Genomic DNA, 115,343 nt, shown 5'->3' with positions numbered 1-115,343 from the left:
GTATCCCCTTCGCTCTTATAATAGAGAAGGATTAAAAAGACATTAGGAGTTGGACATGTTGAAAAAACGACAAGATTTACGAAACATAGCAATTATTGCCCACGTTGACCATGGTAAAACAACACTTGTTGACCAGTTATTACGTCAAGCGGGGACGTTCCGTGCGAATGAACATATTGAAGAACGCGCAATGGACTCAAACGATCTAGAAAGAGAACGTGGTATTACAATTTTAGCAAAGAATACTGCGATTCACTATGAAGATAAAAGAATTAACATTTTAGATACACCTGGTCACGCTGACTTTGGTGGAGAAGTAGAACGTATCATGAAAATGGTTGATGGTGTTCTACTTGTTGTTGATGCATATGAAGGTTGTATGCCACAAACACGATTTGTTTTAAAGAAAGCTCTTGAGCAAAATTTAACTCCAATCGTTGTTGTAAACAAAATTGACCGTGACTTCGCTCGCCCTGATGAAGTAGTTGATGAAGTAGTCGATTTATTCATCGAACTTGGTGCAAACGAAGATCAATTAGAGTTCCCAGTAGTATTTGCATCAGCAATGAACGGAACAGCAAGCTTAGATTCAAATCCAGCAAATCAAGAAGAGAATATGAAATCATTGTTTGACACAATTATTGAACATATTCCAGCACCAGTTGATAACAGCGAAGAGCCACTTCAATTCCAAGTAGCACTTCTTGATTACAATGACTATGTTGGGCGTATTGGGGTTGGACGCGTATTCCGCGGTACAATGAAAGTAGGACAACAAGTTGCTTTAATGAAAGTAGACGGAAGCGTGAAGCAATTCCGCGTAACGAAATTATTTGGTTACATTGGATTAAAACGTCAAGAAATTGAAGAAGCAAAAGCTGGAGATCTAGTAGCTGTTTCAGGTATGGAAGACATTAACGTAGGTGAAACGGTATGTCCGGTTGAGCATGAAGAGGCTTTACCATTATTACGTATTGATGAGCCAACACTACAAATGACATTCCTTGTAAATAACAGCCCATTTGCAGGTCGTGAAGGTAAATACATTACTTCTCGTAAAATTGAAGAGCGTCTTCGTTCACAATTAGAAACAGACGTAAGTTTACGTGTAGATAATACAGATTCTCCTGATGCATGGATCGTATCTGGACGTGGGGAATTGCATTTATCGATCTTAATTGAAAACATGCGTCGTGAAGGTTACGAATTACAAGTATCTAAGCCAGAAGTAATTATTAAAGAAGTTGATGGCGTAAGATGTGAGCCTGTAGAGCGCGTACAAATTGATGTACCTGAAGAATACACTGGTTCTATTATGGAATCAATGGGTGCACGTAAAGGTGAAATGTTAGATATGGTGAATAATGGAAATGGTCAAGTTCGCCTTACTTTCATGGTTCCAGCACGTGGTTTAATTGGTTATACTACAGAATTCTTAACATTAACTCGTGGTTACGGTATTTTAAACCACACATTCGATTCTTACCAACCAGTACACGCTGGTCAAGTTGGTGGACGTCGCCAAGGTGTTCTTGTTTCACTTGAAACAGGAAAAGCATCACAATACGGTATTATGCAAGTTGAAGATCGCGGTGTAATCTTCGTTGAACCAGGTACAGAAGTATATGCTGGTATGATTGTAGGAGAACATACACGTGAGAACGATTTAACAGTTAACGTTGTAAAAATGAAACAACAAACTAACATTCGTTCTGCAACGAAAGACCAAACTTCAACAATGAAAAAACCACGTCTAATGACTTTAGAAGAATCATTAGAGTACTTAAATGAAGACGAGTTCTGTGAAGTAACTCCAGAATCAATTCGTCTACGTAAAAAGATTCTTGATAAGAGCGAGCGCGAAAGAGCTGCTAAGAAAAAGAAATCTGTAGAAGCGTAAAATATTAGAACAGCTACCTTTAGTTAGGGTAGCTGTTCTTTTTTATCTGTATTTTTTAGAATATTTACTCTTTTTTGTGGACAGTATTTTTTTTGCGGGTTACTCTTGTATTAAGTACATAAATAAAATTTGTATTTTGTGAGAAAGGGGGATGAATGATGTTAGAAAGAATGTCGTTTTTCGCGAAATTATGTAAAGTTGATGAAAATCCAGAACTAGGGATGTGGTTACTGTATGGCATCATTATTATATTAAGTGCACTTGTGTATAATTTAGGTTTTGCAAGAAAGCTATCGATAATAAAAAATATAGTGATATATATATCGTTAGCGATTGGATGCACCGTGTTAACTTTCTTTGCAGTTTTTTTACCTGTTGGCGAGGGGCTTGTTGTAGCGGCAATTGTACTTGGGATTTATAGATTACGTTTACGTCAAGCAAGACAACAAAAAGCAGGGTGAGGAGGCGAAGTTTTATGCGTTCAGTACAAGATGCATTATATAATTGGTTAACAATTAAAACAGTTGCGGAAGCACGTCCAGATGATAGTGCTGCAAAAGAAACGTATTTGTTATTTCAAAATATGATATATGAAGAACATAAATTGAAGAATGTGGAAGTTAAAAAGAACGAAGAAATGTATTTAATTACATATGAAAAGAACGGGGAAAGAAAATCTGCAAGATTTCCATTAGAAGCTATTGATTGTTTCTTGGATCAAATGAATCGTGAACCTGAAAAATATAAATAAGTCCTTAATCATATAGATAAGGACTTATTTATATTTTACCAATCGTCTTCAACTTTTTTATCACGATATAATCGGAAATTACCACTTGCATGACGTTCCATCGTACGCTCTGCAATTCGTTCCGAACATTCCATGCACATATATGTATGAATAGGGCGGTTACGCAGTTTTTTTGCCATAGGATTTTCATCATCTAACATATCTTTTTTATCACAAATCATACATTTGACTCTCATTTCGTCACCTCAATACAGATTCTATCAGTATAAGTATATCATGGAAGTGTAATGTTTTTGAATAATAGCAGGAAAAAATAATATTTTCGCAATTCGAAAAATAAGTTATGATAAGGATATATCAAGTATATTTGGAGGTGGAAATATGGCGAATGTAGTAGAGCCTACATTAACAGATGATTTAGTACAAACGTTACGTAAAGAATGTATTGTTATGGTAGCAACGACAGATTTCGAAAAACAAGTCCCTAACGTAAGTGCTATTTCTTGGGTGTATGCATTGAGTGAAACTAGTATTCGATTTGCGGTAGATCAACGTTCACGTATTGTGGAAAATATAAGGCACAATACAGGAGTAGTATTGACTATAATGGCGAATGGATCCGTATTTTCCATAAGTGGTGCTGGTGAAATTTTGACAGATAGAATGGAAGGCATTCCTCTAAAATTAACTGTAATAGAAGTAAATGTGCAAGAAGTACGTGATGTGATGTTTTATGGAGCAAAACTTGCAATTGAACCAACATATGAAAAAACATACGATCTTCGGGCAGCGAAAAAACTGGATAATCAAGTGTTGGTAGGGATGAAAGAATTATAAATGTGATAAATAAAAAAGTCAGTTATTAACTTTTGTAATCGGTTATTGTGATTTTATGTTAATAATTATAATTAAAAGTAATATATTGAATAGAAATGAATAAAAAATAAATAAAAGGTTTAATGGCTATAAATTTCGATTCTACCTCGTTTATACGGTACATATAATTATAACAATGGTTCGTCCATATTTTATGGATGAAACCCTTGTTCTACAAATTTAAAAGTGGAGTCAGGGGGTAACAGGTTGGATAAAATTTATGTGTTAGATACGAATGTACTTTTGCAGGATCCTTTATCTATTTTTTCATTTGAAACCAATGAAGTAGTGATTCCAGCAGTTGTATTAGAAGAGGTTGATTCAAAGAAACGTTATATGGACGAAGTAGGACGAAATGCTCGTTATGTATCTAAGTTAATAGATAAATTTCGTGAAATAGGAAAGCTGCATGAAAGTATTCCGCTAGAAAACGGCGGTACATTTCGTATTGAATTAAATCACCGTTCATTTGTTCAACTACAAGATATTTTCGTAGAGAAAACAAATGATAATCGAATTTTAGCTGTAGCAAAAAATCTATCTTTAGAAGAACAAGAAAAAGAGGACGGGAAGTCTGTTATTTTAGTAAGTAAAGATGTGCTCGTAAGGGTAAAAGCTGATGCAATTGGATTGAAGGCTGAAGATTATTTAAGTGATCGCGTAATTGAAGTAGATAATATATATTCAGGATTTTTAGAAGGGTATATATCAAAAGAACAATTGGATTATTTTTATGAAAAAGGTGAATTACCTTTATCTGAAATTGCAAATCATCCTTTTTATCCAAATCAGTTTGTGGTGATGAAAGATGCGCTAGGGGGTTCTAGTTCTGCACTTGGAATTGTGGATCACTTAGGTAAGAAAGTGAAGAAACTTATTTTTCACAATGAGCAAGTATGGGGAATACGACCACGCAATGTGCAACAAATAATGGGATTAGAATTGTTGCTTCGCGAAGATATTCCGCTTGTAACGTTAACGGGGAAAGCTGGTACAGGAAAAACGTTACTTGCGTTAGCTTCGGGATTAATGCAAACGGAAGATTTAGGGTTATACAAAAAATTACTTGTTGCAAGACCAATCGTTCCAGTCGGAAAAGATATCGGTTATTTACCAGGAGAAAAAGAAGAAAAGTTAAGACCATGGATGCAACCGATTTTTGATAATCTAGAGTATTTATTTAATACGAAAAAGCCAGGGGAATTAGATGCTATTTTAGCTGGAATGGGCTCGATTGAAGTAGAGGCCCTTACGTATATACGCGGAAGAAGTATTCCGGATCAGTTCATTATAATTGACGAGGCGCAAAATTTAACAAAGCATGAGGTGAAAACGATACTAACAAGGGTAGGAGAAAAAAGTAAGATTGTATTAATGGGAGATCCTCAGCAAATTGATCATCCGTATTTAGATGAATATAATAACGGGTTAACTTACGTTGTGGAGAAATTTAAAGAGCAACGAATTAGTGGTCATGTGAAGTTTGTGAAAGGGGAGCGCTCTAATTTAGCTCAACTTGCAGCCGATCTATTATAAAAAGGAGTGAGCATATGCTCACTCCTTTTTATACACTTTAAATAATTGTAAATTTACGGATGTTACGGATCGGATTTTGTCTGTTAGATCCATCATTGAAATATAGATGCACAGGTCCATCTTCTTTTAATGGCTTTCCTTCTTTTGAAAAGCCAAGAATTGCATTTTTGACAGTTTCTAACGGAAGCGTCAGTGTATGATCTACTGTTTCAATTTCGACTTGCGTAGCGTCCGCATCCATTTCAGCGTTGGCAAGAAATGGATGGAAGGGTATACCGAATGTTCCGGTAATCAACTGTTCTTTTTTATATTTCTTTACACTTTGTTGTATCGGTGGAAAAACAGCACCATCACGGATTTCACGATCCCAATGTTCAGAAGTGTTTTTTAAATAAGTTTCTAGTTCAGATATGTTTTCTCTAGTTTCATCAAAGTAAGTTGTCAAATCTACTTTTCGATCATCAAAGATCCAAACAGTTGGATCGATAGTGATTGGAAAACGTACTTTTCCGTTAATAAATAAAATTTCGCTCATCGTTGTTCCCCCATTTGTGTTATACTCCCACTTTTCAGTATAATAGTATTAGACACTGTTGTCACAAAAAATGTTTCTATTGCAATTTGTTAAAACTATCGCTAATATTAATAGATAGGATAGAGGAGAGTAGGACGGAAACGGAGGGAATCAATTTGGCGTCTGAGACAGTAGCAAATCATCAGGAAAAGGCACTAGCCCTTCTACAAGCGGATGCGGAGAAGATTTTAAGACTTATTAAGGTGCAAATGGACCACCTTACAATGCCGCAATGTCCATTATATGAAGAAGTGTTAGACACACAAATGTTTGGACTATCCCGCGAGGTTGATTTTGCAGTTCGCCTTGGTCTTATTGCAGAAGAACAAGGGAAAGCAATGTTAGGTGAGCTCGAACGTGAGTTATCTGCACTTCATGAAGCATTTACAAACAAACAACAATAACGGGTTCAAATAAGGGGGCTCAAACTAAATTAGTTTGAGCTTTTTATTTGTATAATAAAGCAGGAAGAACCTATATACATATGGAATACAACAATAATTAAATTGAAACAGAGAGAGGAAATGAAATGAAAAAATTATGGAAATCAATGGATTATTCATTGTTACTTCCTCTTGTTATCTTATGTGTGCTGGGAGTTATAATGGTATATAGTTCGAGTTCCATTGTTGCGATTTCGAGATTTGATAAACCAGCAAACTTCTTTTTTAAAAGACAATTATTTACTTTAGCTGTTGGGACAATTGTACTACTAATTCTTGCTATTATCCCATATAAAATTTGGAGGAAACGGATCTTTTTATTAGGGAGTTATGCTATTAGTGTTGCATTATTAGCAGCAGCAGCTTTTTTTACTAAGACAGTAAACGGCGCAAATGGGTGGGTATTTGGAATCCAGCCTGCAGAATTTGTAAAGATAACAGTGATCCTTATATTGGCGAATTTTTTTGCGAAAAAGCAAGAAACGAATACGCCTGTTTTTAAAGGATCGGGACCAATCCTTTTGGGTGTTGGTTTTATCATATATTTAATTTTAAAGCAAAATGACTTAGGTACCGATTTGTTAATTATGGGAACCGTAGGAATTATGTTTCTTTGTTCGGGAGTTAATGTTAATTTATGGATTAAACGAATTGCTTTAACTTCTATACTATGGATTCCGGCACTATATTTTCTAGGAAGCTATGTGTTAAATCCGTATCAAAAGGCACGTTTTTCAGTCTTTCTTGATCCATTTAATGATCCTCAAAAGGATGGATTTCAATTAGTAAATTCATTTATTGGAATTGCTTCAGGTGGGTTAAATGGTAGAGGGTTAGGAAATAGTGTGCAAAAGTATGGCTACTTACCAGAACCGCAAACGGATTTTATAATGGCAATTATATCTGAAGAACTTGGTTTTATAGGTGTGGCTATTATTTTAATCTGTTTATTGCTTATTATTATTCGGACATTTAGAGTTGCACAAAAGTGTGCGGATCCATTTGGAAGTTTAATTGCGATTGGCATCGCGGGCTTGTTTGGAGTTCAAACGTTTATTAATGTTGGTGGGATGTCTGGATTGATACCACTGACAGGAGTACCTTTACCGTTTGTTAGTTACGGTGGTAGTTCTTTATTAGCTAATTTACTTGCGATGGGGATATTATTGAATATTGCTAGTCATGTAAAACGGCAAGAGCAACAACAGAATGAGTTAATGATAGAAAGAGAACAAGGTGGCCCGCATCTTGTAGTTGTAAAATAAAAACACATTGTGCTTTAGAGCACAATGTGTTTTTTTGTTTTTAACAAATTCCAAATATGATGTATCAATTTGTTTTTATACTAAAAAAATATATCACATTCAAATGAATGTGATATACAATTAGGTTGTTAGAAAAGGAAGAGGTATGCTATACTATTTTTGTGAAACAAATTGATCAGAAAACTTATCATTTGTTAAAAAATAAGGTATGATGGATAAAAATAAAGTGAAGCTTTCTAAGTATAATATAATGTGGAAAGTGAAGAACTTCACGCTCTTTAGAGTGTGTATATATTTTATCTCTAGAGTGGTAGGAAAGTAGAGGGGGAAAATCATGACAAAGCTGCAACGTATTCAAAAAGTATTGGTAGCTAACCGTGGAGAGATTGCAATTCGTGTGTTTCGAGCTTGTTCGGAACTTGGATTAAAAACAGTTGCAATCTATTCGAAAGAGGATAGTGGTTCTTATCATCGCTATAAAGCCGATGAGTCCTATTTAGTTGGGGAAGGAAAAAAACCAATTGATGCTTATTTAGATATTGAGGGCATTATTGAGATTGCGAAAAGTAATCATGTAGATGCAATCCACCCTGGATATGGTTTCTTGTCAGAAAATATTCAATTCGCAAAACGTTGTGAAGAAGAAGGGATTATCTTTATCGGCCCAAAAAGTAAGCATTTAGATATGTTTGGAGATAAAGTTAAAGCAAGAACACAAGCGCAGCTAGCACAAATACCAGTTATTCCTGGTAGCGATGGTCCGGTAAATTCACTAGAAGAAGTCGTAGAATTTGCTGAAAAGTATGATTACCCGATTATTATTAAAGCGTCCCTTGGCGGTGGCGGTCGTGGTATGCGTATTGTACGTACGAGTGAAGAATTAAGAGAATCGTATAATCGAGCGAAGTCAGAAGCGAAAGCAGCCTTTGGTAATGATGAAGTATATGTAGAAAAATTCGTTGAAAAACCTAAACATATAGAAGTACAAATTTTAGCAGATGAAGAGGGCAATGTTGTTCATTTATACGAGCGTGACTGTTCTGTACAACGTCGTCATCAAAAAGTTGTAGAAATTGCACCGAGTGTATCACTTTCGGATGATTTGCGTCAGCGTATTTGTGAAGCTGCTGTAAAGTTAACGAAAAATGTAAACTATTTAAACGCAGGAACAGTGGAATTCCTTGTAAAAGATAATGAGTTCTATTTCATTGAAGTAAATCCACGTGTTCAAGTAGAACATACGATTACAGAGATGGTTACAGGAGTGGATATCGTTCAATCGCAAATTTTAATAGCTGATGGGCATGCATTACATAGTAAGATAGTAGGTGTACCTAAGCAAGAGGAAGTGGTTGTTCATGGATTTGCAATCCAATCTCGTGTAACGACTGAGGACCCACTAAATAATTTCATGCCAGATACAGGGAAAATAATGGCGTATCGATCAGGCGGTGGTTTTGGTGTGCGTCTTGATACAGGTAATAGCTTCCAAGGTGCAGTTATTACACCGTACTATGATTCTTTACTTGTAAAAGTTACAACTTGGGCGCTTACTTTTGAACAAGCTGCTGCAAAAATGGAACGTAACTTAAAAGAATTCCGTATTCGTGGTATAAAAACAAATATTCCATTCCTAGAGAATGTAGTAAAACATAAAAACTTTTTATCAGGAGAATATGATACTTCGTTTATTGATGTGTCACCTGAGCTATTCTTGTTCCCAAAACGTAAAGACCGTGGAACGAAAATGTTAAATTACATTGGTTCAGTAACAGTAAATGGATTCCCGGGAGTAGGAAAAAAAGAGAAGCCAATATTCCATGATGCTCGTATACCGAACGTAAAACACTCAGAGCCAATCCAAAATGGGACGAAACAAATTTTGGATGAGCGTGGAGCGGATGGATTAGTAAAATGGGTACAAGATCAAAAACGTGTACTATTAACTGATACAACATTCCGTGATGCACATCAATCATTACTTGCAACTCGTATTCGTACAAAAGATTTACATCAAATTGCAGAACCAACAGCGAGAATGTTACCAAACTTATTCTCAGCAGAAATGTGGGGCGGTGCAACGTTTGATGTTGCCTATCGTTTCTTAAAAGAAGATCCATGGGAACGATTACTAGATCTTCGTGAAAAAATGCCAAACGTTTTATTCCAAATGTTACTTCGTTCTTCAAATGCAGTTGGTTACAAAAACTATCCAGATAACTTAATTCAAAAGTTTGTGGAGTGTTCTGCTCAAGCTGGAATTGATGTGTTCCGTATTTTTGATAGCTTAAACTGGGTTGAAGGTATGAGAGTTGCGATTGATGCTGTACGAGATACTGGTAAAATCGCAGAAGCGACAATGTGTTACACAGGGGATATTCATGATCCGCTACGTAGCAAGTATGATTTGAATTATTATAAAAACTTAGCAAAAGAGTTAGAAGCATCAGGAGCTCATATATTAGGAATTAAAGATATGGCGGGCTTACTAAAACCAAACGCAGCATATGATCTAGTTTCAGCATTAAAAGAGACAGTATCGATTCCGATTCACCTGCACACACACGATACAAGTGGAAATGGTATATTAACGTATACGAAGGCAATTGAAGCAGGCGTTGACATTGTAGATGTAGCAGTAAGTTCTATGGCTGGTCAAACGTCACAACCAAGTGCGAACACGCTATACTATGCATTAGGTGGAAACGAAAGACAGCCAGACGTTAATATAGATTCATTAGAAAAACTATCTCATTACTGGGAAGATGTACGTAAATACTACGCACCGTTTGAAAGTGGTATGAACGCCCCTCATACAGAGGTATATATGCACGAAATGCCAGGTGGACAGTATAGTAATCTACAACAACAAGCGAAAGCGGTTGGCTTAGGTGATCGCTTTGATGAAGTGAAAGTAATGTATCGCCGTGTGAATGATATGTTTGGAGATATTGTAAAAGTAACACCATCATCTAAAGTTGTCGGTGATATGGCATTATTTATGGTTCAAAATCACCTGACAGAACAAGATGTTTTAGAACGTGGACATTCTATGGACTTCCCAGGATCTGTTGTTGAAATGTTCTCAGGAGATTTAGGACAACCATACGGTGGTTTCCCGAAAGAATTACAAGAAATTATTTTAAAAGGGAAAAAGCCTTTAACAGTAAGACCGGGTGAATTACTAGAGCCAGTAGATTTTGATGCTTTAAAAGAAGAGTTATTCCATAAACTCGGACGCGAAGTGACGATTTTTGATGTAGTTGCATATGCATTATATCCGAAAGTATTTATGGACTACGAAAAAGTTGCTGAGCTCTATGGAAATGTATCTGTGCTTGATACACCGACATTCTTCTATGGTATGAGACTAGGTGAAGAAATTGATGTGGAAATTGAACAAGGTAAAACATTGATGGTTAAACTCGTATCAATTGGAGAACCTCAGCCGGATGGGAATCGTGTTCTTTACTTGGAATTCAACGGTCAACCACGTGAAATTGTTGTGAAAGATGAAAGTGTGAAAGCGACAGTTGCCCAACGTATGAAAGGAAACCGTGAAAATCCAAACCATATTAGTGCAACAATGCCAGGAACGGTTATTAAAGTAGTTGTAAAAGAAGGCGATGAAGTGAGAAAAGGCGATTCTATGGCAATTACGGAAGCGATGAAAATGGAAACGACAGTTCAAGCGCCGTTCAATGGTAAGGTGAAGAAAGTATATGTAAATGATGGAGACGCGATTCAAACAGGTGACTTACTTATTGAATTAGATCATTAAAATAAAAAATGGGCTGTGAAAGCAGCTCTTTTTTATTACAAAAAATACCTTGCCGAATGGGCAAGGTATTTAAATTTATTTTGTTTGTTTAGAAGTTGATTCGGCTTCTTTTGCATTGACCTTACTTCTTGTACCCAGCATAACTAAATAGCATAATACAGCAAACAAGCAAGAAATGAATAGGGAATGTAATAATGCCATTGTTAAACTAGCATTTGTAAATACAACTAAAATCCCAACAATAGCTTGAAGTGTTACAAGGATAAAGGAAATAATCCATCCCCAGTATACTACGCGTTGTTGTTTGTATTGACGAATAGCAATAATCATCGCGTATAGTATCCAAACGAAGATTAACATTGCTGCAATTCTATGTCCCATTTGAACCCACTCATGCAGTTGAGTTGGTATAGGTCTATTTTTGCTACATAAAGGGAAGTCTGGACAAGCTAAGGTAGCTCGTTCGTGACGTACTAAAGCACCTGTGTAGACAACGATATAACAGTAAATTGTTACACCATAAATATGAAATTTCATTTTTTTGTCCATAATAAGTGAACGTGCATCAAATTTCTGATCAATTTCAAAAATAAGACACGCTAACAAAATGACAGAAGCAAATGAAATTAAGGAAATACCGAAATGGATAGCAAGTACTGCTGGTACTTGTCCCCAAACAACTGCTGCGGCTCCCATTAATGCTTGTGCAACTAAAAATACGAAGGATAAAATTGCTAACGTTTTTGTTTCGCGCACATGTTTATAATATTTCCAGGACAAAATACAAAGGAGAGTGACAAGAATTCCTGCTGATCCTGATGTAAGGCGGTGACTTAGTTCAATAATAGTTTCCATTGATAAATTAGATGGAACAAATTCACCGTTACAAAGTGGCCATGATTTACCGCAACCTTGACCAGAACCTGTTTTTGTAACTAAAGCGCCTCCTAATAAAACTATTAATAAATCAAGGCTCGTAATGACTGCTAACCATTTAATAAAGCGTTGCAATCTCTTTCACCATCTTTCTGCTATGAAGTTATTGCGAAATATTTTCATTCCATTATGTATAGAATAAAACGCGCTAGTTCCTATGATATATAAAAAATAATAAAATAGCAAAGAAATGGAGGGGGAGGACAAGGAAGAGGAAACGATTGTGAAAAGAGGATGCGTAAGGAAATTTTTAGGTGAAAAACAGGCTGTTTTGAAAAGAAATGGGGAGAAAACGTGTTAAATATGACAAAATAGTTTATTATAGAAGGTAACATCATGTTATGATAAGGATAAGTAAGAATAAATTTTTTTATGTTCGACACAAAAAGTTCATGTTTTCTTCACAAAATGTTCGGGAAATATGATTTAATATATTGGAGTATGGGCGTAGATTAGTAGTAGAATGGGTTAACAATATTTCTACTGTAATAATATTGCTATATAGAAGCGAATTATTTCATTCGAAATAAGCGCAAAAAGAAAGATGAAAGTTTTAAGAGGGGGTTAAAGTGATGAACCATGCAACAAGTGAGCTGCATGATGAGTCAGCTGTAACAAGTGTACCGGAAACAACTCGGCTACAAGATTTATCAGCGCTCGTTAAAATGGGGATTGTAAACTCAAATACACTTACTGTATTTACAGGATTTTGGTTGGCACTACATTTTAATGGATTAAGTGTAATGGACAATCTGGATAAGTTATTTTTTACAATCGTTGGTTCTGGATTAATTATGGCAGGGGTATGTTGTTTAAATAACTATATTGATCGAGATATCGATCCGTTAATGGAAAGAACGAAAACCCGTCCAACGGTTACTGGAAAGTATAAACCAGGATTCGCACTTACATTTGGACTAGTTATATTACTTCTGGGATTTGTATTTTTATTATTAACAACACCGATGGCAGTATTAATGGGGTTTATTGGTGCTTTCACATATGTTGTCTTATATACTTTATGGACAAAGAGAAAGTATACACTAAATACTGTTGTAGGTAGTATATCTGGAGCAGTTCCACCTTTAATTGGATGGGCGGCAGTTGATCCATCTTTAGGTCATCCAATTGCTTGGATGTTATTTTTAATTATGTTTATTTGGCAAATCCCACATTTTCTCGCATTAGCGATGAAACGTGTTGATGAATATCGAAATGCAGGAATCCCAATGCTTCCTGTAGTTCATGGATTTGAAATTACGAAACGCCAAATTATGATTTGGACAGTATGTTTATTACCACTACCATTTTATATGAGTGGACTTGGGATAACATTTATGGTAATCGCAACACTGCTTAACATCGGATGGATCGTTTTAGGGTTTTATGGCTTCCGTAAGAAAGATGACATCAAATGGTCCGTACAAATGTTTGTTTATTCCCTAAATTATTTAACAATCTTATTTGTATCAATGATTGTAGTTACATTCTTCTAAGACAACGACATAATTGGATTTCTTTACGTTGAGATTTACTTTACTTAACTATAAAGTACAATCTAATTCACAAGGAAAGTGGGGGTTGTTTGTATGAAGAAACAGTGGCGACTGCTTTCGTTCGTTTCACTGCTGGCTTTACTGTTAGGGGGATGCGGTAAAGCCTTTCAATCTACTTTAATTCCGCAAGGAGAAGTAGCAAAAATGCAATATGATCTGCTTTTACTAGCGAGTGCGATCATGGTAGGAGTAGTACTAGTAGTTACTATTATTTTCTTATATGTAATTGTGCGTTTCCGACAAAAGAAAGGTCAGGAAGATTTTATTCCAGAGCAAGTTGAAGGGAATCACAAACTAGAAATTATATGGACAGTTATTCCGATTATACTTTTATTAATCTTAGCTGTTCCGACGGTTACATATACATTCAAACTTGCTGATGTAAGTGCGATGGAGAAAAAGAATATTGATAAAGATACTATCGTTGTTGATGTAACAGCGAATCTTTATTGGTGGGAATTTTCTTATAAATCAGAAAAAATAGTAACTTCTCAAGATTTAGTTATCCCCACAGGCAAGAAAGTGTATTTGAATTTGAAGGGTGCCGATATTAAACATTCATTTTGGGTTCCATCTTTAGCTGGAAAAATGGATACAAATACAGATAATGTAAACAAAATGTGGTTAAAGGCAGATAAATCGGGCACTTATAATGGTTTTTGTACAGAATTTTGCGGTCCATCACATTCTTTAATGCAATTTAAAGTGAAAGCTTTGGATGAAAGCGAGTACAAAAAATGGCTTGCTGATATGAAGAAGATTGATGGGAAAAAAGAAGTAGCTTCAACAAAGGCACAAGAGGGCCAAGAAATATTTAACAAAAGCTGTATTGGTTGTCATGCAGTTGGATCTAATGATAGTAGACCACCTTCCGCTCGTATCGCACCAAACTTAGCAAACTTTGCTGATCGCGATATGGTTGCCGGTATTGCCGAAAACAATGAAGAAAACTTAAAAAAATGGCTTAAAGATCCTGAAAATATGAAGCCAGGAAATAAAATGACTGGTAAATATGGCAACTTAACGGATGATCAAATTGATGCATTAAATGCATATTTACAGACGTTAAAAGTTGAGAAGTAAAGAGGGATTATTCGCGAAGGGGAGGTTGAAAACGTGAGTTCTGTAGCAAAAAAACAGGGGATGGGTGCTGTCATATGGGATTATTTAACGACAGTAGACCATAAAAAGATTGCCATTCTCTATTTAATTGCAGGTGGATTGTTTTTTATAGTAGGCGGATTAGAAGCCTTGTTTATTCGCCTTCAATTAGCGATTCCTAACAATGCTTTTCTTGTTGGGGATGCTTATAATCAAGTATTAACGATGCACGGTACAACAATGATTTTCCTCGCAGCTATGCCACTCGTGTTTGCATTTATGAACGCAGCCGTACCACTTCAAATTGGTGCGCGCGATGTAGCGTTCCCGTTTTTGAATTCACTCGGATTTTGGTTATTTTTCTTTGGTGGAGTATTTTTAAATTTAAGTTGGTTTTTAGGTGGAGCACCGGATGCAGGTTGGACTTCTTATGCATCTTTAGCTTTAGCTTCTAAAGGCCATGGTGTTGATTTTTATGTACTCGGTTTACAGATATCTGGTATTGGTACATTGATTGGTGGTATTAACTTCCTTGTTACAATTATTAATATGCGTGCGCCAGGAATGACATATATGCGTATGCCGATGTTTACATGGACAACATTTGTAACATCATCACTTATATTATTTGCATTTCCACCATTAACGGTAGGATTAGGGCTTTTAATGTTAGATCGTTTATTTGGCACAAGTTTCTTTAATCCGGCCTTAGGCGGGAATACAATTATATGGGAGCATTTATTCTGGATCTTTGGTCATCCGGAAGTATACATTCTTATACTCCCAGCTTTCGGAATATTCTCAGAAATCTTCGCTACATTTTCGAAAAAACGATTGTTTGGTTATTCATCAATGGTATTTGCGACTGTACTAATCGGATTTTTAGGATTTATGGTATGGGCGCATCATATGTTTACAGTTGGTCTTGGGCCAGTTGCAAATGCTATTTTCTCAGTTGCAACAATGGCGATTGCAGTTCCGACCGGTATTAAAATATTCAACTGGCTCTTTACAATGTGGGGCGGAAGTATTCGCTTTACGACACCGATGATGTGGGCAGTAGCTTTTATTCCATCATTCGTAATGGGTGGAGTTACAGGCGTTATGCTTGCATCTGCACCAGCTGATTATCAATTTCATGATAACTATTTCGTAGTAGCGCATTTTCATTATGTAATCGTCGGCGGTGTTGTATTTGGTTTACTTGCGGGGGCCCATTATTATTGGCCACTGATGTTTAATAAAGTATTAAATGAAACGTTAGGAAAGATAACATTTTGGTTATTCTTCATCGGTTTCCATTTAACATTCTTTATTCAGCATTTCCTTGGATTGATTGGGATGCCACGCCGTTACTACACATATCTTGAGGGTCAAGGTTTGGAAATGGGGAATATGATTAGTTCTGTTGGAGCGGTGTTTATGGCTCTTGGAACGATTGTTCTTCTATTCAATGTAATTAAAACAACTGTATCAAAAGAGAAAGCTGGTCGTGATCCATGGGATGCGCGTACATTAGAATGGACAATGCCAGCACCTACACCAGAATACAATTTCAAACAATTACCGTTTGTTCGTGGGTTAGATCCGTTTTGGATTGAAAAACGTGAAGGTAATAAAGAGATGACAGCGGCGGAACCAGTTGGTGATATTCATATGCCAAATGCTTCATTTTCACCATTTATCATTTCTCTAGGCTTATTCATAGCGGCATTCGGTGCAATGTATATGCAAGGTGGAAAAGATAAGTTTTGGTTATTAGTAGCAATTATTGGTTTAATCATTACATTTGGCACAATGTTCCTACGTTCAGTAATCGATGATCACGGATACCATATTCATAAGGAAGATTTAGAGGATAAGGGGGGCAAGGCGTAATGCATGTAGATGAAAAATTAACAAATGAAACATTTCCAGCAGAGCCTGAAAAAGCAACCCTTGAGGGCAAAAATAAGTTTGTCGGTTTTTGGTTATTTCTTGGAGGCGAAACAGTGTTGTTCGCTTCCTTATTCGGCACATATTTAGCGCTAAAAAACTCTACAAATGGTGGACCAACATCTCAAGAGATGTTCCAAATGCCACTCGTTTTCATTATGACGATGCTTTTATTAACGAGTAGTTTAACAAGTGTATATGCGATGTATCACATGAAAAACTTTAACTTTAAGAAAATGCAGCTTTGGTTACTTGTAACAGTGTTACTTGGCTTAGGCTTTTTGGGATTTGAAATATATGAGTTTTATCATTATACGCATGAATTTAAGCATACTATGAGAAGTAGCGCATTTGGTTCAGCTTTTTATGCTCTTGTTGGTACACATGGACTTCACGTATTGTTTGGATTGTGTTGGATATTAACATTAATCTTCAGAAATGCGAAGCGAGGTTTAAATCTATACAATGCACCAAAGTTTTACGTTGCATCAATCTATTGGCACTTTATTGATGTAGTTTGGGTGTTTATTTTCACTGTAGTATATTTGATGGGAATGGTGGGATAAACAATGGCAATAAAGCAAACGAATAATCCTAAGGTCGATCTTGTTTATCGAAAGAGAAAAAGTGCGGAGGAAATGAAGCACCAAGTTATTACATTTGCATTAATGATATTTTTGACATTAGTAGCATTTGTAGCGGTAGCATACCCGAAAACGTTTAGTCCAATTTTCTCTGTCCCGTTTATTTTACTATTAGCAGTGGTTCAAGTGATTTTTCAATTATACTACTTTATGCATATGAGTCATAAAGGGCATGAAGCAGCAAGTTTCTTTCTCTATTCTGGCTTGCTAATAGGGCTAATTACAATATTAGCTTTTATGACAATTGTATGGATTTAAACAGTAAGACATAGGGGACTTGTGCTATCACAGTCCCCTTATTCACGTTAAGTGAAAGGAGAAAACAGTTTTCAGAAGGTAGGTGTGGAAAATGGATAACTTATGGATATTCGGTTTTCAAGCTTTATGGAGCCCTATATTTATGTTGTTTATGATTTCTATTTTGATTGGGTACTTTTTAATTATTGGGCCGTATAGAGAACGATTTGAAAATGCGACTAAAGTAAGTAAGAAACAGATTTTCTATTTTACAATCGGAATTGTTCTTTTGTATTTTGTAAAAGGGGGGCCAATCGATTTAATAGGACATATTGTATTTAGTGCACATATGTTTGAAATGGCGATTATGTATATTGCAGTACCACCTTTATTACTACTAGGTATACCAGTTTGGTTATATCGTTATATTACTTCTTTTAAGTTTGTTCAAATTATGTTGAAAGTCTTTGCAAAACCACTCATTGCTTTGCTTGTATTTAATGGCTTATTCTCTTTTTATCATTTGCCAGTTGTATTTGATACTGTAAAACAAAGTCAAGTTTTACATCCTATTTGCCTTGCTATTTTGTTTTTTGCAGCAATGATGATGTGGTGGCCGATGCTAAATCCATTACCAGAATATCAAACGTTAAGTGATATAAAGAAACTGGGTTACATGTTTGCTAACGGTATATTATTAACGCCCGCTTGTGCATTAATCATTTTTGCGACTGCCCCGTTATTTGCAACGTATACGGATCCAGCTGCTTGGATGAAAGCGATGGAACTATGTGTACCGGCGGGGACTTTATCAGATTTAAATATAACTGGACCAGAATTTTTGCATTGGATGCCAGTAGTACAAGACCAACAAACTGGCGGTATCATTATGAAAATTGTCCAGGAAATAGTGTACGGTACGATTATTGGCTATGTATTCTTTAGATGGGCACGTAGAGAACGAGAAAAGGATAAAGAGCAGTTGCAACAATTACCACCTTATTTGCAGACGAAATAAATTGAAACTTTAATCAGTGGAGGGCATCCCCCACTGATTATTAGCCTTCACCAATCGGGCGTTTACTGCCCGGTAAATAGAGGGATAAAAAAACGAGTGCATCAGTATGATGCACTCGTTTTTGGTTACTCGATAATTTGAAATGCTTTTAATTCTTTTTCAACATTTTGAAGGAGTTGTTCGCTTTTTTGGAGTACATTCGTTGGGAAAGTCTCATCATCACCATATTCAACTCCATGAGGATAATAATGCTTTCCTAATAAGGGAGGGAGTAGTTTTACTTCAGCGTGTCTGCTGCCGATGTCACCTTCAATAGCGATACCTTGCACTCGCAAATAATAAACGTCCGTTAATATCTCGAATTTATAATCGTATGTAACTCGTTCATAATCCCACTGTCCAGCAAGTACAAAATGGTTATTTTCCATAATTTCAGTTAAAAGTGTTAAATCAACGACTGCCCCGTTAAATTTCGTATTTGTAAATTGCATAGAATACCTCCTTTTTTAATGTTATACCATTATTTTTATAATAGTATGAATAATAAGAAAGTGCAATTCATATTGAGAGAAAAGGGATAATCCAGACTTTTTTCACGAAAATATGATATAGTGAGAAGAGTACGGTACACACAAAAAGGAAAGAAAAGGATTTGTGTATATCTCAATTTTATGTTTTGTGCAGGAGGTATATCGTTTGAAGAAATTATTGCGTATCGTAATGATTACATTTTTAATTTTAGCTGTTGATTTATACGGGAAATTACTCGTTTCACAATATATATTAACCCCATCTCAATCTAAGCAAGAAAATAAAATTGTGAAAAAGAAAAAACAAGTAAACGAAGACTCTTCGGATACGGTTTTAAATATGATGGGTGGGGACTCTGAAAATTTATTAGCAAAATGGGGCGAACCATCCCGAATAGAGCCATCTGCTTACGGATATGAATGGTGGATATATAATCAAGATTTAGCTCAGTATGTTCAATTTGGAGTTTCTGAACGTAAAGTTGTAACAGCGTATGTTGCTGGTGAACAAGTTAAGGTAACACCTTATTATATAAATGAAAAGTATGAAGAAGTATATAAAAAGAATCCGTTCTCACATGAGATCTCATTAAAAAGAGGGAAAAATAGTTATCAATTTGAGTTATCTGATACCGAAGTAATGGAACAACCGTTAATACCTGTAGAAGATGGATGGGCACAATTATATTTTGATCATTTTACACATGAGCTTGTTGGTGTTCGTTATATGGATGATGAAACGTTATTACGTCAAAGACCGTACCAACTTGTGTATTCAGGTGAATTACTAGCAGAGCCCCCGTTGACGCCAGAAAAAATGAAACAAGTAGAGAATGGGAATATGCAACAAATTTTTGATTTAACAAATATTATTCGAAGTCGTCACGAATTGCCGCTTTTAACGTGGGATCAACAAACAGCAGATGTTGCTATTGGTCACAGTAAGGATATGAAAGACAATAATTATTTTTCACATGATTCACCTACATTAGGTACATTAGGAGATCGTTTACAGCGCGGGAAAGTAGGGTTTCAACTTGCTGGTGAGAATATAGCGGCGCAACATAGCGATGGAATTGCGGCGGTACAGGGTTGGCTAAATAGTGAGGGCCATAGAAAAAATTTATTGAATGAACAATTTACTGGATTAGGTGTTGGGGTATATGACAAATTTTATACACAAAACTTTATCCGAAAATAAAGTGAAACCGCAAGCAGTGGGCTTTTATGGATAGTTACTCTCTAGGTTAACTTCTTCGCATTCACTGGATTGTAAGGTGGGTATCATCCCGCAAACAAATAACGGAGTAAAAAGGTGCATGAATCGTCTAAAAATAGGCGAACCATGCGCCTTTTTTTTCTTACAATATAGTAGATACACGTGAAGAGGTGAGGATTATGCCAACAACAAAAGGACCGTTACATCCATCGGTTCAACAGTTTAAAGAGTTTGTAAACCATCACCCTAAAATGGTTCATGAAGTTAGAAATGGTCAAAAAACTTGGCAACAGTTTTACGAAGAATGGTACTTACTTGGTGAAGAAGATCCGATATGGGCAACTTATAGACCTGATGGAGCGCCTGCATTTTCTTCAGTAAAAGAAAACAAAAAAGAAAAAGATAATCGAACTGAAGAGGAAAAAACTGCAGATGTGATGGGGCAAATGCTTTCTTTCTTTAAAAAGCTAGATGTGGAACAAATGCAACATCATTTAGCTAATGTGACAAGTGCAATTGGTAGTGTGCAACAAGTTATTCAACAATTTCAGGGGAAGCGTGAGCAGCAAGAACAAAGTACTTCAGAAAATAATCCATTTTTCTTTCAGAAGGATTAGGGGGAAAGATGATGAGAGCAGAACTTATGGAGTTTATAAAAGCTGATGAGGATTTATCTCGCTATATTAGGGAGCAACCATACTGGTATAGAAAATTAACGCGAAACCCTGAAGAAAAAGAGGCTTTTGAGCTAGCGGCAATGCAGCATTTCAAGAAAACGATACCAGATAAAGTAGAAAAATTTCAAAATCAATTAGCTGTTGCTTCAATTATGATTGATATGTTTCAATATATGAAGCAGCAAAATGCGACATAATTGGAAGGGAAAACTATGTCCGTCATGCAGAACTTTTGTTACAATAGAAGCGGATTATTTAAAAAGGAGTTGCAGCATGACGGAAATTTGTTTAGTACGACATGGACAAACTGATTGGAATTTTCGAGAAATTATTCAGGGGCGTGAAGATATTCCACTTAATGAAGTTGGGAAGAAGCAAGCGATTCAAAGTGCAGCTGCTTTACAGGCGGAAACGTGGGATTTAATTATTAGTAGCCCGTTAATTAGAGCGCAAGAAACAGCTAATGAAATCGCAGAGGCAGCTGGATTACAATCAATTTTATTAGATGAGCGATTTGTTGAACGAAATTTTGGTGAAGCTTCTGGGCAACCGATTGCGACTGTTAGGGAGTTAATTGCAGAAGGTAAAGTAGAAGGTATGGAGCAAGATGAAGAGATTGTAACCCGTTGCTTTGCTGCTTTAAAAGATGTTGCAGCAACTCATTCTGGCAAGCGTATTATCATTGTTGCTCATTCCCATGCGATAAAAGCAATTTTACATGCAATTGAACCAGATGAAATTACGTTTAAGACTCCATTAAAAAATGCATGTATTAGTTATGTGAAAGAAAATAGTGGACAATGGGATGTTCTTAAATATAATATTGCGGAACATATTAATGTATAAGTATATTTGAGATTGTGTAAAATCAGTTAGAGTTATATCTTTCTTTTAAGTAAGGCACTTCAATTAGTAGTTCTATTATAAATGTGGTATGATGAATACTCGGAGGTGTCTCTCATGATTGTAGCGACGCTGGAAAGCGTATTGATATTAGATAAGGCAGAGCAGCTTGCAAAAGCGATCATCTGTTCAGATATAGCAGAAGATTATCGTAAGTGTTATAAAGAATTGCATGAAGATATGGAAGTTCAGGCGTTAATTCAGCAATTTACAGCGATGAAAGAACGATATGAGGAAGTGCAGCGTTTTGGCAAATACCATCCTGACTATACTTTCATTTCAACGAAAATGAGGGAATTAAAGCGTTCTGTAGACTTACATGATAAGATTGCAGCCTTTAAACGAGTGGAAACTGCTTTACAAAAATTATTAGATGAAGTTAGTGTAGCAATCGGCTCTGAGGTGTCTTCTTCCGTTAAAGTTCCAACGGGAAATCCATTTTTTGATGCTGGTGGCTGTGGCGGCGGTTGCGGTACCGGTGGCGGTTGTGGATGCAAAAAAACGGGGTGAGTTACCCCGTTTTTTAGAATATGGAAGAAAACGTATACAGAGTTTGTTCTATAATGTCATAAATTTCTGATTGGGTTTCATAAAATATAAAAATATAAGTTTTTAAAAGGAGAAGATGGAGAATATTATGTTCGGGCAACGACAAAGTATGATTGTTTATTTACATTCATTGAAACATGCCAAGATTTTGAGGAAATATGGTAACATACATTACATATCAAAGCGTTTAAAATATGCAGTTGTATATTGTGATATGGAACAAATTGAGCATATGATGCATAAGTTGAACAAACTTCCTTTTGTGAAAAAGATAGAACAGTCGTACCGCCCGTTTTTAAAAACAGAATTTGAAAATTCTCGTCCAGATCGGGCAAAAGAATACGATTATAGTTAATGCAAAAAATCCCCTGCTACGTTTAGCGGGGGATTTTTTTACTTGAAATAAAGTATTATTTCATTGGAGGAATGAAATTGTTCATTCGTAAAATGCCAATTAGATGATTGAAAAATAGTTCTTTTTCTGGGAAAGTTGTGGATGGTTTTACAGTAAATGTAGTCACTTTTTTTCCTAGTTGTTCTGCCGTTTCTTCGAATAAAACGACACGTTTACTTTTTTTATTTTCAAGCATAGGAATGCCTTCACGACATATGTATAATGGTTGGAAATCACCAGTAGTGGTTGGTTTTAATATTACAACAAGTGAACAAACTTTTTTTTCATTTTTTATCGTTTCGAATTGTAACATATGGGTTATACGTTCTTGATTTGCTTTGGCAATTTCAAGTAATTCATATAAATCAGAGTAGCCTTCTCCGAGTTCTATAAAGCGTTGAATCATATTTTTTCCTCCTCTTTCTTTTACTGTACCATCTCACTTTTTAAATGAAAAGTAGACAAATAAAAAAAAACCCTGCAAAGCAGGGCCCTTCTTATACTAGTATGTACTAGTAAGAAGGCAAAGGGAGAGGAGAAACCGGAGGAAGAACTTATGGGGAAACGTAAGTCTTCTCCGCGGTTGGCAACAACATCGAAGGTGATGTTGTTATAATTATTTATGTCCAATCTAAATGAAGATATACATAACGAAAATAAATTTTATGTTGGGCTTTTTATTTTTCTTTTTTTTATTTTATGATAGGATAAAAAAGATAAAGTGAAACTAATATACATAATGGATTCGTATTAGCGAATGGTGAGATGAATACATAAAAAATGCGAGCGGTTATTTTAAGCCGAATATTCCTATTGTTAGTTAAAAGGTGCATGAAAACCTTTATGGAATAGTATGGTTTGATAGCGGTTACTGAATTGAGAAGGGTTTTCTATAATTGCTCGATAGATTGAAATAAAGGTAGTGACAACAGATGAGAGTAGTTTCAGGTAAATGTAAAGGACATCCACTTAAAGCGGTGCCTGGTAATACAACACGTCCAACGACAGATAAAGTAAAAGAGTCTATTTTTAATATGATAGGTCCGTATTTTGATGGTGGCATTGCCCTTGATTTATTTGGTGGTAGTGGTGGCCTTGGGATTGAGGCTATAAGTAGAGGGATTGATAAAGCGATTTTTGTTGATCGAGATAGTAAAGCAATAAAAGTAATCCATCAAAATTTAGAAAGTTGTAGAATACAGGAACGAGCTGAAGTATATCGGAATGATGCGGAACGTGCGGTAAAGGCGCTAATAAAACGTGAAATATCATTCGATCTTATATTAATTGATCCACCATACAAAGAGCAAAAAATTGTATCTTTAATTAGTGTCATGGATCAACATGGATTGCTACATAGCGATGGATTAATTATGGCAGAGCATGGTAATGATGTAGTTTTACCTGATTCTATAGGGGGGCTTGCCAAAGTGCGGGCTGAGAATTATGGCATTACAGCGATATCGATTTATAAGTATGAAGGTGAGGGGACAGAGTGACAAGTATAGCTATTTCTTCAGGAAGTTTTGATCCAATTACCCTTGGGCATCTGGATATTATTAAAAGGGGAGCAAAAGTATTTGATGAGGTATATGTAGTTGTTTTAAACAATTCATCAAAAAAACCGTTCTTTTCAGTCGAAGAGCGTTTAGAATTAATTCGAGAAGCAACAAAGGATATTCCGAATGTAAAAGTAGATTCGCATAGTGGACTATTGGTAGAGTATGCAAAAATGCGTAATGCAAACGCGATATTACGTGGTTTACGAGCGGTATCTGATTTTGAATACGAGATGCAAATCACTTCTATGAATCGAAAATTAGATGAAAACATTGAAACGTTCTTTATTATGACGAACAACCAATATTCATTTTTAAGCTCAAGTATTGTGAAAGAAGTTGCGAGATATGGAGGAAGTGTAGTAGATCTTGTACCCCCTATTGTAGAGCGCGCTTTAAAAGAAAAGTTTCAAACCCCGTTAAAGTGAACGGGGTTTTTCTTTATTGTTACGAAAAAATAACAAGATAACATATACATATAAACAAAATAATGTGAATATCGGTCCGTATTGTACAAAAGATGTCCAAATTTCATGCAGTATAGAAGAATGATTCGATAAAAATACGGGAATATCTTTTTGCGTAGGTGAGAAAGAATTTACTTTTTCGTAAAACGGTTTCCAAAATATAAAAGTAAAAATGGGAGCGAGAATACTTTGGATAATGCGTGCGAAAAAATATGGCTTAAATCGGATGTCTGTTTCAGCTAATATGCTAGCAACTTGTGCCTGAATAGAAAGGCCGCTAAATGCTAAAATAAAGCTTGTTACCATAGCTTGTTGCAGAAGTGGTGTCTCGTTGATTTGACTAATCATTTGGCTTCCAAGTGTCATTTCAAAAATGCCAGATAATATCGGAATACTAAATTCGGTAGTTAGTTGGAAGAATGATAAAATATGTTGCATAATAAAAGAAAGGGCTGTTGTAATATGAAATACAGTAATCATTTTATTTAAAACAGAGAATAAAATAATAAATCCACCGATCATAAGTAATGTTTGAATAGAAGAAACGATAGCGTCCCCAAGTAATTTTCCTATTGGTCTTTTTTCTTGCATGCGTGTCTGGTGAAGAATTGAAAAAGGGTTTTGAAAAGGACGTTTTTTAGCAGACTGTTTATCATTTGTTTTAGTGGTGTTATTACCGTAAAAACGCATCAATAATCCGACGGCAAAGTTACTTAAATAATGCGAGGCAGCTAATACGATTCCTAATTTCGGATTATTGAAAAAACCGATAGAAACAGCTCCGAAAATAAAAAGTGGATTAGAAGAGTTTGTAAAAGATACGAGGCGCTCTGCTTCGATTTGTGTTAATTGATCGCTTTTGCGCAGTCTAGCGCTTAATTTGGCGCCAGCAGGGAATCCTGAAGCCATTCCCATTGCCCACACAAATCCGCCTATCCCTGGAACGCGAAACAGTGGTCGCATGAGTGGTTCTAATATAACACCGATAAATTTTACAACACCAATACTAATTAGAAGTTCCGCAATGATGAAAAACGGTAATAGAGAAGGGAATACAACTTCCCACCATATATTTAACCCTCGAATGGAAGCTTGCAAAGCAGCTTGGGGGTGGAGTACAAGAGAAAAGGTTAAAAACAGTGTTGATATGGTAAGGAAAGCCGTTTTCCATTTTTCATACATGTAAGTAAATCCCCCTTTGTCCCAAAAAACGTTCATTTCAGTATACGTGGATACGTGGTGAATTTAGACCATAAGTATGAAAAAGGAATGAAAAAAGTTAAAGGGTGAGGAAAATGAAAGAACCGAAAATTGGTTTAGCGCTTGGATCTGGGGGGGCGAAAGGATTTGCTCATATTGGCGTTATAAAAGTTTTAAGGGAAAATGGTATACCGATTCATATGATTGCGGGAAGTAGCATGGGTGCTTTAATCGGTACATTTTATGCAGCTGGCAGTAACGTTGAAAGGCTGTATAAAATGGCGACTGTTTTCAAGAGGAAATATTATTTGGATTTCACGGTTCCAAAAATGGGATTTATTGCTGGAAAACGTGTCAAAGATATGATTAAAATGTTTACATATAATAAAAATTTAGAGGAGTTAGATATCCCGACGGCAGTTGTGGCTACTGACATCTTGAAAGGGGAAAAAGTGGTTTTTACAAGTGGGCCTGTTGCAGATGCAGTGAGGGCTAGCATATCGGTACCTGGGGTATTTGTACCAGAAAAAGTAGATGGGCGATTATTAGTGGATGGCGGAGTTATTGATCGCATTCCAGTATCGGTTGTGAAGGAGTTAGGTGCTGATATTGTGATTGCTGTTGATGTATCTCCAATTAAGGTGAATGGAGAGGTTACGTCTATTTATGATGTGATTATGCAGAGTATTGAAATTATGCAACATGAGCTTGTGATGAATCGGCAAATTGCATCAGATTTAATGATGCGACCAGCTGTGGAACAATTTAGTTCACGTGCTTTTACAAACATTGAAGACATTATTAGAGTCGGAGAAGTAGAAGCGGAAAAACATGTTTCAAATATTTATTTATTAATTGAGCAGTGGAAGGAGAAACATAATGTTTAAGCGTTTTCGTTTTATATATGCAATTTTAATAGGTGTGATATTGGCGATGTTACTTGTTTACGTGCGTTTGCCGTACTATGTAACAAAACCAGGAATGGCTGCAAAATTAGAGCCGTATGTTCAAGTTGAGGGGGGAACAAAAGAATCTGGTGATTTTATGCTTGTAACGGTTTCAATGGGACCGGCAAATGTTGTGAATTTAATAGCAGCGCAGTTTAACAAATATACACATGTATCGAAGGCGGAAGAAGTATTACAAAGAGGCGAGAGCGATGAAGAATATCAATTTCGTCAAAATTATGCAATGAAAGATTCACAAAATGCAGCGATTTACAATGCTTATAAACGTGCAAATCGTTCCGTTTCTTTTGAAAATAAAGGTGTATTAGTAGCCGGAGTGTCGAAGGGGATGCCATCAGAAGGGAAGCTTAAGCTTGGGGATGTCATCGTAGCAGTTGATGGAAAAACATTTGAAAAGACGGAGCAATTTATTGAGTATATGACTGGGAAAAAAGAGGGCGATACAGTAAGTATTGAGTACAAGAGAGATGGAAAGCAACTTAAAGAAAATTTAAATGTTAAGACAATCCCAAATGGGAATGGGCGTGTTGGGATAGGTGTCTCTATTGTAACGGAAAGAGAATTAGTAGTAGATCCGAAAGTGAAAATTGACTCGCACGAAATAGGGGGTCCATCAGCAGGTTTAATGTTTACATTAGAAATATATAATCAACTTGTAGAAGAAGATTTAACGAAAGGACACGAAATTGCTGGAACAGGTACAATCAATGAAAAAGGCGAGATCGGTCCAATTGGTGGTATTCAGCAAAAAGTGGTAGCTGCTAGTGATGCTGGTGCTGAAGTGTTCTTTGCACCGAATGAAAAAGGTGCAGAGAAATCGAATTACCAAGATGCACTGGAGGCTGCGAAAGATATTAAAACAAAAATGAAAATTGTACCAGTTGATACGTTGGATGATGCATTAATGTATTTAGAAAAAATGGGTGATAAAAAATAAACCTCTCTGAAAAGAGAGGTTTTTCTTATAGAAATTTTGCAGTGGTTTCATCATAACGGATTGGATGGTGTGTTGCGTCTTGTTTTAGTAGTTGTGTCCGTAATGGTTCTTGTATGATGGAGAAATAGACAGAATTTGCTTTTCGCTCTATATCTAAAGTGGGATGATTAAAAGTTTTTGTATGAGTAAGGATGGGAAGTTCTATTTTTTTCTTGTTTTTTGACAGGTAAGTTTGTCCTTTTTGTGACATGCCAAGTAGGCGGATATACGGTGCATGTTGTTCTATATTTGCATTATGTATTTCTTCTTTTGTTGTGTTTGTTAAAATGTGTGTGCAAGCTCTTTGTAATCTAGTCCATGTATAACGTTTAGTTTTTAATGCCTCCATGAATGAATAGAAAGAGGAACTGTTTTGTATTTTTGATAAAATGCGATGCTCCAAACCTTCTTCTATTTCATATATATGTCGTAAGTTCTTAGGGGACATCGTCATGAGTTTGTATTTAAAAAATGAAAAATATTGTTCCCAATTGTGTAATATCCCGTAGTTTTGTTTGTAATTTGCTAAAAGTGAAGCGGTTGCTTTTGGGATAAAAGGCTCAATTTCTGTAAATGAACTAATTTCGCTAAAGAGCTGTTTACGAATGCTTGTTGCGCTAGCGATATGTTGGTCAGTAAACGTTTCATCATGATAATGAGAGGCGAATCTTTTTATCGTTTGTGCTTGCATAGAACTATTTTGCGTCAGAATTGCTTTCATGTATTGGAAGCCTAAAATATTATTTGGCTGCGACATGTCTATGTTTTTTTCGGATGGTAAAATATGCAAGAAGGCTTCGGATGTAGCTTTTGCGTAACTATTACCTGTGTTCATATATTTTTTAACAAGTCGATTAAAAGTTTCTTCTTCGTTTTTTTGTACAGAGATGGTATTATAGAAATTTTCAATTAGTCCATCTTCACTACCGAAACAAATTTCAGAAACATGTAAGGCGTTTAAAATGGAAATAGCGCCGTTTGCAAATGTTTCAGCCTTTTGTGTGGCGAAAGCATATGGAAGCTCTACAACAAGGTCTACGCCGCTTTCTAAGGCCATTTTGGTGCGGTACCATTTAGATAGGAGTGCCGGCTCACCACGCTGTAAAAAAGGGCCACTCATAACGGCGATTGTAATATCAGAGTGTGTTAACTTTTTTGTTTGTTGCACATGATAATCATGACCGTTATGAAAAGGGTTATATTCAACAACAATACCACTGGCTTTTATGGTAATCTCTCCTTTCGATGTAGCATCTTTTTGAAAAACATGATACTCTATATAATATTTACTATGATGACTTCATTATAGTGTAAAGAAAAAACATTGACAAATATAAAATGGCTAGCTATAATTTTGTTTGTTGCCTTGAGGTGATATGATATGAAATGGTCCATCCATCAATTGAATAAATTGAGAAATAAAGGATTGACATTGGATGAGATGGTAGATGTAAGTGAGCTAAAAGAGGTCGAGAAAGATATTCGTGAAATTAATCCTGTTCATGTAACAGGAAGAGTTGATTTTGGCTCCGGTAAGTTTACGTTTCATCTACATATAACAGGAAGCATGGTGTTACCATGTTCTCGCTCTTTAGTAGATGTGACATTACCATTTGACATTAAAACAACTGAGGTGTTCCAAACTTCAGAAGAAGATTTTGAAACGGAAGCTGAAATTCATTGTTTAGAAGGAGAAGTACTTGACTTACTGCCCGTAATCAAGGAAAATATACTTTTGGAGATTCCAATGCAAATTTTCAGTGATGATGTTTCTGGTGGAGCACCGACGCAAGGTCAAGACTGGCAAGTGATTTCGGAAGAAAACAAAGAAAAGCCTGTTGATCCAAGGTTGGCAGGACTTGCAAAGTTTTTTGACAAATAATCGGAAGACTGGTTCAGGCCTTCATATGAAAATAACTATTTCTTTTAAGGAGGTGGGAAGAATGGCTGTACCTTTTAGAAGAACTTCTAAAACAGTAAAAAGAAAGCGTCGTACGCATTTCAAATTATCAGTACCTGGTATGGTAGAGTGCCCAAGCTGTGGTGAAGCGAAATTAGCTCACCGTGTATGTAAAGCATGCGGTACTTACAAAGGTAAAGAAGTAATCAGCAAGTAATTGCGGGAAATAAACGTAGAAGATATCTTCTACGTTTATTTTTTTTGTCTAATTCTTTAATTGATGTATTCTATCTTTTCTAGTAACTGCATATGTTTAATAAAAAATGCATAGGGAGGACTAGAGAGATGGCGACAACAAGACAAGATGCTTGGACTGATGATGAAGATTTGCTTCTGGCAGAAGTAGTACTCCGGCATATTCGAGAAGGTGGGACACAGCTTTCTGCCTTTAAAGAAGTGGGAAGACATTTGTCTCGTACACCAGCAGCATGTGGGTTTAGATGGAATTCTTATGTTAGAAAGCAATATAAAGAACGTATTGAAGAAGCGAAGCAACTGCGTAAAGTAGAGAATTATGAAGTGAAAGAGACGAAGGTGTTAGAACCTACGTCAATTACATTGAATGATGTCATCGATTTCTTGCAAAATTATAAAGATGAAAATTCTTTAATGGTGCTGCAACAACAAGTTGAATCGTTACAAACAGAGAGAGAACGTCTTTTGGAGCGATTATCAGTATATGAGGAAGAATATAGAACGTTGCTTGATTATATCGATCAAAAAAGAAGTGTAATGGTTGCGGAAAGAAATAGCGCTCGTTCGAATGGAAAATTAGAGAAGTTAAAGAAATAAAAAAACAGCTGCTATGTAGCTGTTTTTTTATTTTTTATGCGGATTCTTCGTTTGTAACCGCATTCAAATTTGTTTCTGGTTGCCAAACGTAAAAATCACCATCAGGTACTGATACAGGTTGGAAATTTAATTTATCCCAAAAACCAGATGAATGGATACGCGCTATCGTTTTAATTGGGAACTGTAGTTGTTTCGCATAATTTACAAGCATTTGTCCGAATCCTTGTTTTTGGAAAGTCGGTAATACTTCAAGTTTATAGAGTTCTAGGTAAGTACCTGTAATTTCGAATGGTTCCCCGCCGTTCCTTTTCATGTATAGACTCATACGTGCAATTAATGATCCCCCATAATAAATACCATAAAATGGAGATTCACTATCATTTTCAATAATGTTCGCTTGTAATTCTTCTAGCATGGATAGTTCTTGAGCACCGCAACCTTTAAAGTTTTTAAATTCATCTAATGTTTTATAATTGATGAGCAAACGCTCAACTTTTGGGAATCCCATTACATCACATCCTTTTCTTATCTTGTTGAATGCAGAAAAGTAAAAATATTTATAATAATAGTATAACTCATTTTTTGATTTTTATGAAGAATATAGTATATTTCTTTTATTATTTTTTTGAGGATTTGCTAAACTAAGAGAAGGAGCATATTAATAGGTAGTATATACATAGTGAAAGAAGAGGTTGCGTTTATTTGTCAAGAAACAGTGAAATCATTAGGTGTATTAACATGATTTAGAAAGATATAAAAGGGGGGAGGGCAAGAGAACTTATGTAACTTGTTCATATGAGTTCCTTGTGTGAAGATGAAAATTGGGATTGTAGGACCAGGAGCTATTGGTCTATTGTATACGTTTTACTTACAAAAAAATAATCAAGATGTTACGTTGTTTACAAGAACGGCTAAACAGGCAGAGGAATTGAGTGTAACGGGTGTGACTTGTGTTAGGGATGGAGTATGTGAAACAGTATTCCCGTCGGTTTTACCAATAGAAAGTATGCCGCAGCAGAAGTTAGACTTTATATTTATTGCCGTAAAGCAATATCATATAACTGACATACTATCTTTTGTGCAGGGAGAATCATCATTAGTCTTTTTGCAAAATGGAATGTCACATCTTTATGCTATGCAGAAAATAGGGAATGAAAATATAGCTGTTGGGATTGTAGAACATGGTGCGAAAAAAGAAGAGGGGCATACAGTCCATCATACTGGGATAGGTGTTACGAAGTTTGGAGTCGTGCGTGGTCAATCTATACATTTTGAAAAAATATTTAATTGCTTTTCTTTTCCTCATTTTCCGATTCAAATAGAATCTGATTGGAAGGACGTTATGCACAAAAAATTAATAGTTAATGTATGTATTAATCCGTTGACAGCGTTATTACGAGTTCAGAACGGAGAGTTGATTTCTAATCCGTTTTTTTATCAAATGATGGAGCAAGTATTCAGGGAAGTCGTTTTTCTTGTTGAAGAAGAAAAAGAGATTGTATGGCAAATGGTAAGACATGTATGTGAAAGAACGTCTCGTAATACATCATCTATGTTAGCGGACGTGAGGGCGAATAGACAAACGGAAATTAATGCAATTATTGGATATGTATTAGAAGAAGCTAAGAAACAGCAACGACCAGTTCCGACACTACAATTTTTATTCGATGCAATAAAAGGATTAGAAGTAAAAGTATAAGTGTTATTCTTTGCTTTTACTTGAAACATTGACTACAATGTGGATTGGTGAGAGAACAGGATACGAAAGGAAGAATTATATGGAGATAAAAGAAATCTCTGTTCCGCAACAAGGTGTTGTAGCGGACTATATGAACGGTGAAAAAGAGATACAGTCGTGTTTTGATTATATGTTAACAGAAGATGCTTTTAAACAGCGTTTACATGATTTGCGTGAGAGGGAGTTTTTCCGCCAAGATTTAGTAGCGCATTTATTAGAATATAATACAAAATTACAAGCGGGAGAAACTACAATTCAAAATGTAAAAGCGCTTGGGGATGAAAATACATATGTTGTTATAGCTGGACAACAAGCAGGGCTATTAACTGGACCGCTATATACAATTCATAAAATTATTTCAATTTTACAGCTTGCGAAGGAAAAGGAAGAAAGTCTAGGTGTTAAAGTTGTTCCTGTTTTCTGGATTGCGGGTGAAGATCATGATATGGATGAAATTAATCATACTTTTGTAATGAAGAATAAAAACATAAAAAAGACTATTTTTCATGATCGTAATCCGAAAAAGGCGAGTGCTTCAGAGTCGGAACTCTCTGTGGAAGACTGTAGAAAGTGGATTGAAGAGATTTTTAAAACATATCCAGAAACGAATTTTACTAAGGATGTATTACAATTTATTGATGATGCTTTAGGAAAATCGAATACGTATGTAGATTTCTTTGGTTACCTTATTACTAAAATTTTCGCTAGCTCTGGCTTAATTCTTGTTGATTCACATCATCCTGAATTGAGAAAATTAGAAGTGCCGTTTTTTAAGAAAATTATAAGCAAGTATAAGGAAGTGCAAGAGGGGCTTCATAATCAACAGGAAGTAATTAAAGAATTAGGATATAAACCGATTATTGAAACAAAGATTAATGCGGTGCATATATTCATGGAAATTGATAATGAGCGAGTACTACTTGAAGATGATCAAGGGAAGTTTATTGGAAAAGATGGAGCGTATTCCTTTTCTTATGAAGAATTAATTGAAGAGATGGAAAGAAATCCAGAACGTTTTAGTAATAATGTTGTAACACGCCCGCTTATGCAAGAGTATGTATTTCCTACTCTTGCGTTTATTGGAGGTCCGGGAGAATTAGCTTACTGGAGTGAATTGCAACAAGTATTTCATACTGTCGGCTTCCGAATGCCACCTGTCGTTCCACGTATTACAATTACTTATGTGGAGAGGGATATAGCGACAGATGTGGAAGATTTACAATTACAAGAGAGTGATCCATTTTTAAAGAATGTAGATAGGCTGCGTGAAAACTGGTTGTCTAATCGAATAGAGGAACCGATAGATGAGCGATTTGTAGAGGCGAAAAAAGAAATAATGGATATTCACGCATCATTACAGCAGTTTGTGAAGAAAATAGATCCAGGATTAAGTGCATTTGCAGGGAAAAATGAATTGAAGATAAATGAACAAATTGAACTATTGGAAAGAATGCTGAAAAGAAATGTTGAGAAAAAACATGAAGTGGAACTAAATAAATTCCGTCGCATGCAATTTGCACTCCGTCCATTGGGAGCGCCGCAAGAGCGTGTGTGGAATGTATGTTACTATTTAAATCAATTCGGTTTGGATTTCGTTGATCGTGTAATGGAAAAACCGTTTTCTTGGAATGGAAAACATCACGTTATAAAACTATAGAATCTTGCTCTTAGGAGCAGGATTTTATTTTTGTTCTGTTGAATTTACTGTGAAGTGAAATTTTTCTGAATTATCAATTTTAAAAAGGTGAATATCGTAATTATGCAGGATACTTAAATATATGACAAAATAGCACAAAATGTAAACGTATTATTATCTTTTTCGACAGTTTTTTATTTAAATTCCCGCAAAAGATGATAAAATTTAGTATATAATAAAAGAAAATAGCGATTTGTATAGTACGCTGCCTTTGTAGGCAAGTTAAATGAGTCGTTCTTTAGTAGTATCTCGTTCTCTAATCGTGGAATATGCGTGTAGAGGAAGGGATGCATTCAACATAATTAATTGGAAAAAGAGTAGGTGCAACAATGTTTAAACACGTAACAGTACTTTTGAAAGAAACGGTAGACGGCTTAGATATAAAGCCAGGTGGTACATATGTAGATTGTACACTGGGGGGAGGAGGACATAGTTCTTATCTATTATCCCAATTAACTGATGGCGGAAAATTAATAGCGTTTGATCAAGATGAGATAGCGATTCAAAATGCGAAAGAAAAATTTTCTTCATACGGTGAGCAGTTTGTAACAGTAAAGAGTAATTTCCGTTATTTATCTGAAAAACTACAGGAATTAGGTATAACAGAAGTAGATGGTATTTTATTCGATTTAGGTGTTTCATCTCCACAATTAGACACACCAGAGCGTGGCTTTAGTTACCATCATGATGCGCCGTTAGATATGCGGATGGATCAAGATGCCCCATTAACAGCATATGATGTTGTAAACAGCTGGTCATATGAACAACTCGTAAGAATTTTCTTCCAGTATGGTGAAGAGAAATTTTCAAAACAAATAGCAAGGAAAATTGAAGCGTATCGTGAGAATAAAGCTATTGAAACAACCGGGGAGTTAGTAGAACTAATTAAAGAAGGTATTCCGGCTCCTGCTCGTAGAACTGGTGGACATCCTGCGAAACGTGTGTTCCAGGCGATTCGTATTGCTGTAAATGATGAATTGAAAGTGTTTGAAGAGGCTTTGGAATCTGCGATTGGCATGGTCAAGCCAGGTGGAAGAATCAGTGTTATAACATTCCATTCTTTAGAAGACCGTATTTGTAAAACAACGTTTAAGCGAAATAGTACAACGCCACAATTGCCGCCAGGATTACCAATTATTCCTGAGGAATTCAAACCAAAATTAAAGCTTATTACAAGAAAACCGATTTTACCTTCTGATATAGAGCTAGAAGAAAATAATCGAGCGCGTTCTGCGAAGTTGAGGATCGCTGAAAAACGATAAAAAGGGGAGAGAGGTATGAGTAACTTAGCTGTAAAGTACAAACAACAAGTGCAAGAAGAGGTCCAGATTCAAACACCCCCACAGCAGATGGTTAAGCCAAATGCTAAAGCGAAAATTACAAGAATCGAAAAACTGTTGTATGTAGCGTTTATTGGCTTTTTATTGTATGCCTGTGTAGCGTTTATTGGAAATAAAGCAGGGCTTTATCAAGTGAATGTAGAAGCGGCGACAATAGAAGAAAAAATTGTGAATCAGCAAAAAGAAAATCAAGAGTTACAGGCTGAAGTAGAGAAGTTAAGTCGCTATGAACGAATCGCTGAAGTTGCAAAAAAACATGGGCTAGAAATTAATGCGAATAATGTGAAAGGCCTCAAATAAGGCAATAGGTGTGAAGGAAAGATGAAGAGTAATATGACTAAATTTCATACCAATAAGGGAGCAGGTTATTTTATGATAGTATTCCTCCTGCTCTTTTTGCTGTTATTGGCCCGATTTTTTTACATACAAGCGACAGGAACGGTGCATAATCAGGATCTGAATACACTTGCTAAACAAAAACATAGCAAAACAGGAGTCCTCGAAGCGAATCGAGGAACAATTTATGATCAAAACGGTCATGTGTTAGCGCAAGACGCAAACTCGTATAAACTTGTGGCGGAATTAAAAGGTGCTAATCCTGTTAAGGATAAAGAGGATACCGCGAAGAAAATTGCAGATGTACTCGGAAAAGGCGAAGATAAGATTTTAGATACGTTAAATAAAGAAGGCAGAAGTCAAGTTGAATTTGGAAATTTAGGTAAGGGCTTGACGAAAGAACAGAAAGAACAAATTGAAGCATTGAAGTTGCCAGGGATATCTTTTATTACAGAAAATGCAAGAGTATATCCAAACGGTGATTTCGCATCTTATGTCATAGGTCATGCGAGACCTGATGACAATGGAATTGCTACAGGTCAATTTGGTTTAGAAAAGAGTTTGGATAAGTATTTAGGTGCTGCTAATGGAGAAGTTGCTTATACAGGCGATCGTAAGGGTGTATCTCTTGACGGTGGAAAAGTGAATGTAAAGGCACCTAAAAATGGAGATAATGTATATTTAACGCTTGACCAACGTATTCAAAGTTATTTAGAAGACGCAATGAAAGAAGCGAGTAAACATTATGAACCAGAAAGCTTAATAGGAATTGTTGCGGATCCAAAAACAGGGAAAATATTAGGAATGTCTAGTAAACCTAGTTATGATCCGAACCAAGAGAATAATAAATATTTTTATAATGATGCAATTGCGAATGCATTTGAACCTGGATCAACAATGAAGATTTTCACATTAGCGGCCGCTATTAATGAAGGTGTGTACAACGGACAAGATTATTATCAATCTGGTACATATCAAGTCGGTAATCAAAAAATAAAAGATCATAATGGTGGTGCTGGTTGGGGCTCTATCACATTTGATGAAGGGGTAGAGCGCTCTTCAAACGTAGCGTTTGCTATTTTAGGTGATCAAAAACTTGGTCCGGAGCGTTTCCGTAAATATATCCATGCTTTCGGATTAGATGAAAAAACGAATATTGATTTACCTGGTGAAGGTTCAAATACAATTTTATTCGATCAGCAAATACAGCAAGTAACAACGGCATTTGGACAAGGTTCTACTGTAACGCCAATTCAACTTGTACAAGCTGCAACAGCTATTGCAAATGACGGAAAAATGATGAAGCCTTATACAATTGATAAAATTGTAGATCCGATAACAGAGAAAGTAAAATTAGAACATAAACCAGAAGAAGTAGGAAAGCCTGTTACAAAAGAAACAGCAGCGCAAGTAAGACAGTTATTAGAACGCGTTGTTACATCACCTAAAGGAACAGGGACTGCTTATAAAATTGATGGGTATTCAGTTGGTGGTAAAACTGGGACGGCGCAAATTCCGGATGGAAAAGGTGGATATATGACAGGAAGAGAGAATTATATATTCTCATTCTTAGGTATGGCACCGACGGACGACCCACAACTTGTTGTGTACGTAGCTGTTAAACAGCCGAAGTTAAAAGATGATGAAAATGGCGCGCAGCCTTTAGCTGATATCTTTAAATATGTAACAAAAAATAGTTTAGAGTATTTAAAGATTAAGCCGACTGAAGTGAAAGATCCGAAAAAATATTTGAAAGAGCAACAAACATCGGTTCCAGATGTAACTGGTAAAACGATGGCAGAAGCAGGGAAAGCAATTGATAAAGCAAAACTCCGTCCAATCGTATTAGGTGAAGGAAAGGTACAGCAACAAGTGCCAAAAGCGACGGAACAAACATTAAAAGGAGATCGGGTCTTCTTAGTGGGAGATAAGCCTACAATGCCAAATATACAAGGATGGGCATTGCGTGATGTTATGAATTTAGCAAAAACATTACAGCTTAACTTAAAGCCTACTGGCACTGGATATGTAACCGAACAAAGTGTAGCAGAAGGAACGTTATTGCAACCAGGTACAGAACTAGGTGTTACTCTCGTACCGCCACTCGAACCGCAACAAGAAGCGGAAAAACCGTAATGGTAAGAAGCGAAAAGTTCTAATTGAATAAGTACAAGCATATATTGGAACAAGCTAGGCGTAAAGGAGGCTTGTTCCAATATGCGTGTATCAAATGTAACGGTTAGAAAACGACTTATTTTTATACTCATATCAGGTATACTTATTTTCACTATCATCGATATTCGTCTTGGATATGTGCAATTTTTTCTTGGAAATATGTTAACGGATCGTGCGAAGGATTCATGGAGTCGTAATATTACTTTTGAACCTGAACGAGGGAAGATTTTAGACCGAAATGGTGTGGAACTTGCCACGAATAAAAGTGCCCCAACTGTCTTTGTTGTACCGAGGCAAATTGAAAAACCAGCAGAGACTGCAGAGAAACTAGCTGCAGTATTAGGTGTGGGAAAAGATGAGATTTATAAGAGAATTACCAAAAAAGAATCGATTGTAAGGTTAGATAAAGGCGGACGGAAAATATCACATGATAAAGCGAAAGAGGTAAGAGGATTAAGTTTGAAAGGCGTGTATATTGCAGAGGATTCGATCCGGTACTATCCATTTGGTAACTTTTTATCACACGTATTAGGGTTTGCAGGTAGTGATAATCAAGGTCTTATGGGATTAGAAAAATATTATGATAAAGAGCTAAATGGTGATGAAGGTCATGTGCGTTTTTTTGCAGATGCAAAAGGGCAAAGGATGCCGAATGTTGGCGATGATTTCAAAAAACCAGAAGCTGGTTTGAATTTAGGCTTAACAATTGATGCACGTATTAATAGAATTATGGAAAGAGAAATGAATATTGCAGAGTCAACGTATAATCCAGATGGTATGATTGCAATTGCAATGAATCCGAAAAATGGTGAAATTTTAGGTATGTCAAGCCGGCCAAGTTTTGATCCAGCAGATTTTCAAAGTGTTTCTCCCGAGGTCTATAATAGAAACTTACCTGTATGGAGTACGTATGAGCCTGGTTCAACATTTAAGATCATTACGTTAGCTGCCGCTTTGAATGAAAATTTAGTAGACTTAGAGAAAGATACGTTTTATGATGATGGAGCAGCTGAAGTTGGTGGGGCTAGATTGAAGTGTTGGAAAGCAGGAGGTCATGGTAGCCAAACGTTTTTAGAAGTAGTTCAAAACTCATGTAACCCAGGATTTATTGAACTGGGTGATCGTCTTGGCAAAGACCGATTGTTTAAATATATTCGGAATTTTGGATTTGGACAGAAAACAGGCATTGATTTGCAAGGCGAAGGTAGCGGGATTTTATTTAATTTAGATAAAGTCGGTCCAGTCGAGCAAGCAACGACTTCGTTCGGTCAAGGTGTTTCTGTTACACCAATACAGCAAGTAGCAGCAGTAGCAGCGGCTGTAAATGGCGGAACGTTGTATCAACCGTATATAGCTAAGGAATTTATCGATCCAAAAAATAATCAAGTTGTCAGTAAAAAGACACCTGTCGAGAAAAGGAAAGTTATTTCCAAGGAAACTTCAGAAAAAGTTCGTTATGCATTAGAGAATGTTGTAGCGAAAGGGTCTGGTAAAGGTGCATATATTGATGGATATCGTGTAGGGGGAAAAACAGGTACTGCCCAAAAGGTAAAAGATGGTAAATATTTGGAGAATAATTATATAGTATCTTTTATCGGTTTTGCTCCAGCGGATGATCCAGAAATTGTTGTTTATGTTGCTGTTGATAATCCGAAAGGTGTCACGCAATTTGGTGGAGTAGTAGCTGCTCCGATTGTTGGGAATATTCTTCGGGATGCACTTCCTGTTATGGGAGTGAAACCGAGAAAAGAACAAGTGGAGAAAGAATATAAATGGGGCGATACACCAACTGTAGAAGTTCCAAATTTAATTGGTATGAAAAAGAAAGATTTACAGACACAACTTGTCGATTTGAAGCTTGATATAAGTGGTGATGGAGAGAAAGTAATTAAACAATCACCAGAAGCTGGAGCTAAAGTCAAAGAGGGATCGAAAATTAGAATTTACTTCGGGAATTAAAGGTAACATAGTATGTTTTATGGTACAATTGGTGGAAGTGAGTTCTTTATAGAAGAGTTACTTAATTTGAGGCCGTAAGAGTCTCAGTTATAAATAGGTCTATTTCATAGACGACAGTAGCACTTACCTCCTATTTTACATAATTAGGAGGTAACGTGTTGCTTATTAAAAAAGAGATAAATACACAATGTAGAGAGGGTTTAGTGAAATGAAGTTGCATACACTTGTATCATGTTTGCATGATTTTCCAGTTGTTCCAAAAGAAAATCCAGAAATCACATCTATAGAAGCTGATTCACGTAAAGTGAAAGAGGGAAGCTTATTTGTATGTATGAAAGGATATACGGTTGATAGCCATGATTTTGCTAAGCAAGCAGCGGCACAAGGAGCGGCTGCTATTGTTGCGGAAAGACCAATTGATGTTGACGTTCCAGTTGTACTTGTGAAAAACACTTTTCGTTCGTTAGCGGTTTTAGCTGATTATTTTTATGGTCAACCAACACACAAGTTACATTTAATCGGAATTACAGGTACAAATGGAAAGACAACAACATCGCATATTATGGATGAGATTATGCGCGCACATGGTCATAAAACGGGGCTAATTGGAACGATTAATATGAAAATCGGTGATGAAACATTTGAGGTGAAAAATACAACGCCAGATGCACTAACACTTCAACAGACGTTTTCAAAAATGGTTGAACACGGTGTGGATAGCACAGTAATGGAAGTTTCGTCGCATGCTTTAGATCTTGGTCGTGTACACGGATGTGATTACGATGTAGCGGTGTTTACAAATTTAACACAAGATCATTTAGACTATCATAAAACGATGGAAGAATATAAACATGCAAAAGGGTTGCTATTTGCACAACTTGGCAATAGTTATAATCATAATCGTGAAAAATACGCGGTACTGAATAACGATGATGCTGTAACAGCGGAATATATGAGAAGTACTGCAGCAACTGTTGTAACGTATGGAATTGATACAACAAGTGATATTATGGCCAAAGATATCGTTATGACGAGTGGCGGAACTACATTTACACTTGTAACACCATTTGAAAGTGTAAATGTTACAATGAAATTAATTGGTAAGTTCAATGTGTATAATGTTTTAGCTGCGACAGCGGCAGGGCTTGTTTCTGGTGTAAGTTTAGAAACAATCATTGATGTAATAAAGGAACTAGCTGGAGTTCCAGGACGTTTTGAAGTAGTTGATGGTGGACAAAATTATACAGTTATTGTTGATTATGCCCATACACCAGATAGCTTAGAAAATGTATTGAAAACCGCAAAACAATTTGCAAAAGGCGACGTATATTGTATCGCCGGTTGTGGCGGTGATAGAGATCGAACGAAGAGACCGATCATGGCAAGTGTTGCAACAAAATATGCAACTCACGCAATTTACACTTCAGATAATCCAAGAAGTGAAGATCCAGGGGCTATTCTAGATGATATGGTACAGGGTGCAAATGGAAATAATTATGAAGTAATTATTGATAGAAAAGAAGCGATATACCATGCAATTTCTAACGCGAAAGCTGAAGATATTATTATTATTGCTGGTAAGGGTCATGAAACATATCAAATTATTGGTAAAGACGTCCATCATTTTGACGATCGTGAAGTCGCTAAAGAAGCAATTATAGAGCGTTTAAACAACGAAGAGTAACAACGTGAGAGGAGGACTACATGTGCTTGAGCAAGGTTTATTAGTAACGGCTGGGGTAGCATTCTTAATTTCTGTTGCCCTTTCGCCATTGTTTATTCCATTTTTAAGAAAATTAAAGTTCGGACAGAGTATTCGTGATGAGGGACCAAAGTCACATCAAAAAAAATCAGGGACACCGACGATGGGTGGTATTGTCATATATGTATCTATGATGGTGACTACCCTTATTATGGCGATTAAGTTTAACAATTTAGGTGCAGAAGTTTCTTTATTATTATTGGTGACATTTGGTTACGGATTGATTGGATTTTTAGATGACTACATAAAGGTAGTTAAGAAGAGAAATCTTGGTTTAACATCAAAACAAAAATTAGTAGGACAGCTTATTATTGCTATTGCGTTCTTTTTAATTGGAAAAGGGCAAGCATTTCACACATACATCATGATTCCGGGAACGGATGTTAAGTTTGAATTAGGTTGGGCGTATTTTGTACTTGTACTATTTATGCTTATTGGTGGATCAAATGCAGTTAACTTAACTGACGGTTTAGATGGTTTATTATCAGGAACAGCTGCTATTGCATTTGGAGCATTTAGTATTATTGCTGTAGCACAAGAGCAATTTGGAGTAGCAATATTCTGTATGGCAGTTGTAGGAGCTGTACTTGGATTTTTAGTATTCAATGCGAATCCAGCAAAAGTATTTATGGGAGACACAGGTTCCTTAGCTTTAGGTGGTGCCATCGCAGCTGTGGCAATTTTATTAAAACAAGAATTGCTACTTGTAGTTATTGGTGGCGTATTCGTAGCGGAAACTTTATCTGTTATTATTCAAGTTATTTCATTTAAAACAACAGGAAAACGTGTCTTTAAAATGAGTCCATTACATCATCATTATGAATTATGTGGTTGGTCAGAGTGGCGCGTCGTGGTAACGTTTTGGTCTGTAGGATTTTTATTAGCTGTGTTAGGAATTTATATCGGGGTGTGGATGTAATTGAAAACTGTAACTGAATTTCAAAATAAAAATATTCTTGTATTAGGCATTGCAAAAAGTGGTTATGCAGCAGCTACCTTGTTACAAAAAGTAGGGGCAAATGTTATTGTAAATGACGGAAAGCCTTTAGCGGAAAATGTACTTGCTGCAGAATTGCAAGCAAAAGGAATGGACGTTGTATGTGGTGGTCATCCTTTGGAATTGTTAGAGAGAAATATTTCTCTTGTTGTAAAAAATCCAGGGATTCCGTATTCTAATCCAATATTAGTTGCTGCGAAAGAAAAGCAAATTCCAATAGTTACAGAAGTCGAATTAGCATATCGTATTTCAGAGGCACCATTTGTTGGAATTACGGGATCTAACGGTAAAACGACAACGACAATGCTTACGTTTGAAATGTTAAAAGAAGGACAAAAGCATCCTGTTATTGCAGGAAACATAGGGACTGTTGCTTGTGAAGTAGCGCAGGATGCAAAAGAAAATGAAGTTGTAGTTACAGAACTTTCATCGTTTCAATTGATGGGAGTAGAATCGTTCCAGCCTAAAATTGCTGCGTTTTTAAACTTATTTGAAGCCCACTTAGATTATCATGGGACGAAGAAGGAATATGGTTTAGCAAAAGCAAATATTTTTAAAAACCAAACAGAAAACGATTATAGTGTAATAAATGCAGATGATGCAGATGTGATGGCCTTATCTGCGAATACTAAAGGTCAAAAAATACTGTTTTCGACAACGAAAGAAATTGAAGATGGTGCGTATATAAAAGATAATGCTCTTTATTTTAAAGGGGAAAAAGTTGTTGAAGTAAGTGATATCGTTTTACCAGGGCAGCACAACTTAGAAAATATTTTAGCTGCGATGAGTATTGCGAAATTGTTAGGTGTTTCTAACGAAGCGATTACGGTAGTGTTAAAACGCTTTACGGGTGTAAAACATCGTTTAGAATATGTAACAACTATTAATAATCGTAAGTTTTATAATGACTCAAAAGCGACAAATATGTTAGCGACTGAGAAAGCATTATCTGCTTTTACACAACCGATTGTGTTACTAGCAGGTGGGCTTGATCGTGGAAATGAATTCGATGATTTAATTCCATATTTCAAAAATGTAAAAGCGATTGTAACATTTGGACAAACAGCACCAAAATTAGTAAGAGCGGCAGAAAAAGCGGGATTAGATATAATTGAAAGTGTCGATACTTTAGATGAAGCGGTAGTGAAAGCTTATGCCCATTCTAAAGATGGTGATGTTATCCTTCTTTCTCCAGCATGTGCGAGCTGGGATCAATTTAAAACATTTGAAGAAAGAGGAGACATTTTTATACAAGCTGTGCATAAACTTATATAAAGTAAATCAAAACATCAGTAGGCTAACACCTACTGATGTTTTGTTACATAGGGCAAAAGGTTCTGCCTAAAGAGGTGGTGTTTATGGGTAATGAAGAAATCGCCTGATTTTATTCTCATCATCGTTACGCTCTCGCTTTTGACAATTGGAATGATTATGGTTTATAGTGCGAGTGCAGTTTGGGCCTCTTATAAAATGGGGGACTCATTCTTTTTTGCAAAACGACAATTACTGTTTGCAGGTCTTGGTGTAGTAGCTATGTTTTTTATAATGAAAATTGATTATTGGGTGTGGCGTACGTATTCAAAAGTGATTTTGCTAGTTTGCTTCATTCTTCTTATTCTCGTTCTTATTCCAGGAGTAGGTCTTGTTCGAGGAGGAGCACGAAGTTGGATTGGGATCGGAGCATTTTCGATTCAACCGTCAGAGTTTATGAAGTTTGCGATGATAATTTTCTTGGCAAAATTTTTAGCGGAACGGCAAAAATTAATTACATCTTTTAAACGTGGTTTATTACCGGCTCTTAGTTTTGTGTTTCTTGCTTTTGGGATGATTATGTTACAGCCAGACCTCGGTACAGGAACGGTAATGGTTGGGACGTGTATCATTATGATATTTATTTCAGGAGCAAGGGTCTTTCACTTTGCAATGTTTGGTTTGGTTGGCGTAGCAGGATTTGTAGGGTTAATTGCATCAGCACCGTATCGAATGAAACGCATTACATCATATTTAGATCCGTGGTCAGATCCGCTCGGAAGTGGATTTCAAATTATCCAATCATTACTCGCAATTGGACCTGGTGGATTATTCGGGCTTGGACTTGGACAAAGTAGACAAAAATTTCTTTATTTACCTGAACCACAAACAGACTTTATATTTGCAATCTTATCCGAGGAATTAGGTTTTATTGGTGGTTCATTTGTGTTATTATTATTTAGTCTATTATTATGGCGCGGGATTCGTATAGCATTAGGAGCGCCAGATTTATATGGTACGTTTTTAGCAGTAGGTATTGTGGCGATGATTGCGATTCAAGTAATGATTAATGTTGGTGTTGTAACAGGATTGATGCCTGTTACGGGTATTACTTTGCCGTTTTTAAGTTATGGTGGATCAAGTTTGACATTAATGTTAATGGCAGTAGGTGTATTATTAAATATAAGTCGCCATTCTCGCTACTAAACCCTGTTTATAAGACAGGGTTTTTCGTATGTGTGTGAAAATACAATATGTACATAGAAATAAATACGATTGAAATAAGAAATGAGAAGCGGAGGAGTTAGTAGTGCGTGTATTAGTAAGTGGTGGGGGTACTGGGGGCCATATTTATCCGGCTCTTGCTTTAATTAGAGAAATAAAGAAGTTAAATCCAGAAGCAAGGTTTTTATATATTGGTACAGAAAATGGATTGGAGAGTACAATTGTTCCAAAAGCAGGTATACCGTTTCAATCTATTGTTATAAGTGGATTTAAACGAAAAATATCGTTAGATAATGTGAAAACAGTGATGCGTTTCCTAAAGGGTGTACAAGATAGTAAACGATATATTCGTCGTTTTAATCCGGACATTGTGATTGGAACAGGTGGATATGTATGTGGCCCAGTTGTGTATGCTGCAGCAAAATTAGGTATTCCAACTATTGTACATGAACAAAATAGTGTACCAGGTGTAACAAACAAATTTTTAAGTCGTTATGTTGATAAAGTTGCTGTTTGTTTTGAAGCAGCGACAGAACATTTTCCACAGTCAAAAGTGGTTATGACAGGCAATCCACGTGCCTCTGAGGTGATGGATCAAAATGGAATGAAAGGAAAACGTTCAGTAGGTTTATCTCTTCCTAAAAAATCCGTACTTATTTTCGGAGGGAGTCGTGGGGCTAGACCGATTAACGATGCTTTTGTAGAGGCGATAGAACAATTTGGGAATAAAAGTTACGAAATCTTGTATGTAACAGGTGAAGTACATTATGACAAAGTGATGGAAGCAGTGAAGCAAAAGGGGAATCCGAATAATGTCATCATTAAACCTTTTATTCATAATATGCCAGAAGTACTTACAGGTGTAGATCTTGTTGTTTCAAGAGCGGGGGCAACAACACTTGCAGAGTTAACAGCGTTAGGTAAGCCAAGTGTGTTGATTCCGAGTCCGTATGTAACAAATAACCATCAGGAAAAAAATGCACGTTCAGTTGTTGATAAAGGAGCAGCAAAAATGCTACTTGAAAAAGATTTAACATCTGAAACGCTAATTCGTGATATTGATGAGATTTTATTAGATGCACAAACATTACAAAATATGAAGCTAGCTGCTAAACAATTAGGTATTCCAGATGCGGCGAATAAGCTGTATGAAGTAATGAATCAACTTGTAAAAAAATAACGTTAGGTGAACGCCCTGCATACTACTGTAATAAGGAGACTTAATATGGGGGAGATCGTTTATGGAACAATTAGTAAATGAGCTTATAAAAGCAAATGTTGGTCGAGTATTAGTTAACGAACCGTTAGCGCGTTATACTACTATGAAAATAGGTGGACCAGCTGATATTTTAATTGTACCAAAGCATGTTACCGGTATTGAGAAAACATTGCAGTTAGTAAAGAAATATAAAACAAAGTGGACTGTAATTGGTCGTGGTTCAAACCTTCTCGTATCTGATAAAGGGATAGAAGGTGTCGTTATTCGTTTAGGAGAAGGATTAGACCACTTAGAGGTCGAAAACCATAGAGTAAGAGTTGGTGGTGGATATCCCCTTATTAAATTGTCAACTTTACTTAGTCGCCAAGGGTTAGCTGGACTGGAATTTGCAAGTGGTATTCCAGGGAGTGTTGGTGGCGCAGTGTATATGAATGCAGGAGCACATAAATCAGATATATCAAGTATATTATCAAAGGCTCTTATTCTGTTTGAAAACGGAACAATTGAGTGGTTGATGAATAGCGAAATGGAGTTTTCTTATCGTACATCTGTATTACAAACGAAACGTCCTGGTATTGTTTTGGAAGCTGAGTTTCAATTACAGGTTGGAGAGCGTGAGGAAATTATAAGAAATATGCAAAAAAATAAAGATTACCGCCGCGAAACGCAGCCGTGGAATCATCCTTGTGCAGGAAGTGTATTTCGGAATCCCCTCCCAGATTTTGCAGGACATTTAGTAGAAAAAGCGGGGCTTCGTGGTTATCGAATAGGCGGAGCTCAAATTTCTGAAATGCATGGGAATTTTATTATTAATACTGGAGGGGCTTCAGCACAAGATGTATTATCCTTAATCGCATTGATAAAACATACAATTAAGGATAAATTTGGTTTAGATATGCATACAGAAGTAGAAATCATTGGAAGATAACGGTTATTCGTTCCGCTCATTATCATTTATGCTATAATAAGAAGATAAGAACGGCATGAGGAACATGCCGTTCTTTATGTTACATAGGGGGATCGTACATGAAAAATAGTAAAGTGATTAAACTACAAGATCGTGTACCAAAGTTGAAAAATCAAAAGAAAAAAAACAAAAACAAAAAAAATGTTAATCATCGATTGATTTTATACATATCAATTTTATTTTTATTAGTACTCTTTTTAATTTATTTTCGGTCTCCGCTTAGTAATATAAAAAAGATAAGTGTACTTGGAAATCATTATATGACAGATGAACAAGTGATGAAGGAATCGGGTGTGACATATGATACAAGTTATTTCCGAGTGACAGCACATAAAGCAGAAGAAAACTTAACGAAACGAAAAGAAATTAAAGCAGTAAATGTAAAAAAACGTTTTCCGAACAAAATTGATGTTCATATTGAAGAGTATGTAACGATTGGTTATATAAACAAAGATGGAAAATTACAACCTTTATTGGAAAATGGGAAAACACTTGATGTACTCCCGAACGGAAAACTTCCTGTTGCAGCACCAATTTTTGAACCCTTTAAAGAGGAGAAAATGAAGGAGTTAATTGCTGAGTTAGAAAAGTTAACACCGACTATTTTAAGATCTATTTCTGAGATTCGTTATTCACCGACGAATGCGAATGAAGACCATCTTACTTTATATATGAATGAAGGGTATGAAGTGAGCACTACGATTCAAAATTTCGCAAAGCGTATGGAAGCGTATCCTCTTATTTTAAAAACAATTGAACCAGGTAAGAAAGTATTAATTGACTTAGAAGTAGGGGCGTATACAAAAGAGTTAGGATCAGAAGAAAAAAAAGAATAGAACGGTAGTTTTCGTTGCGTTATTACAGAAAAACAAAACGAACGTTCTGCTTAGTGCATATGAATTTACAAGAATGGTTCATTTGATGAAAAATATGTAAAAATTCTTAGATTCATACTAGGATTGGTACAAGTTTCACTTTTCTATGAGTACATCTTAGTGTAGACTTATACTTGGCGGTAATCTTTACACTTGAAATAGAATTATTTCGAGATAAGCAGTTATTTACAGTTTACTGCGATATTCTTAAATGAATGTTAAATAAAAATAAGAAAAATATAGGGTTAAAAAAGGGAAACGTATAAAGACGTTGAATATTTTTCTTATAAATAGTAAAGTTGCGATTGTTGTTCCATATATTGAGTTGTATGGTATAAATAAAGAAGGAGGTGCCAAAGAATGAACAGCAATGAAATATATGTTAGTCTTGACATCGGTACATCCAATGTTAAAGTCATCATTGGTGAAATGGTTAATGACAGCTTAAACATTATTGGTGTTGGAAATGTTAAATCAAGTGGTTTAAAGAAGGGATCGATAGTTGATATAGACGAGACTGTTCGATCAATTAAAAAAGCAATTGAACAAGCTGAGCGCATGGTGGGAATCCACATTGAGCAAGTTGTAGTAGGTGTCAATGCAAACCAGGTACAGCTACTTCCTTGTCATGGAGTAGTCGCTGTTTCAAATGAAGATCGTGAAATCGGGAATGAAGATGTCTTACGCGTTCTAGATGCAGCACAAGTTGTGTCAATTGCTCCTGAACGTGAGTTTATTGATGTGGTACCTCGACAGTTCATCGTAGACGGTCTTGACGAGATTAACGATCCACGCGGGATGATCGGTGTAAGATTAGAAATGGAAGGTACACTTATTACAGGCTCGAGAACTTTACTACATAACCTACTTCGTTGTGTAGAAAAAGCAGGTCTTGAAATTGTTGATATTTGTCTTCAACCGTTAGCGGCTGCGACAGTTGCTATATCTTCAGATGAAAAAAATAGAGGTGTAGCCCTTGTTGATATTGGGGGAGGTTCTACAACGTTATCTATTTTTAAAGATGGAGAGTTACAAGCGACGAGCGTATTGCCATTAGGTGGAGACCATATAACGAAGGATATTGCGATTGGATTGAAAACTTCAACAGAAAATGCAGATCAAATTAAGCTGAAATATGGACATGCTTTTTATGATACAGCATCTGAAGAAGAAATGTTTACGGTTCCTATTATGGGAAGTGATCAAACAGAACAGTATTCACAATTGGAATTATCTGATATTATCGAGGCTCGTGTAGAGGAAATTTTAATGTTTGTACAAGAAGAAGTACGCAAGCTAGGAATCAAACAAGTTGCTTCTGGTTATGTACTAACTGGCGGAATTGCTTCTATGCCAGGTGTTCTTGATCTTGCATATGATATTTTACATGAAAATGTTCGTATAGCGACTCCAGATTATATTGGTGTGCGTGAGCCTCAATATACAATTGGAGTTGGATTAATTAAACACTCTTATCAAAAAGCTAAATTACGTGGAAAAAACGTGCAGGAAAAACAAGAGCATTTTGAACCAGTACCTGCACCAATGCCGGTACAACAGCAACCTGCGAAACAAAAAACGCGTAATCAAAACAATAATAATCAAAATGATGACCGTATGATGTCAAAAGTAAAACGTGTATTCCGTTATTTATGGGATTAAAATTGGACACGAAAAATGAGGTTCTAGGGGGATTTCGACATGTTAGAGTTTGATACTACTCAAGATCAATTAGCGAATATAAAAGTTATCGGTGTCGGCGGTGGCGGAAACAATGCTGTAAACCGTATGATTGAACACGGTGTACAAGGTGTAGACTTTATCGCTGTGAATACTGATGCACAAGCATTAAATCTATCAAAAGCTGAAACAAAAATGCAAATTGGTGGAAAATTAACGCGCGGACTTGGTGCAGGCGCAAACCCTGAAGTAGGGAAAAAAGCTGCAGAAGAAAGTAAAGAGCAAATCCAAGAAGCACTTCGTGGTGCGGATATGGTCTTCGTAACAGCTGGTATGGGCGGCGGAACTGGAACTGGTGCAGCTCCAGTTGTTGCTCAAGTTGCAAAAGAACTAGGCGCATTAACAGTTGGTGTTGTAACACGTCCATTTACATTTGAAGGACGTAAGCGTGCAACACAAGCAGCATCTGGTATTGCTGCATTTAAAGAAAATGTAGATACGTTAATTGTAATTCCAAACGATCGCTTATTAGAGATTGTTGATAAAAATACGCCGATGTTAGAAGCGTTCCGTGAAGCGGATAACGTATTACGTCAAGGTGTTCAAGGTATTTCTGATTTAATTGCAACACCAGGTTTAATTAACTTAGACTTTGCAGACGTAAAGACAATCATGTCTAATAGAGGTTCTGCTTTAATGGGTATCGGTTCTGGTAATGGAGAAAATCGTGCTGCTGAAGCTGCGAAAAAAGCGATTTCTAGTCCATTATTAGAAACATCTATTGATGGAGCTCAAGGTGTTATTATGAACATTACGGGTGGAGCTAACTTAAGCTTATATGAAGTACAAGAAGCGGCAGATATTGTAGCTTCGGCTTCAGATCCAGAAGTAAATATGATCTTCGGTTCTGTTATTAATGAAGGATTAAAAGATGATATCGTTGTAACTGTAATTGCAACTGGTTTTGATGACAGTATTGCAACTCAACCACCAAAACCAATCATCCGTCCGACTGCGAATCATACGCAACAGCAACAACCAGTAGCTCAACCTTCAAAACAACGTGAAGTAAAACGTGAAATGAAGCGTGAAGAGCCAGTTGTACATGAGCGCCATTCAGACTCAGATGATATCGATATTCCAGCATTTTTACGTAACCGTCGTAGACGATAAAAGAGAAGGAGCTTTCATGCTCCTTTTTTGTTTTTTAAATGGAAAAGATCTGCTAAGCAGGTCTTTTTTTATTTCGTATATTTCAATTTACTTCGCATTAGTTACCTGTAAAGCTAGGCTGTTTACACCTCACTAATTACAGTTTCACTTTATAACCGTAGTAAAGTTTAAGTTAGATTATATAGTTCAATTAATCTGTTTATAAAAAATAAAAGTATATCACGCTATAAAACTATACTTTTATTTTTTACCGACAGATTATGTCTAGAAATCACAAAATAACAAAAAAACACCTCCGCAAATTGACACACTTTCCTATTGGATATGCATTATACTAGTCTCAACTTAAAAAAAGAGGTGAATTGTTTGGTTGTTTACGCCGACATTGTTTGGTTGTTAAACGCCTGCATTGATTTTCTTTTACTACTATTAACAGCTACTGTGTTAAAAAAGAAAATCAAGAGATGGAGGCTTGTGTTAGGGGCATTTATAGGTTCAACCATTGTTATTTTTGCCTTTACTCCTTTTGCTTCTATGATGACACATCCTATTATGAAACTACTGTACTCGTTACTTATTGTGTATACAGCATTTGGGTTTACAACGTTTAGAAATTATGCACAAACAGTTTTTACTTTTTACTTTGTAACCTTTATGGTTGGCGGGGGATTAATTGGAACGCATTTCTTTTTGCAAACGAATGAAATGGTAAATGGATTGGTTCAAGCTCAATCCATTTCTTACGGCGATCCAATTAGTTGGTTATTTGTTATTTTGGGCTTTCCAGTAATTTATTATTTTTCTAAAAAGCGTATTGAAAGCGTAGAGATCACAAAAATACACTATGATCAAATTGTGAGAGTGAAAATTAAATTAGCTGAAGAAGAATTAGAACTAGCAGGTTTAATTGACAGCGGGAATCAACTGTACGACCCATTAACAAAAACACCCGTTATGATTATGCATATTTCATCATTAGAGCATTGTTTGCCAGCTTGGTTAACAGAACAAATTTATTCCAAAACAGAGATTCCTCAAATACCAGAAAATGATTCTGGATGGGCGACAAGATTACGCCTAATTCCTTTTCGTGCAGTTGGGGTAGAGAGTCAATTTTTATGGGCAATTAAGCCGGACAGTGTGCAAGTTGATCATGAAGGTAGCTCTATTGTTGTAAACAAAGTATTAATTGGGTTAAATACACAACAATTGTCTACCAATGGAGAGTATCAATGCATTGTACATCCGAAAATGTTGATTTCACAAAAGATGGTAATTGCTTAATTATGAGAGGCGGGATAATATGATGAAATTAAAATTTTATTTAGTATACCTTTGGTATAAAGTATTGCTGAAATTAGGAATTAAGACCGATGAAATTTATTATATTGGTGGAAGTGAAGCGTTACCACCGCCGTTAACGAAAGAAGAAGAGGAAGTTCTTTTGAATAAATTGCCAAAAGGAGATCAGGCAGCGAGATCATTACTTATAGAACGCAATTTACGGCTAGTTGTATATATAGCAAGAAAGTTTGAAAATACAGGGATAAATATTGAAGATTTGATTAGTATAGGAACAATTGGCCTTATTAAAGCGGTAAATACATTTAATCCAGAAAAGAAAATAAAATTAGCAACATATGCATCGCGTTGTATAGAAAATGAAATTTTAATGCATTTGCGCCGGAATAATAAAAATCGTTCAGAAGTTTCTTTTGATGAGCCGCTCAACATTGATTGGGATGGTAATGAACTGTTGTTATCAGATGTATTAGGTACAGATGATGATATTATTACAAAAGATTTAGAGGCTACTGTAGATCGTCACCTTCTAATGAAAGCATTGCACCAATTAAATGATCGAGAAAAACAAATTATGGAGCTTCGGTTTGGGCTTGCTGGAGAAGAGGAAAAGACCCAAAAAGATGTGGCGGATATGCTTGGGATTTCGCAGTCATATATTTCGCGTTTAGAAAAAAGAATCATAAAAAGATTACGAAAAGAATTTAATAAAATGGTGTAGAGAATAAGACCAGCCTTTATCTAGGCTGGTCTTATTTTGTTTAGTGGTATGAGAAAGGTAACTAAAATGAAAAGTGAAGAGAAAACCACATGCATAAAATCCCCTTCAAAGGAAATACTTTACACTGTACAGCAACTCCCGATAGGAGGGAACACTTTGACGAGAAACAAAGTAGAAATTTGCGGTGTTGATACAGCTAAACTTCCAGTACTAAAAAATGAAGAAATGCGTAAATTATTTCGTGAAATGCAAAGTGGAGAGATAAGCGCAAGAGAGAAATTAGTGAATGGAAACTTACGTCTTGTACTGAGCGTCATCCAAAGATTTAATAACAGAGGAGAGTATGTTGACGATTTATTTCAAGTTGGTTGCATCGGACTTATGAAATCAATTGATAACTTTGATTTAGGCCAAAATGTAAAATTTTCAACGTATGCTGTGCCGATGATTATTGGGGAAATACGCAGATATTTGCGTGATAATAATCCGATTCGTGTATCTCGCTCATTACGAGATATCGCGTATAAAGCGTTGCAAGTAAGAGAAAAGTTGATTGCAGAAAATTCAAAAGAACCAACAGCGATGGATATTGCAAAAGTTCTTGAAGTGACTCATGAAGAAATTGTTTTTGCTTTAGATGCGATTCAAGATCCAGTTTCATTATTTGAGCCGATTTATAACGATGGGGGAGATCCTATTTTTGTTATGGATCAGTTAAGTGATGAAAAACAAAAGGACGAGCAGTGGGTTGAAGAGTTAGCATTGAAAGAAGGGATGAAGCGTTTAAATGATCGTGAGAAAATGATTATTCGAAAACGTTTCTTCCAAGGAAAAACACAAATGGAAGTTGCAGAAGAAATTGGGATTTCTCAAGCGCAAGTATCACGTTTAGAGAAATCAGCTATTAAACAAATGAATAAAACGATTCAAGGATAAGGTTTCACCATTTATGGTGAAACCTTTTTATATGTAATATAGTTTTTCTTCGCTCATAGTAGGGAAGCTGTGTTCATATAATGAAAATCATATGGGGTTAGTAGAGAGTGCTTCCTGTAAATTTGAGAAACAGTGTTTTTCAATTCGTCATATATAAGGGAGAGGATGAAAGTGATAAGAATTTCGGAGTTGCAGATGAAAGAGATAATAAATGTGTCAGATGGAAAAAGGCTTGGGAATATTGGAGATATCGAAATCGATATGAATACAGGGAAGATCGGGTCTATTATTATTTCCAAACAGGCACGCATGTTAGGGATTTTTGGGAAGGACGTAGAAATTGTAATTCCTTGGGAGGAAATTATGAAAATTGGGGAAGATGTCATACTTGTAAGAGTAAATCCTGTTAATTCTGTAACAGAATCAATACAAACACCGACAATTTCATAAAGAATATTACAAATTCCTCTTTTTTTTCCGTTGGCATTATTAAAAAATAAAAGTATGGTAAAATAGACAGGAAGTACCATGCTTTTTTTGTTATTTTAATTAAAAGGAGCTAAATACAGTTATATAAAATATACAAAAATAATCTCTACAGGAAGAGATTATTCAAGACTTACTATCTATCGTTCATGTATTTAGTTGTAGAATTTATGGGTTAAGGAAGTATAAAAAGAAAATATCGGAGGATAAAGCTGTATGAAAAGAGCATATCTAATAGAAATCCATCCGACAAAAGAACAAATAACCCAAATAAATCAGACGATTGGTGTGTGTAGGTATGTTTACAACCTGTATATCTCTAAAAACAAAGAGCTGTATGAAGCCGAAGGAAAGTTTCTAGGTGGGTATGACTTTTCTAAATGGTTGAACAATGTCCATACAAAAGAATGTGATCAGTGGATAAAAGAAGTATCCAGTAAAGCTGTAAAACAAGCTATTATGAACGGGGAAAAAGCTTTTAAGCGATTTTTTAAAGGTTTATCTAAATTTCCACGATATAAGAAAAAGAAGAAGCAAGATGTGAAGTGCTATTTTCCTAAAAACAACAAAACAGATTGGACAGTAGAAAGGCATAGAGTAAAAATCCCTACAATTGGTTGGATAAGGTTAAAAGAATATGGATATATCCCTAAAGATGCAACGGTAAAAAGTGGCGTAGTATATCAAAGAGCAGGAAAATATTTTGTATCTGTACTTTGTGAAAGAGAAGAAGTAAGGGTAAAACCAATATTGAATAATATAGGTCTAGGGATTGATTTAGGGTTGAAGGATTTCGCTGTACGTAGTGATGGAAAGACTCACAAAAATATAAATAAAACAGTAAAAGTAAAAAAGATAGAAAAACGGTTAAAACGTGAACAACGCTCTTTATCGCGAAAATATGAAAATCTAAAAAAGAGAGGTGGAAAATCTGTTACTATTAAAAGAGCGAATATAGATAAAAATGTTCTTAGGGTGTAAAAGTTGCATGCTCGATTAGCGAATATTCGACTAGAGTATGTAAAGTCTATTGTAACGAATGTGGTGAAAACCAAGCCAAGGTTTATTACAGTGGAAGATTTGAATGTAAGAGATATGCTGAAGAATAAACATCTATCTAAAGCAATTTCCAAGCAGTCTTTTTATAATTTTAAAACGTGGCTTTTGACGAAATGTGAGGAATATGGAATTGAATTACGTCAAGTAGACCGATTTTATCCATCTTCAAAGTTGTGCTCCTATTGTGGTCAAAAGAAAGCAGATTTAAAATTATCTGACCGGGTATATGAATGTGAATGTGGTAATGCAATGGATAGGGATTTGAACGCAGCGAACAACCTTTTACAAGCAAAAGAATATACAATACTAACGTAAATAGATTGTATATATACGGTGGGCTACATCGGAATTTACGCCTGTGGAGTGTTACAGTAAACTGCAGTAGCGAGTGAGTGGCGAGACAGGACACGGAGAAGCAGGAATACTCTAAGAATAAACATTTGTCTATATTTTTAGTAGCAGCCGCTTTGTTATGAGAGAACCATTTAAATATGTGGACGGTATACTGTATTTACAAGCGTGGAAAGAACTTGGAAACATTACTGCTGGATTTACGACAAAAGATGGTGGGATAAGTACGGGCTCCTTTCATGCGATGAATTTAGGATTACATGTGAATGATATTGCGGAGAACGTTCATGAAAACAGACGCATTTTAGCAAATAAGTTACAAAAACCATTGGAAAACTGGATTTGCTCTGAACAAGTCCATGATCACCATGTTGAAAAAGTAGGACAACAAGAAAAAGGAAGTGGCGTCTATTCATATGAGGATGGCATTTCAAAAACAGATGGCATTTATACGACTAGTAAAGATGTTCTTTTAACGTCTTGTTACGCGGATTGTGTTCCACTCTATTTTTATGCACCATCACATGGTATGATAGGACTGGCGCATGCTGGGTGGAAAGGGACCGTAAAAGAGATTGCAAATGAAATGATTCAAAAGTGGAATGCAGAAGGGATTTCAATTGATGAAATTCATGTTGCGATCGGACCGGCAATAGGGTCTTGTTGTTATGTTGTTGATGATAGAGTATTAACTGCAGCACAGCAAGTAGTAAACGGGTCTGTCCCGTATGAAAAAATTTCTGATGGGCAGTACGCAATTAATTTAAAAGAAATTAATCGTATATTGTGTGTACAAGCAGGCATAAAAGAAGAGCATATTGTAATGTCATCTCTTTGTACAAGCTGTGAAGAACAACTATTTTTCTCTCATCGTCGTGATCAAGGAAAGACAGGAAGAATGTTGAGTTTCATAGGTTTTAAGGAGGAAGGAAACAAATGACAGTGCAAGAAAATTTAGTAACTGTAAATGAAGCTATTAAAGAAGCTTGCGCACGAGCTGGACGTTCGTTGCAAGATATTAAACTCGTTGCAGTTACAAAAACTGTAGGAATTGAAAAAACAAACGAAGTAATTGAAGCCGGAATTATTGATTTAGGTGAAAATAGAAATGAAGGTTTCTTACAGAAATACGAACATTTCGGTTCAAAAGTAAATTGGCATTTTATTGGCTCATTACAAACGAGAAAAGTAAAAGAAATCATTAATGAAATTGATTATTTACATTCATTAGATCGTCTTTCGCTTGCGAAAGAAATTCAAAAACGTGCTGATAAGAAAGTGAAATGTTTTATCCAAGTGAAAACATCCTCTGAAGAGTCCAAGCAAGGATTGGCAATAGAAGAAATTGTTCCTTTTATTCAAAGTTTGCAAAAATTGGATAAGATTGAAGTGGTTGGATTAATGACAATGGCTCCATTTACAGAAGAAGAGGAAGAAATCAGGCGCTGTTTTAAAGAATTACGCATGCTACAAGCAGAGGTGCAGGGGCTAGAATTGTCATATGCACCATGCGAAGAATTATCTATGGGAATGTCCAATGACTACACGATTGCAATTGAAGAAGGTGCTACATATATTCGTTTGGGAACGATTTTAGTAGGAAAAGCGTAAAAGGAAGGAGAATCTTATTATGAGTTGGTCAAAAGTAAAATACTTCTTTTTTGATACACCAGAAGAAAAAGAAGCAGCTCAATATAGCTATGAAAAGGAGCAAACAGACATGAAGAAGCAGCAAGATCCGCCAGAACAACAAGATGTTACGTTTCCAAAAGCGCAACCGAAACAAAATGTTGTGAGCATTGAAACGGCAAAGCAATCTTCAAAAGTTGTTTTATTAGAACCACGCACATATTCGGAAGCGCAAGGGATTGCGGACCATTTAAAAGGTAGACGAGCTGTTGTAATTAATTTGCAAAGAATGTCTACTGATCAAGCGGTACGTATCGTTGACTTTTTAAGTGGTACTGTATACGCTATAGGCGGGGATATTCAAAAAATAGGACCGAAAACATTTATGTGTACACCTGAAAATGTAGATATTGTTGGTGCAATTTCAGAGTTATTCGGTGAAGAAGAAGAAACAAATATAAAGAGGTGGTAATACGCCATGACAACAGTATATATGGTGTTAAGTTCTGCTATCGAGATTTACTCGTGGGCACTTATTATTTACATTCTCCTATCATGGTTTCCTGGTGCAAAGGAATCAACTTTTGGAGATTTTCTTGCGCGTATTTGTGAACCGTATTTAGAACCGTTTCGCAGATTTATTCCGCCGCTTGGTATGATTGATATCTCTCCACTCGTTGCGATTTTTGCGTTAAAACTTGCTAAAATTGGTTTAGCGAGTTTATTGAACTATTTCTTATAGTAAGAGGTTACATACATGAGCATCTACGAGCATTTTAGACCTGATGAAGAGGTCTTTGTGGATAAAGTATTAGAGTGGAAGCGAACGGCGGAGTACCATCAAGTGAAATTAACAGATTTCCTTGATCCAAGACAGCAGCAAATTGTTTCTATGGTAATTGGACAAGGAGATGTTGCTGTGCAATTCGATGGTGCAACGCCTCACGCGGAGCGCAAAAGAGCACTTATTTATCCAGACTATCTAGAATTAAATGAAGAAGAATTTCAAGTAGAAGTATTAGAAATTGACTATCCTTCCAAGTTTTATACGCTAGAGCATCGGCAAATATTAGGTACATTTATGTCTCTTGGTTTAACGAGGGAAAAATGTGGCGATATTTTGCTTCAAGAAAATCGTGCCCAAATTGTAGTTGCGAAAGAAATCGTATCGTACATTGAGATGAACTTACAATCAATAGGGAAAGTAAAAGTCTCCTTATCATCAGTGCAAGGAGAACAAATTCTGCAGATGCATGAAATGTGGGGAGAGAAATCTGGAACGGTTTCTTCACTTCGTTTAGATGTTATACTAGCTGAAATGTTACATGTATCCAGACAGAAAGTACAACCGTTAATAAAAAATGGTTTAGTGAAAGTCAATTGGAAAACAGTGGAGCAAACTTCTTATGAATGTTATCCAGGAGATGTTTTTTCTGTAAGAGGATACGGACGAAGTAAATTATTTTCTGTAGAAGGTAAAACAAAACGCGACAAATGGAGAATTTTGTATGGTATACTAAAATGATTGGTTTTTTAGAAGGAAATCCTCCTATTTTGTCGAAGAAAAGATATAATTGAAAGAGGAAATTTAGATAACTACTTGGAGGTGGCGTTGTGCCGTTAACACCATTAGACATTCATAACAAAGAATTTGGTCGCGGATTCCGTGGCTATGATGAAGATCAAGTAAATGAGTTTCTTGATCAAATTATCAAAGATTATGAATTAGTCATTCGTGAGAAAAAAGCTTTAGAAGAAAAGGTTGCGCAATTAGAAGGAAAGTTAGATCATTTCTCTAATATTGAAGATACGTTAAACAAATCTATCGTTGTAGCACAAGAAGCAGCGGAAGAAGTAAAACGTAATGCGCAAAAAGAAGCGAAATTAATTGTACGTGAAGCTGAAAAGAATGCAGATCGTATCATTAACGAAGCTTTAGTAAAATCAAGAAAAGTTGCCTTTGATATTGAAGAGCTGAAGAAACAAGCAAAAGTATTCCGAACTCGTTTCCGTATGCTTTTAGAAACACAGCTTGAAATGTTAAACAACGATGATTGGGATAAGTTAATTGAGTTAGAAGACGAAGTGGACGAGCTGTTGAAAAAAGAAGAAACAGTGTAAGCTTGACGTTTTTCTCATTATTACATATAATTTTAAACAACATATTTATTAAGAAAAACGAAGATAGGGATAAGTACCTTTTCACACCTTATATAGCGAACTGAGGATGGTGTAAGCTCAGGATAAGGAGATAATGGGAATATCACCCTGGAGTTCCGCGCTGAACAAATAGAGTAAGCGTAGGCGTATATTCGCGTTAAGAATATAAAGAGGATCTTATACATACGTATATGGTCTACTAGGGTGGTACCGCGGGAGACTTTCTCGTCCCTTTTGGGGATGAGAAGGTCTCTTTTTTATTCCGTTTTTTAAGTATTTCTTTTATACATGTAAGGAGGAATTGAGCATGGAGTACAAAAATACATTACTGATGCCAAAAACAGAGTTCCCAATGCGTGGGAATTTACCAAAACGTGAGCCTGCAATGCAAGAAAAATGGGCTGAAATGAACATTTATGAAAAAGTACAAGAACATACAAAAGGTCGTCCTTTATTCGTATTGCATGATGGACCTCCATATGCGAATGGTGACATTCATATGGGACATGCATTAAATAAAGTATTGAAAGACTTTATTGTTCGTTATAAATCAATGACTGGTTTCAGTGCACCATATGTACCAGGTTGGGATACGCACGGTTTACCAATTGAACAAGCTTTAACAAATAAAGGTGTAAAGCGTAAAGAAATGTCAGTTGCTGAGTTCCGTAAGTTATGTGCAGAGTATGCATATGAGCAAGTGGAGCGTCAACGTGAACAATTTAAGCGTCTAGGTGTACGTGCTGATTGGGATAACCCATACATTACTTTAGAGCCAGCTTATGAAGCACAACAAATTAAAGTGTTTGGTGACATGGCGAAAAAAGGTTATATCTATAAAGGACAAAAGCCTGTTTACTGGTCTCCAACGAGTGAATCAGCTTTAGCGGAAGCTGAAATTGAATATCAAGATAAAAAGTCAGCATCTATTTACGTAGCATTCCCTGTTAAAGACGGAAAGAACGTATTAGAAGGTGATGAGAAATTCATTATCTGGACAACAACACCTTGGACGTTACCTGCAAACTTAGGTATTTCTGTTCACCCAGAACTTGAATATAGCATTGTAAAAGTAAATGATGAGAAATATATCATCGCTTCTGAGCTGTTTGAGACAGTTGCAAAAACGTTAGAGTGGGAAAATGCTGAAGTTGTGAAAACGGTAAAAGGTAGCGAGCTTGAGTATACAGTTGCAAAACATCCATTCTACGATCGTGATTCATTAGTTATGCTAGGGGAACACGTAACAACAGATGCAGGTACTGGTTGTGTTCATACAGCACCTGGACACGGGGAAGATGACTTTATTGTTGGTAAAAAGTATGGCTTAGAAGTACTTTGCCCAGTTGATGATAAAGGTGTATTAACGAATGAAGCACCTGGATTTGAAGGCTTATTCTATGATAAAGCTAACAAGCCAATTACAGAAAAATTAGAAGAAGTAGGCGCGTTATTGAAACTAACATTCATTACGCATTCATACCCACATGATTGGAGAACGAAAAAACCAATTATTTTCCGTGCGACAGCACAATGGTTTGCATCTATTGAAGCATTCCGTAAAGAGTTATTAGAAGCTGTTGCGGAAACAAAATGGGTACCAGCATGGGGAGAAACTCGTCTTCATAACATGGTTCGTGACCGTGGTGACTGGTGTATTTCTCGTCAGCGTGCATGGGGTGTGCCAATTCCTGTATTCTATGCTGAGAATGGTGATCCAATTATTACGGATGAAACAATTAATCATGTAGCAGATTTATTCCGTGAACACGGTTCTAACGTATGGTTCGAGCGTGAAGCGAAAGATCTATTACCAGAAGGATTTACACATCCAGGTAGCCCAAATGGTGAATTCCGTAAAGAAACAGACATCATGGATGTATGGTTCGATTCAGGTTCTTCTCACCAAGCGGTATTAGAAGAGCGCGAAGACTTACAACGTCCAGCTGATTTATATTTAGAAGGATCTGACCAATATCGTGGTTGGTTCAACTCTTCATTATCAACAGCAGTTGCTGTAACAGGTAAAGCTCCATATAAAGGCGTACTAAGCCATGGATTCGTATTAGATGGTGAAGGACGTAAAATGAGTAAGTCGATTGGAAACATCGTCGTACCGAAGAAAATTATGGATCAATTAGGTGGAGACATTTTACGCTTATGGGTATCTTCTGTTGACTATCAATCTGACGTACGTATTTCAGATGATATTTTAAAACAAGTAGCAGAAGTGTATCGTAAAATCCGTAATACATTCCGTTTCTTATTAGGAAACTTAGATGACTTTAAGCCAAGTGAAAATACAGTAGCGGTAGCTGAACTTCGTGAAGTAGATCGTTACATGTTAGTGAAATTAAATGACTTAATTACAAAAGTAAAAGAAGCATATGAAACATACGACTTCGCTGCTGTATATCATGCAATTCATAACTTCTGTACAATTGATTTAAGTTCATTCTACTTAGACTTTGCAAAAGACATTCTATACATTGAAGGTGCAAATCATGAAGATCGTCGTGCAATTCAAACTGTATTATATGATGTTCTTGTTGCATTGACAAAACTTGTAACACCAATCTTACCGCATACAGCTGATGAAGTATGGCCATACATTCCAGGTGTAACAGAAGAAAGTGTACAATTAACTGATATGCCAGAAACTGCAGAAATAGATGGTGCGGAAGCATTAAAAACAAAATGGGATGCATTTATGACGCTGCGTGATGACGTATTAAAAGCGTTAGAAGTAGCGCGTAATGAAAAAGTAATCGGTAAGTCATTAAATGCAAGCATTACACTATATCCAACTGCAGAAATGAAAGCTATGCTAGAGTCTATTAGTGAAGACTTAAAGCAATTATTCATCGTTTCTGAGTATAAACTTGGTGGTATGATGGAAGAAGCGCCAGTAGATGCACCGAAGTATGAACATACAGCGGTTGTTGTTGCTCAAGCAACTGGTGAAACATGTGAACGTTGTTGGGTAGTTTCAGAAACAATTGGTAAAGATGCTGAACATGAAACATTATGTGAGCGTTGTGCAACAGTTGTTAAAGAAAACTATGTAAAATGATAAGGAATGACTGCACGTAAAGTGCAGTCATTTTTTTGTTTACAGTATATTGAAATAACTTTCACTCTCTTTCCTATGAAGGAAAAATGTGTGTGAGGTAAGCAAATAGATTTCGGACACACTAACTGTACATTACAGCTAGGAGGAATGTACACGTGAATGAAATTTACATGGAAATAAAAGAAGAATTGCAATTGATGAGAAAAGAGTTGCAAGAGAGACTAGCTAAAGAAGTAATGCACAAATACGATATGGAGTTTAGCGGGGAGCTCGGATATGAAATTCAGGAAGAGATAAAGAAAAAAATGCTATTACATGATATAAAAGAGGATTTAAAAGATGTAGAACGTGCATTGTTTAAAATGGAAATAGATATGTATGGTATTTGTGAAGAAACGGGAAGAGCGATTCCTACAAAACAAATGAAAACAATGCCGACTGCTCGTACGATTCATGAATTTTTCTATGAAAAGGTAAATGTATGAATACGCACAACGATATTATATTACCTTTTTTTAATTTATTTTATTCTTCTATAAAGGTTCATTGTGAAAAGATAGCAGCTATGCTAAAATTTTGAGGTACACTGTCTTTATGGGGGAAATGAAAATGATATATTATGTAATAGCGTTATTTGTCATTGCCATCGATCAAATATCGAAGTGGCTAATTGTAAAGAACATGGAATTGGGTACGAGCATTCCGATTATCGATAATGTATTATACATAACATCACATCGAAATAGAGGAGCTGCCTGGGGTATTTTAGAAAATAAAATGTGGTTTTTCTACATTATTACAGTCGTTTTCGTAGTGTTTATCGTATTTTATATGAAAAAGTACGCGAAGACAGACAAGCTTCTAGGTATTTCATTAGGTCTCATTTTAGGCGGAGCAATTGGTAATTTTATTGATCGTGTATTTAGACAAGAAGTAGTGGATTTCATTCACGTGTATATTTTCTCGTACAACTATCCAGTATTCAATATAGCTGATTCAGCATTATGTATTGGTGTTGTATTAATTATTATTCAAACATTATTAGAAGGCAAGAAAGCGAAGGAGTAATTGAATGAGTGAAGTAGTACAAGTAACAGTTGCAGAAGAGCAAAAAAGTGAGCGAATTGATAAATTCGTTGCAGGGATAAATAATGAGTGGTCACGTTCACAAGTACAGCAATGGATTAAAGATGATGTTGTGACAGTAAACGGAAAAGCAGTAAAAGGGAATTATAAGGTTCGAGAAAATGATGAAATTACAGTAACGATTCCTGAACCAGAAGCATTAGATATTCAACCAGAAGATATGAACTTAGAAATTTATTATGAAGATGCAGATGTACTTGTTGTTAATAAGCCACGTGGCATGGTTGTACATCCAGCACCAGGTCATACAAGTGGTACGCTTGTAAACGGCCTTATGCACCACTGTACAGATTTATCAGGCATTAACGGTGTAATGCGTCCAGGTATCGTGCATCGTATTGATAAAGATACATCTGGCCTATTAATGGTTGCTAAAAATGATATGGCGCACGAATCACTTGTAAATCAACTTGTAGCAAAAACAGTTACAAGACGTTACAAAGCGATTGTGCACGGTGTGATTCCACATGATAAGGGAACTATCGATGCACCAATTGGCCGTGATAAGAAAGAGCGTCAAAGTATGACAGTTGATGAAAATGGTAAGCATGCTGTGACGCACTTCCAAGTGTTAGAACGCTTTAAAGACTTTACACTTGTGGAATGTCGCTTAGAAACGGGACGTACGCACCAAATTCGTGTTCATATGAAATATATTGGCTATCCACTTGCAGGAGATCCAAAGTATGGCCCAAAGAAAACATTAGATATGAATGGACAAGCACTTCATGCAGGTATTTTAGGATTTGACCATCCTCGTACTGGTGAATATATTCAGTTTGAAGCACCAATTCCAGAAGTGTTTGAAGACGCATTAAATATTTTGCGAAAATAGTATTGACAAATCATAAGAAAACTGAGATACTGACAACAGTTAAATAATGATCCTTTAACACAGCCCCGTGAGGTTGAGAAGGTAACGGTTTGAAATACTTAGGGTATGCTGTACCCTTTTTTCAAAAGTCCTCTCGCACACGCTGAGAGGACTTTTTTTATACCATTCCTCTCATGCAAGAAAAAAGCTTGGAGGTGTAGAACATGCAGGAAAAAGCTGTCGTTTTAGATGACCAAATGATTCGCCGCGCTTTAACACGAATTAGTCATGAAATCGTGGAACGAAATAAAGGTGTCGATAATTGTGTTCTTGTCGGAATTAAAACACGTGGAATTTTTATTGCACAACGTTTGGCAGAACGAATTGGTCAAATTGAAGGGAAAGAAATGGAAGTAGGCGAGTTAGATATTACGTTATATCGTGATGATTTAACACTACAATCCAAAAACAAAGAACCACTTGTAAAAGGTTCTGATATTCCTGTAGATATTACGAAGAAAAAAGTTATCCTTGTGGATGATGTATTATATACAGGAAGAACAGTTCGAGCAGCGATGGATGCCCTAATGGATTTAGGTAGACCGTCACAAATTCAATTGGCTGTTCTTGTTGATAGAGGTCATCGTGAACTACCAATTCGCGCTGATTATGTAGGAAAGAACATTCCAACATCAAGTGAAGAGCGTATCGAAGTTGATTTGCAAGAGACAGATCAACAAGATCGAGTAAGCATATACGATAAGTAAAGCCCTTTTAAATGTAGTCCTGTGAGGCTGACAAAGGGTCTTGGCTTTCATATGTCAAATTTGGCATACGAAAGTGTAGGACTCTTTGTGCACAGGCACAAAGAGTTTTTTTATTGCAAAGATTTAAACTGAAGGAGGATGTAACAATGGAACAAAAGCCAGTGTTAGACGTTAATGAAATACCGAAACCGGGAAAATGGTTATTTTTAAGTATACAACATTTGTTCGCGATGTTTGGATCAACAGTGCTTGTTCCGTTTTTAACAGGATTGAATCCGTCAGTAGCATTAATATCAAGTGGATTAGGAACGTTAGCGTTTCTTCTTATAACGAAAGGTCAAGTACCTGCCTATCTAGGATCATCATTCGCCTTTATCGCACCGATTATAACAGCGAAAACGGCAGGTGGACCGGGAGCAGCGATGCTTGGCGGTTTGCTAGCAGGACTTGTGTACATCTTAATCTCACTCGGAATTAAGAAATCAGGATCAGCGTGGATTATGAAATTACTTCCACCAATCGTAGTTGGTCCAGTCGTAATGGTAATCGGTTTAGCTTTAGCACATACAGCAGTGAATATGGCAATGAACGGTGCGGATGGTAAGTACAGCTTTACACACTTTTCAGTAGCGTTAGTAACATTAGCAATTACAATCATTTGCTCCATATTCGGGAGAGGATTCTTCAGTATCATACCAGTTTTACTTGGAATCATCGGAGGTTACATCTTTGCTTACTTCCAAGGGCTAGTCGATTTAAAGCCGGTAGCTGAGGCAAAATGGTTTGTCATACCAGATTTCACAGTACCATTTGTAACATACACACCAGAGTTCTCATGGAAGATTGTGCTCTTAATGGTACCAGTTGCACTCGTAACAATATCAGAGCATATCGGACATCAAATTGTACTTGGAAATGTAATTAAAAGAGATTTAATTGAAAAACCAGGTTTACATCGTTCAATCTTCGGTGATGGAGTAGCAACATTGATCGCATCACTAATCGGTGGACCACCGAATACAACATACGGTGAAAACATCGGAGTGCTAGCAATTACGAGAGCGTACAGTGTATACTTATTCATCGGTTCAGCAGTGTTCGCAATCATGTTCGGATTTATCGGTAAAATTTCTGCACTGATTCATTCGATCCCAACACCAGTTATGGGCGGGGTATCAATCTTACTATTCGGTGTAATCGCATCAAGCGGATTACGCATGATGGTAGATGATAAAACAGATTTAAGTGACAAACGAAACTTAATGATTGCATCAGTAATACTAGTAATCGGCATTGGTGGAGCGGTACTTCACGTAGGAGATTCATTCCAAGTAGAAGGAATGGCGCTTGCAGCGATTGTAGGTGTACTGTTAAATCTACTACTACCAGAAACAAAACAAGAAAAACATACAAAACAATCTAAGCAGATTGCTTCATAAAAATAACCTTTTAATTCAGTCCTGTGAGACAGAAAAGGGTGGCTTCTTCCTTGCACCCTAGTCTTACACGATTAGGGTATTTTTATGCGAAGGTTGTTATAAATATACAAAAGTGATAACATAAAAATCAGAAAGATGAGGGATGACGATGAGCCATTTGTTAACGATGAGTGAACTATCGGAAGTAGAAATTTCAGAAATCCTAAAAGACGCAGAAGATTTTGCGAATGGAAAAGAGAGCAAAACGACAGAGCAAACTTTTGTTGCAAACTTGTTCTTTGAGAATAGTACGAGAACGAGATTTAGCTTTGAAGTTGCTGAGAAGAGATTAGGACTGGATGTTTTAAACTTTTCAGCTGATGCATCTAGCGTACAAAAAGGAGAAACGTTATACGATACGATAAGAACACTAGAATCAATCGGAACAAAAGCAGTGGTCATCCGCCATGAGCAAGATCGCTACTTCGATGAACTAAAAGATCAGGTGAATATCCCGATTTTAAACGCTGGAGATGGATGTGGAAACCATCCAACGCAGTGCCTACTCGACCTTCTTACAATTAAACAAGAGTTTGGAAGATTTGAAGGTTTGAAGATTGCAATAGTAGGAGATGTTCGACATAGCCGAGTAGCACGTTCTAATGCAGAAGCATTAACGAAGCTCGGTGCAACGATTTACTTTGCAAGTCCAGAAGAGTGGAAAGATGAAGACAACACATTTGGAACATACAAACCATTAGATGAGCTTGTTCCAGAAGTGGATGTAATGATGTTACTTCGTGTGCAACATGAGCGTCATGATCATTATGAAACAGACATTATGAAAGAGTATCATGAGAAACATGGATTAACAGTAGAAAGAGAAAAGCGTATGAAAGAAGGAAGCATTATTATGCATCCAGCTCCTGTAAACCGAGATGTTGAAATTGCAAGTGAACTCGTTGAGTGTGAGCGTTCACGCATATTTAAACAAATGGAAAATGGAGTTTACGTAAGAATGGCTGTACTAAAACGCGCCTTACCAAATGTATTAGGAGGAATGAAACATGAATTACTTGTTTAAAAATGGTCGTTATATGAATGAAGAAGGAAAAATCGTAGCAACAGATCTTCTTGTACAAGACGGTAAAATCGCTAAGGTAGCAGAAAATATTACGGCAGATAATGCTGAAGTAATCGATGTGAACGGAAAGTTAATCGCACCTGGATTAGTAGATGTACACGTACATCTTCGTGAACCAGGTGGTGAACATAAAGAAACAATTGAAACAGGTACACTAGCAGCGGCAAAAGGTGGATTCACTACAATTTGCGCAATGCCAAATACACGCCCAGTACCAGATTGCAGAGAACATATGGAAGACTTGCAAAAACGTATTCAAGAAAAAGCGCATGTCAATGTACTACCATATGGAGCAATTACAGTACGCCAAGCGGGTTCTGAAATGACAGATTTTGAAACATTAAAAGAGCTGGGAGCATTTGCTTTCACTGATGACGGTGTAGGCGTACAAGATGCTAGCATGATGTTAGCTGCTATGAAGCGTGCAGCGAAATTAAATATGGCAGTAGTTGCGCACTGTGAAGAGAACACTCTTATTAATAAAGGGTGTGTACATGAAGGGAAGTTTTCTGAGAAACACGGATTAAACGGTATCCCATCAGTATGTGAATCTGTACATATTGCAAGGGATATACTGCTTGCTGAAGCGGCAGATTGTCACTATCACGTATGTCACGTAAGTACGAAAGGCTCTGTACGCGTAATTCGTGATGCGAAACGCGCTGGAATTAAAGTAACAGCAGAAGTAACACCGCATCACTTAGTGTTATGTGAAGATGATATCCCATCAGCTGATCCTAACTTTAAAATGAACCCACCGCTTCGTGGAAAAGAAGATCATGCAGCGTTAATTGAAGGGTTATTAGATGGAACAATTGATATGATCGCAACAGATCATGCACCGCATACAGCGGAAGAGAAAGCACAAGGAATTGAAAGAGCACCATTCGGAATTACTGGTTTTGAAACAGCATTCCCACTTCTATACACAAACCTTGTGAAAAAAGGAATTATTACATTAGAGCAGTTAATTCAATTCTTAACAGAAAAGCCAGCTGATACATTCGGCTTAGAAGCAGGTCGCCTGAAAGAAGGTAGAACAGCTGATATTACAATCATTGATTTAGAACAAGAAGAAGAGATTGATCCAACAACATTCTTATCAAAAGGAAAAAATACACCATTTGCAGGTTGGAAATGCCAAGGATGGCCGGTAATGACAATCGTTGGTGGTAAGATCGCATGGCAAAAGGAGAGTGCATTAGTATGAAAAGACAACTTATCTTAGAAGATGGAACAGTATTAATTGGAAAAGGTTTCGGAGGAGAAATCGAAAAGTCAGGTGAGGTTGTATTTACAACAGGAATGACTGGATATCAAGAAACATTATCTGATCCATCATATTGCGGTCAAATTGTAACATTCACGTACCCATTAATCGGAAACTACGGCATTAACCGTGACGATTTTGAATCGATTCATCCATCTGTAAATGGTTTAATCGTAAACGAAATTTGTGATCATCCATCAAACTTCCGTAATGAAATTTCGTTAAATGATTACTTAAAAGAAAGAAATATCCCAGGATTAGCAGGAATTGATACGAGAAAATTAACGAGAAAAATTCGTCAATACGGTACATTACGCGGACGTCTATGTAACATGGATGCAGATGTAGAGTACATCGTGAGCCAATTAAAAGCGACAGTATTTACAGATCACGTAAAACGCGTATCAACGAAAGATCCATACCCAAGCCCAGGCCGCGGACATCGCGTTGTACTAGTAGACTTCGGAATGAAACATGGTATCTTACGAGAATTAAATAAACGTGACTGTGATGTAATTGTAGTACCTTACAATACAACAGCAGAAGAAATTTTACGCCTTAGCCCAGATGGAATTATGTTAAGTAACGGACCTGGAGATCCAAAAGATGTACCAGAAGCAATTGAAATGTTAAAAGACATTATCGGTAAAGTTCCTTTATTCGGAATTTGCCTAGGACATCAATTGTTCGCTCTAGCATCTGGTGCGAATACAAGTAAATTAAAATTCGGTCACCGTGGTTTAAACCATCCAGTAAAACATCTTGCAACTGGAAAAGTAGCAATTACATCTCAAAATCATGGTTACGCAGTAGAAGAAGAATCAGTTAAAAATACAGATCTTGAAATTACGCACGTAGCTTTAAATGATGGAACAGTAGAAGGTCTTCGTCATACGAAGTTCCCAGCATTTACAGTACAATACCACCCAGAAGCTTCAGCAGGACCAGAAGATGCAAATGATTTATTCGAAGATTTCTTAGCAATGATTGAAAACTTCAAGAAAGAAGGGGAAGAGTTATGCCAAAACGCCTAGACATTAACACAATTTTAGTAATCGGATCAGGACCAATTGTAATTGGGCAAGCAGCGGAGTTTGACTACTCTGGTACACAAGCTTGTCAATCTCTTAGAGAAGAAGGTTACAAAGTAATCCTTGTTAACTCTAACCCAGCAACAATTATGACAGATACTGCGACAGCAGATAAAGTATATATCGAGCCATTAACATTAGAATTCGTAAGCCGTATTATTCGTAAAGAACGTCCAGATGCAATCTTACCAACATTGGGTGGTCAAACAGGCTTAAATATGGCTGTTGAACTTGCGAAATCAGGCATCCTTGAAGAGTGCGGAGTTGAAATTTTAGGAACAAAGCTATCAGCAATCGAACAAGCGGAGGATCGCGATTTATTCCGTACATTAATGCAGGATTTAAATGAACCAATTCCATCTAGCACGATCATTCATACGTTGGAAGAAGCACATGAATTTGTAAAAGAAATTGGTTATCCAGTTATTGTTCGCCCAGCATTTACAATGGGAGGAACAGGTGGCGGAATCTGTAGTAATGAAGAAGAACTAATTGAAATCGTATCAGGTGGATTAAAACATAGTCCAGTAACACAATGTTTATTAGAAAAGAGCATTGCGGGTTGTAAGGAAATTGAATATGAAGTAATGCGTGATTCGAATGATAACGCGATTGTAGTATGTAACATGGAAAACATCGATCCAGTTGGGGTTCACACAGGTGATTCTATCGTAGTAGCACCGAGCCAAACATTAAGCGACCGTGAATATCAAATGTTACGAAACACTTCATTACGAATTATTCGTGCATTAGGAATTGAAGGTGGATGTAACGTTCAGCTTGCACTTGATCCACATAGCTTCCAATACTATGTAATTGAAGTAAACCCACGTGTAAGTCGTTCATCTGCACTAGCATCTAAAGCAACTGGATATCCAATTGCGAAGCTAGCCGCAAAAATTGCAGTCGGTTTAACATTAGATGAAATTATAAACCCAGTAACACAAAAAACTTACGCGTGCTTTGAGCCAGCATTAGACTATGTTGTTTCAAAAATTCCACGCTGGCCATTTGATAAGTTTGAATCAGCAAACAGAACACTTGGTACACAAATGAAGGCAACTGGTGAAGTTATGTCAATCGGACGTAACTTAGAGCAATCATTATTAAAAGCGGTTCGTTCTTTAGAGCTTGGTATTTATCACTTAGAATTAGACCACTTAAAAGAGCTTGATAAAGAAACAATGAAAAAACGCATTATTAAAGCAGATGATGAGCGACTGTTTATCGTAGCAGAAGCGATTCGTCAAGGTGTAACGAAAGAAGAAATCAACGAATGGTGTGAAATGGACTTCTTCTTCTTACAAAAAATTGAAAACATCGTAAACATGGAACGCGAAGTAAAAGCGAATGTAGGAAATATGGAAGTACTACAAACTGCGAAAGAAATGGGCTTCAGCGATCACTACATTGCAGCTGCTTGGAACAAAACGGAGCGCGAAATCTACGATATGCGTAAAGAAAACAATATAACTCCTGTCTATAAAATGGTAGACACTTGTGCGGCAGAGTTCGAATCTGCAACACCATATTACTACAGCACATACGGTGACGAGAATGAATCGGTTATAACAGATCGTAAGAGTGTGGTTGTACTAGGGTCTGGTCCAATCCGTATCGGTCAAGGTGTTGAGTTTGACTATGCAACAGTTCACTCTGTATGGGCAATAAAAGAAGCTGGATATGAGGCAATCATTGTTAATAACAACCCAGAAACAGTTTCAACAGACTTCAGTATTTCTGACAAATTATACTTTGAACCATTAACGATTGAAGATGTAATGCACATTATCGATTTAGAAAAGCCAGAAGGTGTTATCGTTCAGTTCGGTGGACAAACGGCAATTAACTTAGCGGCGAAATTAGAAGCACACGGTGTGAAAATCTTAGGAACATCACTTGAAGACTTAGACCGTGCAGAAGATCGTGATAAATTCGAAGCCGCTTTAACAAAGCTTGGTATCCCGCAACCAGTTGGTAAAACTGCAACGACTGTAGAACAAGCGGTAGCAATCGCTGAAGAAATTGGTTACCCAGTACTAGTAAGACCGTCTTACGTACTAGGTGGACGTGCGATGGAAATCGTATATCGTCAAGAAGAACTGCTGCACTACATGAAGAATGCAGTTAAAGTTCATGCAGATCATCCAGTATTAATCGACCGTTACATGGTTGGTAAAGAAATTGAAGTAGATGCAATTTCAGACGGTGAGAATGTATTCATTCCAGGTATTATGGAACATATTGAACGCGCTGGAGTTCACTCTGGTGATTCAATCGGAGTATATCCACCACAAAGCTTATCTGAAAACCTGAAAGAACAAATCATTGAACATACAATTGCACTTGGAAAAGGATTAAACATTATTGGATTACTAAATATCCAGTTTGTAGTGTTCAAAGATCAAGTGTATGTAATTGAAGTAAACCCACGTGCGAGCCGTACAGTACCGTTCTTAAGTAAAATTACAGGCGTACCGATGGCGAACGTTGCAACGAAAGTTATTTTAGGTCAAAACCTAGTAGAACAAGGATACGGAACGGGCTATCACCCAGAAGAGAAAGAAGTATATGTAAAAGCTCCGGTATTCTCATTTGCGAAACTACGTTCAGTTGATACAACATTAGGACCTGAAATGAAATCAACAGGGGAAGTAATGGGTAAAGACTTAACGCTTGAAAAAGCATTATACAAAGGTCTAGTGGCTTCTGGAATTAACATTCCAACGCACGGATCAGTAATCATCACAGTAGCGGATAAAGATAAAGAAGAGGCAATGGAAATTGCAAAACGTTTCCATGAAATCGGTTATAACTTATTAGCAACAGCTGGAACAGCACAATCGTTAGCAGAGCAAAATATTCCAGTGCAAGTTGTAAACAAAATTGATTCTGAAGACTACAACTTACTTGATATTATCCGTCAAGGAAAAGCGCAGTTTGTAATCAATACGTTAACAAAAGGTAAACAACCAGCGCGTGATGGTTTCCGCATTCGCCGTGAATCAGTAGAAAATGGTGTGGCTTGCTTAACATCACTTGATACAACGAGAGCAATTTTACGAGTATTAGAATCTATGACATTCTCAGCTCATTCAATGAAAGAAATTACGCAAACAAAGCGTCACGAGGTGGTACATGCATGATGCAAAAGCAAAATATGATCGTCGTTAATCAAAAAGAAATCGCAAAAAACATTTACGAATTAGTGCTTCAAGGAACTTTAGTACAGCAAATGAACGAACCAGGGCAGTTTGTACACATTAAGGTAGCAGAGGGCATTGCGCCCCTTCTGCGCCGCCCAATTAGTATTTGTAATGTAGATCAAGAGAAGAACGAATTTACAATGCTATATCGTGCGGAAGGACAAGGGACAAAAACATTAGCAACTAGAAAACAAGGTGAAATGGTAGATGTACTAGGACCACTAGGACACGGTTTTCCTGTAGAAGAAGCGGAAGCTGGTCAAACAGCTTTACTAGTAGGCGGGGGAATTGGTGTACCACCACTTTATGAACTATCACAGCGCCTCGTTGCAAAAGGTGTACGTGTGATTCACATCTTAGGTTTTCAAACGAAAGATGTAGTTTTCTACGAAGAAAAATTTGCAGAACTTGGTGATACGTACGTTGCGACAGTAGACGGTACACATGGTACAAAAGGATTTGTCACAGATGTAATTGATAATTACGGAATTGATTTTGATATTCTTTATTCATGTGGTCCGTTAGCGATGCTTCGTGCATTAGAAGGACGTTACAAAGAGAAAAAAGCCTATATTTCATTAGAAGAACGTATGGGCTGTGGTATTGGAGCTTGTTTCGCATGTGTATGCCACTTACAAGAAGATCCAAGTGGACATTCTTACAAGAAGGTGTGTAGCGACGGACCAGTATTTCCAATCGGGGAGGTTGTACTATGAACAGATTGCAAGTTGAATTACCAGGATTATCATTAAAAAATCCAATTATACCGGCATCTGGATGCTTTGGATTTGGTCGTGAATATGCACAGTTTTACGATTTAAGTGTACTAGGATCAATCATGATTAAAGCGACGACAGAACAACCACGCTATGGAAATCCAACGCCGCGTGTTGCTGAAACACCGGGCGGCATGTTAAATGCAATCGGACTTCAAAACCCAGGTTTAGAAAAAGTAATGAATTCTGAATTACCATGGTTAGAACAATTTGACCTTCCAATCATTGCGAACGTTGCAGGCTCACAAGCTGAGGATTACGTAGCGGTTGCAAAGGAAATTTCTAAAGCACCTAATGTCCATGCACTAGAATTAAATATTTCTTGTCCGAACGTAAAAACAGGTGGTATCGCCTTTGGTACAAATCCTGAAATTGCTGCTGATTTAACGAAGCGAGTAAAAGAGGTTTCTGAAGTACCTGTATACGTGAAGTTGTCACCGAACGTGGCAAACATTGTGGAAATTGCAAAAGCGATTGAAAATGCAGGTGCAGACGGATTAACGATGATTAATACATTGCTTGGTATGCGTCTAGATTTAAAAACAGCTAAACCAATTTTAGCAAACCGTACAGGCGGATTATCAGGTCCTGCGATTAAGCCGGTAGCAATTCGTATGGTACATGAAGTAAGCCAAGCGGTTAACATTCCAATTATCGGAATGGGTGGTATTGAAACAGCGGAAGATGTAATTGAATTCTTCTACGCTGGCGCAAGCGCAGTTGCAGTAGGTACAGCGAACTTTATCGATCCGTTCGTATGTCCGACAATTATTGAAGAGTTACCAGCATTACTAGATGAATTAGGATTTGATCACATTTCGGAATGTCAAGGAAGGAGCTGGAAGCAAACATGTCACAGTCGTTAATCGTTGCACTAGATTTTCCAGGGAAACAAGATGTAGAACAATTCTTGCGCCACTTTGAAGGGGAAGAGTTATTTGTCAAAGTAGGTATGGAGTTATTTTACAAAGAAGGCCCTGCAATTATTACGTACTTAAAAGAAAAAGGACATAAAATCTTTCTAGATTTAAAACTTCATGATATTCCGAATACAGTAAAAAGCGCTATGCGTAGCTTAGCTAGTCTAGATGTTGATATGGTAAATGTTCATGCTGCTGGGGGAAGCAGCATGATGAAAGCTGCGATTGAGGGATTAGAGGAAGGTAAGCAAGAAGGAAAAGAGAGACCGATTTGTATTGCAGTTACACAACTAACAAGCACTTCGGAAGCTATGATGAAAAAAGAGATCGGCATTGAGAAAACGTTAGAAGAAGCGGTTGCTCATTATGCAAAACTAACGAAAGAAAGCGGACTTGATGGCGTTGTTTGTTCAACGCTTGAAGTTCCAAAATTACGTGAAGTATGCGGAAATGAATTTGTAACAGTAACACCGGGGATTCGTCTTGCAAGTGATGATGTAAATGACCAGGTGCGCGTAGCAACACCGAAACGTGCGAGGGAACTTGGTTCAAGCTATATCGTAGTTGGACGTAGTATTACAAAAGCAGAAAATCCGTTTGAAGCGTATAAAACAGTAAAACAACAGTGGGAAGGTGTAACAGTATGAAAAAAGAAATCGCATCGCATTTATTAGAAATTGGAGCAGTATTTTTACAACCGAATGATCCATTTACTTGGTCTTCAGGTATGAAATCACCAATTTATTGTGATAACCGTTTAACTTTATCTTATCCAAAAGTACGTCAAGCGATTGCAGCTGGATTAGAAGAGTTAATTAAAGAGCACTTCCCAACTGTAGAAGTTATTGCAGGAACAGCAACTGCTGGTATTGCGCACGCTGCATGGGTAAGCGATCGTATGGATTTACCAATGTGCTACGTACGTAGTAAAGCAAAGGGTCACGGTAAAGGGAACCAAATCGAAGGAAAAGCTGAAAAAGGTCAAAAAGTAGTAGTAGTAGAAGACTTAATTTCAACTGGCGGTAGTGCAATTACATGTGTAGAAGCACTTCGCGAAGCTGGCTGTGAAGTATTAGGAATCGTATCAATCTTCACATATGAGCTAGAAGCAGGAAAAGAAAAGCTAGAAGCAGCTAACGTAGCATCATATTCTTTAAGTGATTACAGTGCATTAACTGAAGTTGCAGCAGAAAAAGGTATGATTGGACAAGCTGAAACGAAAAAATTACAAGAGTGGCGCAAAAATCCAGCTAACGAAGCTTGGATCACGGCGTAACACGAAAAAAGACGACTGCGGGGGAACGCGGTCGTCTTTTTATATAATTGCTAAAATTTCATGTAAAGAACGTATAGTGGGTATATCGTATTTTTGCAACGAGTTGTTCCTATTTAACCATATTCCGTGCATTCCAGCTGTTGTACTACTAATTGCATCCGTTTCTAATCGATCGCCAACATAATAGCAATCTTTTATTGCAAGATTCGATTGCAATACGGCCCTTTGAAAGATTACTGGGTCTGGCTTCGATATACCAATTTCACTTGAAGTGAAAATATATTTGAAATATTGTAGGATGTTTAGCGCAGTTAATTTTTCGACTTGCTGTTCATAGTCACCATTACTAATGATACCTAATAAGTGTCCTCCTTGTTGCAAAGTTTGTAATGTATAGTGTACATCTTCAAATGGAGTCCAGTTGTTCTTATATAGTTCTATATATTGCTTGAATCTGTGCTGAGATTCCCAAGGTGATAAGTTTACTCCAAATGCTTTAAATAAATGATACATTCGCACCCATTGTTGTTCTTGAAAAGATAATTCCTTGGATAAAAATTTGTTGAAATATTCTTCGGATAATTCATGCCATAGCTTCATAGCCTCTAATTCGTTTCCTGAAAAAATATCTTTATACTTTTGGAAGAAATGTGAGATACCATTTTTCTCAGCAGTGTCGTAATCAAGTAAAGTTCCATCAATATCAAAGAAAACCATATGACAATCTCCTTGCTAACAACTATTTAGCGTTTTCCACAACCTCATATCCTCTCACAAACAAGAGAGTCATGTAAGAAACAATAAATGAGAAGATGCTGTACATGCCAACCCAAAAGAAAAATTTTGGAGTAAAGGCGATAACACCTATTATTAAAAAACTAGCAAACGTTACAATAGGCATTACGTAATACGTTTTCGTCTTGCGTGTTCCAATAACAGAAATGATAAAGATAAGTGATGGACAAATTAATAAGACGAAAATCAATTCATTCATAGTTATGTCCCCTTTTCTAATTGCAGTAATCTGTTTCTCGTAAACGTTTTGGAATAAATACTCTCCTAATATAATTTCGCTAAGTGATAACGAATCCCTTTTGAAAACCAGTAATTCATGATGAATTTTACAATGAAAAAACGTAAGCAAGAGAACACTTGCTTACGTTACAGAATAAACATCGCAACGATAGTGGTGACGATTAAACCGATAACAACCGGTAAAAAGTTTCGGCGTGCAAGTTCAAATGGATCCACTTTGCAAATGGCAGCGGCAGGAATAAGTGCCCAAGGAATTAACGTTCCGCCCCCAGTCCATATGGCAGCGATTTGTCCGAGTGCTGTTAAGGTAGCTGTTCCATGCCCAAGTGCTGTTCCGAAAAGGTTGGCAATCGATCCAGCAAGTGATATACCGGAAAAGCCAGATCCATCTAAACCGGTAATGACACCAACGATAGTTAATGTTCCTGCCGATACATATTGGTTTAAAGGAACGGTTTGAGATAAAGCGATTCCTAAGTCGTTAATAATTCCGTGTGAACCTTTTGGTAAATAGTCTCCAATAATTTTTACAAATCCACTATCTCCTAAATAAAAAAGTGCAGCAATTGGAATAACTGGGCCGAAAATTTTAAATCCAAATTGGAGCCCTTCTATAAAATAATCGGTCGTTTTATTCAGTCCCTTTCCTTTGTAGGCGATGAGAGAAATGATGATAATCATAATAACAGTCGTCCCGCCGATAAGTGCTGTAGCATCGCTTCCTTGTAGTTTAAATTGAATCATGCAAAGGATATCAAGGATATAGATGATAGGGATACATATAGCGAGCCATTTCTTTATGCGAGGAGATAATAAAATAGTAGTTTTAGATGATTCAGTTGATGAAACAGAGTCTTGCAACGATAGTCCAGTATGAAATTCTTTTCGCAAGAAGAAAAAAGCGAAGGAAGTTGTAACAACGCCCATAACGATAACGAGGGGAACACTTGCAGATACGACGCTGGAAACAGGGAGACCAGCAGCATCTGCTGTTAATTTCGGAGCGCCTTGAATAACGAAGTCACCTGATAAGGCGATGCCGTGTCCGAATAAATTCATAGCAATCGCAACCCCAATTGGCGGCAGACCGACGCGTACAGCGACTGGTAATAAAATAGCTCCCATTAAGGCGACAGCTGGAGAAGGCCAAAAGAAGAAAGAAATTGTCATCATTAAAAGACCGATAATCCAGTAGGCGAGTGTAGGTGTTCGAATCATTTTTGTAAATGGTGAAATCATCGTATCATTTATGCCGGTATGAACGAGTAGATTACTCATGGATACGATAATGGAGATGATTAATATAGTTGGTAATAGTTCGGTAATGGCGTAAATGAAACTTTGGAAAATCCCGCTAATGGCAAGAGGGATAGAACTTGTTGCGGTTAATGCTAATAAAAAGATAAAAACGATACAAATAATCGTCGTATCTTTCCTGAGAATAAAGAAGGTAATAATAGTGAGTAAACAAAGAACATAGAGAGCGTGTAATAGCGTTAATTCAACTCCCATAACAGTCACATCCTTTAGGCATTCGTGTAGTGTATTGTATGAAAGCAGTGAAAGTATGTGAGTATAGGGAAAAGAAAAAAAGTGAAATTTCATGTACTGTAATGGTAAGGTGTAAAAATGGATGATACAATACAATTAATCCTAAAAATGGAATTGTAATGTTTCAAGGGTGGTTGTTTATTGCGAAATTGCTATATTTAATATGCATTTTAATGTTGGTAGTGGTAGTCACTAAAACAGTAAACGAAAAGCTTTTCGTTAATGAATAAAAGAAAATGCCACCTTATTCGGTGGCATTTTCTCATTTTACTGCATGAGCTTTTTGCATCTTTTTAATTAAACGAATTTGTCCGCGATGATTGATTTCATCTTCAAAAACGTGAAACCATTTAAAGTAGTTGTTAGCTGGTTTGTCATACCAAAAGTCTGTCGTTTTAAATAGCCATTCATCAGGTAAAGATTGAAATGTTTCAATTGTTTTAGAGCGTACTTCTTGTAATGTATGAATGTAAAATTCTATGGAGTTTCCTTTTATTTTTTCTCGTCCAAGATCCCCTAACTCAATAGCAGGCAACCAACGCTCTAATTCAGCATCTGTCGGTTCACGATCTTCAAAGGTATGAATTTGGTAGTAAAATTCAATAGCGGCCATATGGTACAAAAGCATACCAATTGAGTTTGCGTCATCGTCATACAAATAATCAAGTTCTTCAATTGTTAAGCCTTGGGCAGCCTGCATTGTTGTATAGCGAGCGTAATTCATCATGGAAACAAGTTTTGAAAATTCAGGCTGTAAACCATCTATTTTATCAATTACAAAATTCAATTAAAATTCCCCCTCTTTTAAACAAATACTCCAGATAAGGGATTCTATATGTAAAGAAAAAATCCTGTAAAAAATTTGATAATATTAACAAGGAATAACAATTAGCTCTCTATTTGATGTTGTAATAACCTCATATCCGTCTTTTGTAATGACGATATCGTCTTCAATTCTACAACCGCCCCAGTTCGGTATGTAAATACCTGGTTCAACTGTAACAACCATACCTTCTTCTAATGTAGCTTTACTTTCTTGGGATAGGCGAAGAGGTTCATGTATTTCTAAGCCGAGACCGTGCCCTGTAGAGTGACCAAAATATTGACCATATCCACAATCTGTAATGTAGTTTCTTGTTACATCATCGATACTTTTCGCAGTTTCTCCAGGTTTAATTGCTTCAGTCCCGCGTTTTAATGCTTCGCGTACAACATTGTATATTTTTTTGAACTCTTCTGATGGTTCACCGATTGCTACAGTACGTGTTATATCGGAACAATATCCGTCGTAAAGTGCACCGAAATCTAATGTGACAATGTCACCTTGCTCGATTATTTTATTTGATGCAACGCCATGAGGAAGAGAAGAACGAACACCAGAAGCTACAATAATTTGAAATGATGAGGACGTAGCACCTTTTTTTCGCATGAAAAATTCTAATTCATCTCGGACATCATTTTCACTTATTCCTGGTTTTAGAAACGTAAGGATGTGGTGAAATGCTTCATCCGCGATATGAGCTGCGACTTTCATTGTTTCTATTTCAGGCGTGTCTTTAATAAGACGAATATTTTCAATGATTTCGCACACTTGAATCATTTCCGCATGTACGTATTTTTGTAAGTTTTTATATTGTTGCAATGTCATGTTATTTTCTTCAATTCCAAGTTTTTGAATATTTAATTTCGATACTTGATTTGCAATTTCTTTTTCTAAATTTCCTTTATGCATTATAATTTCAGCATCTTTTATTTGTGATTTCGCTTGATCTACATAGCGAAAATCAGTTATAAAAACAGCTTTATCCTTAGAGATTAAGACGACGCCAGCACTACCTGTAAAGCCTGTTGCATATTGGCGATTTTCTTTTTTTGTAATAAGTAATCCGTCAATTTCATAGTTTTGTAGCTGATTTTGGATTTTATTAATTTTTAAAGTCATGTTAATTCCCCCTATTCACAGTATTGAATAAAGCAAATAGCGTGCCAAAATATATATTGTAGAGAAAATAAAAAGTAGCCAGCTATTTGTGAGAGGCGGGATACTTATAACATCCAGGTTGCTTTAATAATTAGTAGGGGATAAAAAAACATTGATTTTTGGGGCACTGTATTTATATACTGTAAAAAAATTTATACAGATGTAGATTGACACTGTCAATTTTTTTGAAAATATATAAAATGACAAGAAAGATGCTATGAATTAGTGAATGGGTATAGGAACGAATAAAAAATGCGTTGCATATAAGCAACGCATTTTTTGCATTTACGCTTTTAATTTCATTACAGTGTCAGCGTCAGGTGTTACATATACGGTTTGCTGATTGTCGTACGTAACAAAACCAAGTTTTGCACCACTCGGTTTTTTCACATGGCGTATTTTTGTGAAATCAACAGGTACAGAGCTAGACTCTTTTGCTTTACTGTAATAAGCGGCAATTTTTGCAGCTTCTAGTAAAGTTTCTTCAGCAGGTTCTAAAGAACGAATGACAACGTGAGAGCCAGGTATGTCTTTCGTATGTAACCAAATTTCATCGCGACGGGCGAATTTCGTTGTTAAATAATCATTTTGTTTATTGTTTTTACCAACGAAAATCTCTGTACCATCACTTGCTAAATATTTATCTAATACTGGTTTTGTAGGCTTTTTCTTTGCGTTTTTCGTTTTACGATTACGCATATACCCTTCTTCAGCTAATTCTTCGCGAATTTCTTCAATATCTTTTGAAGAAGCAGCTTCCATTTGTTGCAGTAAACTATCAAAATAAAGAATTTCTTCATTTGTTTTTTCGATTTGTTCTTCTACAACAACAACTGAATTTTTCGCTTTTTGGTACTTTTGGAAATAGCGTTGTGCATTTTCAGATGGCGTTTTTAAAGGGTCTAATGTGATCTTTACAGTTCCGCCATTTTCATCGTAATAGTTAACGACTTCAATATCTTTATCACCTTTTTTTAAAGCGTACATATTGGCTGTAAGTAGCTCTCCAAATAGTTGATATTTATCTGCTTTTCCGGCATCTTGTAATGTTTTTTCTAGTTTTATAAGCTTTTTCTCATTTTTATTTTTTTCGTTTTGCATAAAGCGTTCTAAATCATGCGCCTGTTGTTTTACACGATCGCGCTCTGCTTTACCGAAGAAGAAGCGATCTAACAATTCACTTACAGATGAGAATGTTTTCTCTTCTCCTGCTAAGTGCGCAAGAGGGAAAAGATAAAAGAATTCTTTCCCGTTTGCAGTAATCATTGCTGGTGTATATGTATGAGTTAGTAATGGTTTTTGTATGGAGAAAAATGCTTCAGATAAAGCTTTTTCATTTACCATACCTGCTTTGTTTACTACTTCTTTTGCGAATAACGGTGAGATTCCCGTAAAAGTGCCGACGAGCTGTTTATCCATGTTTCCAGATAGAAAGTCTAGAGGTCTAATAAATTCATCATCCGTTTCAATCTGAAGTGGGTTAATTTTGTGTTGTGCGGGCGGTGCAATATATTCAGCTCCGGCATATACAGTTCGATGTCGGTTTACTGCTAAAGAAACGTGTTTTAAGCTATCTAAAATATTATTTGTTTTTGTGTCTACTAAAATGATGTTACTATGTCGACCCATGATTTCAATTACTAATGTTTTTAGCGATTCATCACCAATTTCATTTCTGCTGCGTACTGTGATTTGAATAATACGTTCTAAATCAATTTGTTCAATTTTTTCAATGAAACCACCTTCTAGATGCTTGCGGAGAAGCATACAAAACATTGGCGGAAGTGCAGGTGAATCGTAATTTTGATTTGTTAAGTGTAAACGTGCATATGTCGGATGAGCGGAAAGAATCAGTTTTTGATTTTTTCCGTTTGCTCGAATATGTAATAAAATTTCGTATTTTGAAGGTTGATATATTTTTGAAATTCTTCCCGTGTAAAGAGAATTTGCAATTTCATGTGTAATCGCTCTTGTAAATAATCCATCGAATGCCATAAAAAACACTCCTTTCTAACTAAAAGTTAATTATAGCATTTTTTTGGACGAGGCTGAATAAGCTTTCAATAGAGTATGTCTGGAATCAGGAGGTCGATAGCAGGATGAACTGGTATGGAATGCGGGCACATGAAGTAGAAGAAAGAACGAATACCAATGTAAAGGTTGGACTTACGGAGAAAGAAGCAGAGGGCCGAATCAAAAAATTTGGTACAAATGAATTAGATGAAGCGAAAAGGCCTTCGGCACTCATGGTATTTTTAGCGCAATTTAAAGATTTTATGGTACTTGTTTTGTTTGGTGCAACAATAGTTTCTGCTTACTTAGGTGAATATATTGATTCTATTGCCATTGTTGCCATTGTTATTATCAATGGAATTCTAGGTTTTTTTCAAGAGAGAAAGGCCGAAAAATCATTGGAAGCTCTAAAGGAGCTAGCCGCCCCGCAAGTTACTGTGATGCGGAATGGAAAGTGGGTAAAGGCGCCATCTAAAGCGCTTGTTTTAGGTGATGTTATTAAATTTTCCAGTGGAGATCGTATTGGGGCTGATGTACGTCTCGTTGAGGCATCGAGTTTATATATTGAAGAATCTGCTTTGACAGGAGAGTCAGTACCAGTGCAAAAAAAGGTAGAAGCATTGCAAGGGCAAGATGTTGCAATTGGAGATCAAAAAAATATGGCTTTTATGGGTACGATGATTACGAGAGGATCTGGAACAGGGGTCGTTGTAGCAACTGGTATGAATACAGCGATGGGCCAAATTGCAAATATGTTGCAAAATGCAGAGCAAATGGAAACACCATTGCAAAGAAGATTAGAGCAACTCGGAAAAATATTAATTATTGTGGCTCTTATTTTGACAGCGCTCGTTGTATTAGCTGGTGTGTATCAAGGGAATGAAGTATATCATATGTTTTTAGCTGGCGTGTCGTTAGCTGTTGCTGCTATTCCAGAAGGATTACCGGCAATCGTTACGGTTGCTTTATCGCTTGGTGTACAGCGCATGATAAAAAAGAGAGCAATAGTAAGGAAGTTACCAGCTGTAGAAACGTTAGGTTGCGCTTCTGTCATATGCTCTGATAAAACAGGAACAATGACGCAAAACAAAATGATGGTAACACATATGTGGTCAGGTGGAGAGTTATGGAAAGTGACGGGGCAAGGATACGAACCTAATGGATCTTTTATGAAAGGTGAAAAAGAAGTTAATCCAGCTAAGACAAAATCACTTTATCAATTACTTACATTTGGTTCACTATGTAACAATGCAAATATTATTCAAAAGAAAAAGGCGTATGTATTAGATGGAGATCCAACAGAAGGAGCGCTTGTAGCTGCAGCGATGAAAGCGGGGATAACGCGTGAAGCATTGAAAGGGAAATTTGAAATTATTCGTGAATTTCCCTTTGATTCGACCCGAAAAATGATGAGTGTAATTGTGCGAGATCGAGAGGGGAAAAAATTTGTTGTGACAAAAGGAGCGCCAGACGTCCTTTTGCAAATGAGTCAAACGATCTTATGGGCGGATAGGCAGCAACCATTAAGTGAGTTGTATAGAAAAGAAGTACAGGCGGCTATTCATAGTTTAGGCAGTCAAGCACTTCGAACAATTGCAGTTGCATTTAAGCCATTAAAAGCAACTGACTCTATTGAACACGAAAGAGACGTTGAAAAAGATTTTATGTTAGTCGGGATACAAGGAATGATTGATCCGCCAAGACCAGAGGTAGAACAGGCGGTAAAAGAGTGTAAAGAAGCTGGTATTCGAACAGTGATGATTACAGGAGATCATAAAGTGACAGCAATGGCAATTGCAGAACAGTTAGGAGTTTTACCAACTGGTGGACGCGTTGTTGAAGGGGTAGAACTTGCGAATATGGATGTAGAGGAATTAGAAAATGTTGTAGAAGATACGTATGTATTTGCTCGTGTATCACCTGAACATAAATTAAAAATTGTTAAGGCGCTGCAAAATAAAGGACATATAGTAGCAATGACAGGTGATGGGGTGAACGATGCCCCAGCCATAAAAACAGCAGATATCGGGATAGCGATGGGAATTACAGGGACAGATGTTGCGAAAGAAGCATCTTCACTCGTTCTGCTAGACGATAATTTTGCTACGATAAAATCAGCAATTAAAGAAGGTCGAAATATATACGAGAACATACGTAAGTTTATTCGATACTTACTAGCATCAAATGTTGGAGAAATCTTAGTTATGTTATTTGCAATGTTACTTGCGTTACCATTGCCGATGGTTCCAATTCAAATTTTATGGGTGAATTTAGTTACTGATGGTTTACCAGCGATGGCATTAGGTCTGGATAAAGCTGAAGGAGATGTGATGAAGAGGGCGCCGCGCCATCCGAAAGAAGGCGTATTCGCTAGAGGGCTAGCGTGGAAAATTATAAGCCGTGGATTTCTCATCGGAGCAGTAACGTTAGTGGCGTTTATTATTGCGTATAATCAACATCCAAATGAACTAAAGTATGCACAAACCGTGGCATTTGCGACGTTGGTACTTGCGCAGCTTATTCATGTATTTGATTGCCGAAGTGAACATTCTGTTTTCCACCGCAATCCGTTTGGAAATGTGTATTTAGTAGGGGCGGTTATCATTTCATTACTGTTAATGCTCGTTGTTATATATTATCCACCATTACAACCGATTTTTAGCACGATGCCAATACAAGCAAGAGATTGGTTGTTAATTGGAGGTTTGTCATCCATTCCAACTTTCTTACTAGTAGGCTCTTTATTAACAGGGAGAAAAGGGAAAAAGGAAAAGCCAATATTATATAAGAAGGGATTAAACTTGAAATAGTCAATGTTATGAAAATGTGATATAATTTACAGAAGGTAGTAGAGCCTTGTCTCTATTACCTTTTTCATTGAGTTATTTCATGGCTTGGATGTGATAAAAATGATTTCTAGTATGACAGGGTTTGGAAGATCGAAAGTAGAAAGTGATGCTTTTCAAATTACAGTAGAAATGAAATCGGTGAACCACCGTTTTCTAGAGATGAGTATTCGACTTCCGAAGCAAATGATGGTATTTGAAGACAAAATTCGTAAAATAATTGCAGAACAAGTTCGCCGCGGACGTATTGAAGTGTCTATTAGTATAACGGGTAAAGGGCTTGTTGAAAGAAAATTAAGTGTGAATTGGTCGCTTCTTGAGCAGTACCAATCGATTATGGAAGATATAAAAGGAAAATTTCAATTACAAGATTCTATTACACTTGAGCGATTGATGGCAATGCCAGAAGTGACTGAAATTGAGGAAATAGAAAATGTAAATGAACAATTTGAGAACAGTTTATATGAGGCTGTTCGCCAAGCTGCTCATATGTTGAAAACGATGAGGGATGGCGAAGGAGAACGATTACATAAAGATATAGCGTATCGTTTGCAAGAGATTCACAATTGTGTAAATGCAATTATTCCACATGCACCCATTGTTACACAAAAATATCGTGAACGATTAGAGAATCGCTTAAAAGAATTACATAATCAGGATCTGGATGAACAAAGATTGCTAACAGAAGTCGCAATCTTTGCAGAGCGTTGTGATATTCATGAGGAATTAGTTCGCTTGCAAAGTCATTTAGATCAATTTCGTGAAACACTGCAGATTGAAGAGCCTGTTGGAAGGAAAATGGACTTCATCGTGCAAGAGATGCATAGAGAAATTAATACGATTGGTTCTAAGGCAAATGACTTAACAATTTCAAAATATGTGGTAGAAATGAAAAATAACCTTGAAAAAATTCGTGAACAAGTACAAAATATTGAGTAGCTTTCAAAAAAATATATAAAGTTATACGTGGTGGAGAAATCGGATAGACTTACTAGGAGGCGCAAACTATGGCCATGCGGTTTTTAAATATTGGATACGGAAATATTGTATCTGCTCATCGAATTATTGCTATTGTAAGTCCGGAGTCAGCTCCTATTAAACGAACAGTACAGGAAGCACGTGAACATAATGCTTTACTTGATGCTACGTATGGGAGAAAAACAAGGGCGGTTATTGTTATGGATGATGGGCATGTTGTATTAAGTCCAATTCAGCCAGAGACGATTGCACATCGTTTGAATAATAAAGAAGATTTAAGTGAGGAAGGGTAGGTTTTACATATTTATGAGAAGTAGAAGAGGATTGCTCATCGTTCTTTCAGGACCTTCTGGGGTTGGAAAAGGAACGGTTCGAAAAGAGCTGTTTAGCCATGAGGATACACGTTTTCAATACTCTATTTCAGTAACGACACGTAAACCACGTGAAGGTGAAGTAGACGGTGTGGATTATTTCTTTAAAGAAAGAGAAGAATTCGAGGAAATGATTCGTAATGAAAAATTACTTGAATGGGCTGAGTTCGTAGGTAATTATTACGGAACACCGATTGACTATGTTGAAAAAACATTACAAGAAGGAAAAGATGTATTCTTAGAAATTGAAGTGCAAGGAGCAATTCAAGTTAAGAAAGCTTTCCCAGAAGGTGTATTTATTTTCTTAGCACCTCCAAGTTTATCTGAGCTAAAGAACCGAATTGTCGGTCGTGGTACAGAAACTGAAGATGTTATTGAAAATCGTTTAACTGTAGCGAAAGAGGAAATCGAAATGATGGATGCTTACGACTATGTAGTAGAAAACGACCAAGTTGAATTAGCTTGTGAAAGAATTAAAGCAATTGTGGTTGGCGAACATTGCCGCCGCGAAAGAGTAGCAAAATATTATAAAGAAATGACGGAGGGTCTATAATTATGTTAAATCCATCAATTGATTCATTATTAACAAAAATCGATTCTAAATATACACTTGTAACAGTAGCTGCAAAGCGTGCGCGTGAAATGCAACTTGCTAATAATTGTGTTATTGAACAACCTGTTTCTCATAAATGTGTAGGTAAAGCATTAGAAGAAATCGATGCAGAAGTGTTAAAATACGTACCAAGTGAAGATAAAGTAGCTGAATAAGACTTTGCCTTCGACAATTAAAAACATAGACTATATAATTTTCTATGTAACGGTAACAACCTATTTACAAGTAGGTTGTTATTTTTTTACGATAGGATGAAATATTGGTACTGACGAGCTGAAAATTCTATTTCGGTATTATAAGTTTGAAAAAGAAAGAGGACGAGTCATATGCTAAAAGGGAAAAAGATACTTCTATGTGTAACAGGAGGCATCGCGGTTTTTAAAGCGGCTGCGTTAACGAGTAAATTGACACAAGCTGGTGCTATTGTAAAAGTAATGATGAGTGAGTCGGCAATGAAGTTTGTTACGCCTCTTACATTTCAAGCCCTTTCTCGCCATGATGTATATACAGATACATTTGATGAGAAAGACTCAGCTGTTATTGCGCATATCGATTTAGCAGATTGGGCAGATGTAGTGCTTGTTGCACCTGCTACAGCCAATTGTATTGGAAAGTTAGCTAGCGGTATTGCGGATGACATGATTACAACTACTTTGTTAGCTACTATAGCTCCAGTGTGGATTGCACCTGCTATGAATGTGCATATGTATGAAAATAAAATTGTTCAAAAAAATATGATGACGTTAAAAACGTTAGGATATACATTTATTGAGCCTGGGGAAGGCTTTTTAGCGTGTGGTTATGTAGCGAAAGGAAGATTAGAAGAACCTGAAGCAATTATTGCACGGTTAGAGGAGGCTTTCTCGGGACAAAAGCCATTGCAAGGAAAAAGAATATTAATAACTGCTGGCCCGACACGCGAAAAGATTGATCCCGTTCGCTTTATGACGAATTTTTCTTCTGGGAAAATGGGATATGCAATCGCAGAGGAGGCAGCAAAATTAGGGGCGGATGTCATCCTGGTTTCAGGACCGACAGCACTAAATCCTCCATTACATGTAACAACGATACAAGTGGAATCTGCACAAGATATGTTAGAAGCGGTTCTTCAACTTTATCAAAATGTAGATGTTGTTATCAAAACAGCAGCAGTTGCAGATTATCGTCCGAAATATGTTCATGATAATAAAATGAAAAAGAAAAATGGTGATGCTGTAATTGAATTAGAGAGAACAGTAGATATTTTAAAAACGTTAGGTGAGATGAAGGACAAACAGTTACTTATCGGTTTTGCGGCTGAAACAACAAACGTAGAGGAATACGCAACGAAAAAATTACGTGAGAAAAATGCAACTATGATTGTTGCGAATGATGTAAAGGCGCAAGGAGCTGGATTTGGTACAGATACGAATATTGTAACAATGTATAGAAAAGATGGAGAAGTTATTGAGTTGCCACTTTTAACAAAGAAAGAGGTTGCTCGTGAAATATTAAAGCAAATCGAAATGATGTTGGAAGATGATCGTTTATGAAATTTGCAAGTGTAATTGTTGATGTACCGGCTCGTCAGACAGATCGCCCATTTGATTATATTATCCCTAAAAAATGGGAAGATATTGTCCAGACAGGAATGCGTGTAGTTGTTCCGTTCGGCCCAAGGAAATTGCAAGGATTTATTATTGAGATTAAAGATTCGGTTGATGTAGAAAGTACAAAATTAAAGACAATCCATGAAATATTAGATGTAACACCGGTTTTAAATGAGGAATTATTAAAGCTTGGATATTGGCTTACAAGTGAAACGTTATGTTATATGATTTCAGCTTTTCAAGTTATGCTTCCAACGGCGATAAAAGCAACGTATAAAAAGCGTCTACAACTTCGCAAACAAGAAGAAGTAGCACCTGAACTACTGTTTTTATTTCAGGACAAAGAAGCGATAGACTGGGAAGCTATCGAGGCGCAGCCACATCTATACCGCACGATTCAACAAGAAATTAAAAATGGCACGATTGAAGTCGTTTATCAAGTGAAGGATAAAGTACAGAAGAAGAAACAAAGAGTAGTTCAGCCGGAGTTGCCAGAAGATAAATTGGAATTGGCAGCATTTGAACTGAAAAGTAAAAAACAACAAGATGTACTCTATTATTTTGTGGAAAATTATAAAAGTGTACCATTGAAAGTGATAACAGAAGAATTACAAATAACAGATGCTCCAATAAAAGCACTTGTTAAAAAGGGGCTAATCTCAGAAAAGTATGTGGAAGTATACCGAAATCCGTATGACGATGATGATTTTGAACAAACGAACCCATTTCCACTTACTGAGGAACAAAAACAAGTCATTACACCGATTTTATCATCAATTACAAATGAAACTTACAATCCATTTTTACTATATGGTGTTACAGGAAGTGGAAAGACAGAGGTATACTTACAATCTATAGCGGCAGTGCTCAAAAAAGGAAAAGAAGCTATTGTACTTGTTCCTGAAATTGCGCTAACGCCTCAAATGGTAGATCGTTTTAAAGGTAGATTTGGCTCGCAAGTTGCGGTTCTTCATAGTGCGCTGTCTGTTGGAGAAAAGTATGATGAATGGCGTAAGATTTTAAGAAAAGAAGTAAAAGTCGTAGTTGGTGCGCGTTCAGCTGTCTTTGCTCCTTTTGAAAATTTAGGAATTATTATTATCGATGAAGAGCATGAATCGAGTTATAAGCAAGAAGATAATCCGCGATATCATGCAAGAGATGTAGCTGTGTGGAGAGGACAATATCATAAATGTCCTATCGTTCTTGGTAGTGCAACACCTACGCTTGAATCGTTTGCAAGAGCCAAAAAGGGTGTTTATGAACTGCTAACGATGGAAAAACGTATGAATGAACAAGCTTTACCAACTGTAGAGATTGTTGATATGCGTGAGGAACTTCGTGATGGGAACCGATCAATGTTTTCCAAGGCATTGCATGAAAAAATAGCAGATCGATTAGAGAAGAAAGAACAAATGGTACTCTTTTTAAATAGAAGAGGTCATTCTACATTTGTTATGTGTCGTGATTGCGGTTATGTTGTACAATGTCCGCATTGTGATATTTCGCTGACATATCATAAAATGAACCATCGTTTAAAATGTCATTATTGCAGTTACGAAGAGAATATGCCATCTGCGTGCCCGGCTTGTCAAAGTACATATATTCGTTTCTTTGGTACAGGTACACAAAAGGTAGAAGAAGAAATTACAAAACTATTTCCAGAGGCACGAGTCATTCGAATGGATGTAGATACGACAAGCCGTAAAGGAATGCATGAAAAATTATTAAAGGCGTTTGGGGAAGAAAAAGCAGATATATTACTCGGAACACAAATGATTGCGAAAGGATTAGACTTTCCGAAAGTGACGCTCGTTGGAGTTTTAACTGCAGATACGATGCTTCACTTACCCGATTTTCGGGCAAGTGAAAAGACATATCAGTTATTGACGCAAGTGAGTGGGCGAGCAGGTAGACATGAATTGCCAGGGGAAGTTGTAATTCAAACGTATACGCCAGAACATTACAGTATAGAGTTAGCGAAGAACCAACAATATGATGTGTTCTTTGACCAAGAAATGCAAATGAGACGAACGAGACAATATCCACCTTATTACTACGTTGTACTTGTAACTGTATCTCATCCGGAATTATTAAAGGCAGTGCAAGTGACGGAAAAAATTGTCGGTCAATTGCGCATGCATTGCACACAGCAGACAATGGTATTAGGACCAGTTGCTTCAGCAATTCCAAGGATAAAAGATAGATATCGTTATCAATGCATGATAAAATACAAACGGGAACCAAACTTAAAGAACGTGCTCAAAATGGTAAATGAACATTATCAAGCAGAAATGCAAAAAGAGCTACAAATCTCAATTGATTTTAATCCAACAATGTTAATGTAGCGGAGGGAAATATGGCAGTTTTAGAAATAGTAAAGCATCCAAATGAAGTGTTAGAAACACCATGTGAACGAGTAATTAACTTTGATAAAAAGTTGGTGAAATTGTTAAAAGATATGCATGAAACAATGTTAATTGCGGATGGAGTTGGTTTAGCTGCGCCTCAAGTAGGTGTAAGCTTACAAGTAGCCGTAGTTGATATTGGCGATGATACGGGAAAAATCGAGTTAATCAATCCAGCCATCCTAGAAAAACGTGGTGAACAAGTAGGTCCCGAAGGCTGTTTAAGCTTCCCGGGACTTTATGGTGAAGTGGAGCGTGCCGATTATATTAAAGTAAGAGCGCAAAATCGTCGTGGTAAAGTATTTTTATTAGAGGCGGAAGGTTTTTTAGCGCGTGCCATTCAGCATGAAATCGATCATTTACACGGTGTATTATTTACATCTAAAGTGACGAGATATTACGAAGAAAACGAATTAGAATAGGCATTAAAGGAGCGGTTTTTGAATGATAAAAGTTGTATTTATGGGAACACCGGACTTTTCAGTGCCGGTGCTTCGTCGTCTTATCGAAGATGGTTATGATGTAGTAGGTGTTGTGACACAACCCGATCGTCCGGTAGGCAGAAAAAAGGTATTAACACCTACACCTGTTAAAGTTGAAGCAGAAAAACATGGTATCCCGGTGTTACAACCGTTAAGAATTCGTGAAAAAGACGAATATGAAAAAGTATTGGCGCTAGAGCCCGATTTAATTGTAACAGCTGCGTTCGGTCAAATTGTACCAAATGAAATTTTAGAGTCACCAAAGTATGGATGTATTAACGTCCATGCCTCTTTACTTCCAGAACTTCGTGGTGGTGCACCAATTCATTATGCAATTATGGAAGGTAAGGAAAAAACAGGTATTACAATTATGTACATGGTAGAAAAATTGGATGCTGGTGATATCTTAACGCAAGTGGAAGTGGAAATTGACGAGCGTGAAACGACAGGCTCATTATTTGATAAGTTAAGTGAAGCTGGGGCACACCTTCTATCTAAAACAGTACCGTTATTAATTCAAGGTAAGTTAGAGCCAATTAAACAAAACGAAGAAGAAGTAACATTTGCATATAATATAAAACGTGAGCAAGAAAAAATCGATTGGACAAAAACAGGTGAGGAAGTATACAATCACATTCGCGGATTGAATCCGTGGCCAGTTGCTTATACGACTTTAGCGGGACAAGTTGTTAAAGTATGGTGGGGAGAAAAAGTACCCGTAGTCGAAGCTGCTGAAGCAGGTACGATTGTTGCGATCGAAGAAGACGGTTTTGTTGTAGCAACTAGTAATGAAACGGGTGTTAAAATTACTGAGTTGCAACCTTCTGGTAAAAAGCGTATGAGTTGTTCGCAATTTTTACGTGGTACAAAACCTGAAATTGGAACGAAGTTAGGAGAAAATGAATGAGACAAAATGTTCGTGAGTTAGCTCTTGATGGTTTAATTCAAGTAGAAAAAAGTGGTGCATACAGTAACTTACTTTTAAATAATATAATTGAAAAAAGTACAATTGATAGAAAAGATATTGGTTTGTTAACTGAAATTGTATATGGAACGATTCAACGTCGTGACACATTAGATTATTATTTACAACCTTTTTTAAAAAAGAAGGTTGAGGCTTGGGTAAGAGTATTGCTTCGCTTATCTTTATATCAAATGATTTATTTAGACCGAGTGCCAGAAAGAGCGGCTATTCATGAAGCGGTTGAGATTGCAAAGCGCCGTGGGCATAAAGGAATTGCTGGTATGGTGAACGGTGTATTACGTTCGATTCAAAGGGAAGGTGTACCTTCTGTAGATGAAATCAAGGATCCAGTAGAACGTCTTGCAATTGCAACAAGTCATCCAGTTTGGCTTGTACAAGAGTGGACTTCAGAATATGGTTTAGAAACTGCAGAGAAAATGTGTGAAGTAAACATGTTACCACCTGTACCAACAGCGCGTGTAAATGTTGATAAAATAACAGTAGCAGAAGCAATTGAGTTATTGGCAAGTGAAGGTATAGAAGCAAAACGTGGTGATTTGTCAGATGATGCAATTCAAATTGAAAGAGGGAATGTAGCGCACACAGATGCGTTCAAAAAAGGTTTTCTTTCTATTCAAGATGAAAGCTCTATGCTTGTAGCACGTGCTTTAGAACCGAATGAGGGAGATGTAGTTCTAGATAGTTGTGCTGCTCCGGGCGGAAAAACAACGCATATCGCAGAGCGACTAAAAGGAACTGGTAAGGTCATGTCTCTTGATTTACATGCACACAAAGTGCGTTTAATTAAACAACAAGCAGATCGCCTTGGTTTAGAGAATGTAGAAACAAAGGCATTAGATGCTAGAAAAGTGCAAGAGCATTTTGCAAATGAAACGTTTGATAAAATATTAGTAGATGCACCATGTTCTGGATTTGGTGTAATTAGACGTAAACCTGATATTAAGTTAGGTAAAGATAAAGGCGATAGTGAAAGATTATCGACGATTCAACTTGCCATACTAGAAAAAATAGCACCGTTATTAAAACAAGGTGGTCGCCTTGTTTATAGTACGTGTACAATTGAAAAAATAGAAAATGAACAAGTAATAGCGCGATTTTTACAAGAGAATCCTGAATTTGAGTGGGATACTACGATAAAAGAGCGTATGCCAGAAAAGTTAAGTCCGTATATTGATGAAGGTCAAGTACAAATTTTACCGCATTATTTTGCAACAGATGGCTTTTATATTGCTTGTTTAAGGAAGAAGGTGTAGCATCATGGAAACGACTGTAAGAAAACAAAAGAAAAATGTAGAAACGAAAAAACCATCAATTTACTCATTACAAATTCATGAAATGCAAGATTGGTTAAAGGAACAAGGTGAACCAAAGTTCCGTGCTGGACAAATTTTTGACTGGTTATATAAAAAACGTGTAAAAAATTATGAGGATATGTCAAACCTTTCTAAAGGATTGCGTGATAAATTGTCGAATTCCTTTGATATTACTACATTAAACACGTTAGTAAAACAAACGTCTTCGGATGGGACAATTAAATTCTTATTCCAGTTATATGATGGATATTCTATTGAAACGGTATTAATGCGACATGAATATGGAAATTCCATTTGCGTAACAACGCAAGTTGGTTGTCGTATTGGATGTACGTTCTGTGCTTCTACACTTGGTGGGTTAAAACGAAACTTAGAAGCTGGAGAAATCGTAGCGCAAGTAGTAGAGGTGCAACGTGCGCTTGATGAAACATCAGAACGTGTAAGTTCTCTTGTTGTTATGGGAATTGGAGAACCATTTGATAACTACGATAATTTAATGAGCTTTTTACGCATCACTAACCATGAAAAAGGTCTTCATATCGGTGCGAGACATATGACAGTTTCGACGAGTGGAATTATCCCGAAAATTTATAAGTTTGCTGAAGAAGATTTACAAATTAATTTTGCGATTTCATTGCATGCTCCAAATTCAGAATTACGTTCAAAATTAATGCCGATTAACCGTGCTTATAAGCTACCTGATTTAATGGAAGCTATTAAATACTATGTAAATAGAACAGGGCGTCGTATTACATTTGAATATGGATTATTTGGAGGAGAAAACGACCAAGTTGAGCACGCTGAAGAACTTGCTGCGCTCTTAAAAGGTGTAAAATGTCATGTGAACTTAATTCCGGTAAACTACGTACCTGAACGCGATTATGTACGAACACCACGTGAGCAAATTTTCTTATTTGAAAAGACGCTAAAAGATCGTGGAGTGAATGTAACGATTCGCCGTGAACAAGGTCATGATATTGATGCTGCCTGCGGTCAGTTGCGTGCGAAGGAGCGTAAAGAAGAGACGAGGTGACGAGATGAAAGCCGTGTTTCTATCAGATAAAGGAAAAGTTCGTCAACATAATGAAGATAGTGCAGGAGTTTTTCACAATTTAGATGGAAATATTTTAGCGGTAGTAGCAGATGGAATGGGGGGGCATCGAGCTGGTGATGTAGCTAGCTCGATGGCTATTCAATTATTCCATGATTATTGGAAGCAAACGCATAATATGAATAAGCCGAAAAAAGTAGAAGAGTGGTTACATACAAGTGTTGGAATTATTAATGAACGTATACATGAATACTCTAAGCAACATGTAGAATGTAATGGCATGGGAACAACACTTATAATAGCAATTTGTACACCAACCTTTGTGACAATAGGTCATATAGGAGATAGTCGCTGCTATATGGTATCAGAGGGTGAAATGGCGCTTGTAACGGAAGATCATTCCCTTGTAAACGAACTTGTGAAACATGGTGAAATTTCAAAGGAAGATGCAGAATATCACCCGAAAAAGAATGTTTTGTTACGGGCATTAGGGACAGAAGAGAAAGTCGGATTAGATGTTAAAACATTGGTGCTAGAAGAAGATGATCAGTTACTTCTTTGCTCTGATGGATTATCTAATAAAGTTTCTATTGCTGATATGAAACAAATTTTACAGTTAAATGAACAGATTGAAAGTAAGGGACAACGTCTCATTCAATTGGCAAATGATCGTGGCGGGGAAGATAACATCACCCTTGTTCTTATTGATTATGTGGATTCGACAAACGAAAGTAGGTGAAGTGCAACGTGCTGATTGGAAAACGCTTAAATGACCGTTATAAGCTGCTAAAAATGATTGGTGGCGGAGGAATGGCCAATGTATATTTAGCTCATGATGACATACTCGGCCGAGATGTAGCGGTAAAAATATTAAGACTCGATTATTCAAATAATGAAGAGTTTATTAAACGTTTCCATCGAGAAGCGCAATCTGTTACAACGTTGTCGCATCCAAATATTGTGAATATGTATGATGTTGGAGAAGAGGATGGTATATATTATCTTGTAATGGAATATGTACCCGGACGAACATTGAAGCAATACATAATTGATCGAGGGATGTTACCGATAGGAGAAGCTCTTGATATAATGGAGCAGTTAACGTCCGCCATGGCACACGCCCATCATTTTGAGATTGTGCATCGAGATATAAAGCCGCACAATATTTTAATTCGAGCTGATGGAGTAGTGAAAGTAACAGATTTTGGAATTGCGACAGCTACAAGTGCAACAACAATTACACATACAAATTCGGTACTCGGTTCGGTGCATTACTTATCACCAGAACAGGCACGCGGTGGGATAGCGAATAAACAATCAGATATTTATTCTCTTGGTATTGTTATGTTTGAATTGCTAACAGGAAGACAACCGTTTTCTGGTGAATCTGCTGTGGCTATAGCTTTAAAACATTTACAAAATGAAATTCCGTCTCCCAAAAGATGGAATGAAAATATTCCGCAAAGTGTTGAGAATATTATATTAAAGGCGACTGCGAAAGATCCGTTCCATCGATATCAATCTGCCAATGCGATGAAACGGGATATTGAAACGGCGCTATATCCAGAGAGGATAAATGAGCAACCATTTTACATACCAGAAGATATGGAAGCGACAAAAGCGATTCCAATTATTCAACAAGAACAGTTATTTGAAAATGTAACTGATGAAACAATTGTTTTAAAAGGGAGTAAAGTGGACGAACAAGTAAGAGAAGAAGCTGAATTAAGCAAGAAGAAAAGACGAAGTAGCAAATGGCTCAAAGGTTTAATTACAACATTTTTACTTTTAGCAATTGGAATAACATTGGCGCTTACTGTTATTCCGGGATTCTTTATTCCGAAAGATGTAAAAGTCCCTGATGTGGCTGGTATGAAGTATACGACAGCTGTAAATACATTAGTTGAAAAAGGTTTTGAAGTGACGGAACCCAATATTGTATATACAGATGATGTTGAAGCAGGTGATGTGATAAAAACAGACCCTGTAGCAGGCAGAGTTGTGAAAGAAAGCTCTAAAATTACTATCTATCAATCAGGTGGAAAAAAGAAAAGTAAGATGAGTGATTTCACAGGAAAAGATTTTGAGAGTATAAGGGCTGAGTTAGAAGAAAAATATAAAAAAGTTACAATAAATTATATTGAAAATGATCGACCAAAAGGTGAAATCGTAGAGCAAATCCCGACGCCTGACCAAATGGTAGTAGAGGCAGAGCAAGAACTGAAAATTTGGGTGAGTAAAGGTCCTTATCAAATTAGACCAGGTGATTTTTCAGGATGGACTGAAAATAGCGTAAATGGTTATTTGAATGAGCGAAAACTAACCCCAGATATAAAACGAGAGTATTCAGATACTGTCGATAAAGGGCTTGTAATTTCACAATTTCCAAAACCGGGAACACCGTTAAAAGAAGGAGATAAAGTGACGATTATCATTTCAGAGGGGCCTAAGCCGAAAGTAACGAAAACAGTGAAAGTCGATAATATTTCTATCCCTTATGAGTCTCCTATACTAGGTGAAAAGAAACCGCAAACAATAGAAATTTATAAAGAAGATATGCAACAAAAAATGGATCGACCAATTGAAACTAGAACGATTACAGAGTCGGCAACAATTTCTTTAGAATTTATCATCCAAGAAGGTACAAAGGGACACTATAAAATCGTAAGAGATGGAGTTACGATTATTGACAATGACGTACCATATCCAACTCAATAATAGTGAACGCTATCGCTTTCTATAAAGAAATATGAGGTACTACTCTTGCCTGTTATGCTATCTACAAAGTGGATGGTATAGCAGGCAAAAATATATGATTCAAAAAGTTATAAAGGTGATACTGTTATAAATAATATCTCGAATTTGATGGTAGATTAAATATAGTAACCTTGGTGTAGATTTGATGGGTTTTGAAATGATTATTTAAAGAACTCTAGTCCATTCAATATTAATGACAGCTTCACTTTATACAAAATAAAGGAGAATTATATGCCAGAAGGAAAAATTATAAAAGCTCTAAGTGGGTTTTATTATGTGCAGCATGAAGAAGGGATTACACAATGTCGCGGGCGTGGTGTATTTAGAAAAAATAAAATTACGCCACTTGTAGGAGACCAAGTCGTCTTTCAAGCAGATAACCCAACAGAAGGCTATGTGCTTGAAGTATTTGATCGGAAAAATGAACTTGTTAGGCCCCCTATTGCTAATGTTGATCAAGCAATTCTCGTTTTTTCTGCAGTAGAACCAGATTTTAATCCGGGACTGTTAGATCGATTTTTAGTGCTGATTGAATATCATAACATTAAGCCGATTATTTGCATTAGTAAGATGGATTTAGTGGATGAAAAAATGAGAGAGACTGTTGAATCTTATGCAAATGACTATCGTGAGATGGGATATGATGTATTATTTACTTCTATAAATACATCGGAAAGTATTGATATTTTAAAACCATTCTTAGAAGGTTGTGTTTCCGTCGTTGCGGGACAATCTGGTGTTGGAAAATCTTCTATGCTTAACGTTTTACGTCCAGAATTAGAACTGAAAACGAATGATATTTCCTCACATTTAGGACGCGGGAAACATACGACAAGACATGTAGAATTAATTGCGATTGGAAGCGGACTAGTTGCAGATACACCTGGTTTTAGTTCACTCGATTTCATAGATATAGAGGTAGAAGATCTTACATATTGTTTTCCGGAGTTGAAAGAAGCGAGTCAATACTGTAAATTTAGAGGGTGTACACATCTTTCTGAACCGAAATGTGCTGTGAAGGCTGCGGTTGAAGAGGGGAAGATTACAGAATATCGTTATAAGAATTACAAACAATTCGTAGAAGAAATTAGAGAGAGAAAGCCGAGGTATTAGTCATGATTAAAATTGCGCCATCGATTTTATCAGCAGATTTTTCCAAATTAGGGGAAGAGATTAAAGATGTAGAGAAGGGTGGAGCTGATTATATTCACGTCGATGTAATGGATGGACATTTCGTACCAAATATTACAATTGGACCGTTAATTGTAGAAGCGATCCGACCAATTACATCATTACCGTTAGATGTACATTTAATGATTGAAAATCCAGATAACTATATCCCTACTTTCGCAAAAGCGGGAGCGGATATTATTACTGTTCATGTAGAGGCGTGCCCTCATTTACATCGTACAATTCAGTTAATTAAATCTCATGGCATTAAAGCGGGAGTTGTATTAAATCCGCATACGCCAGTTTCAACGATTGAGCATGTGTTAGAAGATATAGATATGGTATTACTTATGACAGTAAACCCTGGGTTTGGTGGACAAAAGTTTATCCATTCTGTATTACCGAAGATTAAACAAGTTGCAGAAATGGTTAATGAGCGAAATCTAGAAGTGGAAATTGAAGTTGATGGTGGTGTCAACGCTGAAACAGCAAGACTTTGTGTTGAAGCAGGAGCGAATGTTCTTGTAGCAGGATCAGCAGTATACAATCAAAAAGACCGCGGTGAAGCAATTCGTGTCATTCGTGGATAATGAATGAACGAATCTTTATCCTAGTGAAACGTTTAGTTCAGTAAGTGTTCACTATTTACACAGGATAGAGAAAAATACGTAAAAAGGCAATCTACCGAATGGCAGATTGCCTTTTTACAATAGAAGGGAAAGGAAACATGATTATTCATATTTTAGCGGGAGGTCCTGCAGAATATTGCGCAGATTTTTCTCGATATGAAAGTGAGCAAGTAGTGTGGGCAGCGGTTGATAGAGGAGTGTACCGTTTATTAAAAAGAGGAATTACTCCAGCCGTTGCGTTTGGAGATTATGATTCAGTTACGGAAGAGGAATTAGTATGGATGGGGCAGCAAACGAATGAATTACATATTGTGCCGCGAGAAAAAGATCAAACGGATTTAGAAATAGCGATTAACTGGGCGTTAGAGCAGAATCCGGCACTCATTCGTATTTTTGGTGCTACTGGTGGAAGACTTGATCACGGTTTAGCCAATATACAAATGCTCTTAAAAGGTTTAGAAGTAGAAATAGAAATGTGTATTGTAGACAATAAAAATGAAATAACTGTTAAAAGAGTGGGTACACATATAATTGAAGAAAATAAAAATTTCCCTTATATATCTTTTGTGCCTGTTACTGAAATAGTGGAAGGGATTACATTGCATGGTTTTAAGTACCCTCTTACAGATAAAACAATAGAGTGGGGATCAACGCTTTGTATTAGTAATGAACTCGTTGAGGAAAAAGGTACTTTTTCATTCACTTCTGGCATATTAATGGTGATAAGAAGCACTGATTGAAGAAACAATTTTGCTCCTTACATCATATAGTGAACAAGTGGAGTAATGGGGATTAGGAGGGAAACCATGAGATTTTATACAATTAAGTTACCTAAATTTCTTGGTGGAATTGTTCGTGCAATGTTAAATACCTTCAAAAAAGATTAAAAAAAGCACCTATTACCGGTGCTTTTTCCATTGGTATAGTAAAAAAAGAGCCTAGCGGCTCTTTTTTTTATTATTAAACACGTTCGATTTTGCCAGATTTTAATGCTCTAGCAGAAACGTAAACACGTTGAACTTTTCCGTCGATGCGTACGCGAACTTTTTGAAGGTTAGCGCCCCATTTACGTTTTGTAGCGTTCATTGCGTGAGAACGAGAGTTACCAGAACGAGCTTTTCTTCCAGTGATAGCACAAACACGAGCCATTTATATTTCCCTCCCTTGATACCTTACCATACGTAATTTTTCAATGTTAGTCTTTTTTGCGATGCTAAAAACACTACTATAATTTAACACAACTAAAAAGAGAATGCAACACTGTAGAAAAAAGAAATCAAGAAAAATTACTTGACACTATATCTCAATGAAGAAAAGTTCAAATCAAGAAAAATTGCTTGACATATTATAGTGGTACATGTTGTATAATAACAATGGACTATTTTGCTCATCATAATAAAGTTTAATTTAAAACATAAAATATGAGAGTGAAAAGAAAGAACGATGGAATTTTCTTTAAAAAGATTATATGATAGTAACTAAAGTAGTCTAGCTCACTTTCACCATTTATGAAGGGGGAAACGAGATGTCAATTGAAATTAAAACGAAGTACGGTCAAATTGATATTAGTACAGATGTAATTGCAACGATTGCTGGAGGTGCCGCGGTAGATTGCTACGGTATCGTAGGTATGGCATCAAAAAATCAGTTAAAAGATGGATTAACAGACATTTTACGAAAAGAAAATTTCACTAGAGGTGTTATTGTTCGTAAAGATGAAGATGAAGTACATATTGATATGTATATTATTGTGAGCTATGGTACGAAAATTTCAGAAGTAGCACATAACGTGCAGACGAAAGTGAAATATACATTAGACCAAACTGTAGGACTAGCAGTAGATTCTGTAAACATCTACGTACAAGGAGTTAAAGTAATAAACTTGTAATGTGCATTAAGGAGGAAAATCTGTGTCAATTCAAAAAATTGATGGAAAACGTTTGTCACAAATGATCATGCAAGGAGCGAATAATTTAACAAATAATGTTCAGCTTGTTGATGCATTAAACGTATTTCCAGTTCCAGATGGCGATACCGGTACAAACATGAACTTATCTATGACTTCAGGCGCACGTGAAGTAAAAGCAAATCCTTCACAGCATGCTGGTAAAGTCGGCGTAAGTTTAGCCAAAGGATTATTAATGGGAGCTCGTGGTAACTCTGGAGTTATTTTATCTCAGTTGTTCCGTGGTTTTTCAAAATCCATTGAACAAAAAGAAGAATTAACAACGGTTGATTTTGCTGCAGCTTTAGAAGCTGGAGTAGAGGCAGCTTACAAAGCGGTTATGAAACCGATTGAAGGAACGATTTTAACGGTTGCAAGAGAGACGGGTAAATATGCAGTAACAGTTGCGAAAAAACAGCGCGACTTTGTTTTGTTTATGGAAGACGTTGTGAAAGAAGCGAATGCATCGTTAAATCGTACGCCAGATTTATTACCTGTATTAAAACAAGTTGGCGTTGTAGATAGCGGTGGTAAAGGTCTTGTTGTTGTATACGAAGGATTTTTAGCTGACTTAAAAGGAGAAACAATTTCTTCTGATGCGCCGGCGCAACCATCTATGAATGAAATGGTACGCGCAGAACATCACCGTAGTGTACAAAGCCAATTGAGTACAGAAGATATTAAGTATGGATATTGTACGGAGTTCATGGTGAAATTAGAGGCTGAAAAAGTGAAAGAACATAATTTCTCTGAGCAAAAATTCCGTGAAGATATTAGTGTGTATGGTGATTCCCTGCTTGTTGTATCTGATGATGAAATTGTAAAAGTTCATATTCATGCAGAGCATCCAGGAGACGCTATGAACTACGGGCAACGTTACGGTAGTTTAATCAAGATTAAAGTAGAGAATATGCGTGAACAGCATACTGCTTTATTAGATGAACCTACTATGATGCCTGAGCAACCAGTTCAATCGAAAGAAAAGCAACCATATGGTATCGTAACTGTAGCTATGGGATCTGGTATTAAAACTTTATTTGAAAGCATTGGCGCGACGAAAGTTATCGAAGGTGGCCAAACGATGAATCCAAGTACGGAGGATATCGTGAAGGCGATTGAAGAAGCGAACGCTGAAAAAATCATTATTTTACCGAACAACGGGAATATCGTGATGGCAGCAGAACAAGCAGCGTCAGTTGTGGATCAAGAAGTGATTGTAGTTCGTTCGAAAACAGTTCCTCAAGGTATGGCTGCAATGTTGGCATTTAATCCGGTTGGAACGTTAGAAGAGAATGAAGAAAACATGAAAGAAGCTTTATCTCATGTGAAAACAGGTCAAATTACGTATGCTGTTCGCGATACAGAAATTGACGGTGTAGCAATTCAAAAAGATGATTTCATGTGCATTGCAGATGGGAAAATTGTATCGACAAATGCTGAAAAAGTAGGAGCTGCGAAGCAATTACTAGAAGCACTTATTGATGAAGATTCTGAAATCGTAACGATTCTACAAGGTGAAGATGCAACTGACGAAGAAGTAGCTGAGTTAGTTGAATTTGTAGAAGAGAATTTTGAAGATGCAGAAGTAGAAGTACATGCTGGAAACCAACCAGTGTACTCTTTCATCTTCTCTGTAGAATAAGAAAAGATTCGTTTTGAAAATAAATGGATTCTTTACTTGCTAATGAATACGAAGTAGTAATATGAAGTTTATTACTAGTTTCTATTCAAAAGGCTAGCATATTGAAGATGAAAAAGAGCCTTGCTGCTAATAGTGAGGCTCTTTTCTTTCGTGTTGTTTATTAAGGGGTTTGAGTAGTTTCTCTTAGAATGCCTATGATAGAATATATAGGGTGAAAGAGAGCGATTACAGATGTTAATGAATACGCAGGTAGAGTGCAACAAACAAAATAATGTGACGGAGTGTGAGAATCTTGAATGAAGTTGTACAAGTTCCTGTTACAGATGTAAAGGGAATCGGAGGAGAAACATCTGAATTACTACATGAGATGGGAATTTATACAGTTTCTCATCTATTAGAACATTTTCCGTACCGTTATGAAGACTATGCGATGAAAGATCTTGCTGAAGTAAAGCATGATGAGCGTGTAACAGTCGAGGGGAAAGTTCATAGTGCTCCTTTACTGCAATATTACGGGAAAAAGAAGTCACGCCTTACAGTTCGTGTCCTTGTCGGTCGTTATTTAATTACTGCTGTGTGTTTTAATAGACCGTACTATAAGCAAAAGTTACAGCTAGATGAGACAGTAACGATTACTGGTAAATGGGATCAGCATCGTCAAACGATTGCGGTATCAGAGCTTCATTTTGGACCGGTAGTACGTCAACAAGAAGTAGAGCCTGTATACTCAGTAAAAGGGAAACTTACAGTGAAACAGATGCGTCGTTATATCGCCCAAGCGTTAAAGGAGTATGGAGACTGTATAGTCGAAGTGTTACCTGACGGTTTGCTAAGCCGATATAAATTATTACCACGCTATGAAGCGCTAAGGGCCCTGCACTTTCCAGTAGGGCAGGAAGATTTAAAACAAGCGCGCCGCCGTTTTGTATATGAAGAGTTTTTCTTATTTCAACTGAAAATGCAAACGTTACGGAAAATGGAGAGGGAAAATTCAAAAGGAACAAAGAAAGAAATTCCTTCCGCAGAATTACAAGAGTTTATCGACACACTTCCGTTTCCGTTAACTGGTGCGCAGCGCCGAGTTGTAGATGAAATTATGAAAGATATGACATCTCCTTATCGGATGAATCGTTTGCTGCAAGGTGACGTAGGTTCAGGGAAAACGGTCGTTGCTGCAATTGGTCTTTATGCAGCGAAACTAGCACATTATCAAGGTGCTTTAATGGTTCCAACAGAAATTTTAGCAGAACAACATTATCAATCGCTCGCGGAGACGTTTTCTCATTTTGGTATGAAGGTTGAATTGTTAACGAGTTCTGTTAAAGGTGTGAGACGTCGAGAGATTTTGGCGAAATTAGAACAAGGGGAAATAGATATCCTTGTTGGAACACACGCTTTAATTCAAGATGAAGTAATATTTCATAGGTTAGGTCTCGTTATTACTGATGAACAACATCGATTTGGTGTAGCGCAGCGCCGGGTTTTACGGGAGAAAGGTGAAAGTCCAGATGTATTATTTATGACAGCAACCCCAATTCCGCGTACGTTAGCAATAACTGCATTTGGAGAGATGGATGTATCTATAATCGATGAGATGCCAGCGGGTAGAAAGGTAATTGAAACATACTGGGCAAAACATGATATGTTAGATCGAGTTCTCGGTTTTGTAGAGAAAGAGATAAAAAAGGGAAGACAAGCATATGTTATTTGTCCTCTTATTGAAGAGTCTGAGAAACTTGATGTTCAAAATGCTATCGACTTACATAGTATGCTAACTCATCATTATCAAGGAAAATGCCAAGTTGGGTTAATGCATGGAAGATTATCATCTCAGGAAAAAGAAGAGATAATGGGGCAATTTAGTGAAAATAAAGTGCAAATTCTTGTATCAACAACAGTTGTTGAAGTAGGTGTGAACGTACCGAATGCGACTGTTATGGTCATTTATGATGCTGAGCGTTTCGGTTTGTCGCAGCTCCATCAGCTGAGGGGGCGTGTTGGACGTGGTAGTGAACAATCTTATTGTTTATTAATCGCAGATCCAAAATCGGAAACTGGAAAAGAAAGAATGCGCATTATGACTGAAACAAATGATGGATTTGTATTGTCAGAAAAAGATTTAGAATTACGAGGTCCTGGGGATTTCTTCGGGAGTAAGCAAAGTGGTTTACCAGAATTTAAGGTTGCTGATATGGTACATGATTATCGGGCGTTAGAAACAGCAAGACAAGATGCGGCGATACTAGTAGATTCAGAAGCGTTTTGGCACAACGATCAGTATGCTGCCCTGCGTACGTATCTTGATGGGACAGGTGTGTTCCAGGGAGAGAAGCTCGATTAAAGGGAGTCAACGAAAATTTTTGTTGCATTCTACTTTTAATGATTATATACTACTGTTAGTACCTAGTCATAAAAATGGATGGTGCGGTATGAAAAAAAGAAGAAGTAAAAAAGAAAGACAAGAATTATTACAACAAACAATAGAAACGAATCCTTTTATAACGGATGAAGATTTAGCTGAAAAATTTCAGGTGAGCATACAAACGGTTCGTCTGGATCGAATGGAATTATCTATTCCTGAATTAAGAGAGAGAATTAAACATGTAGCTACAAAACAACATGAAGAAGATGTGAAATCTTTACCGTTAGAAGAGGTTGTCGGCGAAATTATCGATATAGAATTAGATAGACATGCAATTTCTATCTTTGAAGTTAAGGTAGAACATGTATTTAAAAGAAATCAAATTGCCCGTGGGCATCATTTGTTTGCACAAGCAAACTCACTAGCTGTTGCGGTTATTGATGAAGAATTAGCTTTAACTGCAAAGTCTACCATTCGATACATTCGTCCTGTAAAATTAGGAGAGCGTGTTGTTGCAAAAGCGCGCGTTGAAGATGTAGAGAATGATAAAGGACGGACGGTTGTCAAAGTGCGCAGCTTTGTTGGAGAAGAACTTGTTTTTACAGGCACTTTTGAAATGTATCGATCTAGTAATTATAGTGAGGAAGGTAACAACTTATGAAAATCGCAATAGATGCAATGGGCGGCGATCATGCTCCAAAGGCTGTCGTACTAGGAGCAATGAAAGCTATTAAGGAATATTCTGATTTACATATTACATTAGTAGGGAAAGAAGAGGAAATTCGTCAATACTTAACGAGTGAAGAGCGAATTACGATTCTTCATACAGATGAAAAAATCGAATCGACAGATGAACCAGTAAGAGCGGTTCGTCGAAAAAAGCAAGCTTCAATGGTACTAGCAGCACAGCAAGTGAAAGACGGCGTAGCAGATGCTTGTATATCAGCTGGTAGTACAGGAGCTTTAATGGCGGCTGGATTGTTTGTTGTCGGTCGTATGGAAGGAATTGAGCGACCAGCTTTATCACCTACAATGCCAACTGTTGATGGAGAAGGTTTTGTTATGTTAGATGTTGGAGCGAACGTTGATGCAAAACCAATTCATTTATATCAATATGCAGTAATGGGATCTGTATACGCTGAGAAAGTAAGAGGAATTAAAAATCCTCGCGTTGGACTTTTAAACGTTGGAACAGAGGATGGTAAAGGGAACGAGCTTTCAAAACAAGTCTTTGCAATGCTTAAGGATGCCCCAATTCATTTCGTTGGGAACGTTGAATCAAGAGATTTATTGCAAGGCGTAGCAGATGTTGTAGTGTGCGATGGTTTTACAGGTAATGTAGCACTGAAGTCACTAGAAGGAACAGCTCTTGCATTATTCTCTATGTTAAAAGAGCAGTTAATGAGTTCGTTTACAAGCAAATTAGCAGCAGCGGTATTAAAACCAAAACTTATGGTATTAAAAGATAAAATGGATTATTCGGAGTATGGCGGGGCGGCATTATTTGGATTGAAAGCTCCTGTCATTAAGGCTCATGGTTCTTCTAACGACCAATCGATATTCAGTGCGATTCGTCAAACGAGGGAAATGGTAGCGAAAGAAGTTATTCCTACAATTTCAAGTGTAATGGAGAAAGAGCCACTCCAATAAGAGGAGGGTTTGAAATGGGAAAACTAGCATTTCTTTTTCCGGGCCAAGGTTCACAGGCAGTTGGAATGGGTAGACAGTTAGCGGATAATAATAAAGAGGTTGCGAAAGTTTTTGAAAAAGCAGATGAGGTGTTACAGGATTCACTTTCAGAAGTGATTTTTGAAGGGCCGCAGGAAAAGCTAACATTAACGACAAATGCGCAGCCGGCATTATTAACAACAAGTTATGCAATTTTGACAGCTTTGAAAGAGTACGGTATTACACCTGATTTTGTAGCAGGACACAGTTTAGGTGAATATAGCGCTCTTGTGGCAGCTGGTGCATTAACTTTTGAAGATGCTGTATATGCTGTAAGGAAACGCGGGGAATATATGGAAGAGGCTGTTCCAGGCGGGGAAGGTGCAATGGCAGCTATTTTAGGTGCTGATCCAGATATGTTGAAACGAGTTACTGAAGAAGTAACAAGTGAAGGATATGCGGTGCAAATCGCTAATATGAATAGCACGAAGCAAATTGTGATTTCTGGAACGAAGCAAGGTGTAGAGATTGCTTCTCAAAGAGCGAAAGAAAATGGCGCGAAGAGAGCAATTCCGCTTAAAGTAAGTGGACCGTTCCACTCTTCACTTATGAAACCTGCAGCTGAGAAATTCCAAAGTGTTTTAAATGAAATTACAATTCAAGATACGAATATTCCGGTTATCGCGAATGTTACAGCGGACGTTATTACACGTGGTGCAGATATTCAAGAAAAGCTAATCGAACAGCTTTATTCGCCTGTCTTATGGTATCCATCCGTGGAATACATGGTGAATCAAGGGGTAGATACATTTATTGAAATTGGACCTGGGAAAGTACTTGCTGGACTTATGAAGTCGATTGATTCATCAGTGAAAGCATATGCGATATACGATGAAGAGACATTAAAAGATACCATTTCAAATTTGAGAGGAGAAAACTGATGTTAAAAGGAAAAGTAGCATTAGTAACCGGTGCGTCACGCGGGATTGGTCGTGCGATTGCGATTGATTTAGCGAAACAAGGGGCAAATGTAGTAGTAAATTATGCTGGTAATGAGCAAAAGGCAAATGAAGTAGTTGATGAAATAAAGAAATTAGGTTCAGATGCTATTGCAGTAAGAGCGGATGTTGCAAATGTAGATGATGTTACAAATATGGTAAAACAAACGGTAGATACATTTGGACAAGTAGATATTCTTGTGAATAATGCTGGTGTAACGAAAGATAATTTATTAATGCGTATGAAAGAAGAAGAATGGGATACAGTTATTAATACAAACTTAAAAGGTGTATTTTTATGTACGAAGGCAGTATCTCGATATATGATGCGTCAACGTCATGGACGTATTATTAATATCGCTTCTGTTGTTGGGGTAACAGGGAATCCAGGACAAGCAAACTATGTTGCTGCTAAAGCAGGTGTAATTGGATTAACAAAAACATCAGCAAAAGAGTTAGCGAGCCGAAATATTACAGTAAATGCAATTGCTCCTGGGTTTATTGCGACTGATATGACGGATGTACTGGATGAAAATATAAAAGCAGAAATGTTGAAATTAATTCCTGCAGCTCAGTTTGGTGAAGCGCAAGATATCGCAAATACTGTAACATTTTTCGCTTCTGATCAAAGCAAATATGTTACAGGTCAAACGTTAAATGTTGACGGCGGAATGGTAATGTAATAAAAGAATCGATTTCAACTAGTTTTTTTTGCAAATATTTAATATAATATTTGAGGGGAGGTGAATGGAATGGCAGATGTTTTAGAGCGTGTAACAAAAATCATCGTTGATCGTTTAGGTGTAGAAGAAACTGAAGTAGTACCAGCTGCGAGCTTTAAAGAAGATTTAGGCGCAGACTCCCTAGATGTAGTAGAACTTGTAATGCAATTGGAAGATGAATTCGAAATGGAAATTTCTGATGAAGATGCTGAAAAGATTGCTACTGTTGGCGATGCTGTGACTTACATAGAGAGTCATCTATAATGCTTAAGTGAAGTCCCGTTTTTTAGCGGGGCTTCTCGGCTTATATCTGGAGGGACCTATGCCGTACCGAAAACATAGAGAAAAAAAATACGAAACAAAATATCGTGAAGCGTTTAAAGTATTTCAAGAAGAGATAGGTATTACGTTTACAGATGAAAAATTACTGATTCAAGCATTTACGCATTCATCGTATGTGAATGAGCATCGAAAAAAACCGCACGAGGACAATGAGCGTCTTGAATTTCTTGGTGATGCTGTATTGGAACTCACTGTATCACAGTATCTGTTTCAAAAATATCCGACAATGAGCGAAGGAGAGTTAACGAAACTACGTGCAGCTATTGTATGTGAGCCATCTCTTGTTCGTTTTGCAAACGAGTTGTCATTTGGTAGCCTTGTTTTATTAGGAAAAGGTGAGGAAATGACGGGTGGACGTGAACGACCAGCTTTATTAGCGGATGTCTTTGAAGCGTTTATTGGGGCCCTTTACCTTGATCAAGGGCTAGAAACAGTTTGGGGATTCTTAAAAGAAGTTGTATATCCGAAAATTAATGAAGGTGCTTTTTCTCATGTGATGGATTATAAGAGTCAATTACAAGAATTGATTCAGCGTGATGGTAGTGGCAATATTGAATATCAAATTCTGCAAGAAAAAGGACCAGCCCACAATCGAGAATTTGTGTCACGTGTTACGTTAAATAACGTGGCATTAGGTCTTGGTAGTGGAAAGTCGAAAAAAGAAGCAGAGCAACAAGCTGCTGCAGAAGCGTTGAAAAAGTTAAAAGAACAACTATAAGGAATCCCCCTTTGAATGAGGGGGATTCCTTATGCATAGAATGAAACTTTCTTTTTGTTTGTAAATAAAAGGGAGGGAAATCCGTATAATGGCTCGTTTGCATGCAAACAGCGTTTATAACAACGGAGAATAGGAGGAAGGCCTTTCGTGTTTTTAAAAAGATTAGAAATAGCAGGATTTAAATCTTTTGCTGAGCGTGTATCTGTTGATTTTGTTCCTGGTGTAACTTCTGTAGTAGGCCCTAATGGGAGTGGGAAAAGTAATATTACGGATGCAATTCGCTGGGTACTTGGTGAACAATCTGCGAAATCATTACGTGGTGCAAAGATGGAGGATATTATTTTTGCGGGCAGTGATACGAGAAGAGCAGTTAATGTTGCTGAAGTAACATTAACTTTAAATAATGAAGATCAACGTTTGCCGATTGAATATAATGAGGTGTGTGTAACGCGCCGTGTATCTCGTTCAGGTGATAGTGATTTCTATATTAATAAACAATCATGTAGATTAAAAGATATTATTGATTTGTTTATGGACTCTGGTATGGGAAGAGAAGCTTTTTCGATTATTAGCCAGGGGAAAGTTGAAGAGATTTTAAGTAGTAAATCAGAAGAGCGTCGTGGTGTATTTGAAGAAGCTGCGGGTGTGCTGAAATACAAACTTCGTAAAAAGAAAGCTGAAGGGAAATTAGCAGAAACGCAAGAAAATTTAAATCGTGTACAAGATATAATTCACGAATTAAGTAGTCAAGTAGAACCTTTAGAAAGACAAGCTTCTATTGCGAAAGATTATCTTGAGAAAAAAGAAGAATTAGAGAAAGTAGAAGCAGCGCTTATTGTACATGAAATTGAAGAATTACATGAGAAATGGGAAGCGCTTCGAAATCAGTTTGGGCATAATAAAAACGAAGAAGCTAAAATGTCAACGAATTTACAAAAAGGTGAAGAAGAGCTTGAGGAATTACGGGGGCAATTACAAGCGGTAGATGAGTCTGTAGATTCCTTACAAGAAGTACTTCTTCTTTCTAGTAAAGAGCTAGAAAAACTAGAAGGACAGCGTGAGTTATTAAAAGAGAGAAAGCAAAATGCAACGACGCATTGTGCACAGCTTGAACAGTTAATTGTTGAATTAACAGAAAAAGCTAAAAGTTATGATGGTGAAATTGAGTCGAGTACAGAAGTGTTGATGCAATTTGCAAATCAAGTAAAAGAGTTAGAGAGAAAATTGCATGATAATGAGCTATTGCTTGCAACTTTCGCTGACAATTTAGAGGAGAAAATTGAGAATTTAAAAGGTGATTATATTGAACTTTTAAATCAACAAGCTAGTCATCGTAATGAGTTATCTATGATTGAAGAACAATCTAAACAGCAAAGCTCTAAAAATGAACGTCTTGATGAAGAAAATGCGAAATATGTAGAAATGCGTATGGAAATTACAGCGAAAAAGACGAAACTTGTAGAGAATTATGAACAAGTGAAAGAAAAAGTAGCTGGTCTTCTTTCGGACATACAGAAGACAGAAGTGGCGCTTGGGAAATGTAAGACGCAGTATAGTGAAAATGAAACGAAACTATATCAAGCGTATCAATTTGTACAACAGGCATGTTCTCGAAAAGAAATGTTAGAAGAGATGCAAGAAGACTACTCTGGTTTCTATCAAGGAGTACGTGAAGTATTGAAAGCTAGAGAAAATAGATTGCAAGGTGTCGAGGGAGCTGTCGCAGAACTACTGACTGTACCGAAAGAATATGAAATCGCAATGGAAATTGCCTTAGGTGCAGCTATGCAACATATCGTAGTACAAACTGAAGAACATGCTCGTAATGCAATTGCGTTTTTAAAGCAAAATAAACATGGACGAGCAACGTTTTTACCGCAAGCTGTTATTAAGAGTAGATCGTTATCATTTGAGCAATTACGTATCGTAAATCAACACCCATCGTTTGTAGGTGTGGCGGCAGAACTTGTTCAGTACAACAATAAATATGAAAATGTAGTTTCAAATTTATTAGGTACGGTTATTGTTGCGAAAGACTTACGTGGAGCAAATGAACTAGCGAAACAACTACAATACCGTTATCGCATTGTAACAATCGAAGGTGATGTAGTGAACCCTGGTGGTTCTATGACGGGTGGAGCGGTAAAACAAGCGAAATCTTCTTTATTAGGACGTCAACGTGAACTGGAAGAGTGGACTAACAAGTTAACTGATATGGAAGAAAAAACAACGAAGTTAGAAAACTTTGTTAAAGCAGTAAAACAAGAAATTCAAGAAAAAGAATTAAAAATACGAGAACTAAGACAAAGTGTAGAAGCAGAGCGTGTAGATGAGCAGAGATTAAGAGAAGAAATTAACCGTTTAGAATTAGAAGAACATCGTATTAACGATCGCTTATCTATTTATGATTTAGAGATTGAAGGCTTCTTACAAGATCGAGTAAAAATGCAAGGGCGTAAAGAGGAGTTAGAAGGGATTTTAACGAATCTTCAAGCTGATATCACGGAGTTAGATAGTAAAATTGTCGCTTTAACAAAACAAAAAAGTGAGCAGCATTCTTCGAAAGAAAAAGTTCAAAAAGAAATGACTGAGTTAAAAGTGTTGGCGGCTGAAAAGCAACAACGCTTATCTAATCAAAAAGAAAAAGTTGAACGATTGACGAAGGAAAAAGACGAAACGGATGCAACACTTGTAAAAACGAAAGAGGATTTAGCATTCTTAAAACAAGAAATGACATCGAATTCAAGTGGTGAAGAGCAAATTACGAATATGATTGAGAAGAAAGCATATGATCGTAATCAAACTTCAGAGTTAATACGTTCTCGTCGTGAACAACGTGTATCATTACAAGAAAGAGCTGAACATTTAGAGCGTAGTCTGAAAGAAACGACAGGTAAACATAAATATATTCTTGAGATGCTGAAAGATCAAGAAGTGAAAATAAATCGACTTGATGTAGAGCTAGAAAATAGATTGCAACATTTACGTGAAACCTATACGATTTCATTCGAAGCAGCGAAACTCAAATATACAATGGCAATGCCAGCGGAAGATGCACGTAAGAAAGTAAAATTAATCAAATTATCCATAGAAGAATTAGGCACAGTAAACTTAGGTGCAATTGATGAGTATGAGCGTGTAGCAGAGCGTCATACGTTCTTATTAGAGCAGAGAGGCGATCTAGAAGAAGCGAAAACGACATTGCACCAACTTATTACCGAAATGGATGAAGAAATGAAAAAACGCTTTTCTACCACATTCGAAGGGATTCGAATGGAGTTTCAATCGGTATTCTCTGAATTATTTGGAGGCGGTAGAGCGGATTTAGTCATGACGAATCCAGAAGACTTATTAAATACGGGTATTGATATTGTAGCGCAACCGCCAGGGAAGAAACTGCAAAACTTAGGTTTACTTTCAGGTGGAGAGCGTGCTTTAACAGCAATTGCGCTTTTATTTGGTATTTTAAAAGTACGCCCAGTACCATTCTGTGTACTAGATGAGGTAGAGGCGGCTCTTGATGAGGCGAATGTTGTCCGCTTTGCCCAGTATTTAAAGAAGTTTAGTGATGAGACGCAGTTTATTGTAATCACACATAGAAAAGGTACAATGGAAGAGTCTGACGTATTGTACGGTGTAACAATGCAAGAATCAGGGGTATCTAAACTTGTTTCGGTTCGTTTAGGTGATGGAGAAGAACTAGTTGCAAGCAAATAGGAAGGATGGGACAGTATGAGCTTTTTTAAAAAATTAAAAGAGAAAATTTCAAAACAAACAGATACAGTAACAGAGAAGTTTAAACAAGGATTAGAAAAAACAAGAAATTCATTTGCTGATAAAGTAAATGATTTAGTGTATCGTTATCGCAAAATAGACGAAGATTTCTTTGAGGAATTAGAAGAGATCTTAATTAGTGCAGATGTCGGCGTTTCGACAGTAATGGAATTAATTGATCAGTTGAAAGAAGAAGTGCAACGTCGTAACATTCAAGATCCGAAAGAAGTACAGGCTGTCATTTCAGAAAAGTTAGTAGGAATTTACAAAGGTGACAGCGACTTTAGTAATGAAGTTAATATACAAGAGGATCAATTAACGGTTGTTTTATTTGTTGGTGTTAACGGTGTAGGGAAAACGACTACAATTGGTAAGTTAGCTCATAAATTTAAATCAGAAGGTAAGTCCGTCTTATTAGCGGCAGGAGACACATTCCGTGCTGGAGCGATTGAACAATTAGAAGTATGGGGCGATCGCGTTGGTGTAGAAGTGATTAAACAAGGATCAGGATCTGATCCAGCAGCAGTTATGTATGACGCTGTACAAGCAGCGAAAGCACGTAAAGTGGACGTATTACTATGTGATACAGCAGGACGCTTACAAAATAAAGTGAACTTAATGAAAGAGTTAGAGAAAGTGAAGCGTGTAATTGAGCGTGAAGTACCAGGGGCTCCTCATGAAGTATTACTTGTTATTGATGCGACAACTGGACAAAATGG

Annotated in this window: 109 protein-coding genes, 3 pseudogenes and 1 other annotated feature (1 of these 113 running past the window's edge); of the genes and pseudogenes, 97 read left to right on the top strand and 15 right to left on the bottom strand. The window is 36.8% G+C overall.

The window, feature by feature from the left end:
- The first annotated feature begins 55 nt into the window (after positions 1–55).
- The 3 genes from typA to ACQKNI_RS09800 all read left to right on the top strand — a co-directional run bounded on the left by typA (position 56) and on the right by ACQKNI_RS09800 (position 2,651).
- Complete coding sequence (gene typA / locus ACQKNI_RS09810; protein ID WP_088230212.1) at positions 56–1,900, top strand: translational GTPase TypA; 1,845 nt, start codon at positions 56–58, stop codon at positions 1,898–1,900.
- Between the two features lie 158 nt (positions 1,901–2,058).
- The gene (locus tag ACQKNI_RS09805; protein WP_000893656.1) at positions 2,059–2,361 is read left to right on the top strand and encodes a YlaH-like family protein; all 303 of its coding nucleotides are present in this window, start codon (positions 2,059–2,061) and stop codon (positions 2,359–2,361) included.
- Positions 2,362–2,375: 14 nt separating this feature from the next.
- Entirely contained in the window at positions 2,376–2,651 is a 276-nt protein-coding gene (locus ACQKNI_RS09800) for a hypothetical protein (RefSeq protein WP_088230211.1), read from the top strand.
- Positions 2,652–2,686: 35 nt separating this feature from the next.
- On the opposite strand, the gene ACQKNI_RS09795 is transcribed toward ACQKNI_RS09800, so the two are convergent.
- Positions 2,687–2,887 carry a YlaI family protein gene (locus ACQKNI_RS09795; protein WP_001995040.1) on the bottom strand — a complete coding sequence of 67 codons (201 nt, stop codon included), beginning with the start codon at positions 2,885–2,887 and terminating at the stop codon, positions 2,687–2,689.
- 145 nt (positions 2,888–3,032) lie between these two features.
- On the opposite strand from ACQKNI_RS09795, the gene ACQKNI_RS09790 reads away from it, so the two are divergent.
- The gene (locus ACQKNI_RS09790) at positions 3,033–3,488 is read left to right on the top strand and encodes a pyridoxamine 5'-phosphate oxidase family protein (protein WP_088230210.1); all 456 of its coding nucleotides are present in this window, start codon (positions 3,033–3,035) and stop codon (positions 3,486–3,488) included.
- A gap of 246 nt (positions 3,489–3,734) precedes the next feature.
- Positions 3,735–5,063, top strand: coding sequence for a PhoH family protein (locus ACQKNI_RS09785; protein WP_000358079.1), 1,329 nt, complete (start codon positions 3,735–3,737; stop codon positions 5,061–5,063).
- A gap of 37 nt (positions 5,064–5,100) precedes the next feature.
- On the opposite strand, the gene ACQKNI_RS09780 is transcribed toward ACQKNI_RS09785, so the two are convergent.
- Entirely contained in the window at positions 5,101–5,598 is a 498-nt protein-coding gene (locus ACQKNI_RS09780; protein WP_427282348.1) for a peptidyl-prolyl cis-trans isomerase, read from the bottom strand.
- Between the two features lie 155 nt (positions 5,599–5,753).
- Between ACQKNI_RS09780 and ACQKNI_RS09775 the strand changes: the two genes are divergently transcribed.
- The 3 genes from ACQKNI_RS09775 (at position 5,754) to pyc (ending at position 11,126) form a co-directional block, all read left to right on the top strand.
- The gene (locus ACQKNI_RS09775; protein ID WP_000135694.1) at positions 5,754–6,041 is read left to right on the top strand and encodes a YlaN family protein; all 288 of its coding nucleotides are present in this window, start codon (positions 5,754–5,756) and stop codon (positions 6,039–6,041) included.
- Positions 6,042–6,166: 125 nt separating this feature from the next.
- Positions 6,167–7,345 carry an FtsW/RodA/SpoVE family cell cycle protein gene (locus tag ACQKNI_RS09770; protein WP_088230207.1) on the top strand — a complete coding sequence of 393 codons (1,179 nt, stop codon included), beginning with the start codon at positions 6,167–6,169 and terminating at the stop codon, positions 7,343–7,345.
- Between the two features lie 334 nt (positions 7,346–7,679).
- Positions 7,680–11,126 (top strand): pyruvate carboxylase, encoded by a 3,447-nt coding sequence (pyc, locus tag ACQKNI_RS09765; protein WP_088230206.1) that lies wholly within the window; start codon positions 7,680–7,682, stop codon positions 11,124–11,126.
- 75 nt (positions 11,127–11,201) lie between these two features.
- Here pyc and ctaA read toward each other — a convergent pair whose 3' ends face one another.
- Positions 11,202–12,137: a heme A synthase gene (gene ctaA / locus ACQKNI_RS09760; protein ID WP_088230205.1), complete on the bottom strand. Its 936-nt coding sequence runs from the start codon at positions 12,135–12,137 to the stop codon at positions 11,202–11,204.
- A gap of 497 nt (positions 12,138–12,634) precedes the next feature.
- On the opposite strand from ctaA, the gene ctaB reads away from it, so the two are divergent.
- The 6 genes from ctaB (at position 12,635) to ctaG (ending at position 18,553) form a co-directional block, all read left to right on the top strand.
- Entirely contained in the window at positions 12,635–13,558 is a 924-nt protein-coding gene (gene ctaB, locus ACQKNI_RS09755) for a protoheme IX farnesyltransferase (protein WP_088230204.1), read from the top strand.
- Between the two features lie 93 nt (positions 13,559–13,651).
- Positions 13,652–14,701 carry a cytochrome c oxidase subunit II gene (gene coxB / locus ACQKNI_RS09750; RefSeq protein WP_088230203.1) on the top strand — a complete coding sequence of 350 codons (1,050 nt, stop codon included), beginning with the start codon at positions 13,652–13,654 and terminating at the stop codon, positions 14,699–14,701.
- Between the two features lie 60 nt (positions 14,702–14,761).
- A complete protein-coding gene (gene ctaD, locus ACQKNI_RS09745; RefSeq protein WP_170952755.1) occupies positions 14,762–16,597 on the top strand; it encodes a cytochrome c oxidase subunit I in 1,836 nt (611 codons plus the stop codon).
- Complete coding sequence (gene ctaE / locus ACQKNI_RS09740) at positions 16,597–17,220, top strand: cytochrome c oxidase subunit III (protein ID WP_000557861.1); 624 nt, start codon at positions 16,597–16,599, stop codon at positions 17,218–17,220. The genes ctaD and ctaE overlap by 1 nt, the downstream gene beginning before the upstream one ends.
- Positions 17,221–17,223: 3 nt before the next feature.
- Entirely contained in the window at positions 17,224–17,556 is a 333-nt protein-coding gene (gene ctaF / locus ACQKNI_RS09735; RefSeq protein ID WP_000985700.1) for a cytochrome c oxidase subunit IVB, read from the top strand.
- Positions 17,557–17,647: 91 nt separating this feature from the next.
- Entirely contained in the window at positions 17,648–18,553 is a 906-nt protein-coding gene (gene ctaG, locus ACQKNI_RS09730) for a cytochrome c oxidase assembly factor CtaG (protein WP_088230201.1), read from the top strand.
- Between the two features lie 125 nt (positions 18,554–18,678).
- On the opposite strand, the gene ACQKNI_RS09725 is transcribed toward ctaG, so the two are convergent.
- Positions 18,679–19,044, bottom strand: coding sequence for a YugN family protein (locus tag ACQKNI_RS09725; RefSeq protein ID WP_088230200.1), 366 nt, complete (start codon positions 19,042–19,044; stop codon positions 18,679–18,681).
- Between the two features lie 205 nt (positions 19,045–19,249).
- On the opposite strand from ACQKNI_RS09725, the gene ACQKNI_RS09720 reads away from it, so the two are divergent.
- The 6 genes from ACQKNI_RS09720 to ACQKNI_RS09695 all read left to right on the top strand — a co-directional run bounded on the left by ACQKNI_RS09720 (position 19,250) and on the right by ACQKNI_RS09695 (position 22,786).
- Entirely contained in the window at positions 19,250–20,284 is a 1,035-nt protein-coding gene (locus tag ACQKNI_RS09720; RefSeq protein WP_088230199.1) for a CAP domain-containing protein, read from the top strand.
- Positions 20,285–20,481: 197 nt separating this feature from the next.
- Positions 20,482–20,919 carry a YlbD family protein gene (locus tag ACQKNI_RS09715; RefSeq protein WP_088230198.1) on the top strand — a complete coding sequence of 146 codons (438 nt, stop codon included), beginning with the start codon at positions 20,482–20,484 and terminating at the stop codon, positions 20,917–20,919.
- Positions 20,920–20,930: 11 nt separating this feature from the next.
- The gene (locus ACQKNI_RS09710) at positions 20,931–21,176 is read left to right on the top strand and encodes a YlbE-like family protein (protein WP_088230197.1); all 246 of its coding nucleotides are present in this window, start codon (positions 20,931–20,933) and stop codon (positions 21,174–21,176) included.
- Positions 21,177–21,252: 76 nt separating this feature from the next.
- The gene (locus ACQKNI_RS09705; protein ID WP_088230196.1) at positions 21,253–21,825 is read left to right on the top strand and encodes a histidine phosphatase family protein; all 573 of its coding nucleotides are present in this window, start codon (positions 21,253–21,255) and stop codon (positions 21,823–21,825) included.
- 114 nt (positions 21,826–21,939) lie between these two features.
- Positions 21,940–22,392 carry a YlbF family regulator gene (locus tag ACQKNI_RS09700; RefSeq protein ID WP_088230195.1) on the top strand — a complete coding sequence of 151 codons (453 nt, stop codon included), beginning with the start codon at positions 21,940–21,942 and terminating at the stop codon, positions 22,390–22,392.
- Positions 22,393–22,519: 127 nt separating this feature from the next.
- Positions 22,520–22,786: a YlbG family protein gene (locus tag ACQKNI_RS09695; RefSeq protein WP_002093356.1), complete on the top strand. Its 267-nt coding sequence runs from the start codon at positions 22,520–22,522 to the stop codon at positions 22,784–22,786.
- A 55-nt stretch (positions 22,787–22,841) separates the two neighbouring features.
- On the opposite strand, the gene ACQKNI_RS09690 is transcribed toward ACQKNI_RS09695, so the two are convergent.
- Positions 22,842–23,231 (bottom strand): DUF7147 family protein, encoded by a 390-nt coding sequence (locus ACQKNI_RS09690; RefSeq protein WP_088230194.1) that lies wholly within the window; start codon positions 23,229–23,231, stop codon positions 22,842–22,844.
- 526 nt (positions 23,232–23,757) lie between these two features.
- Between ACQKNI_RS09690 and rsmD the strand changes: the two genes are divergently transcribed.
- Positions 23,758–24,324, top strand: a complete 567-nt coding sequence (rsmD, locus tag ACQKNI_RS09685; protein ID WP_088230193.1) for a 16S rRNA (guanine(966)-N(2))-methyltransferase RsmD — start codon at positions 23,758–23,760, stop codon at positions 24,322–24,324.
- Positions 24,321–24,812, top strand: a complete 492-nt coding sequence (coaD, locus tag ACQKNI_RS09680) for a pantetheine-phosphate adenylyltransferase (RefSeq protein ID WP_000200601.1) — start codon at positions 24,321–24,323, stop codon at positions 24,810–24,812. Before rsmD ends, coaD begins: the two co-directional genes overlap by 4 nt.
- Here coaD and ylbJ read toward each other — a convergent pair.
- The gene (gene ylbJ, locus ACQKNI_RS09675; protein WP_088230192.1) at positions 24,804–26,033 is read right to left on the bottom strand and encodes a sporulation integral membrane protein YlbJ; all 1,230 of its coding nucleotides are present in this window, start codon (positions 26,031–26,033) and stop codon (positions 24,804–24,806) included. The genes coaD and ylbJ overlap by 9 nt on opposite strands.
- Before the next feature lie 113 nt (positions 26,034–26,146).
- Between ylbJ and ACQKNI_RS09670 the strand changes: the two genes are divergently transcribed.
- Both ACQKNI_RS09670 and ACQKNI_RS09665 read left to right on the top strand, forming a co-directional pair.
- Positions 26,147–26,938 (top strand): patatin-like phospholipase family protein, encoded by a 792-nt coding sequence (locus tag ACQKNI_RS09670; protein WP_088230191.1) that lies wholly within the window; start codon positions 26,147–26,149, stop codon positions 26,936–26,938.
- Positions 26,931–27,956 carry a SepM family pheromone-processing serine protease gene (locus ACQKNI_RS09665; RefSeq protein WP_088230190.1) on the top strand — a complete coding sequence of 342 codons (1,026 nt, stop codon included), beginning with the start codon at positions 26,931–26,933 and terminating at the stop codon, positions 27,954–27,956. Before ACQKNI_RS09670 ends, ACQKNI_RS09665 begins: the two co-directional genes overlap by 8 nt.
- Before the next feature lie 25 nt (positions 27,957–27,981).
- On the opposite strand, the gene ACQKNI_RS09660 is transcribed toward ACQKNI_RS09665, so the two are convergent.
- A complete protein-coding gene (locus tag ACQKNI_RS09660; protein ID WP_348520483.1) occupies positions 27,982–29,223 on the bottom strand; it encodes a nucleotidyltransferase in 1,242 nt (413 codons plus the stop codon).
- Positions 29,224–29,376: 153 nt separating this feature from the next.
- Here ACQKNI_RS09660 and ACQKNI_RS09655 point away from each other — a divergent pair, with 153 nt between their 5' ends.
- From ACQKNI_RS09655 to ACQKNI_RS09645, 3 genes are all read left to right on the top strand, one after another.
- A complete protein-coding gene (locus ACQKNI_RS09655; RefSeq protein WP_088230188.1) occupies positions 29,377–29,877 on the top strand; it encodes a YceD family protein in 501 nt (166 codons plus the stop codon).
- Between the two features lie 61 nt (positions 29,878–29,938).
- Entirely contained in the window at positions 29,939–30,112 is a 174-nt protein-coding gene (gene rpmF / locus ACQKNI_RS09650; protein WP_001984764.1) for a 50S ribosomal protein L32, read from the top strand.
- A 128-nt stretch (positions 30,113–30,240) separates the two neighbouring features.
- Positions 30,241–30,747 (top strand): RsfA family transcriptional regulator, encoded by a 507-nt coding sequence (locus ACQKNI_RS09645; RefSeq protein WP_088230187.1) that lies wholly within the window; start codon positions 30,241–30,243, stop codon positions 30,745–30,747.
- A gap of 34 nt (positions 30,748–30,781) precedes the next feature.
- Here ACQKNI_RS09645 and ACQKNI_RS09640 read toward each other — a convergent pair whose 3' ends face one another.
- Positions 30,782–31,255: an N-acetyltransferase gene (locus ACQKNI_RS09640; RefSeq protein WP_088230186.1), complete on the bottom strand. Its 474-nt coding sequence runs from the start codon at positions 31,253–31,255 to the stop codon at positions 30,782–30,784.
- Between the two features lie 300 nt (positions 31,256–31,555).
- Here ACQKNI_RS09640 and panE point away from each other — a divergent pair, with 300 nt between their 5' ends.
- The 41 genes and pseudogenes from panE to pyrE all read left to right on the top strand — a co-directional run bounded on the left by panE (position 31,556) and on the right by pyrE (position 76,684).
- A complete protein-coding gene (gene panE / locus ACQKNI_RS09635; RefSeq protein WP_088230185.1) occupies positions 31,556–32,446 on the top strand; it encodes a 2-dehydropantoate 2-reductase in 891 nt (296 codons plus the stop codon).
- A gap of 79 nt (positions 32,447–32,525) precedes the next feature.
- Positions 32,526–34,142: a bacillithiol biosynthesis cysteine-adding enzyme BshC gene (gene bshC / locus ACQKNI_RS09630; protein ID WP_088230184.1), complete on the top strand. Its 1,617-nt coding sequence runs from the start codon at positions 32,526–32,528 to the stop codon at positions 34,140–34,142.
- Positions 34,143–34,510: 368 nt separating this feature from the next.
- Complete coding sequence (gene rsmH / locus ACQKNI_RS09625) at positions 34,511–35,443, top strand: 16S rRNA (cytosine(1402)-N(4))-methyltransferase RsmH (protein WP_088230183.1); 933 nt, start codon at positions 34,511–34,513, stop codon at positions 35,441–35,443.
- A 15-nt stretch (positions 35,444–35,458) separates the two neighbouring features.
- On the top strand, positions 35,459–35,821 hold the full coding sequence (gene ftsL / locus ACQKNI_RS09620; RefSeq protein ID WP_088230182.1) for a cell division protein FtsL: 363 nt from the start codon (positions 35,459–35,461) through the stop codon (positions 35,819–35,821).
- Positions 35,822–35,893: 72 nt separating this feature from the next.
- The gene (locus ACQKNI_RS09615; RefSeq protein WP_140417319.1) at positions 35,894–37,993 is read left to right on the top strand and encodes a penicillin-binding protein; all 2,100 of its coding nucleotides are present in this window, start codon (positions 35,894–35,896) and stop codon (positions 37,991–37,993) included.
- An 81-nt stretch (positions 37,994–38,074) separates the two neighbouring features.
- Positions 38,075–39,991 (top strand): stage V sporulation protein D, encoded by a 1,917-nt coding sequence (locus ACQKNI_RS09610; RefSeq protein WP_088230180.1) that lies wholly within the window; start codon positions 38,075–38,077, stop codon positions 39,989–39,991.
- A 208-nt stretch (positions 39,992–40,199) separates the two neighbouring features.
- The gene (gene murE / locus ACQKNI_RS09605) at positions 40,200–41,675 is read left to right on the top strand and encodes a UDP-N-acetylmuramoyl-L-alanyl-D-glutamate--2,6-diaminopimelate ligase (RefSeq protein ID WP_088230179.1); all 1,476 of its coding nucleotides are present in this window, start codon (positions 40,200–40,202) and stop codon (positions 41,673–41,675) included.
- Positions 41,676–41,697: 22 nt separating this feature from the next.
- Entirely contained in the window at positions 41,698–42,672 is a 975-nt protein-coding gene (gene mraY / locus ACQKNI_RS09600) for a phospho-N-acetylmuramoyl-pentapeptide-transferase (protein ID WP_088230178.1), read from the top strand.
- Positions 42,673–44,025: a UDP-N-acetylmuramoyl-L-alanine--D-glutamate ligase gene (gene murD, locus ACQKNI_RS09595; protein WP_088230177.1), complete on the top strand. Its 1,353-nt coding sequence runs from the start codon at positions 42,673–42,675 to the stop codon at positions 44,023–44,025.
- 90 nt (positions 44,026–44,115) lie between these two features.
- Entirely contained in the window at positions 44,116–45,207 is a 1,092-nt protein-coding gene (gene spoVE, locus ACQKNI_RS09590) for a stage V sporulation protein E (RefSeq protein WP_088230176.1), read from the top strand.
- A 103-nt stretch (positions 45,208–45,310) separates the two neighbouring features.
- Positions 45,311–46,405 (top strand): undecaprenyldiphospho-muramoylpentapeptide beta-N-acetylglucosaminyltransferase, encoded by a 1,095-nt coding sequence (murG, locus tag ACQKNI_RS09585; protein WP_088230175.1) that lies wholly within the window; start codon positions 45,311–45,313, stop codon positions 46,403–46,405.
- Positions 46,406–46,466: 61 nt separating this feature from the next.
- A complete protein-coding gene (gene murB, locus ACQKNI_RS09580; protein ID WP_088230174.1) occupies positions 46,467–47,372 on the top strand; it encodes a UDP-N-acetylmuramate dehydrogenase in 906 nt (301 codons plus the stop codon).
- A gap of 98 nt (positions 47,373–47,470) precedes the next feature.
- Positions 47,471–48,247, top strand: coding sequence for a cell division protein DivIB (gene divIB / locus ACQKNI_RS09575; RefSeq protein ID WP_088230173.1), 777 nt, complete (start codon positions 47,471–47,473; stop codon positions 48,245–48,247).
- Positions 48,248–48,646: 399 nt separating this feature from the next.
- Positions 48,647–49,948 carry a cell division protein FtsA gene (ftsA, locus tag ACQKNI_RS09570; protein ID WP_071713197.1) on the top strand — a complete coding sequence of 434 codons (1,302 nt, stop codon included), beginning with the start codon at positions 48,647–48,649 and terminating at the stop codon, positions 49,946–49,948.
- Between the two features lie 39 nt (positions 49,949–49,987).
- Positions 49,988–51,139 carry a cell division protein FtsZ gene (gene ftsZ, locus ACQKNI_RS09565; RefSeq protein ID WP_088230172.1) on the top strand — a complete coding sequence of 384 codons (1,152 nt, stop codon included), beginning with the start codon at positions 49,988–49,990 and terminating at the stop codon, positions 51,137–51,139.
- Between the two features lie 366 nt (positions 51,140–51,505).
- The gene (gene spoIIGA, locus ACQKNI_RS09560) at positions 51,506–52,423 is read left to right on the top strand and encodes a sigma-E processing peptidase SpoIIGA (protein WP_140417318.1); all 918 of its coding nucleotides are present in this window, start codon (positions 51,506–51,508) and stop codon (positions 52,421–52,423) included.
- Between the two features lie 19 nt (positions 52,424–52,442).
- Positions 52,443–53,162 carry an RNA polymerase sporulation sigma factor SigE gene (sigE, locus tag ACQKNI_RS09555; protein WP_000976947.1) on the top strand — a complete coding sequence of 240 codons (720 nt, stop codon included), beginning with the start codon at positions 52,443–52,445 and terminating at the stop codon, positions 53,160–53,162.
- Between the two features lie 156 nt (positions 53,163–53,318).
- Positions 53,319–54,098 carry an RNA polymerase sporulation sigma factor SigG gene (gene sigG, locus ACQKNI_RS09550; protein WP_000197755.1) on the top strand — a complete coding sequence of 260 codons (780 nt, stop codon included), beginning with the start codon at positions 53,319–53,321 and terminating at the stop codon, positions 54,096–54,098.
- A gap of 165 nt (positions 54,099–54,263) precedes the next feature.
- Positions 54,264–54,548: a YlmC/YmxH family sporulation protein gene (locus tag ACQKNI_RS09545; RefSeq protein ID WP_088230170.1), complete on the top strand. Its 285-nt coding sequence runs from the start codon at positions 54,264–54,266 to the stop codon at positions 54,546–54,548.
- A gap of 142 nt (positions 54,549–54,690) precedes the next feature.
- A pseudogene (locus tag ACQKNI_RS09540) lies at positions 54,691–54,804 on the top strand (IS607 family transposase); the annotation flags it as partial.
- Positions 54,801–55,958, top strand: a pseudogene (locus tag ACQKNI_RS09535) (RNA-guided endonuclease InsQ/TnpB family protein). The pseudogenes ACQKNI_RS09540 and ACQKNI_RS09535, both read left to right, overlap by 4 nt.
- Positions 55,959–56,115: 157 nt before the next feature.
- On the top strand, positions 56,116–56,934 hold the full coding sequence (pgeF, locus tag ACQKNI_RS09530) for a peptidoglycan editing factor PgeF (protein WP_088230168.1): 819 nt from the start codon (positions 56,116–56,118) through the stop codon (positions 56,932–56,934).
- Positions 56,931–57,605: a YggS family pyridoxal phosphate-dependent enzyme gene (locus ACQKNI_RS09525; RefSeq protein WP_427282347.1), complete on the top strand. Its 675-nt coding sequence runs from the start codon at positions 56,931–56,933 to the stop codon at positions 57,603–57,605. Before pgeF ends, ACQKNI_RS09525 begins: the two co-directional genes overlap by 4 nt.
- A 19-nt stretch (positions 57,606–57,624) precedes the next feature.
- Positions 57,625–58,095, top strand: coding sequence for a cell division protein SepF (locus ACQKNI_RS09520; protein ID WP_000119137.1), 471 nt, complete (start codon positions 57,625–57,627; stop codon positions 58,093–58,095).
- 6 nt (positions 58,096–58,101) lie between these two features.
- Positions 58,102–58,365 carry a YggT family protein gene (locus tag ACQKNI_RS09515; protein ID WP_088230166.1) on the top strand — a complete coding sequence of 88 codons (264 nt, stop codon included), beginning with the start codon at positions 58,102–58,104 and terminating at the stop codon, positions 58,363–58,365.
- 15 nt (positions 58,366–58,380) lie between these two features.
- Positions 58,381–59,148, top strand: a complete 768-nt coding sequence (locus tag ACQKNI_RS09510; protein ID WP_088230165.1) for an RNA-binding protein — start codon at positions 58,381–58,383, stop codon at positions 59,146–59,148.
- Positions 59,149–59,237: 89 nt separating this feature from the next.
- A complete protein-coding gene (gene divIVA / locus ACQKNI_RS09505; protein WP_001131611.1) occupies positions 59,238–59,744 on the top strand; it encodes a septum site-determining protein DivIVA in 507 nt (168 codons plus the stop codon).
- Positions 59,745–59,795: 51 nt separating this feature from the next.
- Positions 59,796–60,019: a binding site (T-box leader), on the top strand.
- 71 nt (positions 60,020–60,090) lie between these two features.
- Positions 60,091–62,856, top strand: coding sequence for an isoleucine--tRNA ligase (gene ileS2 / locus ACQKNI_RS09500; RefSeq protein ID WP_088230164.1), 2,766 nt, complete (start codon positions 60,091–60,093; stop codon positions 62,854–62,856).
- Between the two features lie 155 nt (positions 62,857–63,011).
- Complete coding sequence (locus ACQKNI_RS09495) at positions 63,012–63,341, top strand: molecular chaperone DnaK (RefSeq protein WP_088230163.1); 330 nt, start codon at positions 63,012–63,014, stop codon at positions 63,339–63,341.
- A 124-nt stretch (positions 63,342–63,465) separates the two neighbouring features.
- Positions 63,466–63,924, top strand: a complete 459-nt coding sequence (lspA, locus tag ACQKNI_RS09490; RefSeq protein WP_000642180.1) for a lipoprotein signal peptidase LspA — start codon at positions 63,466–63,468, stop codon at positions 63,922–63,924.
- A 4-nt stretch (positions 63,925–63,928) separates the two neighbouring features.
- The gene (locus ACQKNI_RS09485; RefSeq protein ID WP_088230161.1) at positions 63,929–64,837 is read left to right on the top strand and encodes an RluA family pseudouridine synthase; all 909 of its coding nucleotides are present in this window, start codon (positions 63,929–63,931) and stop codon (positions 64,835–64,837) included.
- Between the two features lie 203 nt (positions 64,838–65,040).
- A complete protein-coding gene (gene pyrR / locus ACQKNI_RS09480; RefSeq protein ID WP_001156491.1) occupies positions 65,041–65,583 on the top strand; it encodes a bifunctional pyrimidine operon transcriptional regulator/uracil phosphoribosyltransferase in 543 nt (180 codons plus the stop codon).
- Between the two features lie 146 nt (positions 65,584–65,729).
- The gene (gene uraA / locus ACQKNI_RS09475; RefSeq protein WP_140417317.1) at positions 65,730–67,022 is read left to right on the top strand and encodes a uracil permease; all 1,293 of its coding nucleotides are present in this window, start codon (positions 65,730–65,732) and stop codon (positions 67,020–67,022) included.
- A 148-nt stretch (positions 67,023–67,170) separates the two neighbouring features.
- Positions 67,171–68,085: an aspartate carbamoyltransferase gene (gene pyrB / locus ACQKNI_RS09470; protein WP_000018850.1), complete on the top strand. Its 915-nt coding sequence runs from the start codon at positions 67,171–67,173 to the stop codon at positions 68,083–68,085.
- The gene (gene pyrC, locus ACQKNI_RS09465) at positions 68,069–69,355 is read left to right on the top strand and encodes a dihydroorotase (RefSeq protein ID WP_088230159.1); all 1,287 of its coding nucleotides are present in this window, start codon (positions 68,069–68,071) and stop codon (positions 69,353–69,355) included. Before pyrB ends, pyrC begins: the two co-directional genes overlap by 17 nt.
- Positions 69,352–70,449, top strand: a complete 1,098-nt coding sequence (locus ACQKNI_RS09460; RefSeq protein WP_088230158.1) for a carbamoyl phosphate synthase small subunit — start codon at positions 69,352–69,354, stop codon at positions 70,447–70,449. The genes pyrC and ACQKNI_RS09460 overlap by 4 nt, the downstream gene beginning before the upstream one ends.
- The gene (carB, locus tag ACQKNI_RS09455) at positions 70,434–73,652 is read left to right on the top strand and encodes a carbamoyl-phosphate synthase large subunit (protein WP_088230157.1); all 3,219 of its coding nucleotides are present in this window, start codon (positions 70,434–70,436) and stop codon (positions 73,650–73,652) included. The genes ACQKNI_RS09460 and carB overlap by 16 nt, the downstream gene beginning before the upstream one ends.
- Complete coding sequence (gene pyrK / locus ACQKNI_RS09450) at positions 73,649–74,428, top strand: dihydroorotate oxidase B electron transfer subunit (RefSeq protein WP_000983359.1); 780 nt, start codon at positions 73,649–73,651, stop codon at positions 74,426–74,428. The genes carB and pyrK overlap by 4 nt, the downstream gene beginning before the upstream one ends.
- On the top strand, positions 74,425–75,354 hold the full coding sequence (pyrD, locus tag ACQKNI_RS09445; protein ID WP_001081057.1) for a dihydroorotate oxidase B catalytic subunit: 930 nt from the start codon (positions 74,425–74,427) through the stop codon (positions 75,352–75,354). The genes pyrK and pyrD overlap by 4 nt, the downstream gene beginning before the upstream one ends.
- Positions 75,339–76,055, top strand: a complete 717-nt coding sequence (gene pyrF, locus ACQKNI_RS09440) for an orotidine-5'-phosphate decarboxylase (RefSeq protein ID WP_088230156.1) — start codon at positions 75,339–75,341, stop codon at positions 76,053–76,055. Before pyrD ends, pyrF begins: the two co-directional genes overlap by 16 nt.
- On the top strand, positions 76,052–76,684 hold the full coding sequence (gene pyrE, locus ACQKNI_RS09435) for an orotate phosphoribosyltransferase (protein ID WP_000711449.1): 633 nt from the start codon (positions 76,052–76,054) through the stop codon (positions 76,682–76,684). Before pyrF ends, pyrE begins: the two co-directional genes overlap by 4 nt.
- 39 nt (positions 76,685–76,723) lie before the next feature.
- Here pyrE and ACQKNI_RS09430 read toward each other — a convergent pair whose 3' ends face one another.
- The 3 genes from ACQKNI_RS09430 to ACQKNI_RS09420 all read right to left on the bottom strand — a co-directional run bounded on the left by ACQKNI_RS09430 (position 76,724) and on the right by ACQKNI_RS09420 (position 79,231).
- A complete protein-coding gene (locus tag ACQKNI_RS09430; protein WP_088230155.1) occupies positions 76,724–77,401 on the bottom strand; it encodes an HAD family hydrolase in 678 nt (225 codons plus the stop codon).
- 22 nt (positions 77,402–77,423) lie between these two features.
- Complete coding sequence (locus ACQKNI_RS09425) at positions 77,424–77,678, bottom strand: YbeF family protein (protein ID WP_427282345.1); 255 nt, start codon at positions 77,676–77,678, stop codon at positions 77,424–77,426.
- A gap of 167 nt (positions 77,679–77,845) precedes the next feature.
- Positions 77,846–79,231 carry a hypothetical protein gene (locus tag ACQKNI_RS09420; protein WP_088230153.1) on the bottom strand — a complete coding sequence of 462 codons (1,386 nt, stop codon included), beginning with the start codon at positions 79,229–79,231 and terminating at the stop codon, positions 77,846–77,848.
- Positions 79,232–79,377: 146 nt separating this feature from the next.
- On the opposite strand from ACQKNI_RS09420, the pseudogene ACQKNI_RS09415 reads away from it, so the two are divergent.
- Positions 79,378–79,500 (top strand): annotated as a pseudogene (locus tag ACQKNI_RS09415) (YoqO family protein); the annotation flags it as partial.
- A gap of 32 nt (positions 79,501–79,532) precedes the next feature.
- Here ACQKNI_RS09415 and ACQKNI_RS09410 read toward each other — a convergent pair.
- The 3 genes from ACQKNI_RS09410 to ACQKNI_RS09400 all read right to left on the bottom strand — a co-directional run bounded on the left by ACQKNI_RS09410 (position 79,533) and on the right by ACQKNI_RS09400 (position 83,246).
- Positions 79,533–80,057: a DinB family protein gene (locus ACQKNI_RS09410; protein WP_088230152.1), complete on the bottom strand. Its 525-nt coding sequence runs from the start codon at positions 80,055–80,057 to the stop codon at positions 79,533–79,535.
- Between the two features lie 84 nt (positions 80,058–80,141).
- Positions 80,142–81,212, bottom strand: a complete 1,071-nt coding sequence (locus tag ACQKNI_RS09405) for a M24 family metallopeptidase (protein WP_088230151.1) — start codon at positions 81,210–81,212, stop codon at positions 80,142–80,144.
- A 324-nt stretch (positions 81,213–81,536) separates the two neighbouring features.
- Entirely contained in the window at positions 81,537–83,246 is a 1,710-nt protein-coding gene (locus tag ACQKNI_RS09400) for an Rqc2 family fibronectin-binding protein (RefSeq protein WP_088230150.1), read from the bottom strand.
- Between the two features lie 104 nt (positions 83,247–83,350).
- Between ACQKNI_RS09400 and ACQKNI_RS09395 the strand changes: the two genes are divergently transcribed.
- The 17 genes from ACQKNI_RS09395 (at position 83,351) to spoVM (ending at position 101,340) form a co-directional block, all read left to right on the top strand.
- Complete coding sequence (locus tag ACQKNI_RS09395) at positions 83,351–86,074, top strand: calcium-translocating P-type ATPase, SERCA-type (RefSeq protein ID WP_088230149.1); 2,724 nt, start codon at positions 83,351–83,353, stop codon at positions 86,072–86,074.
- A 99-nt stretch (positions 86,075–86,173) separates the two neighbouring features.
- Entirely contained in the window at positions 86,174–87,049 is an 876-nt protein-coding gene (locus ACQKNI_RS09390; protein ID WP_427282341.1) for a YicC/YloC family endoribonuclease, read from the top strand.
- 68 nt (positions 87,050–87,117) lie between these two features.
- Positions 87,118–87,381 carry an extracellular matrix/biofilm regulator RemA gene (remA, locus tag ACQKNI_RS09385; protein WP_001251456.1) on the top strand — a complete coding sequence of 88 codons (264 nt, stop codon included), beginning with the start codon at positions 87,118–87,120 and terminating at the stop codon, positions 87,379–87,381.
- 13 nt (positions 87,382–87,394) lie between these two features.
- On the top strand, positions 87,395–88,012 hold the full coding sequence (gene gmk, locus ACQKNI_RS09380) for a guanylate kinase (protein ID WP_001257740.1): 618 nt from the start codon (positions 87,395–87,397) through the stop codon (positions 88,010–88,012).
- A 2-nt stretch (positions 88,013–88,014) separates the two neighbouring features.
- Entirely contained in the window at positions 88,015–88,227 is a 213-nt protein-coding gene (gene rpoZ / locus ACQKNI_RS09375; RefSeq protein ID WP_088230147.1) for a DNA-directed RNA polymerase subunit omega, read from the top strand.
- A 171-nt stretch (positions 88,228–88,398) separates the two neighbouring features.
- The gene (gene coaBC, locus ACQKNI_RS09370; RefSeq protein WP_427282339.1) at positions 88,399–89,604 is read left to right on the top strand and encodes a bifunctional phosphopantothenoylcysteine decarboxylase/phosphopantothenate--cysteine ligase CoaBC; all 1,206 of its coding nucleotides are present in this window, start codon (positions 88,399–88,401) and stop codon (positions 89,602–89,604) included.
- The gene (priA, locus tag ACQKNI_RS09365) at positions 89,601–92,006 is read left to right on the top strand and encodes a primosomal protein N' (protein WP_088230145.1); all 2,406 of its coding nucleotides are present in this window, start codon (positions 89,601–89,603) and stop codon (positions 92,004–92,006) included. The genes coaBC and priA overlap by 4 nt, the downstream gene beginning before the upstream one ends.
- Positions 92,007–92,017: 11 nt before the next feature.
- Positions 92,018–92,488 (top strand): peptide deformylase, encoded by a 471-nt coding sequence (def, locus tag ACQKNI_RS09360; protein WP_000279467.1) that lies wholly within the window; start codon positions 92,018–92,020, stop codon positions 92,486–92,488.
- Positions 92,489–92,510: 22 nt separating this feature from the next.
- Complete coding sequence (gene fmt / locus ACQKNI_RS09355; RefSeq protein ID WP_098356862.1) at positions 92,511–93,455, top strand: methionyl-tRNA formyltransferase; 945 nt, start codon at positions 92,511–92,513, stop codon at positions 93,453–93,455.
- Positions 93,452–94,786, top strand: a complete 1,335-nt coding sequence (gene rsmB / locus ACQKNI_RS09350; protein ID WP_088230143.1) for a 16S rRNA (cytosine(967)-C(5))-methyltransferase RsmB — start codon at positions 93,452–93,454, stop codon at positions 94,784–94,786. Before fmt ends, rsmB begins: the two co-directional genes overlap by 4 nt.
- A gap of 4 nt (positions 94,787–94,790) precedes the next feature.
- Entirely contained in the window at positions 94,791–95,879 is a 1,089-nt protein-coding gene (gene rlmN, locus ACQKNI_RS09345) for a 23S rRNA (adenine(2503)-C(2))-methyltransferase RlmN (RefSeq protein WP_088230142.1), read from the top strand.
- 4 nt (positions 95,880–95,883) lie between these two features.
- Positions 95,884–96,636 (top strand): Stp1/IreP family PP2C-type Ser/Thr phosphatase, encoded by a 753-nt coding sequence (locus tag ACQKNI_RS09340; RefSeq protein WP_088230141.1) that lies wholly within the window; start codon positions 95,884–95,886, stop codon positions 96,634–96,636.
- Between the two features lie 8 nt (positions 96,637–96,644).
- Positions 96,645–98,615 carry a serine/threonine protein kinase PrkC gene (gene prkC / locus ACQKNI_RS09335; protein ID WP_088230140.1) on the top strand — a complete coding sequence of 657 codons (1,971 nt, stop codon included), beginning with the start codon at positions 96,645–96,647 and terminating at the stop codon, positions 98,613–98,615.
- A 270-nt stretch (positions 98,616–98,885) separates the two neighbouring features.
- A complete protein-coding gene (gene rsgA / locus ACQKNI_RS09330; protein ID WP_088230139.1) occupies positions 98,886–99,767 on the top strand; it encodes a ribosome small subunit-dependent GTPase A in 882 nt (293 codons plus the stop codon).
- Positions 99,768–99,769: 2 nt separating this feature from the next.
- Positions 99,770–100,414 (top strand): ribulose-phosphate 3-epimerase, encoded by a 645-nt coding sequence (gene rpe, locus ACQKNI_RS09325; protein WP_088230138.1) that lies wholly within the window; start codon positions 99,770–99,772, stop codon positions 100,412–100,414.
- Between the two features lie 98 nt (positions 100,415–100,512).
- Positions 100,513–101,193 carry a thiamine diphosphokinase gene (locus ACQKNI_RS09320; protein ID WP_140417316.1) on the top strand — a complete coding sequence of 227 codons (681 nt, stop codon included), beginning with the start codon at positions 100,513–100,515 and terminating at the stop codon, positions 101,191–101,193.
- A gap of 66 nt (positions 101,194–101,259) precedes the next feature.
- Complete coding sequence (spoVM, locus tag ACQKNI_RS09315) at positions 101,260–101,340, top strand: stage V sporulation protein SpoVM (protein ID WP_001213599.1); 81 nt, start codon at positions 101,260–101,262, stop codon at positions 101,338–101,340.
- A gap of 73 nt (positions 101,341–101,413) precedes the next feature.
- On the opposite strand, the gene rpmB is transcribed toward spoVM, so the two are convergent.
- Positions 101,414–101,602, bottom strand: coding sequence for a 50S ribosomal protein L28 (gene rpmB, locus ACQKNI_RS09310; RefSeq protein WP_000124776.1), 189 nt, complete (start codon positions 101,600–101,602; stop codon positions 101,414–101,416).
- 376 nt (positions 101,603–101,978) lie between these two features.
- Here rpmB and ACQKNI_RS09305 point away from each other — a divergent pair, with 376 nt between their 5' ends.
- From ACQKNI_RS09305 to ftsY, 11 genes are all read left to right on the top strand, one after another.
- Positions 101,979–102,341, top strand: a complete 363-nt coding sequence (locus ACQKNI_RS09305) for an Asp23/Gls24 family envelope stress response protein (RefSeq protein WP_000021109.1) — start codon at positions 101,979–101,981, stop codon at positions 102,339–102,341.
- A 22-nt stretch (positions 102,342–102,363) separates the two neighbouring features.
- Positions 102,364–104,040, top strand: a complete 1,677-nt coding sequence (locus ACQKNI_RS09300) for a DAK2 domain-containing protein (protein WP_098253118.1) — start codon at positions 102,364–102,366, stop codon at positions 104,038–104,040.
- 292 nt (positions 104,041–104,332) lie between these two features.
- Entirely contained in the window at positions 104,333–106,381 is a 2,049-nt protein-coding gene (gene recG / locus ACQKNI_RS09295) for an ATP-dependent DNA helicase RecG (protein ID WP_427282337.1), read from the top strand.
- Positions 106,382–106,469: 88 nt separating this feature from the next.
- Positions 106,470–107,063 carry a transcription factor FapR gene (gene fapR / locus ACQKNI_RS09290; protein WP_000747352.1) on the top strand — a complete coding sequence of 198 codons (594 nt, stop codon included), beginning with the start codon at positions 106,470–106,472 and terminating at the stop codon, positions 107,061–107,063.
- Positions 107,060–108,052, top strand: coding sequence for a phosphate acyltransferase PlsX (gene plsX, locus ACQKNI_RS09285; protein ID WP_046956482.1), 993 nt, complete (start codon positions 107,060–107,062; stop codon positions 108,050–108,052). The genes fapR and plsX overlap by 4 nt, the downstream gene beginning before the upstream one ends.
- A 14-nt stretch (positions 108,053–108,066) precedes the next feature.
- Positions 108,067–109,011: an ACP S-malonyltransferase gene (gene fabD / locus ACQKNI_RS09280; RefSeq protein ID WP_088230135.1), complete on the top strand. Its 945-nt coding sequence runs from the start codon at positions 108,067–108,069 to the stop codon at positions 109,009–109,011.
- A complete protein-coding gene (gene fabG / locus ACQKNI_RS09275; protein WP_088230134.1) occupies positions 109,011–109,751 on the top strand; it encodes a 3-oxoacyl-[acyl-carrier-protein] reductase in 741 nt (246 codons plus the stop codon). Before fabD ends, fabG begins: the two co-directional genes overlap by 1 nt.
- A gap of 69 nt (positions 109,752–109,820) precedes the next feature.
- Entirely contained in the window at positions 109,821–110,054 is a 234-nt protein-coding gene (acpP, locus tag ACQKNI_RS09270; RefSeq protein WP_000786062.1) for an acyl carrier protein, read from the top strand.
- A 58-nt stretch (positions 110,055–110,112) separates the two neighbouring features.
- Positions 110,113–110,850, top strand: coding sequence for a ribonuclease III (gene rncS / locus ACQKNI_RS09265; protein ID WP_001146870.1), 738 nt, complete (start codon positions 110,113–110,115; stop codon positions 110,848–110,850).
- Positions 110,851–110,997: 147 nt separating this feature from the next.
- Positions 110,998–114,567 carry a chromosome segregation protein SMC gene (smc, locus tag ACQKNI_RS09260; protein WP_427282336.1) on the top strand — a complete coding sequence of 1,190 codons (3,570 nt, stop codon included), beginning with the start codon at positions 110,998–111,000 and terminating at the stop codon, positions 114,565–114,567.
- 15 nt (positions 114,568–114,582) lie between these two features.
- A protein-coding gene (gene ftsY, locus ACQKNI_RS09255) for a signal recognition particle-docking protein FtsY (protein ID WP_000007653.1) crosses the window boundary here: on the top strand, positions 114,583–115,343 show its 5' portion. 229 nt of this gene lie beyond the right edge of the window; 761 of the gene's 990 nt are visible here — the first part of the coding sequence; it begins with the start codon at positions 114,583–114,585; the stop codon falls past the right edge of the window.

This window comes from Bacillus sp. NPDC094064 (genome assembly GCF_050279585.1).
GTDB lineage: Bacteria > Bacillota > Bacilli > Bacillales > Bacillaceae_G > Bacillus_A.
This window is presented reverse-complemented; position numbering and strand designations above follow the sequence as displayed.

Excerpts from the sequence above, each read along its gene's own strand:
- typA (WP_088230212.1), top strand. The coding sequence starts at position 56 with ATGTTGAAAAAACGACAAGATTTACGAAACATAGCAATTATTGCCCAC.
- ACQKNI_RS09805 (WP_000893656.1), top strand. The coding sequence starts at position 2,059 with ATGTTAGAAAGAATGTCGTTTTTCGCGAAATTATGTAAAGTTGATGAA.
- ACQKNI_RS09800 (WP_088230211.1), top strand. The coding sequence starts at position 2,376 with ATGCGTTCAGTACAAGATGCATTATATAATTGGTTAACAATTAAAACA.
- ACQKNI_RS09795 (WP_001995040.1), bottom strand. The coding sequence starts at position 2,887 with ATGAGAGTCAAATGTATGATTTGTGATAAAAAAGATATGTTAGATGAT.
- ACQKNI_RS09790 (WP_088230210.1), top strand. The coding sequence starts at position 3,033 with ATGGCGAATGTAGTAGAGCCTACATTAACAGATGATTTAGTACAAACG.
- ACQKNI_RS09780 (WP_427282348.1), bottom strand. The coding sequence starts at position 5,598 with ATGAGCGAAATTTTATTTATTAACGGAAAAGTACGTTTTCCAATCACT.
- ACQKNI_RS09770 (WP_088230207.1), top strand. The coding sequence starts at position 6,167 with ATGAAAAAATTATGGAAATCAATGGATTATTCATTGTTACTTCCTCTT.
- pyc (WP_088230206.1), top strand. The coding sequence starts at position 7,680 with ATGACAAAGCTGCAACGTATTCAAAAAGTATTGGTAGCTAACCGTGGA.
- ctaB (WP_088230204.1), top strand. The coding sequence starts at position 12,635 with ATGAACCATGCAACAAGTGAGCTGCATGATGAGTCAGCTGTAACAAGT.
- coxB (WP_088230203.1), top strand. The coding sequence starts at position 13,652 with ATGAAGAAACAGTGGCGACTGCTTTCGTTCGTTTCACTGCTGGCTTTA.
- ctaD (WP_170952755.1), top strand. The coding sequence starts at position 14,762 with ATGGGTGCTGTCATATGGGATTATTTAACGACAGTAGACCATAAAAAG.
- ctaE (WP_000557861.1), top strand. The coding sequence starts at position 16,597 with ATGCATGTAGATGAAAAATTAACAAATGAAACATTTCCAGCAGAGCCT.
- ctaF (WP_000985700.1), top strand. The coding sequence starts at position 17,224 with ATGGCAATAAAGCAAACGAATAATCCTAAGGTCGATCTTGTTTATCGA.
- ctaG (WP_088230201.1), top strand. The coding sequence starts at position 17,648 with ATGGATAACTTATGGATATTCGGTTTTCAAGCTTTATGGAGCCCTATA.
- ACQKNI_RS09725 (WP_088230200.1), bottom strand. The coding sequence starts at position 19,044 with ATGCAATTTACAAATACGAAATTTAACGGGGCAGTCGTTGATTTAACA.
- ACQKNI_RS09715 (WP_088230198.1), top strand. The coding sequence starts at position 20,482 with ATGCCAACAACAAAAGGACCGTTACATCCATCGGTTCAACAGTTTAAA.
- ACQKNI_RS09710 (WP_088230197.1), top strand. The coding sequence starts at position 20,931 with ATGAGAGCAGAACTTATGGAGTTTATAAAAGCTGATGAGGATTTATCT.
- ACQKNI_RS09705 (WP_088230196.1), top strand. The coding sequence starts at position 21,253 with ATGACGGAAATTTGTTTAGTACGACATGGACAAACTGATTGGAATTTT.
- ACQKNI_RS09700 (WP_088230195.1), top strand. The coding sequence starts at position 21,940 with ATGATTGTAGCGACGCTGGAAAGCGTATTGATATTAGATAAGGCAGAG.
- ACQKNI_RS09695 (WP_002093356.1), top strand. The coding sequence starts at position 22,520 with ATGTTCGGGCAACGACAAAGTATGATTGTTTATTTACATTCATTGAAA.
- ACQKNI_RS09690 (WP_088230194.1), bottom strand. The coding sequence starts at position 23,231 with ATGATTCAACGCTTTATAGAACTCGGAGAAGGCTACTCTGATTTATAT.
- rsmD (WP_088230193.1), top strand. The coding sequence starts at position 23,758 with ATGAGAGTAGTTTCAGGTAAATGTAAAGGACATCCACTTAAAGCGGTG.
- ylbJ (WP_088230192.1), bottom strand. The coding sequence starts at position 26,033 with ATGTATGAAAAATGGAAAACGGCTTTCCTTACCATATCAACACTGTTT.
- ACQKNI_RS09670 (WP_088230191.1), top strand. The coding sequence starts at position 26,147 with ATGAAAGAACCGAAAATTGGTTTAGCGCTTGGATCTGGGGGGGCGAAA.
- ACQKNI_RS09665 (WP_088230190.1), top strand. The coding sequence starts at position 26,931 with ATGTTTAAGCGTTTTCGTTTTATATATGCAATTTTAATAGGTGTGATA.
- ACQKNI_RS09655 (WP_088230188.1), top strand. The coding sequence starts at position 29,377 with ATGAAATGGTCCATCCATCAATTGAATAAATTGAGAAATAAAGGATTG.
- rpmF (WP_001984764.1), top strand. The coding sequence starts at position 29,939 with ATGGCTGTACCTTTTAGAAGAACTTCTAAAACAGTAAAAAGAAAGCGT.
- ACQKNI_RS09645 (WP_088230187.1), top strand. The coding sequence starts at position 30,241 with ATGGCGACAACAAGACAAGATGCTTGGACTGATGATGAAGATTTGCTT.
- ACQKNI_RS09640 (WP_088230186.1), bottom strand. The coding sequence starts at position 31,255 with ATGGGATTCCCAAAAGTTGAGCGTTTGCTCATCAATTATAAAACATTA.
- bshC (WP_088230184.1), top strand. The coding sequence starts at position 32,526 with ATGGAGATAAAAGAAATCTCTGTTCCGCAACAAGGTGTTGTAGCGGAC.
- rsmH (WP_088230183.1), top strand. The coding sequence starts at position 34,511 with ATGTTTAAACACGTAACAGTACTTTTGAAAGAAACGGTAGACGGCTTA.
- ftsL (WP_088230182.1), top strand. The coding sequence starts at position 35,459 with ATGAGTAACTTAGCTGTAAAGTACAAACAACAAGTGCAAGAAGAGGTC.
- ACQKNI_RS09615 (WP_140417319.1), top strand. The coding sequence starts at position 35,894 with ATGATAGTATTCCTCCTGCTCTTTTTGCTGTTATTGGCCCGATTTTTT.
- ACQKNI_RS09610 (WP_088230180.1), top strand. The coding sequence starts at position 38,075 with ATGCGTGTATCAAATGTAACGGTTAGAAAACGACTTATTTTTATACTC.
- murE (WP_088230179.1), top strand. The coding sequence starts at position 40,200 with ATGAAGTTGCATACACTTGTATCATGTTTGCATGATTTTCCAGTTGTT.
- spoVE (WP_088230176.1), top strand. The coding sequence starts at position 44,116 with ATGAAGAAATCGCCTGATTTTATTCTCATCATCGTTACGCTCTCGCTT.
- murB (WP_088230174.1), top strand. The coding sequence starts at position 46,467 with ATGGAACAATTAGTAAATGAGCTTATAAAAGCAAATGTTGGTCGAGTA.
- divIB (WP_088230173.1), top strand. The coding sequence starts at position 47,471 with ATGAAAAATAGTAAAGTGATTAAACTACAAGATCGTGTACCAAAGTTG.
- ftsA (WP_071713197.1), top strand. The coding sequence starts at position 48,647 with ATGAACAGCAATGAAATATATGTTAGTCTTGACATCGGTACATCCAAT.
- ftsZ (WP_088230172.1), top strand. The coding sequence starts at position 49,988 with ATGTTAGAGTTTGATACTACTCAAGATCAATTAGCGAATATAAAAGTT.
- sigE (WP_000976947.1), top strand. The coding sequence starts at position 52,443 with ATGATGAAATTAAAATTTTATTTAGTATACCTTTGGTATAAAGTATTG.
- ACQKNI_RS09545 (WP_088230170.1), top strand. The coding sequence starts at position 54,264 with ATGAAAGTGATAAGAATTTCGGAGTTGCAGATGAAAGAGATAATAAAT.
- pgeF (WP_088230168.1), top strand. The coding sequence starts at position 56,116 with ATGAGAGAACCATTTAAATATGTGGACGGTATACTGTATTTACAAGCG.
- ACQKNI_RS09525 (WP_427282347.1), top strand. The coding sequence starts at position 56,931 with ATGACAGTGCAAGAAAATTTAGTAACTGTAAATGAAGCTATTAAAGAA.
- ACQKNI_RS09520 (WP_000119137.1), top strand. The coding sequence starts at position 57,625 with ATGAGTTGGTCAAAAGTAAAATACTTCTTTTTTGATACACCAGAAGAA.
- ACQKNI_RS09515 (WP_088230166.1), top strand. The coding sequence starts at position 58,102 with ATGACAACAGTATATATGGTGTTAAGTTCTGCTATCGAGATTTACTCG.
- ACQKNI_RS09510 (WP_088230165.1), top strand. The coding sequence starts at position 58,381 with ATGAGCATCTACGAGCATTTTAGACCTGATGAAGAGGTCTTTGTGGAT.
- ileS2 (WP_088230164.1), top strand. The coding sequence starts at position 60,091 with ATGGAGTACAAAAATACATTACTGATGCCAAAAACAGAGTTCCCAATG.
- lspA (WP_000642180.1), top strand. The coding sequence starts at position 63,466 with ATGATATATTATGTAATAGCGTTATTTGTCATTGCCATCGATCAAATA.
- ACQKNI_RS09485 (WP_088230161.1), top strand. The coding sequence starts at position 63,929 with ATGAGTGAAGTAGTACAAGTAACAGTTGCAGAAGAGCAAAAAAGTGAG.
- pyrR (WP_001156491.1), top strand. The coding sequence starts at position 65,041 with ATGCAGGAAAAAGCTGTCGTTTTAGATGACCAAATGATTCGCCGCGCT.
- uraA (WP_140417317.1), top strand. The coding sequence starts at position 65,730 with ATGGAACAAAAGCCAGTGTTAGACGTTAATGAAATACCGAAACCGGGA.
- pyrB (WP_000018850.1), top strand. The coding sequence starts at position 67,171 with ATGAGCCATTTGTTAACGATGAGTGAACTATCGGAAGTAGAAATTTCA.
- pyrC (WP_088230159.1), top strand. The coding sequence starts at position 68,069 with ATGAATTACTTGTTTAAAAATGGTCGTTATATGAATGAAGAAGGAAAA.
- ACQKNI_RS09460 (WP_088230158.1), top strand. The coding sequence starts at position 69,352 with ATGAAAAGACAACTTATCTTAGAAGATGGAACAGTATTAATTGGAAAA.
- carB (WP_088230157.1), top strand. The coding sequence starts at position 70,434 with ATGCCAAAACGCCTAGACATTAACACAATTTTAGTAATCGGATCAGGA.
- pyrK (WP_000983359.1), top strand. The coding sequence starts at position 73,649 with ATGATGCAAAAGCAAAATATGATCGTCGTTAATCAAAAAGAAATCGCA.
- pyrD (WP_001081057.1), top strand. The coding sequence starts at position 74,425 with ATGAACAGATTGCAAGTTGAATTACCAGGATTATCATTAAAAAATCCA.
- pyrF (WP_088230156.1), top strand. The coding sequence starts at position 75,339 with ATGTCACAGTCGTTAATCGTTGCACTAGATTTTCCAGGGAAACAAGAT.
- pyrE (WP_000711449.1), top strand. The coding sequence starts at position 76,052 with ATGAAAAAAGAAATCGCATCGCATTTATTAGAAATTGGAGCAGTATTT.
- ACQKNI_RS09430 (WP_088230155.1), bottom strand. The coding sequence starts at position 77,401 with ATGGTTTTCTTTGATATTGATGGAACTTTACTTGATTACGACACTGCT.
- ACQKNI_RS09425 (WP_427282345.1), bottom strand. The coding sequence starts at position 77,678 with ATGAATGAATTGATTTTCGTCTTATTAATTTGTCCATCACTTATCTTT.
- ACQKNI_RS09420 (WP_088230153.1), bottom strand. The coding sequence starts at position 79,231 with ATGGGAGTTGAATTAACGCTATTACACGCTCTCTATGTTCTTTGTTTA.
- ACQKNI_RS09405 (WP_088230151.1), bottom strand. The coding sequence starts at position 81,212 with ATGACTTTAAAAATTAATAAAATCCAAAATCAGCTACAAAACTATGAA.
- ACQKNI_RS09400 (WP_088230150.1), bottom strand. The coding sequence starts at position 83,246 with ATGGCATTCGATGGATTATTTACAAGAGCGATTACACATGAAATTGCA.
- ACQKNI_RS09395 (WP_088230149.1), top strand. The coding sequence starts at position 83,351 with ATGAACTGGTATGGAATGCGGGCACATGAAGTAGAAGAAAGAACGAAT.
- ACQKNI_RS09390 (WP_427282341.1), top strand. The coding sequence starts at position 86,174 with ATGATTTCTAGTATGACAGGGTTTGGAAGATCGAAAGTAGAAAGTGAT.
- remA (WP_001251456.1), top strand. The coding sequence starts at position 87,118 with ATGGCCATGCGGTTTTTAAATATTGGATACGGAAATATTGTATCTGCT.
- gmk (WP_001257740.1), top strand. The coding sequence starts at position 87,395 with ATGAGAAGTAGAAGAGGATTGCTCATCGTTCTTTCAGGACCTTCTGGG.
- rpoZ (WP_088230147.1), top strand. The coding sequence starts at position 88,015 with ATGTTAAATCCATCAATTGATTCATTATTAACAAAAATCGATTCTAAA.
- coaBC (WP_427282339.1), top strand. The coding sequence starts at position 88,399 with ATGCTAAAAGGGAAAAAGATACTTCTATGTGTAACAGGAGGCATCGCG.
- priA (WP_088230145.1), top strand. The coding sequence starts at position 89,601 with ATGAAATTTGCAAGTGTAATTGTTGATGTACCGGCTCGTCAGACAGAT.
- def (WP_000279467.1), top strand. The coding sequence starts at position 92,018 with ATGGCAGTTTTAGAAATAGTAAAGCATCCAAATGAAGTGTTAGAAACA.
- fmt (WP_098356862.1), top strand. The coding sequence starts at position 92,511 with ATGATAAAAGTTGTATTTATGGGAACACCGGACTTTTCAGTGCCGGTG.
- rsmB (WP_088230143.1), top strand. The coding sequence starts at position 93,452 with ATGAGACAAAATGTTCGTGAGTTAGCTCTTGATGGTTTAATTCAAGTA.
- rlmN (WP_088230142.1), top strand. The coding sequence starts at position 94,791 with ATGGAAACGACTGTAAGAAAACAAAAGAAAAATGTAGAAACGAAAAAA.
- ACQKNI_RS09340 (WP_088230141.1), top strand. The coding sequence starts at position 95,884 with ATGAAAGCCGTGTTTCTATCAGATAAAGGAAAAGTTCGTCAACATAAT.
- rsgA (WP_088230139.1), top strand. The coding sequence starts at position 98,886 with ATGCCAGAAGGAAAAATTATAAAAGCTCTAAGTGGGTTTTATTATGTG.
- rpe (WP_088230138.1), top strand. The coding sequence starts at position 99,770 with ATGATTAAAATTGCGCCATCGATTTTATCAGCAGATTTTTCCAAATTA.
- ACQKNI_RS09320 (WP_140417316.1), top strand. The coding sequence starts at position 100,513 with ATGGCAGATTGCCTTTTTACAATAGAAGGGAAAGGAAACATGATTATT.
- spoVM (WP_001213599.1), top strand. The coding sequence starts at position 101,260 with ATGAGATTTTATACAATTAAGTTACCTAAATTTCTTGGTGGAATTGTT.
- rpmB (WP_000124776.1), bottom strand. The coding sequence starts at position 101,602 with ATGGCTCGTGTTTGTGCTATCACTGGAAGAAAAGCTCGTTCTGGTAAC.
- ACQKNI_RS09305 (WP_000021109.1), top strand. The coding sequence starts at position 101,979 with ATGTCAATTGAAATTAAAACGAAGTACGGTCAAATTGATATTAGTACA.
- fapR (WP_000747352.1), top strand. The coding sequence starts at position 106,470 with ATGAAAAAAAGAAGAAGTAAAAAAGAAAGACAAGAATTATTACAACAA.
- plsX (WP_046956482.1), top strand. The coding sequence starts at position 107,060 with ATGAAAATCGCAATAGATGCAATGGGCGGCGATCATGCTCCAAAGGCT.
- fabD (WP_088230135.1), top strand. The coding sequence starts at position 108,067 with ATGGGAAAACTAGCATTTCTTTTTCCGGGCCAAGGTTCACAGGCAGTT.
- fabG (WP_088230134.1), top strand. The coding sequence starts at position 109,011 with ATGTTAAAAGGAAAAGTAGCATTAGTAACCGGTGCGTCACGCGGGATT.
- acpP (WP_000786062.1), top strand. The coding sequence starts at position 109,821 with ATGGCAGATGTTTTAGAGCGTGTAACAAAAATCATCGTTGATCGTTTA.
- rncS (WP_001146870.1), top strand. The coding sequence starts at position 110,113 with ATGCCGTACCGAAAACATAGAGAAAAAAAATACGAAACAAAATATCGT.